At 71.8% G+C, this 114226-nt stretch carries 105 protein-coding genes, 1 tRNA gene and 1 pseudogene (1 of these 107 cut by a window edge); 64 read left to right on the top strand and 43 right to left on the bottom strand.

Features of this window, described 5'->3' with window-relative positions:
* The 3 genes from ACGFRF_RS17680 to ACGFRF_RS17670 form a co-directional block, all read left to right on the top strand.
* Positions 1 to 1068, top strand: partial view of an ABC transporter ATP-binding protein gene (locus tag ACGFRF_RS17680; RefSeq protein ID WP_393740762.1) — the 3' portion only. 279 nt of this gene lie to the left of the window's left edge; only the last 1068 of its 1347 coding nucleotides appear in the window; its start codon lies beyond the left edge, outside the window; its stop codon occupies positions 1066 to 1068.
* Between the two features lie 104 nt (positions 1069 to 1172).
* On the top strand, positions 1173 to 2561 hold the full coding sequence (locus ACGFRF_RS17675; RefSeq protein WP_393740760.1) for an aldehyde dehydrogenase family protein: 1389 nt from the start codon (positions 1173 to 1175) through the stop codon (positions 2559 to 2561).
* Between the two features lie 15 nt (positions 2562 to 2576).
* Positions 2577 to 3659 carry a Zn-dependent alcohol dehydrogenase gene (locus ACGFRF_RS17670; protein WP_393740758.1) on the top strand — a complete coding sequence of 361 codons (1083 nt, stop codon included), beginning with the start codon at positions 2577 to 2579 and terminating at the stop codon, positions 3657 to 3659.
* Between the two features lie 227 nt (positions 3660 to 3886).
* Here the strand turns inward: ACGFRF_RS17670 and ACGFRF_RS17665 are convergent, their stop codons facing one another.
* Positions 3887 to 4600, bottom strand: a complete 714-nt coding sequence (locus ACGFRF_RS17665; protein ID WP_393740757.1) for an ArsR/SmtB family transcription factor — start codon at positions 4598 to 4600, stop codon at positions 3887 to 3889.
* A 54-nt stretch (positions 4601 to 4654) separates the two neighbouring features.
* Entirely contained in the window at positions 4655 to 5296 is a 642-nt protein-coding gene (locus ACGFRF_RS17660) for a TetR/AcrR family transcriptional regulator (RefSeq protein ID WP_393740755.1), read from the bottom strand.
* A 90-nt stretch (positions 5297 to 5386) separates the two neighbouring features.
* Here ACGFRF_RS17660 and ACGFRF_RS17655 point away from each other — a divergent pair, with 90 nt between their 5' ends.
* The 3 genes from ACGFRF_RS17655 (at position 5387) to ACGFRF_RS17645 (ending at position 7605) form a co-directional block, all read left to right on the top strand.
* Positions 5387 to 6538: an acyl-CoA dehydrogenase family protein gene (locus ACGFRF_RS17655; RefSeq protein WP_393740888.1), complete on the top strand. Its 1152-nt coding sequence runs from the start codon at positions 5387 to 5389 to the stop codon at positions 6536 to 6538.
* Between the two features lie 60 nt (positions 6539 to 6598).
* The gene (locus tag ACGFRF_RS17650) at positions 6599 to 6844 is read left to right on the top strand and encodes a YiaA/YiaB family inner membrane protein (RefSeq protein WP_393740753.1); all 246 of its coding nucleotides are present in this window, start codon (positions 6599 to 6601) and stop codon (positions 6842 to 6844) included.
* A gap of 95 nt (positions 6845 to 6939) precedes the next feature.
* On the top strand, positions 6940 to 7605 hold the full coding sequence (locus tag ACGFRF_RS17645) for a TetR/AcrR family transcriptional regulator (RefSeq protein WP_393740751.1): 666 nt from the start codon (positions 6940 to 6942) through the stop codon (positions 7603 to 7605).
* Here the strand turns inward: ACGFRF_RS17645 and ACGFRF_RS17640 are convergent.
* Entirely contained in the window at positions 7596 to 8057 is a 462-nt protein-coding gene (locus ACGFRF_RS17640; protein WP_393740749.1) for a MaoC family dehydratase, read from the bottom strand. The two genes, ACGFRF_RS17645 and ACGFRF_RS17640, sit on opposite strands and share 10 nt — an antisense overlap.
* 105 nt (positions 8058 to 8162) lie before the next feature.
* Here ACGFRF_RS17640 and soxR point away from each other — a divergent pair, with 105 nt between their 5' ends.
* Positions 8163 to 8621, top strand: a complete 459-nt coding sequence (gene soxR, locus ACGFRF_RS17635; RefSeq protein WP_393740747.1) for a redox-sensitive transcriptional activator SoxR — start codon at positions 8163 to 8165, stop codon at positions 8619 to 8621.
* Between the two features lie 147 nt (positions 8622 to 8768).
* Here soxR and ACGFRF_RS17630 read toward each other — a convergent pair whose 3' ends face one another.
* The gene (locus ACGFRF_RS17630; RefSeq protein ID WP_393740745.1) at positions 8769 to 9836 is read right to left on the bottom strand and encodes an RNA ligase (ATP); all 1068 of its coding nucleotides are present in this window, start codon (positions 9834 to 9836) and stop codon (positions 8769 to 8771) included.
* A 166-nt stretch (positions 9837 to 10002) separates the two neighbouring features.
* Here ACGFRF_RS17630 and ACGFRF_RS17625 point away from each other — a divergent pair, with 166 nt between their 5' ends.
* Positions 10003 to 10737, top strand: a complete 735-nt coding sequence (locus ACGFRF_RS17625) for a hypothetical protein (RefSeq protein WP_393740743.1) — start codon at positions 10003 to 10005, stop codon at positions 10735 to 10737.
* On the opposite strand, the gene ACGFRF_RS17620 is transcribed toward ACGFRF_RS17625, so the two are convergent.
* Entirely contained in the window at positions 10707 to 11411 is a 705-nt protein-coding gene (locus ACGFRF_RS17620; protein WP_393740741.1) for a 3-keto-5-aminohexanoate cleavage protein, read from the bottom strand. The genes ACGFRF_RS17625 and ACGFRF_RS17620 overlap by 31 nt on opposite strands.
* 106 nt (positions 11412 to 11517) lie before the next feature.
* Positions 11518 to 12120, bottom strand: coding sequence for a hypothetical protein (locus ACGFRF_RS17615; protein WP_393740739.1), 603 nt, complete (start codon positions 12118 to 12120; stop codon positions 11518 to 11520).
* A gap of 208 nt (positions 12121 to 12328) precedes the next feature.
* Here ACGFRF_RS17615 and ACGFRF_RS17610 point away from each other — a divergent pair, with 208 nt between their 5' ends.
* Entirely contained in the window at positions 12329 to 15118 is a 2790-nt protein-coding gene (locus ACGFRF_RS17610) for a penicillin acylase family protein (protein WP_393740737.1), read from the top strand.
* Positions 15119 to 15198: 80 nt separating this feature from the next.
* On the opposite strand, the gene ACGFRF_RS17605 is transcribed toward ACGFRF_RS17610, so the two are convergent.
* Both ACGFRF_RS17605 and ACGFRF_RS17600 read right to left on the bottom strand, forming a co-directional pair.
* Positions 15199 to 16500: a serine-threonine protein kinase gene (locus ACGFRF_RS17605; RefSeq protein WP_393740736.1), complete on the bottom strand. Its 1302-nt coding sequence runs from the start codon at positions 16498 to 16500 to the stop codon at positions 15199 to 15201.
* Between the two features lie 83 nt (positions 16501 to 16583).
* Positions 16584 to 17813, bottom strand: a complete 1230-nt coding sequence (locus tag ACGFRF_RS17600; protein ID WP_393740886.1) for an exo-beta-N-acetylmuramidase NamZ domain-containing protein — start codon at positions 17811 to 17813, stop codon at positions 16584 to 16586.
* 179 nt (positions 17814 to 17992) lie between these two features.
* On the opposite strand from ACGFRF_RS17600, the gene ACGFRF_RS17595 reads away from it, so the two are divergent.
* The 3 genes from ACGFRF_RS17595 to ACGFRF_RS17585 are packed head-to-tail and all read left to right on the top strand — an operon-like array spanning position 17993 to position 21062.
* Positions 17993 to 18766, top strand: coding sequence for an SDR family oxidoreductase (locus ACGFRF_RS17595; protein ID WP_393740734.1), 774 nt, complete (start codon positions 17993 to 17995; stop codon positions 18764 to 18766).
* Complete coding sequence (locus ACGFRF_RS17590; RefSeq protein WP_393740732.1) at positions 18763 to 20442, top strand: class I adenylate-forming enzyme family protein; 1680 nt, start codon at positions 18763 to 18765, stop codon at positions 20440 to 20442. Before ACGFRF_RS17595 ends, ACGFRF_RS17590 begins: the two co-directional genes overlap by 4 nt.
* A 26-nt stretch (positions 20443 to 20468) precedes the next feature.
* The gene (locus tag ACGFRF_RS17585) at positions 20469 to 21062 is read left to right on the top strand and encodes a TetR/AcrR family transcriptional regulator (protein ID WP_393740730.1); all 594 of its coding nucleotides are present in this window, start codon (positions 20469 to 20471) and stop codon (positions 21060 to 21062) included.
* 21 nt (positions 21063 to 21083) lie between these two features.
* On the opposite strand, the gene ACGFRF_RS17580 is transcribed toward ACGFRF_RS17585, so the two are convergent.
* The 10 genes from ACGFRF_RS17580 to ACGFRF_RS17535 form a co-directional block, all read right to left on the bottom strand.
* Positions 21084 to 21290: a hypothetical protein gene (locus ACGFRF_RS17580; RefSeq protein WP_393740729.1), complete on the bottom strand. Its 207-nt coding sequence runs from the start codon at positions 21288 to 21290 to the stop codon at positions 21084 to 21086.
* A gap of 11 nt (positions 21291 to 21301) precedes the next feature.
* The gene (locus tag ACGFRF_RS17575) at positions 21302 to 22663 is read right to left on the bottom strand and encodes a diaminopimelate decarboxylase (protein ID WP_393740727.1); all 1362 of its coding nucleotides are present in this window, start codon (positions 22661 to 22663) and stop codon (positions 21302 to 21304) included.
* Positions 22664 to 22896: 233 nt separating this feature from the next.
* Positions 22897 to 24579, bottom strand: coding sequence for a helix-turn-helix domain-containing protein (locus ACGFRF_RS17570; protein ID WP_393740725.1), 1683 nt, complete (start codon positions 24577 to 24579; stop codon positions 22897 to 22899).
* A gap of 213 nt (positions 24580 to 24792) precedes the next feature.
* Positions 24793 to 26007, bottom strand: coding sequence for an acyl-CoA dehydrogenase family protein (locus ACGFRF_RS17565; protein ID WP_393740723.1), 1215 nt, complete (start codon positions 26005 to 26007; stop codon positions 24793 to 24795).
* A gap of 6 nt (positions 26008 to 26013) precedes the next feature.
* A complete protein-coding gene (locus tag ACGFRF_RS17560) occupies positions 26014 to 27036 on the bottom strand; it encodes a phosphotransferase family protein (RefSeq protein ID WP_393740722.1) in 1023 nt (340 codons plus the stop codon).
* 169 nt (positions 27037 to 27205) lie between these two features.
* Entirely contained in the window at positions 27206 to 27505 is a 300-nt protein-coding gene (locus tag ACGFRF_RS17555; protein ID WP_393740720.1) for a hypothetical protein, read from the bottom strand.
* 275 nt (positions 27506 to 27780) lie between these two features.
* A complete protein-coding gene (locus ACGFRF_RS17550) occupies positions 27781 to 28065 on the bottom strand; it encodes a DUF202 domain-containing protein (protein WP_393740884.1) in 285 nt (94 codons plus the stop codon).
* A gap of 317 nt (positions 28066 to 28382) precedes the next feature.
* Entirely contained in the window at positions 28383 to 28775 is a 393-nt protein-coding gene (locus ACGFRF_RS17545; RefSeq protein WP_393740719.1) for a YidH family protein, read from the bottom strand.
* A gap of 21 nt (positions 28776 to 28796) precedes the next feature.
* Positions 28797 to 29312 carry an NUDIX hydrolase gene (locus tag ACGFRF_RS17540; RefSeq protein WP_393740718.1) on the bottom strand — a complete coding sequence of 172 codons (516 nt, stop codon included), beginning with the start codon at positions 29310 to 29312 and terminating at the stop codon, positions 28797 to 28799.
* 45 nt (positions 29313 to 29357) lie between these two features.
* Positions 29358 to 30254 carry a DMT family transporter gene (locus ACGFRF_RS17535; protein WP_393740717.1) on the bottom strand — a complete coding sequence of 299 codons (897 nt, stop codon included), beginning with the start codon at positions 30252 to 30254 and terminating at the stop codon, positions 29358 to 29360.
* A gap of 384 nt (positions 30255 to 30638) precedes the next feature.
* Here ACGFRF_RS17535 and ACGFRF_RS17530 point away from each other — a divergent pair, with 384 nt between their 5' ends.
* The 3 genes from ACGFRF_RS17530 (at position 30639) to ACGFRF_RS17520 (ending at position 33092) form a co-directional block, all read left to right on the top strand.
* Complete coding sequence (locus ACGFRF_RS17530) at positions 30639 to 31613, top strand: hypothetical protein (RefSeq protein WP_393740715.1); 975 nt, start codon at positions 30639 to 30641, stop codon at positions 31611 to 31613.
* A 140-nt stretch (positions 31614 to 31753) separates the two neighbouring features.
* On the top strand, positions 31754 to 32482 hold the full coding sequence (locus ACGFRF_RS17525; protein ID WP_393740713.1) for a molybdopterin-dependent oxidoreductase: 729 nt from the start codon (positions 31754 to 31756) through the stop codon (positions 32480 to 32482).
* Entirely contained in the window at positions 32466 to 33092 is a 627-nt protein-coding gene (locus tag ACGFRF_RS17520) for a cytochrome b/b6 domain-containing protein (RefSeq protein ID WP_393740711.1), read from the top strand. Before ACGFRF_RS17525 ends, ACGFRF_RS17520 begins: the two co-directional genes overlap by 17 nt.
* Positions 33093 to 33179: 87 nt before the next feature.
* Here ACGFRF_RS17520 and ACGFRF_RS17515 read toward each other — a convergent pair whose 3' ends face one another.
* The 4 genes from ACGFRF_RS17515 to ACGFRF_RS17500 are packed head-to-tail and all read right to left on the bottom strand — an operon-like array spanning position 33180 to position 36947.
* Positions 33180 to 34199, bottom strand: coding sequence for an L-idonate 5-dehydrogenase (locus ACGFRF_RS17515; protein WP_393740709.1), 1020 nt, complete (start codon positions 34197 to 34199; stop codon positions 33180 to 33182).
* Positions 34200 to 34213: 14 nt separating this feature from the next.
* A complete protein-coding gene (locus ACGFRF_RS17510; RefSeq protein WP_393740707.1) occupies positions 34214 to 34975 on the bottom strand; it encodes an SDR family oxidoreductase in 762 nt (253 codons plus the stop codon).
* Positions 34976 to 34988: 13 nt separating this feature from the next.
* A complete protein-coding gene (locus ACGFRF_RS17505) occupies positions 34989 to 36386 on the bottom strand; it encodes a GntP family permease (RefSeq protein ID WP_393740705.1) in 1398 nt (465 codons plus the stop codon).
* Between the two features lie 42 nt (positions 36387 to 36428).
* Positions 36429 to 36947, bottom strand: coding sequence for a gluconokinase (locus ACGFRF_RS17500; RefSeq protein WP_393740703.1), 519 nt, complete (start codon positions 36945 to 36947; stop codon positions 36429 to 36431).
* 140 nt (positions 36948 to 37087) lie between these two features.
* Here ACGFRF_RS17500 and ACGFRF_RS17495 point away from each other — a divergent pair, with 140 nt between their 5' ends.
* Entirely contained in the window at positions 37088 to 37789 is a 702-nt protein-coding gene (locus ACGFRF_RS17495; protein WP_393740702.1) for a FadR/GntR family transcriptional regulator, read from the top strand.
* A gap of 6 nt (positions 37790 to 37795) precedes the next feature.
* Here the strand turns inward: ACGFRF_RS17495 and ACGFRF_RS17490 are convergent, their stop codons facing one another.
* Positions 37796 to 38179, bottom strand: a complete 384-nt coding sequence (locus ACGFRF_RS17490) for a YchJ family protein (RefSeq protein WP_393740700.1) — start codon at positions 38177 to 38179, stop codon at positions 37796 to 37798.
* Between the two features lie 164 nt (positions 38180 to 38343).
* Here ACGFRF_RS17490 and ACGFRF_RS17485 point away from each other — a divergent pair, with 164 nt between their 5' ends.
* From ACGFRF_RS17485 to ACGFRF_RS17475, 3 genes are read left to right on the top strand one after another with little or no spacing between them, the layout of a single operon-like run.
* Positions 38344 to 38658 carry a dsRBD fold-containing protein gene (locus ACGFRF_RS17485; RefSeq protein ID WP_393740698.1) on the top strand — a complete coding sequence of 105 codons (315 nt, stop codon included), beginning with the start codon at positions 38344 to 38346 and terminating at the stop codon, positions 38656 to 38658.
* 12 nt (positions 38659 to 38670) lie between these two features.
* Positions 38671 to 39975 carry a phosphoribosyltransferase family protein gene (locus ACGFRF_RS17480; RefSeq protein WP_393740697.1) on the top strand — a complete coding sequence of 435 codons (1305 nt, stop codon included), beginning with the start codon at positions 38671 to 38673 and terminating at the stop codon, positions 39973 to 39975.
* 10 nt (positions 39976 to 39985) lie between these two features.
* Entirely contained in the window at positions 39986 to 41116 is a 1131-nt protein-coding gene (locus ACGFRF_RS17475; protein WP_393740695.1) for a CapA family protein, read from the top strand.
* A gap of 9 nt (positions 41117 to 41125) precedes the next feature.
* Here ACGFRF_RS17475 and polX read toward each other — a convergent pair whose 3' ends face one another.
* Entirely contained in the window at positions 41126 to 42853 is a 1728-nt protein-coding gene (polX, locus tag ACGFRF_RS17470; protein ID WP_393740694.1) for a DNA polymerase/3'-5' exonuclease PolX, read from the bottom strand.
* 66 nt (positions 42854 to 42919) lie between these two features.
* A tRNA-Leu gene (locus tag ACGFRF_RS17465) sits at positions 42920 to 43007 on the bottom strand.
* A gap of 209 nt (positions 43008 to 43216) precedes the next feature.
* On the opposite strand from ACGFRF_RS17465, the gene ACGFRF_RS17460 reads away from it, so the two are divergent.
* The 3 genes from ACGFRF_RS17460 to ACGFRF_RS17450 all read left to right on the top strand — a co-directional run bounded on the left by ACGFRF_RS17460 (position 43217) and on the right by ACGFRF_RS17450 (position 45905).
* Positions 43217 to 44542, top strand: a complete 1326-nt coding sequence (locus ACGFRF_RS17460) for a M20/M25/M40 family metallo-hydrolase (RefSeq protein ID WP_393740692.1) — start codon at positions 43217 to 43219, stop codon at positions 44540 to 44542.
* Positions 44543 to 44689: 147 nt separating this feature from the next.
* Positions 44690 to 44923: a chaplin ChpH gene (gene chpH, locus ACGFRF_RS17455; RefSeq protein WP_393740690.1), complete on the top strand. Its 234-nt coding sequence runs from the start codon at positions 44690 to 44692 to the stop codon at positions 44921 to 44923.
* Between the two features lie 157 nt (positions 44924 to 45080).
* Positions 45081 to 45905, top strand: coding sequence for a chaplin (locus ACGFRF_RS17450; RefSeq protein ID WP_393740688.1), 825 nt, complete (start codon positions 45081 to 45083; stop codon positions 45903 to 45905).
* 136 nt (positions 45906 to 46041) lie between these two features.
* Here ACGFRF_RS17450 and ACGFRF_RS17445 read toward each other — a convergent pair whose 3' ends face one another.
* The gene (locus ACGFRF_RS17445) at positions 46042 to 46230 is read right to left on the bottom strand and encodes a DUF5703 family protein (RefSeq protein WP_030053310.1); all 189 of its coding nucleotides are present in this window, start codon (positions 46228 to 46230) and stop codon (positions 46042 to 46044) included.
* Positions 46231 to 46277: 47 nt separating this feature from the next.
* On the opposite strand from ACGFRF_RS17445, the gene ACGFRF_RS17440 reads away from it, so the two are divergent.
* On the top strand, positions 46278 to 47006 hold the full coding sequence (locus ACGFRF_RS17440) for a hypothetical protein (RefSeq protein WP_393740686.1): 729 nt from the start codon (positions 46278 to 46280) through the stop codon (positions 47004 to 47006).
* A 115-nt stretch (positions 47007 to 47121) separates the two neighbouring features.
* Here the strand turns inward: ACGFRF_RS17440 and ACGFRF_RS17435 are convergent, their stop codons facing one another.
* Positions 47122 to 49521, bottom strand: a complete 2400-nt coding sequence (locus tag ACGFRF_RS17435; protein WP_393740685.1) for a helix-hairpin-helix domain-containing protein — start codon at positions 49519 to 49521, stop codon at positions 47122 to 47124.
* Positions 49518 to 50501: an aldo/keto reductase gene (locus ACGFRF_RS17430; protein WP_393740683.1), complete on the bottom strand. Its 984-nt coding sequence runs from the start codon at positions 50499 to 50501 to the stop codon at positions 49518 to 49520. The genes ACGFRF_RS17435 and ACGFRF_RS17430 overlap by 4 nt, the downstream gene beginning before the upstream one ends.
* Before the next feature lie 199 nt (positions 50502 to 50700).
* Between ACGFRF_RS17430 and ACGFRF_RS17425 the strand changes: the two genes are divergently transcribed.
* On the top strand, positions 50701 to 51756 hold the full coding sequence (locus tag ACGFRF_RS17425) for an LLM class F420-dependent oxidoreductase (RefSeq protein WP_393740681.1): 1056 nt from the start codon (positions 50701 to 50703) through the stop codon (positions 51754 to 51756).
* Positions 51757 to 51950: 194 nt separating this feature from the next.
* The gene (locus ACGFRF_RS17420) at positions 51951 to 52736 is read left to right on the top strand and encodes a ferritin-like domain-containing protein (RefSeq protein ID WP_393740679.1); all 786 of its coding nucleotides are present in this window, start codon (positions 51951 to 51953) and stop codon (positions 52734 to 52736) included.
* A 6-nt stretch (positions 52737 to 52742) separates the two neighbouring features.
* Here the strand turns inward: ACGFRF_RS17420 and corA are convergent, their stop codons facing one another.
* Positions 52743 to 53738, bottom strand: coding sequence for a magnesium/cobalt transporter CorA (corA, locus tag ACGFRF_RS17415; RefSeq protein ID WP_393740677.1), 996 nt, complete (start codon positions 53736 to 53738; stop codon positions 52743 to 52745).
* A 62-nt stretch (positions 53739 to 53800) separates the two neighbouring features.
* Between corA and ACGFRF_RS17410 the strand changes: the two genes are divergently transcribed.
* The 4 genes from ACGFRF_RS17410 (at position 53801) to mshC (ending at position 57302) form a co-directional block, all read left to right on the top strand.
* Positions 53801 to 54487 (top strand): histidine phosphatase family protein, encoded by a 687-nt coding sequence (locus tag ACGFRF_RS17410; RefSeq protein ID WP_393740675.1) that lies wholly within the window; start codon positions 53801 to 53803, stop codon positions 54485 to 54487.
* Between the two features lie 92 nt (positions 54488 to 54579).
* Positions 54580 to 55170 carry a DUF3090 domain-containing protein gene (locus ACGFRF_RS17405; RefSeq protein ID WP_393740673.1) on the top strand — a complete coding sequence of 197 codons (591 nt, stop codon included), beginning with the start codon at positions 54580 to 54582 and terminating at the stop codon, positions 55168 to 55170.
* Entirely contained in the window at positions 55134 to 55961 is an 828-nt protein-coding gene (locus ACGFRF_RS17400) for an SCO1664 family protein (protein ID WP_393740671.1), read from the top strand. Before ACGFRF_RS17405 ends, ACGFRF_RS17400 begins: the two co-directional genes overlap by 37 nt.
* A gap of 111 nt (positions 55962 to 56072) precedes the next feature.
* The gene (gene mshC, locus ACGFRF_RS17395) at positions 56073 to 57302 is read left to right on the top strand and encodes a cysteine--1-D-myo-inosityl 2-amino-2-deoxy-alpha-D-glucopyranoside ligase (RefSeq protein ID WP_393740669.1); all 1230 of its coding nucleotides are present in this window, start codon (positions 56073 to 56075) and stop codon (positions 57300 to 57302) included.
* Positions 57303 to 57475: 173 nt separating this feature from the next.
* Here the strand turns inward: mshC and ACGFRF_RS17390 are convergent, their stop codons facing one another.
* From ACGFRF_RS17390 to ACGFRF_RS17365, 6 genes are all read right to left on the bottom strand, one after another.
* A complete protein-coding gene (locus tag ACGFRF_RS17390; RefSeq protein WP_393740668.1) occupies positions 57476 to 58396 on the bottom strand; it encodes a PAC2 family protein in 921 nt (306 codons plus the stop codon).
* A gap of 166 nt (positions 58397 to 58562) precedes the next feature.
* Positions 58563 to 59234 carry a FadR/GntR family transcriptional regulator gene (locus ACGFRF_RS17385; RefSeq protein WP_393740666.1) on the bottom strand — a complete coding sequence of 224 codons (672 nt, stop codon included), beginning with the start codon at positions 59232 to 59234 and terminating at the stop codon, positions 58563 to 58565.
* 300 nt (positions 59235 to 59534) lie between these two features.
* On the bottom strand, positions 59535 to 61151 hold the full coding sequence (locus tag ACGFRF_RS17380) for an FAD-dependent oxidoreductase (RefSeq protein WP_393740664.1): 1617 nt from the start codon (positions 61149 to 61151) through the stop codon (positions 59535 to 59537).
* 48 nt (positions 61152 to 61199) lie between these two features.
* Positions 61200 to 62738, bottom strand: coding sequence for a glycerol kinase GlpK (gene glpK / locus ACGFRF_RS17375; protein WP_393740662.1), 1539 nt, complete (start codon positions 62736 to 62738; stop codon positions 61200 to 61202).
* 72 nt (positions 62739 to 62810) lie between these two features.
* Complete coding sequence (locus ACGFRF_RS17370) at positions 62811 to 63605, bottom strand: MIP/aquaporin family protein (protein WP_393740660.1); 795 nt, start codon at positions 63603 to 63605, stop codon at positions 62811 to 62813.
* A gap of 346 nt (positions 63606 to 63951) precedes the next feature.
* The gene (locus ACGFRF_RS17365; protein ID WP_393740658.1) at positions 63952 to 64716 is read right to left on the bottom strand and encodes an IclR family transcriptional regulator; all 765 of its coding nucleotides are present in this window, start codon (positions 64714 to 64716) and stop codon (positions 63952 to 63954) included.
* A gap of 328 nt (positions 64717 to 65044) precedes the next feature.
* Between ACGFRF_RS17365 and metH the strand changes: the two genes are divergently transcribed.
* The 4 genes from metH (at position 65045) to ACGFRF_RS17345 (ending at position 73174) form a co-directional block, all read left to right on the top strand.
* Entirely contained in the window at positions 65045 to 68560 is a 3516-nt protein-coding gene (gene metH, locus ACGFRF_RS17360) for a methionine synthase (RefSeq protein ID WP_393740656.1), read from the top strand.
* 197 nt (positions 68561 to 68757) lie between these two features.
* Positions 68758 to 69459: an HAD family hydrolase gene (locus tag ACGFRF_RS17355; RefSeq protein WP_393740654.1), complete on the top strand. Its 702-nt coding sequence runs from the start codon at positions 68758 to 68760 to the stop codon at positions 69457 to 69459.
* Positions 69460 to 69891: 432 nt separating this feature from the next.
* Positions 69892 to 71496 carry an ABC transporter substrate-binding protein gene (locus ACGFRF_RS17350; protein WP_393740652.1) on the top strand — a complete coding sequence of 535 codons (1605 nt, stop codon included), beginning with the start codon at positions 69892 to 69894 and terminating at the stop codon, positions 71494 to 71496.
* A 100-nt stretch (positions 71497 to 71596) separates the two neighbouring features.
* Positions 71597 to 73174: an ABC transporter substrate-binding protein gene (locus ACGFRF_RS17345; RefSeq protein ID WP_393740650.1), complete on the top strand. Its 1578-nt coding sequence runs from the start codon at positions 71597 to 71599 to the stop codon at positions 73172 to 73174.
* Between the two features lie 83 nt (positions 73175 to 73257).
* On the opposite strand, the gene ACGFRF_RS17340 is transcribed toward ACGFRF_RS17345, so the two are convergent.
* Both ACGFRF_RS17340 and ACGFRF_RS17335 read right to left on the bottom strand, forming a co-directional pair.
* On the bottom strand, positions 73258 to 73929 hold the full coding sequence (locus tag ACGFRF_RS17340) for a response regulator transcription factor (RefSeq protein WP_010045368.1): 672 nt from the start codon (positions 73927 to 73929) through the stop codon (positions 73258 to 73260).
* A 14-nt stretch (positions 73930 to 73943) separates the two neighbouring features.
* Complete coding sequence (locus ACGFRF_RS17335; protein ID WP_393740882.1) at positions 73944 to 75005, bottom strand: RecB family exonuclease; 1062 nt, start codon at positions 75003 to 75005, stop codon at positions 73944 to 73946.
* Between the two features lie 478 nt (positions 75006 to 75483).
* Between ACGFRF_RS17335 and ACGFRF_RS17330 the strand changes: the two genes are divergently transcribed.
* The 3 genes from ACGFRF_RS17330 (at position 75484) to ACGFRF_RS17320 (ending at position 78784) form a co-directional block, all read left to right on the top strand.
* The gene (locus ACGFRF_RS17330; protein ID WP_393740648.1) at positions 75484 to 77016 is read left to right on the top strand and encodes a site-2 protease family protein; all 1533 of its coding nucleotides are present in this window, start codon (positions 75484 to 75486) and stop codon (positions 77014 to 77016) included.
* A 38-nt stretch (positions 77017 to 77054) separates the two neighbouring features.
* Positions 77055 to 77957: a tRNA (adenine-N1)-methyltransferase gene (locus ACGFRF_RS17325; RefSeq protein WP_393740646.1), complete on the top strand. Its 903-nt coding sequence runs from the start codon at positions 77055 to 77057 to the stop codon at positions 77955 to 77957.
* A 245-nt stretch (positions 77958 to 78202) separates the two neighbouring features.
* A complete protein-coding gene (locus ACGFRF_RS17320; RefSeq protein WP_393740644.1) occupies positions 78203 to 78784 on the top strand; it encodes a hypothetical protein in 582 nt (193 codons plus the stop codon).
* Positions 78785 to 78791: 7 nt separating this feature from the next.
* On the opposite strand, the gene ACGFRF_RS17315 is transcribed toward ACGFRF_RS17320, so the two are convergent.
* Positions 78792 to 79094 (bottom strand): ferredoxin, encoded by a 303-nt coding sequence (locus tag ACGFRF_RS17315; protein WP_393740642.1) that lies wholly within the window; start codon positions 79092 to 79094, stop codon positions 78792 to 78794.
* Positions 79095 to 79615: 521 nt separating this feature from the next.
* On the opposite strand from ACGFRF_RS17315, the gene arc reads away from it, so the two are divergent.
* The 5 genes from arc (at position 79616) to prcA (ending at position 85432) form a co-directional block, all read left to right on the top strand.
* The gene (gene arc / locus ACGFRF_RS17310) at positions 79616 to 81382 is read left to right on the top strand and encodes a proteasome ATPase (RefSeq protein ID WP_393740640.1); all 1767 of its coding nucleotides are present in this window, start codon (positions 79616 to 79618) and stop codon (positions 81380 to 81382) included.
* A gap of 232 nt (positions 81383 to 81614) precedes the next feature.
* Positions 81615 to 83126 (top strand): depupylase/deamidase Dop, encoded by a 1512-nt coding sequence (gene dop / locus ACGFRF_RS17305; protein WP_393740638.1) that lies wholly within the window; start codon positions 81615 to 81617, stop codon positions 83124 to 83126.
* A 172-nt stretch (positions 83127 to 83298) separates the two neighbouring features.
* The gene (locus ACGFRF_RS17300) at positions 83299 to 83517 is read left to right on the top strand and encodes a ubiquitin-like protein Pup (protein WP_393740636.1); all 219 of its coding nucleotides are present in this window, start codon (positions 83299 to 83301) and stop codon (positions 83515 to 83517) included.
* Positions 83518 to 83787: 270 nt separating this feature from the next.
* On the top strand, positions 83788 to 84633 hold the full coding sequence (prcB, locus tag ACGFRF_RS17295) for a proteasome subunit beta (protein ID WP_393740880.1): 846 nt from the start codon (positions 83788 to 83790) through the stop codon (positions 84631 to 84633).
* Positions 84634 to 84694: 61 nt separating this feature from the next.
* Positions 84695 to 85432: a proteasome subunit alpha gene (gene prcA / locus ACGFRF_RS17290; RefSeq protein WP_393740634.1), complete on the top strand. Its 738-nt coding sequence runs from the start codon at positions 84695 to 84697 to the stop codon at positions 85430 to 85432.
* A gap of 65 nt (positions 85433 to 85497) precedes the next feature.
* On the opposite strand, the gene ACGFRF_RS17285 is transcribed toward prcA, so the two are convergent.
* A complete protein-coding gene (locus ACGFRF_RS17285) occupies positions 85498 to 86514 on the bottom strand; it encodes a LacI family DNA-binding transcriptional regulator (protein WP_393740632.1) in 1017 nt (338 codons plus the stop codon).
* Positions 86515 to 86704: 190 nt separating this feature from the next.
* On the opposite strand from ACGFRF_RS17285, the gene ACGFRF_RS17280 reads away from it, so the two are divergent.
* The 16 genes from ACGFRF_RS17280 (at position 86705) to ACGFRF_RS17205 (ending at position 103215) form a co-directional block, all read left to right on the top strand.
* Positions 86705 to 87964 carry an MFS transporter gene (locus tag ACGFRF_RS17280; RefSeq protein ID WP_393740631.1) on the top strand — a complete coding sequence of 420 codons (1260 nt, stop codon included), beginning with the start codon at positions 86705 to 86707 and terminating at the stop codon, positions 87962 to 87964.
* Positions 87965 to 87973: 9 nt separating this feature from the next.
* Positions 87974 to 89335: a Pup--protein ligase gene (gene pafA, locus ACGFRF_RS17275; RefSeq protein ID WP_393740629.1), complete on the top strand. Its 1362-nt coding sequence runs from the start codon at positions 87974 to 87976 to the stop codon at positions 89333 to 89335.
* Positions 89336 to 89476: 141 nt separating this feature from the next.
* Positions 89477 to 90475: an FKBP-type peptidyl-prolyl cis-trans isomerase gene (locus tag ACGFRF_RS17270; protein WP_393740627.1), complete on the top strand. Its 999-nt coding sequence runs from the start codon at positions 89477 to 89479 to the stop codon at positions 90473 to 90475.
* Between the two features lie 87 nt (positions 90476 to 90562).
* Positions 90563 to 90934, top strand: coding sequence for an FKBP-type peptidyl-prolyl cis-trans isomerase (locus tag ACGFRF_RS17265; protein ID WP_356939163.1), 372 nt, complete (start codon positions 90563 to 90565; stop codon positions 90932 to 90934).
* Positions 90935 to 91071: 137 nt separating this feature from the next.
* The gene (locus tag ACGFRF_RS17260; RefSeq protein WP_393740625.1) at positions 91072 to 92025 is read left to right on the top strand and encodes a helix-turn-helix transcriptional regulator; all 954 of its coding nucleotides are present in this window, start codon (positions 91072 to 91074) and stop codon (positions 92023 to 92025) included.
* Positions 92026 to 92038: 13 nt separating this feature from the next.
* The gene (locus ACGFRF_RS17255) at positions 92039 to 93067 is read left to right on the top strand and encodes a helix-turn-helix transcriptional regulator (protein ID WP_393740623.1); all 1029 of its coding nucleotides are present in this window, start codon (positions 92039 to 92041) and stop codon (positions 93065 to 93067) included.
* 81 nt (positions 93068 to 93148) lie between these two features.
* Entirely contained in the window at positions 93149 to 93409 is a 261-nt protein-coding gene (locus ACGFRF_RS17250) for a hypothetical protein (RefSeq protein ID WP_393740878.1), read from the top strand.
* 42 nt (positions 93410 to 93451) lie between these two features.
* Entirely contained in the window at positions 93452 to 93646 is a 195-nt protein-coding gene (locus ACGFRF_RS17245; protein ID WP_393740621.1) for a hypothetical protein, read from the top strand.
* A gap of 260 nt (positions 93647 to 93906) precedes the next feature.
* A complete protein-coding gene (tatA, locus tag ACGFRF_RS17240; RefSeq protein WP_393740619.1) occupies positions 93907 to 94185 on the top strand; it encodes a Sec-independent protein translocase subunit TatA in 279 nt (92 codons plus the stop codon).
* A gap of 47 nt (positions 94186 to 94232) precedes the next feature.
* Positions 94233 to 95186, top strand: a complete 954-nt coding sequence (tatC, locus tag ACGFRF_RS17235) for a twin-arginine translocase subunit TatC (protein WP_393740618.1) — start codon at positions 94233 to 94235, stop codon at positions 95184 to 95186.
* An 84-nt stretch (positions 95187 to 95270) separates the two neighbouring features.
* Positions 95271 to 98123, top strand: coding sequence for a DEAD/DEAH box helicase (locus tag ACGFRF_RS17230; protein WP_393740876.1), 2853 nt, complete (start codon positions 95271 to 95273; stop codon positions 98121 to 98123).
* 478 nt (positions 98124 to 98601) lie between these two features.
* Positions 98602 to 100272, top strand: coding sequence for a sensor histidine kinase (locus tag ACGFRF_RS17225; protein ID WP_393740616.1), 1671 nt, complete (start codon positions 98602 to 98604; stop codon positions 100270 to 100272).
* Positions 100269 to 100673, top strand: coding sequence for a roadblock/LC7 domain-containing protein (locus ACGFRF_RS17220; RefSeq protein ID WP_393740614.1), 405 nt, complete (start codon positions 100269 to 100271; stop codon positions 100671 to 100673). Before ACGFRF_RS17225 ends, ACGFRF_RS17220 begins: the two co-directional genes overlap by 4 nt.
* On the top strand, positions 100670 to 101086 hold the full coding sequence (locus ACGFRF_RS17215) for a DUF742 domain-containing protein (RefSeq protein ID WP_393740613.1): 417 nt from the start codon (positions 100670 to 100672) through the stop codon (positions 101084 to 101086). Before ACGFRF_RS17220 ends, ACGFRF_RS17215 begins: the two co-directional genes overlap by 4 nt.
* The gene (locus tag ACGFRF_RS17210; RefSeq protein ID WP_393740611.1) at positions 101067 to 101687 is read left to right on the top strand and encodes an ATP/GTP-binding protein; all 621 of its coding nucleotides are present in this window, start codon (positions 101067 to 101069) and stop codon (positions 101685 to 101687) included. The genes ACGFRF_RS17215 and ACGFRF_RS17210 overlap by 20 nt, the downstream gene beginning before the upstream one ends.
* 46 nt (positions 101688 to 101733) lie before the next feature.
* Positions 101734 to 103215 carry a cytochrome P450 gene (locus tag ACGFRF_RS17205; RefSeq protein WP_393740609.1) on the top strand — a complete coding sequence of 494 codons (1482 nt, stop codon included), beginning with the start codon at positions 101734 to 101736 and terminating at the stop codon, positions 103213 to 103215.
* A gap of 7 nt (positions 103216 to 103222) precedes the next feature.
* Here ACGFRF_RS17205 and ACGFRF_RS17200 read toward each other — a convergent pair whose 3' ends face one another.
* On the bottom strand, positions 103223 to 104173 hold the full coding sequence (locus ACGFRF_RS17200; protein ID WP_393740607.1) for an RluA family pseudouridine synthase: 951 nt from the start codon (positions 104171 to 104173) through the stop codon (positions 103223 to 103225).
* Positions 104174 to 104238: 65 nt separating this feature from the next.
* Between ACGFRF_RS17200 and ACGFRF_RS17195 the strand changes: the two genes are divergently transcribed.
* Complete coding sequence (locus tag ACGFRF_RS17195; RefSeq protein ID WP_393740605.1) at positions 104239 to 104820, top strand: GNAT family N-acetyltransferase; 582 nt, start codon at positions 104239 to 104241, stop codon at positions 104818 to 104820.
* Between the two features lie 12 nt (positions 104821 to 104832).
* The gene (locus ACGFRF_RS17190) at positions 104833 to 105771 is read left to right on the top strand and encodes a 5'-nucleotidase (protein ID WP_393740603.1); all 939 of its coding nucleotides are present in this window, start codon (positions 104833 to 104835) and stop codon (positions 105769 to 105771) included.
* Positions 105772 to 105836: 65 nt separating this feature from the next.
* Here ACGFRF_RS17190 and ACGFRF_RS17185 read toward each other — a convergent pair whose 3' ends face one another.
* Positions 105837 to 106682 carry a siderophore-interacting protein gene (locus ACGFRF_RS17185; RefSeq protein WP_393740601.1) on the bottom strand — a complete coding sequence of 282 codons (846 nt, stop codon included), beginning with the start codon at positions 106680 to 106682 and terminating at the stop codon, positions 105837 to 105839.
* A 113-nt stretch (positions 106683 to 106795) separates the two neighbouring features.
* A complete protein-coding gene (locus ACGFRF_RS17180) occupies positions 106796 to 107716 on the bottom strand; it encodes a 5'-3' exonuclease H3TH domain-containing protein (protein WP_393740599.1) in 921 nt (306 codons plus the stop codon).
* A 210-nt stretch (positions 107717 to 107926) separates the two neighbouring features.
* Here ACGFRF_RS17180 and ACGFRF_RS17175 point away from each other — a divergent pair, with 210 nt between their 5' ends.
* From ACGFRF_RS17175 to ACGFRF_RS17160, 4 genes are all read left to right on the top strand, one after another.
* Entirely contained in the window at positions 107927 to 109003 is a 1077-nt protein-coding gene (locus tag ACGFRF_RS17175) for a glycine betaine/L-proline ABC transporter ATP-binding protein (RefSeq protein WP_393740597.1), read from the top strand.
* On the top strand, positions 108996 to 110807 hold the full coding sequence (locus ACGFRF_RS17170) for an ABC transporter permease/substrate binding protein (RefSeq protein WP_393740595.1): 1812 nt from the start codon (positions 108996 to 108998) through the stop codon (positions 110805 to 110807). The genes ACGFRF_RS17175 and ACGFRF_RS17170 overlap by 8 nt, the downstream gene beginning before the upstream one ends.
* Positions 110808 to 111189: 382 nt before the next feature.
* The gene (locus ACGFRF_RS17165) at positions 111190 to 111762 is read left to right on the top strand and encodes a helix-turn-helix domain-containing protein (RefSeq protein WP_393740593.1); all 573 of its coding nucleotides are present in this window, start codon (positions 111190 to 111192) and stop codon (positions 111760 to 111762) included.
* A 130-nt stretch (positions 111763 to 111892) separates the two neighbouring features.
* Positions 111893 to 112597 (top strand): helical backbone metal receptor, encoded by a 705-nt coding sequence (locus ACGFRF_RS17160; RefSeq protein WP_393740874.1) that lies wholly within the window; start codon positions 111893 to 111895, stop codon positions 112595 to 112597.
* Here the strand turns inward: ACGFRF_RS17160 and ACGFRF_RS17155 are convergent.
* Positions 112569 to 112815 (bottom strand): annotated as a pseudogene (locus ACGFRF_RS17155) (C4-dicarboxylate ABC transporter); the annotation flags it as partial. The gene ACGFRF_RS17160 and the pseudogene ACGFRF_RS17155 sit on opposite strands and share 29 nt — an antisense overlap.
* A gap of 171 nt (positions 112816 to 112986) precedes the next feature.
* Here ACGFRF_RS17155 and ACGFRF_RS17150 point away from each other — a divergent pair.
* Positions 112987 to 113940, top strand: coding sequence for a LysR family transcriptional regulator (locus ACGFRF_RS17150; protein WP_393740591.1), 954 nt, complete (start codon positions 112987 to 112989; stop codon positions 113938 to 113940).
* Positions 113941 to 114226 lie beyond the last annotated feature (286 nt).

The following is a 114226-nucleotide window of genomic DNA, read 5'->3' as shown; positions in this document are numbered from 1 at the left end:
AGCCGCGACAACATCGGCTTCCCGCTGCGCATCGAGGCGCCCGGCGCCGACCCGGGCCCGCGGGTCACCGCCACCGCCCGCATGCTGGGCATCGAGGACCTGCTCGACCGCTTCCCCGGCCAGCTCTCCGGCGGCGAACGGCAGCGGGTGGCGATGGGCCGGGCCATCGCCCGCCACCCCTCCGCCTTCCTGATGGACGAGCCGCTGTCCAACCTCGACGCCAAGCTCCGCAACCGCTTGCGCGCCGAGATCTCCCAGCTGACCCGCGAGCTGGGGGTCACCACGGTCTACGTCACCCATGACCAGGCCGAGGCGATGTCCCTCGGCGACCGGGTGGCCGTACTGCGCGGCGGAGTCCTCCAGCAGCTCGGCACCCCGCGTCAGGTGTACGCGCTGCCCCGCAACATCTTCGTCGCCGCCTTCATCGGCACCCCGCGCATCAACCTGCTGCGCGGCCTGGTCCGCGCCCCGCTGGACGGCGCCATGACCGTCAGTCTGGGCAAGCAGGCGCTGCGCCTGCCCGAGCCGCTCTGCCTGGACCACCGGCTGCTGCGGGTGCAGCAGGGGCGCGAGGTCATCGTCGGGCTGCGCTCGGAGGCGGTGCGCATCGCCAGGCACAGCTCCGCCCGGCCCGGCGAGGTGCCGCTCACCGGGCTGGTGGAGCACGTGGAGTTCCAGGGGCACGAGATCCTCGTCCACTTCGACACCGGTTCCAGTCCCGCCGTCGTACCCGAACTGGAGGCCCCGCGCCCGGTCGCCCGGGCCGCGCGCCGGCGTCGCCGGGAAGGCCCGACGGTGCTGGACCGGCTGCGGGAGCGGGCGGGTTCCCTGCGCGCCGGCCCGGTGGTGGTGCTCGAACATCCCGCGGACGCCGAACCCGAACCCGAGCCCGCCGTGCCGGAGGGGCGGCTGCCGGGCGACCTGGTCGTGCGCACCACGCCGGACATCCGGCTGCACCACGGTATGCAGGTCCCGCTCCTCGTCGACCTCGCCCACCTCTTCGTCTTCGACCAGCACGGCGACCGCATCTGCCCGTCCCCCGACCGGCTGCCCGATCTGGACGAGTGAGCGCCCGCCGCGGCGGCGATGATGTCCTGGTACACCTGGCGCCAGAAAACTATCACCGCTAGTTTGTGTGCCGGACGACGCAGCCCCGCCGGGAGGACAGCAGCATGAAGGCACACGACGGCCTGTACATCGACGGCGCCTGGCGCCCCGCCAGCAGCGGGGACGTGATCGAGGTCGTGAACCCGGCCGACGAGCAGGTCATCGCCCGCGTCCCCGCAGGCGGTGCCCTGGACGTCGACACCGCCGTACGCGCCGCGCGCGCCGCCCTTCCCGCCTGGGCCGCCACGGCCCCGGCCGAGCGGGCCGCGCGCCTCACCGCCCTCCGGGACGTCCTCGCGGCCCGCAAGGACGAGATCGCCGAGACGGTCACCGCCGAACTCGGCTCACCGCTCGCGTTCTCCCAGGCCGTGCACGCCGGCGTGCCGATCGCGGTCGCGGGCTCCTACGCCGAACTGGCCGCCACCCACTCCTTCGAGGAGAAGGTCGGCAACTCCACCGTCCTGCACGAGCCGATCGGCGTGGTCGGCGCGATCACCCCCTGGAACTACCCACTCCACCAGATCGTCGCCAAGGTCGCCCCGGCGCTCGCCGCGGGCTGCACGATCGTCCTCAAGCCCGCCGAGGACACCCCGCTGACCGCCCAGTTGTTCGCCGAGGCGGTCCACGCGGCGGGCGTACCGGCGGGCGTGTTCAACCTGGTCACCGGCCTCGGCCCGGTCGCCGGGCAGGCCCTCGCCGAACACCCGGACGTGGACCTGGTCTCCTTCACCGGCTCTACTGCGGTCGGCCGGCAGATCGGCGCGGTGGCCGGCGCGGCCGTCAAGAAGGTCGCCCTCGAACTCGGCGGCAAGTCCGCCAACGTCATCCTGCCGAGCGCCGACCTCGCCAGGGCGGTGAGCGTCGGCGTCGCCAACGTGATGTCCAACTCCGGGCAGACGTGCAGCGCCTGGACCCGCATGCTGGTCCACCGCGACCAGTACGACGAGGCGGTGGAACTGGCCGCCGCGGCCGCCGCCAAGTACGGCGACCGCATCGGTCCGGTCGTCAACGCCAAGCAGCAGGAACGCGTGCGCGGTTACATCGAGAAGGGCATCGCCGAGGGCGCCCGCCTGGTCGCCGGTGGCCCCGAATCCCCGCGCGAGAAGGGCTACTTCGTCAGCCCGACCGTCTTCGCCGACGTCACCCCGGAGATGACCGTCGCCCAGGAGGAGATCTTCGGCCCGGTCCTCTCCCTCCTCCGCTACGAGGACGAGGAGGACGCCCTGCGCATCGCCAACGGCACGGTGTACGGCCTCGCCGGTGCGGTCTGGGCCGGTGCCGAGGACGAGGCGGTCGCCTTCGCCCGCCGCATGGACACCGGTCAGGTCGACATCAACGGCGGCCGGTTCAACCCCCTCGCGCCCTTCGGCGGCTACAAGCAGTCCGGCGTCGGCCGGGAACTCGGCACGCACGGACTCGCCGAGTACCTCCAGACCAAGTCCCTCCAGTTCTAAGGAAGTCCGTCAGTCATGGCCGTACGAGCCGCCGTCCTGCCCGCCATCGGCGCCCCCCTGGAGATCATCGGCATCGAGCTGCCCGACCCGGGCCCCGGCCAGGTCCGCGTCCGCCTCGCCGCCGCCGGCGTCTGCCACTCCGACCTGTCCCTGTCCAACGGCACCATGCGGGTCCCCGTCCCGGCCGTCCTCGGCCACGAGGGCGCCGGCACGGTCGTCGCCGTGGGGGAGGGCGTCACCCATGTGTCACCCGGTGCGCCGGTCGTCCTCAACTGGGCGCCGTCCTGCGGAAGCTGCCACGCCTGCACGCTCGGCGAGGTCTGGCTGTGCGCCAACGCCCTGGCCGGCGCCGCCGACGTCCACGCCCGCACCACCGACGGCACCGAACTCCACCCCGGCCTGAACGTCGCCGCGTTCGCCGAGGAGACGGTGGTCTCGGCGTCCTGCGTGCTGCCGCTCCCGGAGGGCATCCCGCTCACCGATGCGGCCCTCCTCGGCTGCGCGGTCCTCACCGGATACGGCGCGGTCCACCACTCCGCCCAGGTGCGGGCCGGCGAGACGGTCGCCGTGTTCGGTGCCGGCGGGGTCGGCCTCGCCACCCTCCAGGCGGCCCGGATCGCGGGCGCGTCCCGGATCATCGCCGTCGACGTCTCCCCCGAGAAGGAGGAACTGGCCCGCGCGGCCGGCGCCACCGACTACGTCCTCGCCTCCGAGAACACCCCGCGCGAGATCCGCGCCCTCACCGGCAAGCAGGGCGTCGACGTGTCGATCGAGTGCGTGGGCCGTGCCGTCACCATCCGTTCGGCCTGGGACTCCACCCGCCGGGGCGGCCGTACGACGGTGGTCGGCATCGGCGGCAAGGACCAGCAGGTCACCTTCAACGCCCTGGAGATCTTCCACTGGGGCCGCACCCTGTCCGGCTGCGTCTACGGCAACTGCGACCCGGCCCGCGACCTGCCGGTGCTCGCCGGGCACGTCCGCGAGGGACGCCTGGACCTGTCCGTGCTGGTCACCGAACGCATCGCCCTGGAGGGCATCCCGGCCGCCTTCGACACCATGCTCGCGGGCAAGGGCGGCCGGGCCCTGGTGGTCTTCTAGCGCCTACCCGCAGCGTGCCCGCCGTCCGGCACCGCCGCCGAGTCGCGTTCCGGGTGACGTTCATCATGTCCCTCGAGGCTAGGTGGCGGTCCGGGTACGGGCCGGCGGACATCGGACGGGGTACTGCGGCCCGCGCGAGTGCGGCGACCGCAGTTCCAGGGGCGCGGCCGGCCACGACGGTCCCGCACCCGGCGGACCGCCGTCGAGCCCACGCCTGCGGTCCGCGCTCAGCGCAGGGCGCCGGCCGGGATGCCCAGCAGGTCGGACAGCGCCCGCTGCCCCGACGCAGTCACCTGCACGGCCCGCTCGGAGCCGATGCGGACGCACCACTGCGCGTCCAGTGCGTGCCGGCACAGCGCCGCCCCCGCCGCACCCGCGAGATGAGCGCGCCGCTCGGTCCAGTCGAGGCAGGGGCGGGCGAGCGGGCGGCGCCCCGCGCGGTCGAGGGCAATACCCGCGGCGCCGAACCACTCCAGCCCCGCGTCGGTCAGCGCGAACCCGGTGTCCTGCCGCAGCAGCCCCCGCTCGGTCAGCGCGTCCGTGACGGCGATGCCCAGCCGCCCGGCGAGATGGTCGTAGCAGGTACGGCCCCGGGCCATCGCGGACTCGGTGCTCGACTCCCGCAGGGTGCGCACAGGGCGCTGTACGGCCGCCGCGGGCACCTGCGCCGCGAGGTCCTCGACGAGTTGTGCCACGCGCGCGTCGGCCAGCCGGACGTACCGGTGTCTTCCCTGCCGTTCCTGCGCCAGCAGTCCGCCCGCGACCAGTTTGCCGAGGTGCTCGCTCAGGGTGGACGCGGCGACCCCGGCGTGGCGGGCCAGTTCCCCGGCGGTCCAGGCCCGCCCGTCGAGCAGTGCCAGCAGACACGCGGCCCGCGTCTCGTCGGCGACCAGCGCGGCGAGGGAGGCGAGGCCGGCGGCCCGGGAGTCCTTGGTGGTCATGCACCCAGCATGGGCCATCGACACTTCGGCGCCGGCCGAAGTGTCATATCGCCCTCACGCGGTCTGCCGCACCTGCTCGTACTGCTGTGCCAGCCCGTCCAGCAGCGCCGACAGCCCGGTCTCGAAGGCCCGCTCGTCGATCTTCTCCTGCTGCTCGGCGAGCAGATGGGCCTGGCCGAGGTGGGGGTAGTCGGCGGGGTCGTAGGCGCTCGCGTCGTCCACGAAGCCCCCGGCGAACGAACCGAGCGCGGAGCCCATGATGAAGTAGCGCATCAGCGCGCCGATGGAGGTCGCCTGCGCCGGCGGCCAGCCGGCGTCGACCATCGCGCCGTAGACCGCGTCGGCCAGCCGCAGGGCGGCGGGGCGGCGGCCGGGGCCGCGGGCGAGGACCGGGACGATGTTCGGGTGGTCGCGCAGCGCGGCCCGGTAGGAGACGGCCCAGTCGTGCAGCGCGGTCCGCCAGTTCCGGCCGTCCTCGAACATCGACAGGTCCACCAGAGCGCTCACCGAGTCCGCGACCGCCTCGAGGATCTCGTCCTTGGTGCGGAAGTGGTTGTACAGCGAGGGCCCGCTCACCCCCAGCTCGGCGGCGAGCCGGCGGGTGGAGACGGCCGCCAGGCCCTCCCGGTCCACGAGTTCCCGGGCCGTCTCGACGATCCGGTCGGTGCTGAGGAGGGGCTTGCGCGGTCGGGCCATGGCGCACATAGTAGGGCTGCGACCAGAAACTAGCAGTGCTAATTTAAAGGTCCGGCTTTCAAGAACCATCTGGTGTGGGGTGATCTCGTGGTGAACCTGGGGCTCAGCGAGGAGCAGGCGGCCGTACGGCAGCTCGCCCGGGACTTCGTGGAGCGCGAGATCGCCCCGCACGTGGTCGCCTGGGACCGCGCCGAGGAGGTCGACCGGGGCATCGTGAAGAAGCTCGGCGAGGTCGGCTTCCTCGGGCTGACCGTCGACGAGGAGTACGGCGGCTCCGGCGGCGATCACCTCGCCTACTGCCTGGTCACCGAGGAACTGGGGCGTGGCGACTCGTCCGTCCGCGGCATCGTGTCCGTCTCCCTGGGGCTCGTCGCCAAATCGATCGCTGCCTGGGGGAGCGAGGAGCAGAAGCGGCGCTGGCTGCCGGGGCTGACCGCCGGCGAGTACGTCGGCTGCTTCGGCCTCACCGAGCCGGGCACCGGCTCCGACGCGGGCAACCTCACCACCCGGGCCGTCCGAGACGGCGACGACTACGTCATCGACGGCACGAAGATGTTCATCACGAACGGGACGTGGGCGGACGTCGTCCTGCTCTTCGCCCGCTCCACCGACGCCCCCGGCCACAAGGGCGTCTCCGCCTTCCTCGTGCCCGCCGACACCCCCGGCCTGACCCGCCGCACCGTTCACGGCAAGCTCGGTCTGCGCGGGCAGGCCACCGCCGAACTGGTCCTGGAGGGCGTCCGGATACCCGCCTCCGCCATGCTGGGCGAGGAGGGCAAGGGCTTCTCCGTCGCGATGTCCGCGCTCGCCAAGGGGCGGATGTCGGTGGCCGCGGGATGCGTCGGCATCGCCCAGGCCGCGCTGGACGCCGCGGTCGGGTACGCGGGTGAGCGCGAGCAGTTCGGCAAGCCGATCGCCCGTCACCAGCTGGTGCAGGAAATGATCAGCGACATCGCGGTCGACGTCGACGCGGCCCGGCTGCTGACCTGGCGGGTGGCCGACCTCATCGACCGCGGCCGGCCGTTCGCCGTCGAGTCCTCCAAGGCCAAGCTGTTCGCCTCCGAGGCCGCCGTCCGCGCCGCCAACAACGCCCTCCAGGTCTTCGGCGGCTACGGCTACATCGACGAGTACCCGGTCGGCAAGCTGCTGCGCGACGCCCGCGTGATGACCCTCTACGAGGGCACCAGCCAGATCCAGAAGCTGCTCATCGGGCGTGCCCTGACCGGGGTTTCGGCGTTCTGAGTACTCTCCTGAGTATCTCGGCGGATGTGGCACGGGCCACGTCCGCCGATCCTGGACGGCATGAGCGAGACATCGGACAAGCCTCAGAACACGGCGGCCTTCTACGGCCAGGCCGTCGCCTCTTTCTCCGTCGCCATGGCCGCGACGGCCATCGGCATCTTCAAGCTCCACGCCGACGCCTGGGTCCGTGCCTTCCTGGCCATCGCCGTCCTGTATCTGGTCACCTCGGCCTTCACCCTGGCGAAGGTGATCAGGGACCGGCAGGAGGCGACCCGACACGCCTACCACCCGTTCGAGAAGCTCTGAGCCCCATGACGCACGTCCGTGAGCGGCCGCGCTAAGCGCCCGCTCACCGTCGGCGGTATGGTGGGGGTCCTGTCGGCGAGAGGGGCCAACGAGCGATGAGTACGGCGAAGGAGACGACCGGCGGCGAAGTGGAGCCGTGGGAAGAGGTCACCCCTGACGCGGCCCGGCGGCTCCTGGTGGCCGCCGTGGAAGCCTTCGCCGAGCGCGGCTACCACGCGACGACGACCCGGGACATCGCCGGTCGAGCCGGCATGAGCCCGGCCGCGCTCTACATCCACTACAAGACCAAGGAAGAGCTGCTCCACCGGATCAGCCGGATCGGCCACGACAAGGCCCTGGACATCCTGCGCACGGCGGCCGGCCGCGAGGGCAGCGCCACGGAGCGGCTGGCCGACGCCGTCGGCTCCTTCGTCCGCTGGCACGCCGGGCGGCGCACCACCGCCCGGGTCGTGCAGTACGAACTCGACGCCCTCGGCCCCGACGCGCGCGCCGAGATCGTCGCGCTGCGCCACCAGGTGGACGCCGAGGTGCGCGGGATCATCGAGGACGGCGTGGCCGCGGGTGAGTTCGACGTGCTGGACGTCCACGGCACCACGCTCGCCGTGCTGTCGCTGTGCATCGACGTGGCCCGCTGGTTCAACGTGAACGGCCCGCGCACCCCCGAGGAGGTCGGCGCGCTCTACGCCGACCTCGTGCTGCGGATGGTGGGCGCCAAACAGGACGCCCCGGCGTTCCGGGGTGGTACCGGGAATCAGAGGTAGTACCGGGCCACCGACTCCGCGACGCACACCGGCCTGTCGCCGCCCTCGCGCTCCACGGTGAAGGCGACCGTCACCTGGACACCACCGGTGACGTCCTCGACACCGGCGATCGTCGCGGTGGCACGCAACCGGGAGCCGACGGGCACGGGGGCGGGGAAGCGGACCTTGTTGGTGCCGTAGTTGACGCCCATCTTCACGCCCTCGACCTGGAGGAGCTGCGGCCCGAAGAGCGGGAGCAGCGACAGCGTCAGGTAACCGTGCGCGATGGTGGTCTTGAACGGTCCCGCGGCGGCCTTCTCGGGGTCCACGTGGATCCACTGGTGGTCCCCGGTGGCCTCGGCGAAGAGATCGATCCGCTTCTGGTCGACCTCCAGCCAGTCGGTGTACCCCAGCTGCTCGCCCACGGCGGCCTTCAGCTCGTCGGGGGAGGTGAAGATCCTCGGTTCTGCCATGTTCCCGGCCTCTCGCTCGCGTCTCTAAGCGACTGCTTAGCATGGTAGGGCCGGGAGCCGATGTCAACGGATGGCAGGAGCCGGCGGGTAGGTAATCTCTGAGGAGTGCCCCAGATTCCCACGAAGATCCACGAGCTGACCGTCGGCCAGTTGTCCGCGCGCAGCGGCGCCGCCGTCTCCGCCCTGCACTTCTACGAGTCCAAGGGCCTGATCAGCAGCCGCCGCACGTCCGGCAACCAGCGGCGCTACAGCCGTGACACGTTGCGCCGGGTGGCCTTCGTCCGTGCGGCCCAGCGGGTCGGCATTCCTCTGGCCACCATCCGTGACGCCCTGGCCGAGCTTCCCGAGGAACGGACGCCGACCCGGGAGGACTGGGCGCGGCTGTCGGAGAGGTGGCGCTCGGAACTGGACGAGCGCATCAAGCAGCTGAACCGGTTGCGCGATCACCTCACCGACTGCATCGGCTGCGGGTGCCTGTCCCTGGAGAACTGCGTCCTGTCCAACCCGGACGACATATTCGGCGAACGGCTGACGGGGTCGAGGCTCTTTCCCGAGGACCGCTGAGGGCCGGCCACGAGTGAGGGTCCGTGGGGGCTGGGCCGCAGTTCCCCCAGGCCCCCGGGGAGTTGCGGTCGCCGAGCCTCCCCAGGGGCCCGCCGACGCGGGCAGCCGGCAGGCGCCCCACCCCGCCCCTCCGCGGCCGGCGGCGCCTCACTCGTACTCGGTGCCGCCCTTGCGCGTCAGGTACGCCGGGCTGACCGCCTTCGCGATGGCACGCCCCCCGGTCACCGGGCTGTACCGCTCCACCGCGGGCCGTATCACCACACCCTCCCGCAGATGCAGCCCCCGCCCGGACACCGTCTCCGGCCCGCTCGCCAACTCCAGCACCCGCGCGATGTCGTACGGCCCCTCGTACAGCCGGGGCACCACCGGCAGTTCCCCTTCCAGCAGCGCCCCCGCGTCCAGCCAGCGCACGGCACCGTCCACCTCCGCCGAGACGTCGAACGCCGCGTACCCGAGCGTGTCGCGCCGCCCGTCGGCCCCGTACGTCAGGTCCTGCACCCCGGCTCCGTACACCTCCCCGAAGATCCCGAGCCGTCGCGCGCCCAGCCGCTCGCAGAGCCTCGCCGCCACCTCGGCGACCCCGTGCCCGCGCACCGCCCGCCAGTACAGGTTCCGCGGATCCTCCTGCAGCGCCAGGGACCTGGCCCCGAAACCCTTGGAGGACACGTACACCCGCCCCTCGTCCGCCACGTACGTCAGCAGGCACGCCGAACCGTGCAGCTTCTCCGTCAGGACGACCGGCTCACCCGGCGCGAAGACGTCCGGGTACCGCTGGACGTTCTCGATGTCGACCCAGGGCAGCAGCTCCGGCGCCGACTCCACGTCCCCGTCCATCGTCGGCGGGACGGGCGGCACCCACTTGGTGATGCCCAGCAGCTGAGCGAAGTCGGTCCCCTCGGCCGCCGCCCGCGCCAGGTCGACGTCAGCCAGCGCCTTCGGCCGGCACACGATGCCCTGCGACAGCTCACCGCGCAGCCGGACCGCCTTGACCCGGTTGGCGTCACCGCCCGCCAGCCGCCCCGTCAGCCCCAGCTCCTCGATCAGCCCGGCCGGGAGCACGGCCTGCTCGGGGATGTAGACGGCGGCCTCTCCGGTGCGGTACGCGCCCTTGGCCACGACGGCCCGGTACAGGCCCACCTGGGCCAACTCGAGCGCGTCGGCGTTCGGATGCTCATGGACGGTCAGCACTTCGGCGGTGACGCGCAGCGTCGACATCGGTGACTCCTCAGGTACGCGGGCGGATCGGTGCCCGTCAGGCGTGTCTCATCGCCTCCAACTGTCCGTACGGGAAAGCGGTGGAGCGACCGGATTCGGGTCTGCTAACGTCGCGATCTTCGGCCGGCGGCGACGTCGCGCACGGAGTCACGACGGGATCACTCCCATGCCCTCACCCGCCCTCGACGCCGCCCTGGCGGACATCGACACGGTCTTCGACGGCTTCGCGAACCCGCAGGAGACCGGCTGCGGCTACTGCCACGTGCCCGAGGAGACCGCCTATCTGCGCACCCCCTCCGTGCCCGTGCCCACCACCGTCGTGCAGTACTACCTCTTCGAGGTGCCCGACCACTTCGACGACCACGCGACCGCGATGCGCCGCCTGCTGCCGCCGGCCGCACGGGCGATGGCGGACGGCACCCTGGGGGCGATCGGCTACGGGGCCCACGGACTGTCCCGGCTCGAGTGGCGCTCCTGGCCCGCCGAGCAGGCCGCCGCCATAGACGCCTTCCTGAGCGCCTGGTGGCAGGACGTCCTCGCGACACCCGACCCGCCGTACCGGGTGGACGAGGTCTTCGACACCTGCGCCACCATCGCCAGGACCGTGGCGCCCTTCCTGGACGCCTGGGTCCGCGGTCCGGCCGCCGACGCCCACCTGGTGCACTGCGCCGACGTCTGGCTCCACGACCTGCTCTCCGACCACTCCCCCTTCTCCTGGTGGTACGACGACAGCGAGGCCGCGGGCGTCGCGCAGCTGCGCGGGTGGCTGTCCGGACCCGGTGCCGTCCGTCTGCACGCCCTGGGTGAGCGCGACCTCGCCATCCGGTCCGAACTCCTCGCCCTGCCTCACGACGAGCGCTGGGAGCACCCCTACTGGGACACCGCCGCCGCCACCAACTGAGCGTTCGACGCGGCCGGCCGGCCGTCCGGCAGGAGCAGCGTGTCCTCCAGGCCGATGCGGGTGGCCAGGCCCAGCCGGACGGCCAGCCGCAGCACCGGCCAGGTGCCGCCCTCCTCGCCGTGCAGCAGGACCGGACGGCCGAACGCCGTGCCCAGTTCGGCCAGCAGGGCCCGCGCCGATGCCTCGGCGGTCGCCGGGTCCGGGTCGGTCACCTCGGCCAGCACCCGCAGCACCCTCGGCCCGAGCGGTGAGACCGCGAACCGGGCCACGCCGTCGGTGCCCGACCAGATGCCCGCCTCGATCCCCACACCCATGTCGAAGAGCTGCGCGGCGACCTCCTCGGCGCCCGGCTCGTGCCAGTTGACCGAGGCGAAGTCGGGCAGCACCGACCACTCGCGCACCCGGGCGAGCCGGACCGCCGGATCGGGCTCGGCCCAGGCGCCGGTGGTCACCCCGACGGGGACCGGCACCCGCGCGCGTATCGCCTCCAGCGCCGGCGCGAGCACGCGCGGGGAGAGGCTGTCGTGGCCGCACGGAGTCTTCGGGTGGACATGGACGGACGTGGCCCCGGCCGCGACGGCTTCGGCCGCGGAGCGTGCCAGATCCTCGGGGGACATCGGTACTCCCGCGCCGTCGGCTGCCGAGCGGCGCCCGTTGAGACACACCTGCACCATGGCTCGATGGTGCCAGCCGCCACCGACAACGGCTCCGAGTCCGCAACCGGGCCGCAGCTGGGGGTGCGGCATCCCCTGCGCACCCCGCCGGTGAACCCCCCTTTGCTCAGGCCGACATCAACAGCCGCTCCCGACGGGCGTACTCCAGCGCCCGGTGGGTGAGCACGGGCCGCGGCACCAGGATCCCGCAGTCCGTGCAGACCGGGCCGGACGACGGCTCGTGGTCCAGGCCGTACCGCCAGACCAGGTGCTCTCCGTCGCACACGGGGCAGGAGGAGCCCGGCGCCCGCTCCAGCGCGGCGATCAGCCGGCGCAGCACCTCGGCCAGCGGCTCGTCCGGGTGGACCCGCGGGTCGTCGCACCAGGCGACCCCGAAACCGCCCCACGTCAGCCGGTGCCAGTCGTCCACCGTGCCCGGCCGGCGCAGCCCGTCGTGCTTCTCCTTCTTGCGTCGCTCGGTGAACTCCGACTCGTACGCGAGCCAGACCGAACGGGCCTCCTCCAGTTCCTCCAGTGCGGCCACGAGCCGCGCCGGTTCAGGGGAGCGGTCCTCGGGGCCGAACCCCGCCCGGGAGCACAGATGGTCCCAGGTCGCCCGATGCCCGTAAGGGGCGAACTTCTCGAGGCACTTGCGCAGCGAGTACCGCCGTAGTGCCAGATCACAGCCCGGATCGCGTACCTGTCTCGCCAGACTCCGGAAACCTGCCATCGCCCTGCACCTCCGTCACACCTGCACCTGTACTTCGGTCACTTCGGCGTCGTCGCACGGACGTCGTCGAGTAGACGTATCGACAGGCGAATCGGCTCCATCTCTTCTCGGGCCTCTGCTCGCGGACTTGAAAAAGTGACGCATGTTCATCTTCAAAGCCGGGGATACCGGCGGTAACGTTCGCCCACCCCTGTCACTAGGAGCTGCCATGCCACGGCGAACCCCACGTAACGCCCTTGACAGAGTGAGAACGTCCCGCCGTCTCTTCGGGTTCCTGAAGACGGCGTCCGTATGCGTCCTGACAGCCGCCCTTCTGTCCCCCCTCACCCAGACCGGCGCGACGGCGGCGGAGACGACCGCCGCCAACGACCACTGCGGCGGCCAGTGTTCGGACATCCTGCCGCCCGGCGAGAACGGCAACGCCACACTCGCCCAGATCCTGCTCAACCAGGCCTTCGGCACCCAGCCCGCGCACGCCGAGGACCAGCTCGGGCCGTACGCCGACCTCGCCACCGGCTACCCGCGCCTCACCGACGCGACGATCAACACCTTCTTCGACGACGCCTCCTTCGGCGTCCCGTCCGACCAGGTCGCCTCCACCGAGAAGCCGGCCGGCCGCGGAGACGTCACGATCGTCCGGGACAAGAAGACCGGTGTGCCGCACATCACGGGCACCACCCGGTACGGCACCGAGTTCGGCGCGGGGTACGCGGCGGCCCAGGACCGGCTGTGGCTGATGGACGTCTTCCGGCACGTGGGCCGCGGCCGGCTGACCTCCTTCGCGGGCGGCGCGCCCGCCAACCAGGGCCTGGAGCAGCAGTTCTACCGCAACGCCCCGTACACCGAGGCCGACCTCCAGGCACAGATCGACAACGCCGTGGCCAAGAACGGCGCCCGCGGCCAGCAGGCCCTCGCCGACGTCAAGGCCTACCTGGACGGCATCAACGCCTACATCGACGCCTCCGACAGCGGCCGCTACTTCCCCGGCGAGTACGTCCTGACCGGCCACAAGGACTCCATCACCAACGCCGGCACCATAGAGCACTTCAAGGTCACCGACCTCGTGGCGCTGGCCTCCGTGATCGGCTCGCTGTTCGGCTCCGGCGGTGGCGGCGAGGTCGGCAACGCCCTGTCCCTGATGGCCGCCCAGGCCAAGTACGGCGTCGAGGAGGGCACCGAGGTCTGGGAGTCCTTCCGCGAGCGCAACGACCCCGAGGCCGTCCTCACCGTCCACAACGGCGAGAGCTTCCCGTACGGTGCCAAGCCCGCCGACGCCAAGGGCGAGGCCCTCCCCGACGCCGGCTCGGTCACCCAGGAACCACTCGTCCACGACCGCACGGGCAGCGCGGGCACCGCGACCGCCGGGAACACCTCGGCCGCGGCCGCGAGGACGACCCTCAGCTCGGCCAGACGCGGCATGTCCAACGCCCTCGTGGTCAGCGGCAAGCACACCGCGAGCGGCCACCCCATCGCCGTCTTCGGGCCGCAGACCGGCTACTTCGCCCCGCAGCTGCTCATGCTGCAGGAGATCCAGGGCCCGGGCATCAGCGCCCGCGGCGCCTCGTTCGCCGGCCTGAGCATGTACGTCGAACTCGGCCGGGGCCAGGACTACTCCTGGAGCGCGACCACCTCCGGCCAGGACATCATCGACAGCTACGCCGTCGAGCTGTGCCAGGACGACTACCACTACCTGTACCACGGCACCTGCACCGCCATGGAGAAGGTCGAGCAGAAGAACGCCTGGAAGCCGACCGTGGCCGACGGCACGGCGGCGGGGTCGTACACCATGCGCGCCTGGCGCACGAAGTACGGGCCGGTGGAGTACCGCGCCACCGTCGGCGGCAAGAAGGTCGCCTACACCACACTGCGCTCCTCGTACCTGCACGAGGCCGACTCGATCATCGGCTTCCAGATGCTGAACGACCCGGACTTCGTCAAGGGCCCCGAGGACTTCCGGAGCGCGGCGCAGCACATCAACTTCACCTTCAACTGGTTCTACGCCGACTCCCAGCACACCGCGTACTACAACAGCGGCGACAACCCGGTCCGGGCGAGCGGTGTCGACGCCGAGTTCCCGGTGTGGGCGCAGCCGGCGTACGAGTGGCGGAACTGGGACCCGGCGACCAACACGGCCGACTACACCCCGGCCTCCGCCCACCCCAACTCCGTCGACCAGGACTACTACATCTCCTGGAACAACAAGCAGGCCAAGGACTACACGACCGCCTCCTGGGGCGACGGCTCCGTGCACCGCGGCAACCTGCTGGACGACCGGGTGAAGAAGCTGGTCGCGGCCGGTGGGGTGACCCGTACGAAACTGGTCGCGGCCATGGCGGACGCGGGCCTGGCCGACCTGCGCGCCGAGGACGTGCTGCCCAGGCTGCTCAAGGTGGTCAACTCCTCGCCGGTGACCGACTCCACGGCCGCCGCGGCGGTGGGCAAGCTCCAGGCGTGGGTGACCGCGGGTGCCAAGCGCACGGAGACATCGGCCGGTTCGAAGACGTACGCGAACGCCGACGCGATCCGCCTGCTGGACGCCTGGTGGCCGCTGCTGGTCAAGGCGGAGTTCGAGCCCGGCCTCGGCAGCGATCTGTACAGCGCCTTCACCGCCAACCTGCCGATCGACGAAGCCCCCTCCGCCGGGCACGGCCCGACCGGCTCGCACGCCGGAAGCTCCTTCCAGTACGGCTGGTGGAGCTATGTCGACAAGGACATCCGGGCGGTGCTCGGGGAGAACGTGCGGGGCGGGCCGGCGCGGAAGTACTGCGGCGGCGGCAGCCTCAGCGCCTGCCGGGACACCCTGATCAGCACGCTGAAACAGGCGGCCGGACTGACCGCCGCCCAGGTGTACCCGGGCGACGACCAGTGCTCGGCGGGCGACCAGTGGTGCGCCGACTCGATCGTCCAGCGCACCCTGGGCGGCATCAAGCACGGCAGGATCAGCTGGCAGAACCGCCCGACCTTCCAGCAGGTCGTGGAGTTCACCTCGCATCGCTGAACGAACACGGGCAAACCGGCGTTGGCACACGGTCGTCGGCCGACGCCGGTGGGCCGACGCCGACGCTCATCGGTGACCGCTCACGTGATGCGGCCCGCTGCAAGTACCACCCGCGCCAGTTCGGGGTGCACGATGTCGCTGTGTGCCCCGGTCGGCGGGCCCCCGCGCCTGACGACGGCCGCCGCGTCCACGTTCACGCACCCCGACGCCGGCAGCGGTCCGCCCAGGGCCGCCGCGAGGTCCAGCCGGGCGGTGCCGGGTACCGCCTGCACCCCGTCGTGGCCCAGGGCACCCCACTGAGGACCCAGTACGGCCGCGATCTCGCCGCCCGCGCAGGACCGGTCGTCCCCGGAAAGCCGGGAGGCCAGGGGGTAGAACGTGCCGAGCGCCGAGTCGAAGCGCGAGTGGCAGCACACCAACGGGCCGTCGATCCGCCGCTGCCGGTCCTTGAGCGCACCCGCCCGGTCCGGCTCGTGCGGCAGCCGGGCCGCGAACGCGTAGTGCGAGAAGGCGCCCTGGAGCAGCGTCACCGACTTCACCGCGCGTACTCCGCCCGGCAGCCCGCGCAGCGCGAACGCCACCAGCCGCCCGCCGAAGCTGTGCCCGACCAGATGCACCCGCACCCCGGGCGCCGCGTCGGCCAGCCGCCCGACCAGGGGCCCGAGTCCGTGCTCACCGACCGTGCCGGCCCGCCGTTTCATCGTGTAGTACGTCGCCTGCCGCAGCAGCTCCTTGGCGCCGTCCCACGGGTTCGGGACGCCGAACCGCGCTGTCGCTCCGGGGGAGTCGAGCGCGTCCAGCGCCTCGGCGAACTCCTCGCAGACGGTCGCCGGGTCCCGCGTGAAGACGGCCGGTTCGCCCTCCTCCTCCGTGTCGGCCGCACCGAGCCCGCGCTGCCCGTCCACCAGCAGCCGCACCAGCCGCCCGAACTCCGTCAACCCCTCGGGGCCGCCCGGCCGTTCGTCCAGCAGCCGGGCCAGTCGGTCCAGCACGGTCGTCCGGCCCGGAAAGGCCTCCAGCAGCGCTCGCCGGGTGTCCTTGTCCAGCGCCGGGCGCGGGGCCGCTTCCGCCTCCACGGCCGCCACGGACCTGGGGAGGTCCGGGATCGGCTCGTCGCTGAACCGCATCGACGGCCAGATGACGCCCACGTACCCGAGACGGGCTCCGGGGGCGAGCTTCGGGATCGGTGCGAAGAAACGGCGGTACAGCGCGGTCGCGCCCGAGCGGTCGTTGTTCCAGCCGTGCGCGAAGACGATCAGGTCACGGACGCCGCGGTCCGTGACCTGCGCCACCAGCCGGTCGCGTTCGGGACGGTCCACGTCCCCGTCCGCGTCGAAGGTCAGCTCCCAGTAGGGAGTCACGCTCATCCCAGGATCCGCCATGTCAGGCTCCCTCGTCCCCCCCTGAAACGATGCGTTGCGCAGGCATCGTCCTGCCGCGGGGCAAGGTTGGCCATACACCGCGCCTACCGGTAGAGGAGATATTCCTTTCGCGTCCGCCGGAACGCGGCCAGCTCCTCCTGCCAGGCGCCGGTCACCTCGTCGGTGCCGGCGCCCGCGTCGATCATCCGGCGTACCCGGGTGGAGCCGGTGAGCTTGTCGATCCAGTTGTCCGGCCGCCAGGCGAAGCCGTCCCAGACCTGCTTGGCGGTCGCCAGCAGCGCGATGCCGGTGCGCACCGGGTCGTAGGCCGCCCGGTCGAGGACGTGGATCTGCACCCCGCCGACGGTCTTGCCCTGGAACTTGGAGAAGGTGGGCGCGAAGTACGCCTCGCGGAACCGGACGCCGGGCAGCCCGAGTCCGTTCGCGGCGGCGGCCCAGCGTCCGTCGATGCCCTCCGCGCCGAGGAGTTCGAAGGGTCTGGTGGTGCCCCGCCCCTCCGAGAGGTTGGTGCCCTCGAACAGGCAGGTGCCGGAGTACACCAGCGCCGTGTCCGGGGTCGGCATGTTCGGGCTCGGCGGCACCCACGGCAGTCCGGAGGCGTCGTAGAACTGCGTGCGCCTCCAGCCCGTCATCGGCACGGTCTCCAGCGGCACGGGTGCGCTCAGGAACTCCCCGTTGAACAATCGGGCCAGTTCGGCGACCGTCATCCCGTGCGCCTGTGCGATGGGCTGCCGGCCGACGAAGGTGGCGAACTCCTTGTGCAGGACCGGTCCCTGGGCGGCGCGTCCGGTCACCGGGTTGGGCCGGTCGAGGACGACGAACCTCTTGCCCGCGAGCTGGGCCGCCTCCATGCAGTCGTAGAGCGTCCAGATGTACGTGTAGAAGCGGGCGCCCACGTCCTGGATGTCGAAGACGATCGTGTCGACGCCGGAGGCGGTGAAGACGTCGGCCAGCGGGCGGCCGCTCTTGAGGTACGTGTCGTAGACCGGCAGGCCGGTCGCGGGGTCGTCGTAGCGGCCCTCGGAGCCGCCTGCCTGGGCGGTGCCGCGGAAGCCGTGCTCGGGGCCGAAGACGGCGGTCAGTTCCACGCGGGGGTCGGCGTGCATGACGTCGACGATGTGGCGGGCGTCCCGGGTGATGCCGGTGGGGTTGGTGACGATCCCCGCTTTCTGACCGGAGAGGAGTGCGTAGCCGTCGGCTGCCAGCTGTTCGAAGCCGGTGCGCAGGCGAGGGGCGGCTGTCGCCGCCGGTGTCGCCGCGAGTGAGGCCGTGGCAGTGGCCGTTGCGAGCAGGGCTCTTCTGGACAGGCGCATGTAGGTGACCTCCACGGTGAGCGTTCCCGCGGGCAGTGTGACAGGCTGCGGGCCGATCGTGGCCTGTCGCGCGGTTCCCCGCGTCCTGGGTGTCGGCCCTTCCCCAGGTACATACCGACTGGTTAGTCTGGGCCGGAGAGTCGAGGCGCGCCGCGCGCATGTCGTGTCGAAGGAGACCGATGGTGGAAGCCGTGCAGGATGCGGGAGTGGTCGTCACCGGGGCGGGCGGTGGGATCGGGGCCGCGCTGGCCCGCAGGTTCGCCGCCGAGGGCGCCCGGGTGGTCGTCAATGACCTGGACGCCGTGAGGGCCGAGGCGGTGGCCGGGGAGATCGGCGCGATCGCCGTGCCGGGCGACGCCTCCGAGATCGTCGGCGACGCCCGCGACGCGCTCGGCGGGACCGTGGACGTCTACTGCGCCAATGCCGGCGTCGCCTTCGAGGACCCGGGTGCCGGTGAACCCCTCGACGAGAAGTCCTGGGCGCTGTCCTGGGACGTCAACGTCATGGCGCACGTCCGCGCGGCCCACGAGCTGCTGCCGGACTGGCTGGAGCGGGGCAGCGGGCGGTTCGTCTCCACCGTCTCGGCCGCCGGGCTCCTCACCATGATCGGCGCCCCCTCCTACAGCGTGACCAAGCACGGCGCGCTGGCCTTCGCGGAGTGGCTGTCGCTGACGTACCGCCACCGGGGGGTCGAGGTGCACGCCATCTGTCCCCAGGGTGTCCGTACCGACATGCTGGCCGCCACCGGCAGCGCGGGCGACCTGGTGCTCCAGCCGACCGCGATCGAGCCCGAGGACGTCGCCGAGGCCCTGTTCCGGGGCATCGAGGAGGACCGCTTCCTGATCCTGCCGCACCCCGAGGTCGCCGAGTACTACCGGGCGCGGGCCGCCACAACCGACCGCTGGCTGGCCGGCATGAACCACCTCCAGCAGAAGTGGGAGGCCGCCCGGTGACCGCCTCCCGGTACGCGGCCCGCCCCTGGCTGGCCCTCCTCGACGACGTCCAGCGCGGACCGGTGGACCCCGCCGACTCGCTGGTGCATGCCCTGCGCGCTGCGGTCGCCGAAGCGCCCGACCGGACCTTCCTCGCCTACTTCGACGCCCGGCTCAGCTACCGCGAGGTGGACGAGCTGAGCGACTCCGTCGCCTCCCACCTCGCCGCGCGCGGGCTGGAGCGCGGCGACCGGGTCGCGGTGCTGCTGCAGAACTCCCCGCACTTCGTCCTGGCCCTGCTCGGCGCCTGGAAGGCGGGCGCGACCGTCGTCCCGGTCAACCCCATGTACAAGTCGGCCGAGGTGGCGCACGTCCTGCGGGACGGCGAGGTGGCGGCGCTGATCTGCTCCGACCGGGCCTGGGAGGCCTACCTGCGGGACACCGCCGCCGACTCGCCGGTACGGATCGTGCTCACGGGCTGCGAGCGGGACTTCCAGACCCGCGACGACCCGCGCGTCCTCGCCTTCGAGCGGCTGCCCCAGGCGCCCGACGCCGACGACCTCGTGGCCGTCGCCCGGCAGGGCGGCAAGGCCCCCGGTGGCCGCACGCCGCGCCCGGACGACATCGCGCTGATCAGCTACACCTCGGGCACCAGCGGCACCCCCAAGGGAGCCACCAACACGCACGGCAACATCATGCACAACGCCGAGCGGCAGCGCACCGGGCTCGGCCTGCCCGAGGCACCCGTCTACTACGCGCTCGCCCCCCTGTTCCACATCACCGGGATGGTCTGCCAGTTCGGCGCCTGCCTGAACAGCGCGGGCACCCTGGTGCTCACCTACCGCTTCGAGCCCGGGGTCGTCCTGGAGGCGTTCGCCGAGCACCACCCGCACTACACGGTCGGCCCGTCCACCGCCTTCATGGCACTCGCCGCCCACCCGGACGTCACCCGCGAGCACTTCGCCTCCTTCCTGAACATCTCCTCCGGCGGCGCCCCCGTGCCCCCGGCCCTGGTGGAGCGGTTCCGGGAGCGCTTCGGGCCGTACATCCGGGTCGGCTACGGCCTCACCGAGTGCACCGCCCCCTGTGCCTCCGTCCCGCCCGGTCTGGAGGCGCCGGTGGATCCCGTCTCCGGGACGCTGTCCGTGGGCCTGCCCGGCGCGGACACGCTCGTCCGGATCGTGGACGAACAGGGCGCGGAGGTGCCGTTCGGCGAGCAGGGCGAGATCGTCGTCCGCGGGCCCCAGGTGGTCCCCGGCTACTGGCGGCGCCCCGAGGCGACCGCCGAGACCTTCCCGGACGGCGAGCTGCGCACCGGCGACATCGGCTTCATGGACGAGCAGGGCTGGCTGTACGTCGTCGACCGCAAGAAGGACATGATCAACGCGTCCGGCTTCAAGGTGTGGCCGCGCGAGGTCGAGGACGTCCTGTACACCCACCCGGCGGTGCGCGAGGCGGCCGTCGTCGGGGTCCCCGACGGCTACCGTGGGGAGACCGTCAAGGCCTACATCAGCCTCCGCCCCGGCGCCGAGACGGACCCGGACGACCTCGCGGCGTACTGCAAGGAGAGACTGGCCGCCTACAAGTACCCGCGCCAGGTGGAGATCCTGCCCGACCTGCCCAAGACGGCGAGTGGGAAGATCCTCCGGCGGGAACTGCGTTCCCGCGCGCACGACGACAGCGACGCCGGTCAGTAGGCGACGAGGAAAGGCAGGTGGCGGCAGTGCCCAGGACGACGGACGGAGACGGGACGCCGGTTCCGCAGCGGCTGCTGGCCGCCGCCACGCGGCTCTTCGCCGAGCAGGGCTACGACCGCACCTCCGTGCAGGAGATCGTGGAGGCGGCCGGCGTCACCAAGGGGGCGCTGTACCACTACTTCGGCTCCAAGGACGACCTCCTGCACGAGGTGTACGCGCGCATGCTGCGCATCCAGCAGGAGCGTCTCGACGCGTTCGCGGACGCCGACGAGCCGGTCGACAAGCGGCTCAGAGCCGCGGCGGCGGACGTCGTGGTCACGACGATCGAGCACCTCGACGACGCGATGATCTTCTTCCGCTCGATGCACCAGCTGAGCCCGGAGAAGAACAAGCAGGTCCGCGCCGAGCGCCGCCGCTACCACGAACGCTTCCGCGCGCTCATCGAGGAGGGCCAGAAGACGGGCGTCTTCTCCACGGCCACCCCCGCCGACCTGGTCGTGGACTACCACTTCGGCTCGGTCCACCACCTGTCGACCTGGTACCGCCCGGACGGCCCCCTCACCCCCCAGCAGGTCGCCGACCACCTCGCCGACCTGCTGCTGCGGGCGCTGCGGCCGTAGCAGTGGTGCCCGGCCCGCCCGCTAGCCGATGATCTCCTTGAAGAACAGCACGGCCGTGGCGGCCGCGCCGCAGCCCACGCTCACCGCGACCGGCCACGGGTTGCCCGCCAGTGCCGCCAGGACGGTGGCACCGACACCGGCCAGTGCGGCCAAGAGGAACACGAGGGCGGCGCGCTGAGTGAGGAGCGGCCCGTTCCGTTCGGGCCGCGTGCGGTCGGGCCGGGACACCCTCGGGCTCCTCACCTGGCGCCGCGGGCCGGGGCGCCCACCGGTTCCCGGGGCGGCCTGCTCATGCCGTCCCGGTCCGACAGCCGCCACGGGTCCTGCGCGGGACGGATGAGCGTGAAGTCGATCCGGCCGTCCGCGAGCACGCGGACGCCGTGCACCGCCGGTTCGGGCAGGCTGTTGTAGTGGAACGGCGTGGAGAAGTAGTAGGCGCCGGTGTCCGGGACGACGACCAGGTCGCCGGGCTCGAGCGGCGGCAGCGCGCGGTCGCGTGCCAGCAGGTCGCCGGCGAAACAGGCGGGACCCGCGACGTCCTGGCGCACGGGCCGCCCCCGCTTGGCCGTGCCGTTCCCGTCGTGCGCCTCGATCCGCAGCGGCCAGGCGTCGGGGTTGAACACGGTACGCGTGGCGACCTGCACGCCCGCGTGGGTGAGGGCGATCGGACGGCCCCCGGCGCTCTTGGTGTACTCGACGTACGCGGCCAGGAAGCCGTTCTTGGCGAGGACGGAGCGGCCGAACTCGGTGACGACCTGGTACCGGCCCTCGAAGAGCTTCGGGGCGTGGGCCCGCAACTGTTCGACGTACGTCGAGAAGGTGGGGGTGACCTCGTCGTCGGCGAAGTTGACGGGGAGCCCGCCGCCGATGTCGATGCCCGTGACCCGGCCCGGGCCGAAAGCCGCCTCCACCTGGTCGGCGAACTCCACCGCCTGCGCCACCCCGCGGGCCATGAGGTCGAGGGGGCAGCCCTGGGATCCGGTGTGCGTGTGCACCCAGGTCAGCCACGGATACTCGCCGAACGCCCGTAGCAGCCGCTCCCGGTTGCCCCGGTCCGTCAGCGGGACGCCGAACTTCGAGGTGCTCGTGGCCGTGCTCATCGCGGCGATGGTGCCGCCGCCGATCTGGCAGTTGAGGCGCACCCCGATCGTGGACGTCGAGGCGCGGCGTGCGAGGACCCTGTCGATCCGCTCCAGTTCCTGGAAGTTGTCCGCGTTGACGGTCACCCCGAGAGCCAGGGCGCGCTCCAGTTCCGCCCGGGTCTTGGCGGGAGCGTCGAAGACGATCCGGTCGGCGGGGAAACCGGCCGCCAGCGCCCGGGCCAGCTCGCCCGCTGTCGCGACCTCGCAGCCCATGCCGAGCTGGGCCAGCTCCCTGAGCACGGGCACGAGGCAGTTGGCCTTCGCGGCGAACGTGTGCAGGACGCCCGGGAGTTCCGGCGGTCCGGGGAAGGCGTCGTGCAAGGTACCGACCGTCGCCGCGACCCCGTCGAGGTCGACGAAGGCGGCCAGCAGGGCCTCTTCGGGGTCCAGCAGTCCCTGCCGTACGGCCTCCTGCAGGATGCGTTCACGCCGCGCGGCGGCGGGGGTCACAGCGGTCATGGTGAGCCTTCCGGAGTCGGGATCGCGAGGCCCGGGGGAGTGGTCCCCGGGCGTGGTCCCAGACTGTCCGCCGCGTCCGGCGGCCGTCTTCGTCGGTTCGGCAGAGGCCGCCACCCCCCGACGGTCGCCGGGCGGCACCGCCGCACCACGCGGGCCGCGCCGTTGTGGGCGCCGACGAGAACGGCGCCCTGCGTTGGTGCGGGCGGACGAAGGACGGACCGGCCGGCACGGCGTCACGGCCGTGCCGGTGGTTCCGGTCCCGGGCTCACGTCCTGGTCCCGCAGCCGCAGTTGCAGCTGTGCCAGCAGGCGGGCGTCCGCGCTGTCGAGATCGAGCCCGGAGACCTTGGCGATCCGGCCCAGCCGGTAGCGCAGGCTGTTGGGGTGGAGCGAGAGGCTGCGTGCGGCGGCGGACACGTCGCCGAAGTGGTCGAGGTAGGCCGCAAGGGTCTCCACGAGGCGTCCGCCCTGCTCGGCGTCGGACGCGGCCAGCCGCTCCACCGAGGTTCCCGGCGGCAGCCGCAGGTCCCGCAGCGCCTCGACCACCTGGAGGATGCCGATCGTGTCCGCCACGTCCTCGACCCGCGCCACGGTGCGGGCGTCCTCCGCGCGGGCGAGGGCCCGAAGAGCCAGCTCGGCGTCCCGGCGTGACCCGGCTGCCGCGGCCAGTGCCGGGACCACCTCGCCCAGTCCGACTCCCACCCGCCTGCCGGTCGTGGCCGACAACTGTGCGGCCAGTGACGTCCCGAGTGTCGTCACCTGCTCACGGGCCGCCCGCGGGTCCCGGGCCAGCGCGCCCACCAGGACCAGGGCCCTGCCGCCCGCCGGTACCACCACCATCCGGTGGCCGAGCGCGCTGCAGTGCAGGCTGAGCAGGCCGTACATCCTCGACGGGTCCTCGGAGGGCGCCGGCCCGGGGGCGTTGCCGAGGCCCACGGCCAGCACGGCGCAGGGCTCCTGCGCCGGCAACGCCATGCGCTCGGCCAGCAGTTCGGCGGACCCGCGCCCCTCCAGCAGCGCACGCGCCGCGTCCTCCACCTGACGGCTGTCGGCGCCGCGGGTGCGATGGTGGAGCAGGTGGGCGGCGGCCGCCCGGGACGCCGCGCGCAGCGCCTCCGCCGCGTTCGGGGCCAGGGGGCGGCCGGCGACCGCGGCCACCCAGACGGACCCCAGCACCTCGCCACCCGCCCGGACGGCACACACCAGGCGCTCCGGGTCGTCCCCCTGGGCCCGCCGGTGCAGCACGTCGTCCGTCGTCCACAGGGCGCGGAACAGCCCGGCCTCCCGCATGGCGGCCACCCGCCAGGGCGGCACGCGCCGCCCCAGGATGGTCAGCCGGCGCATCTCGTCCACGTGCTCCTCGGTCGACGAGTGCGCCAGGACGCGGGACTCCGTGTCCTCGATGGTCACCGAGCCGCCGACCAGGGCGGCCACCGCATCGGCCAGGCCGTCGAGGTCACCCAGGGCCGGTCCGGGTGGTGCAGGCACCGGCGGCACCCCCGCCGAGGCCAGCCCGGCCCGCAGCACGCCCACCAACTGGTCCCACAGACACCAGGCGGTGCGGAACAGCACCGCCGCGCCGGCCTCCTCGGCGACCGACCGCAGGGCACCGGCGGCCCGGTCGGGGCGGTCGGGGCCGAACACCACTCCGGTGGCCCCCGCGGCGCCGGCCCGGCGCACCACGTCCAGCGCCTGGGCCGATCCCGCGTCGACGCCGACAGCGAGTAACAGCACCCCTGGCCTGATCTCGGGGTCCAGCGGGTCCAGTACGCCGACGCCGCCGACGGGCACCGCCAGTCCGGCCGGTGCCGTGTCCAGTTCCAGGACTCCCGGGCCCACGACGGACAGCAGCCGCTCCAAGGTCACCCGGGACTCGGTGGCCCTGCTCCACTCCGGGTCACCCCGCAGGTCCGTCACGTTTCCCCCACTCGACGCTCCGCCGGCCCGCCGGGCCGGTTCCGGAAGAGGTACGACATCACAGACCGGCCGCGCACTCAACGGTGCTCGGGGACAGGGAGAAGCAGCGGGCGTCGAGGCGCTGACGGCAAGCGGACCGGCGCCGGAGAACCGGGCCGATGGCGCCGTGCGAGGGGCGGCCCTCCAGGAAGGCCGCCCCGTGCCGATCCGTCCTCAGACGTACTTCTTCAGCTCCCGCCGCGCCAGCGACCGCTGGTGCACCTCGTCCGGGCCGTCGGCGAGCATCAGGGTGCGGGCGCTCGCGTACAGCTCGGCCAGCGGGAAGTCCTGGCTCACGCCCCCCGCGCCGTGCAGCTGGATCGCGCGGTCCAGGATGCCGACCACCGCACGCGGGGTGGCGATCTTGATGGCCTGGATCTCCGTGTGGGCGCCCTTGTTGCCGACGGTGTCCATCAGCCAGGCCGTCTTCAGCACCAGCAGGCGCAGCTGCTCCACGGTGACCCGCGCGTCGGCGATCCAGTTCTGGACCACACCCTGCTGGGCCAGCGCCTTGCCGAACGCGGTACGCGAGACGGCCCGCCGGCACATGAGCTCGATCGCCCGCTCGGCCATGCCGATCAGCCGCATGCAGTGGTGGATCCGGCCGGGGCCGAGCCGGGCCTGGGCGATGGCGAAGCCGCCGCCCTCCTCGCCGATCAGGTTCGACACCGGCACGCGCGCGTGGTCGAAGACCACCTCGGCGTGGCCGCCGTGCGAGTGGTCCTCGTACCCGAACACCTGCATGGCGCGCTTGACGGTGACGCCCGGGGTGTCGCGCGGGACCAGGACCATGGACTGCTGGCGGCGGATGTCCGCCCCCTCCGGGTCCGTCTTGCCCATCACGATGAAGATCTTGCAGTCCGGGTTCATCGCCCCGGAGATGTACCACTTGCGGCCGGTGACGACGTACTCGTCGCCGTCCCGCTCGATGTGGGTGGTGATGTTGGTGGCGTCCGAGGAGGCCACGTCCGGCTCGGTCATCGCGAACGCCGAGCGGATCTCACCGGCCAGCAGCGGCTCCAGCCACTGCTTCTTCTGCTCCACGGTGGCGAACTGCGCCAGCACCTCCATGTTCCCGGTGTCGGGCGCGGCACAGTTCGTCGCGGTCGGCGCGAGGTGCGGGGAGCGGCCGGTGATCTCGGCGAGCGGCGCGTACTGCAGGTTCGTCAGCCCGGCGCCGTACTCGGCGTCGGGCAGGAAGAGGTTCCACAGGCCCTGCCTGCGGGCCTCGGCCTTCAGCTCCCCGACCACGGCCGGGGTGTCCCACGGCGAGGCCAGCGCGGCCCGCTGCTCCTCGGCGACCGCCTCGGCCGGATAGACGTACTCGTCCATGAAGGCCAGGAGCCTGGCGCGCAGTTCCTCGGTGCGCGCGTCGAACGCGAAGTCCATGTCCGGTCAGCCTTCCTGGAGAGTCGTCAGTCCGTGGTCGATGAAGAGGGGCACGAGTTCGCCGATGCGGTCGAAGCCCCGCCCGACCGTCTGGCCCAGCGTGTACCGGTAGTGGATGCCCTCCAGGATCACGGCGAGCTTGAACCAGGCGAACGCCGTGTACCAGGAGACGGCCGAGACGTCGCGTCCCGAGCGCGCCGCGTACCGCTCGATCAGCTCCTGCGGGGACGGGTGCCCGGGGGCCTCGGCGGTGGTGGAGACGGGGGAGTCGGGCATGCCGAGCGGCCGGCTGTACATCACCAGCAGCCCCAGGTCGGTCAGCGGATCGCCGAGCGTCGACATCTCCCAGTCGAGGATCGCCTTGATCTGGTCGTCGTCGCCGATCAGGACGTTGTCGAGGCGGTAGTCGCCGTGGACGACCGCCGGGGCGGGGGAGCGGGGCAGGTCCCGGCCCAGGGCCGCGTGCAGCTCGTCGATGCCGGGCAGGTCGCGGTTGCGCGAGGCGTCCAGCTGCTTGCCCCAGCGGCGCAGCTGCCGGTCCAGGAATCCCTCCGGGCGGCCGAAGTCCTCCAGGCCCACCTCGGCGGGGTCCACGGAGTGCAGCTCCACGAGGGTGTCGACCAGGGACAGCACCGCGTTCCGGGTGCGCTCCGCACCCAGCGGCGCGAGCTGCTGGGCGGTGCGGTACGGGGTGCCCTCGACGAACTCCATGACGTAGAACGGCGCCCCGAGCACCTCCTCGTCCTCGCACAGCAGGACCGGCCGCGGGACCGGCACCCGGGTCGGGGCCAGGGCGTCGATCACGCGGTGCTCGCGCTTCATGTCGTGCGCGGTGGCGAGGACATGACCGAGCGGGGGCCGCCGGACGACCCACTTCGAGGTGCCGTCGGAGAGCGCGTAGGTGAGGTTGGACCGTCCGCCCTCGATCAGCCGGCCGGTCAGGGGGCCGTGCACCAGACCGGGGCGCTCTCGGTCGAGCAGGGCGCGCAGCCGGTCCAGGTCGAGTCCGGGCGGGTGGTCGGTGCTCATACGGCACTCCTACGAACGGGTGAACAAGAGACCCGACTCATGATGCCGACCGGTCGGTATGTCGTCCAGTGCATGCACGGAACGCGGCGCGAAACGTGACCGGAGCCACCATAGGCCGACGGCCCCCTGCTGTGCCGCCGGGGGGCCGTCGGTCTGCGCTCCGGCAGGGTCAGTGGTCGTCCCAGTGGTCGCCGTGCTCGGCGTGCCGGTGTCCGTCGTGCAGATAGTCGACGTGGTCGCCGTGCCGCACCTGGGCGTGCCCGCACGTGTCGTGGTGCACGTGCTCATGACCCGCGTGCGCGGTGTGGCCGGCCGGCTCGCACTCGTCCCAGTGGCCCTCGTGCTCCCGGTGCAGATGGCCGTCGTGCGCGTAGTCGAGGTGGTCGCCGTGCGGTACGGCCGGGTGCCCGCAGTCCGGACCGTGGTCGTGTGTCCCGTGCGCGGAGTGTTCCTGGTGAAGGGTGGTCATGGTGCTCGCCTTCGAGGTACGGGGTGTTGACGACGGACAGGCTGCCACGCGAACGGCACATATCGGGGCATCACGGTTGCGTGGCGCGCGAGGTGCGACGTGGCGAAGCTCCCGGCCGGCCCGACAGGGCGTGGTGTCCGTGCACGCCCAGGAGGCGTTCCCGCCGGAGCGCGCGGCGGACGCGCACCGGCTGGACCAGGAGGTCCGTACCCGCGGCGAGATCGTCGTGACCGTGGACCGGGAGACCGAGGGGGGCGGCGCCCGGAGCGCGCGGGTCAGACCACCAGCACGACCGCGCACGCCGCCATCGCCACCGCGCACAGGGCGGCCGCCGTCGCACGGCGGGCGGCGAGCGGGGGCGGCGGGGCGCCGGAGGCCAGGACGCGGATGCGGTCGTGGGCGACCCGGAGGAAGGCCAGCCACAGCGCGCAGCAGACCGCGCACACGGTGATCCCGGTGGCCGAACCGCTGTGCAGGCCGGCCTTCACCGCGAGTACGGCGGCCACGGCGGCGGACAGGGTCGTGCGGCGCCAGGCCAGCCGAGTGCGCTCGGGCTGCAGCCCGGGGTCCCGGCCTGTGAGCCCGGGGTTCCGTCCTGTGTGCTCGGGGTCTTCGCCTGCGTCCTCGGGGTCTTCGCCCGTGTGTCCGGGGTTCCGTCCTGTGTGCTCGGGGTCTCCGCCTGCGTCCTCGGGGTTCCGCCCTGCGTGCTTGGGGTCTCGGCCCGTGTGCTCGGGGTTCCGCTCTGCGTGCTTGGGGTCTCGGCCCGTGTGCTCGGGGTTCCGCTCTGCGTGCTCGTGGGCTTCGCCCGTGAGCCCGCGGTCCCTGTCCGTGAGCCCGCGGTCCCGGTCCGCGGGGCCGAGGTCCCCGTCCGTGGGGCTCACCCCTCCCATCCGACGAGCACCACGAAGACCATCGCGACGGCCACCACCGCGACGACCAGGCTCAGCAGTGCCGGGAACCGGGACACGGGCAGGTCCTCACCGCGCCGCATCGCCCGCTCGCAGCGCACCCAGTGGTTCACCGCGCGCAGGGAACACAGCACACCGGCCCCCAGCAGCGCGAGCGCGAGACCGGCCCGCCACGCCCAGCGCAGGTCCGGCAGGAACTGGTCCACCGCGAATCCGCCGCCGATCAGCGCGAGCGCGGTCCGCAGCCAGGCGAGGAAGGTGCGCTCGTTGGCCAGCGAGAACCGGTAGTCGGGCGTGCCACCCTCTTCCCGCACCTGGTCCGGCGCGAACCACAGCCGGATGTTCCGCACGAATTCGCTCACGCCGACGACCCTACCGGCGCCTCACCGGGCGGACCGGAACGCCCGCAGCCTCTCGTACGCGGCCAGCCCGTCCGGCACCCACTCCCACTGTCCGAGCCGCCGCTCGACCTCCTCCTCGGGCAGGAAGTCGTACCACTGGACCTCCTCCGCCTGGGGCCGTACGGGCAGCTCGCAGCGCACCCCGTACACCGCCGACCACCAGCTGTGCCCGGCCCCGTCCTCGTACAGGAACTTGAAGAGGAACGCCGGCCGCGGCAGTCCGCTGACGCCCAGCTCCTCCTCGGCCTCCCGCAGGGCCGCCTCGTCGTAGGACTCGCCCGCCCCGACGACCCCGCCGACGAACATGTCGTACAGGGCCGGGAACACCAGCTTGGTCGCCGTGCGCCGGTGCACGAAGAGCCGGCCGGCCGCGTCCCTGGCCTGGATGAACACGCAGCGGTGGCGCAGCCCGCGGGCGTACGCCTCGCCGCGCGGGTACTGGGCGATGACCTGGTCGTTCTCGTCGACGATGTCGAGGATCTCGTCAGCAGGGTTCATGCCCTCATCCAAGCAGGCGCACCCGGCGCCGGTGGGCGGGCGGGCTCAGCGCCGCTGCAGGTCCCGGGGCTCGGGCTCCGCCTCCCCCGGACCGCACGGCATCGCCGGATGCAGCCCGAGCAGCACGATGCCCGCGACCACGGCCGCGAGCCCGGCCGCCTCCCAGGCCAGCGCCCCGGTGTCGGTGCGCAGCCGGTCACCGAGGAACCCCACCCCGCACAGGATCCCGGCGAGCGGCTCGGCCGCGGTCAGGGCGGGCAGCGACATCCGCAGGGGCGCCGTCTCGAACGCGCTCTGCACCAGGATCAGCCCGGTGACCCCGCACGCCAGCACGCCGTACGGCTGCCAGCCGGTGAACAGCTCCGCGAAGCCGCCCTCGGCGAAGAGCGTGCCGCTCACCCGGGTCAGCGCGTCCTGCACGCCGTACAGCAGCCCGGCGGCGGTGGCCAGCAGTACCGGGCCCCAGCTCAGCCGGGAGCGCTTGGCGTACGCCGTGAGCACGAGCGCCGCGCCCACCATGGCGCCGATGATCAGCCAGTGCCGCAGCGGATCGCCGACGACGCTGCCGCCGCGCGGCTCGCCCGCCATGATGAACGCGCTCACCCCTCCCGCGAGCAGCAGCAGTCCACCCCAGCCCTGGCGGCCCAGCGGCTGTCTGGTCTGCCGGCGGGAGAGGGCGAGGGCGAACAGCAGATTGGTCGCGAGCAGCGGTTCGACCAGGGAGATCTCCCCCTTGCCGAGCGCGATGGCACCCAGCACCATGCCGGCCACCATCAGACCGAGGCCGCCCAGCCAGCGCGGCACCCGCATCAGGTCGAGCAGCAGCCGGGGCGAGAGGAAGTCGTTGAGCGGTGCCCGCTGCGCCACGTTCTGCTGGAGCACGAACCCGAAACCCAGACAGCAGGCCGCACCCACGGCGAGAAGGAGAACCAGAACGGACACGCTGCGTACCTCGCTCATCCGGCCGGACCACGGAGCGTAGTGGCCGACTGTAGCGCTCCGAGACGGCAATGACCCGGAGAGTACCCGGAACCGGGCGGTTGACTCGGTCACGCCGCCCGGTCGGTCACAGGGGGATCGGGGGCGGCGGCGGGACCGTCCGGCCATCGTCCGTGGCCGGGCCGCCCGGCGCCATGGCGTACGCCACAGAAATCCGCCCGGATCCGCTGAACAGGGACCGCCGCCCTGCCCGCCGGCTCCTCAAGTGCCTCTCGCGGCACGGAGGTTGAAGTCGTGAACACCCCGGTTCCGCTTGACGTGATCCTTGGCTCCGGGTTTGCTGTGAGTGATCGGTCGATGGCAGCCCGAGAAACAGGAAGTCCCGCGGTGCCCCCAATCCCGCCTCTGCTCGGCGCTCGCCGGGCCTCCACGGACCCGTCCGGCGACACCGCCCCGGACGACCGCGGCGCCTTCGACGACGCCCTCGACGACGCCGAACTGCGCACCGCCCGGGCCGCGTTGACCCAGGGCCGCCGGCAGGCCGCCCGCTCCCTGCTGCGGCACACCGGCGACGACTGGGACCGCCGCGGCCACCGCCTCACCGTGCTCGCGCGGGAACCCTACGCCGCCGCCTGGGCACAGGACTGGGTGCGGGCCGAGCCCGGATCCGCCGACGCCGCCGCGCTGTACGCCCTGGCCCTCGTCCAGCGTGCCCTGCGCGGCAAAGAGGACCCCGACCGAGCCCGCGAGGCCTGCACCACGGCCGCCGCACTCGCCCCCGCCGACCCCACCCCCTGGCTCGGCCTGCTGCTGCTCGCCCACGCCCGCGGCCCGGAGCGCGAGGTCCTCGGCACCTTCACCGAACTGCGCCGCCGCCACCCCGAGCACCACCACGCCCACCACCTGCTGATCGCCCGCCTCGCCGAACGGCCCTCGGGCGGCCGGGCAGAGGCGCACGAGGTGTACGACCTCGCCGAGCTGGCCGCCGCGCAGGCCCCCGCCGACTCCCCGCTGGCCGTCCTCCCGGTCGTCGCGTACGCCGAGCGCTACCGGGTCCTCGCCGCCACCGGCCTTGCCCCGGCCGACCCGGCCGCCTCCGGGCACTGGTCCGGCCCCCGGGTCCGCCGGTTCCTGCACGCCGCCTTCGACTGGTGGCTGGAGTGGGAGCACGACGAGCACCCGCGCCGCCACCTGGACCTCAACCACCTCGCCTTCGCCCTGTCCTGCGCCGGCCGCCCGGCCGAGGCGGCGGCCCTCTTCCAGCGCATCGGCGAGCACGCCACCCCGGCTCCCTGGTCGTACGCGCACCGCGACCCCGTGGCGGCCTTCGACGCGGCCCGCGCCCGCGCGCTCGGGCAGTGACGGACACGCACGTGCGGCGATCCGCGCCGAGCCTGCCGAGACGTACGGCCTTCCGAGACGTACGTAAGAAGTGATGACGGAAGTCTGACCGGCGACCCCGATCCCTGGCCGCGCGCGGCCCCGAGTGCTCGAATGAACACGTGAACTCTGAACAACCCGAGGAGCAGGGCGGCCGGCCGATCGGCCGGCGCGTCTTCCTGGGCACCCTCGGCCTGGGCGCGCTCGGCGTGGTCGCCGCGCCCCCGATCCAGCGCGGCCTCGAAGGCTTCCTCGGCACCGTCGCCGGCAAGGACCCCACGGGCCTGACCGGCCTGCTGCCCAACGGCGGCGGCTTCCGCTACTACTCCGTCGCCGCCTCCGTCCCGCACAAGAGCGCCGCGGACTACCGCCTCACCATCGACGGACTGGTCGACCACCCGCGTGGCTACACCCTCGCCGACCTGCGTGCCCTGCCCCAGACCCGGCTGGTCAAGGACGTGCAGTGCGTCACCGGCTGGCGGGTCCCCGGCACCCCCTTCGAGGGCGTCCGCCTCTCCCACCTGCTGGACGCCGCCGGGGTCCGCGCCTCCGCCAAGGCGCTGCGCTTCACCTGCTTCGACGGCACCTACGCCGAGAGCCTCACCCTCGACCAGGCCCTCCGCCCGGACGTCCTGGTCGCCCTGCGCATGCAGGACAAGGACATCGGCCACGACCACGGCGGCCCCGTCCGCCTCTACGTCGCCCCGATGTACTTCTACAAGTCGGCCAAATGGCTCTCCCGGATCACGGTCACCGACCGGGTGCAGCCCGGCTACTGGGAGAACCTCGGGTACGACGTCGACGCCTGGGTCGGCCGCTCGAACGGACGGACCGATGAGCCTACGAGCTGAGGCCACGGCCCCGCCGAGCGCCCGGGTCCGCCGCTTCAGCCGGGGCGAACGGTGGGTGCACCGCGCGGCGGCGGCACTGATGGGCGTGTGCGTGGTGACCGCGGCCGTCCTCTACATCCCGCAGCTGGCGGTCATGGTGGGCCGCCGCGAACTGGTCGTCCGCGTCCACGAGTGGGCGGGCCTGGCGCTGCCGGTGCCGGTCCTGCTGGGCCTCGCCTCCCGCGCCTTCCGCACCGACCTGCGCTTCCTCAACCGCTTCGGCCCGCACGACCGGCTCTGGCTGCGCGCCGCCCTCCGCCGCGACAAACGGCACGCCTCGCGCCCGGCCGGGAAGTTCAACGCCGGCCAGAAGATCTACTCGGCGTGGATCGCCGGGGCGACGCTGGTCATGCTCGGCACGGGCCTGATGATGTGGTTCACCCGCCTCACGCCGCTGATGTGGCGCACCTCGGCGACCTTCGTCCACGACTGGCTGGCCCTGACCATCGGCGTGGTCCTCGCGGGCCACATCGGCATGGCCCTGGGCGACCCGGAGGCGAGAAGGGGCCTGCGCACGGGGACGGTGAGCCAGGAGTGGGCGCGCCGGGAGCACCCACTGTGGCGCCCCTGACGTCCGCTCGCCCGCTCCCGTTGCCCGGCGCGACGGGGCTCAGCCACAACGGCGGTGACCGGTGGTACCGAACCCGGCGCACCGCCCTCAGAACTGAAGCAAAACCTTGCACGACCGACCCCGGTCGGCGGCCAGCGCGAACGCGGCCTCGGCATCCCCCACGGGAACCACCGCACTGATCAGCCCGTCGAACTCGCCCCGAGCCGCCAGCAGTTCGAGCGCCCCGTCGAACTCGGCGTCGAACCGGAACGCCCCGCGCAGCTCGATCTCCCGGCTCACCACCAGGTTTCCGGCGAACGCGCTCCGACCCGGCGGCAGCATCCCCAGCTGGACGACCACACCCCCGCGCCGCACCAGCCGCAGACAGGTGTCGAGACCGGCCGCCACCCCCGACGCCTCGACGGCCACGCACACCTCCTCGGGCCACCCGGAGTCGTCCGGATCGTCGGCCCGTACGAGCGTGTCGGCCCCGGCGACGGCCGCGTACCGCAGCGCCTGCGGCACCAGGTCCGTCACCGTCACCCGTGCCGCACCGGACGCCTTCGCCGCCGCGACCACCAGGCACCCGATCGGCCCGGCCCCGGTCACCAGCACATGCCGGCCGGACACGTCCCCGGCCCGCCGCACCGCGTGCAGCGCCACCGCCAGCGGTTCGGCGAGCGCGGCCCGCCGCAGCCCCAGCCCGTCCGGAAGCGCCCTCAACTGCCCCGCCGGTACGACCAGTTGCGCGGCGAACCCGCCCTGGACGTGCGGAGAGCGGGCGGCGCTGCCCAGATACCGGGTGTCCCGGCAGACGTTGGCCCGCCCGTCGGCGCACTCGGGGCAGACCCCGCACGGCGTGGCCGGGTGCACGGCGACCGCCGTACCCGGCACGGGACCGGTGGCCGCGGGGCCGTAGGACACCACCGTCCCCACCACTTCGTGCCCGAGCACCATGGGTTCCCGGAGCCGGAAGTCCCCGACCCCGCCGTCCCGCCAGTAGTGCAGGTCGGACCCGCACACCCCGCCGTAGCGGACGGCCACCAGGGCCTCGCCGGGCCCGGCCTGAGGGGGCGGCAGCTGCTCCACCCGCAGATCACCGGCCCCGTGGATCACGCAGCCCAGCATGCCCGCCGCCCCTTTCACAACACGCTCGTCATGCCGCCGTCGACGTACAGCACCTGTCCGCCGACGAAGTCCGCCGCGGGCGAGGCGAGGAAGAGCAGCCCGCCCACCAGGTCCTCGGTGCGGCCCCAGCGGCCGGCCGGGGTGCGCCGGCGCACCCACGCGCTGAACTCCTCGTCCTCGACCAGGGGCCGGGTCAGCTCGGTCTCGATGTAGCCGGGCCCCAGTCCGTTGACCTGGACGCCGTACGGCCCCCAGTCCGCGCACATGCCCTTGGTGAGCATCTTCAGCGCGCCCTTGGTCGCCGCGTACGGCGCGATGCCCGGCCGGACCACCTCGCTCTGCAGCGAGCAGATGTTGACGATCTTCCCGTGGCCGCGTTCCGTCATCCGCCGGGCGGCCTCCCGGCCGACCAGGAACGCGCTGGTGAGGTTGGTGTCCAGGATGCGGTGCCAGTCGGAGTCGGCGAACTCCAGCAGGGGCGCGCGCAGTTGCATGCCCGCGTTGTTGACCAGGATGTCGAGCGGGCCCACCCGCTCCTCGACATCGGCGATCCCGGCGGCCACGGCCGGACCGTCGGTCACGTCGAACACCGCCGTACGGACCTCACCGGGGAGTTGTGCCGCGGCCTCGGCCAGCCGGTCGCCGTCGCGCCCGTTGAGGACCACCGTGCAGCCGGCCTCGGCCAGGCCCCGGGCCAGCGCGAGGCCGATGCCCCGGCTGGAGCCCGTGACCAGGGCCGTGCGGCCACCGATGTCGAAGAGGGGGTGAGCCGTCATCGCCGTACCGCTCCTAGATCACGAGGGACAGCAGCAGGACCAGGCCGCCGGCGACCACCGAGATGATCGTCTCCATCACCGACCAGGTCTTGACGGTCTGCCCGACGGTGAGCCCGAAGTACTCCTTCACCAGCCAGAAACCGGCGTCGTTGACATGGCTGAAGAAGAGCGAACCCGAGCCGATGGCCAGCACGAGGAGCGCCGCGTGGGTGGTCGACATGTCGGCCGCGAGCGGCGCCACCAGACCGGCCGCCGACACCGTCGCCACCGTGGCCGAGCCGGTCGCCAGCCGGATCGCCACCGCGATCAGCCAGGCCAGCAGCAGTGCCGGGATCGACCAGTCCTTGGAGATGTCCAGGATCATCTGGCCCACACCGGAGTCGATCAGCGTCTGCTTGAACCCACCGCCGGCGCCGACGATCAGCAGGATGCCGGCGATGGGCATCAGGCCCTTCTCGACGGTCTGCTGCAGACGGTCCCTGGTGAACCCGGCGGCCCGGCCCAGCGTGAAGAAGCCGACGAGCACGGCGGCGAGCAGGGCGATGAGCGGGGAGCCGATGACGTCGAAGACGCGCTGGGTCCGGTTCGCCGGGTCGTCGATGACGATGTCCACCAGCGCCTTGGCCAGCATCAGCACCACCGGCAGCAGCATGGTGGCGAGCGTCGCACCGAAGCCCGGGCGGCGCTCCAGCGTGTCGGAGGCGCGCTGCGGCAGCATCCGGTCGGGTACCGGGACGTCCACCCAGCGGGCCGCGACCTTCGAGAACAGCGGACCGGCGATGATCACCGTCGGAATGGCGACCAGGATGCCGAGCGCCAGCGTCACGCCCAGGTTGGCCTTGACGGCGTCGATCGCGACCAGCGGGCCGGGGTGCGGCGGGATCAGGCCGTGCATCACGGACAGACCGGCCAGCGCCGGGATGCCGATGCGCATCAGGGAGTAGTTGCCGCGCTTGGCGACCATCAGCACGACCGGGATCAGCAGCACGATGCCGACCTCGAAGAACAGCGGCAGGCCGATCACGGAGGCGATCAGCACCATCGCCCAGGGCATGGCGCGCCCGCCCGCCTTGGCGAGGATCGTGTCGACGATCTCGTCCGCGCCGCCGGAGTCGGCGAGCAGCTTGCCCAGGATCGCCCCGAGCGCGATCAGGACGCCGACGCCGGCCACCGTGGCGCCGAGCCCGGTGGTGAAGCTGACGATCACCTTGTCGAGCGGCGCTCCGGCGACCGCCCCGAGCACCAGTGACCCGATGGTCAGGGCCAGGAAGGCATGGAGTTTGAACTTGGTGATGAGCAGGACGATCACGGCGATGCCCACCAGGACGGCGATGCCCAGGTGGGCGTGTCCGGCGGAGGTGATCGGCGGAGGCGCGTCCGCTGCCAGCATCTCGACGCTGAGTCTGGTCACGGGGGTTTCCTTGCGATGACGGGGGACGGGGGTGGTGGGGTGCTACTCGGATGCGACGGGAAGCGCGTCCAGCGCCTGCACGGCGCGTTCGGTGATCTCCTGGGGGCTGCCGCTGACGTCGACGGCGACCCCCGCCTCGTCCGGCTCCAGGGGCTGCAACGTGGCGAACTGGGAGTCCAGCAGCGCGGTCGGCATGAAATGCCCCTGCCGCTGCCTCATCCGGTCCTCGATCAGCTTCCGGTCGCCCGTGAGATGCACGAACACGACTCCGGGAGCGACGGCCCTGAGCCGGTCGCGGTACGACCGCTTCAGCGCCGAGCTGCTGACCACCCCGCCGAGCCCGGCCCGCCCGTGCGCCCAGTGCCCGATGGCGTCGAGCCAGGGCCACCTGTCGCTGTCGTCGAGCGGGATCCCGGCCGACATCTTGTCGATGTTGGCCTTCGGGTGGAAGTCGTCGCCCTCGGCGTACGGAACGCCCAGCCGCGCGGCGAGCAAGGGACCGATCGTGGTCTTGCCCGTCCCCGCGACGCCCATCACGACGACGACCTGGGGGGTACGCATCACTGCCTCGCTGTCTTCCTCGACATCCGACGCCACATCGGCGTCGCCACACTGAAACCCATTAGGTACGACGAATTCAAGAGTCTGTGACATATAAGTCTGACTTTTTGCGGCTGTGATCCAGGCCGTACGCTGAGTTCATGAGCACACCGGGCCGGGGGCTGCACGGCCGCGTACTGGACACCCTCGGCCCCGCGATCACGGCGGGCGAGTACCCGCCGGGCAGCGTTCTCCGCACGGACGAACTCGCCCAGCACTTCGAGGTGTCACGCTCGGTGATGCGCGAAGCGGTCCGCGTGCTCGAGTCCATGCACCTGGTCGCGTCCCGGCGCCGGGTCGGCGTGACCGTCCGCCCGAAGGCCGAGTGGAACGTCTACGACCCCCAGGTCATCCGCTGGCGCCTGGCGGGCGCCGACCGCCCGCACCAGCTGCGCTCCCTGACCGTGCTGCGGTCCGCGATCGAACCGGTCGCGGCGGGCCTCGCCGCGAAGAACGCCAGCGCGGAGCAGTGCGCCGAACTCACCGAGTGCGCGCTCGGCATGGTGGCCAACTCACGCGGCCACAAGCTCGAGGAGTACCTGGTCCACGACGTCGCCTTCCACCGGGCCGTGCTCACCGCCTCGGGCAACGAGATGTTCGCCCGCCTCGGCGACGTCGTCGCGGAGGTCCTCGCCGGCCGCACCCATCACGAGGTCATGTTCGAGGACCCCGACCCCGCGGCCGTCACCCTGCACGTCCAGGTGGCCGAGGCCGTCCGCGCGGGCGACGCGGCCCGCGCGGAGGAACTCACCAGGGAGATCACCGTGGGCGCCCTCCAGGAACTGGACATCCTGGCGCCCTAGCCGACTTCAGCCGCGCTCGTCGGGAAAGTCCCCGTCCACGTACACCCACGCCCCCTCCACCCGCTCGAACCGGCTCCGCTCGAGCAGTGAACCGCCCCGGTAGGAGGCCCGGAAGGTCACCGTCCCGGCGGTGTGGAAGGCGGACCCGTCGGTGGTGCCCAGGATCTCCAGACCGGTCCACCTCATCCGGGGGTCGAGGTCCAGCCGCTCCGGCCGGGTCCGGGGATGCCACGTCCGCAGCAGATACCCCGCGTCCCCCTTCACGAAGGCGCTGTACCGCGACCGCATGAGCAGCTCGGCGGTCGGCGCGCTCGCGGAACCCGTGTGGAAACGGCCGCAGCAGGCGTCGTAGGGCCGGGGGAGCCCGCAGGGGCAGAGGCGCATGGTCATGGCCCACATTCTGCCCGCACCAGGGGAGGCGTCCGTTCCCGCCGGGATGCACAGTAGAAGTGCAGCACCCCGAAGGGGCGCGAGGAACTGCGCGACCAGCCACGAAGGCGCCGCAGACGACGGACGGCCCTTCGCGGCACTACCGCGGAGCGAGGTGGCGGACGATGACCCGACCGGTGAGCAGCCGTCCTCCGGCGGCCGTCAAGGAGTGGCGGCTGAACCTGTACCTGTCCGAGCACGACCCGGACACCACGGCCCGGATCGTCCTGGACACCGGCGACAACGTTCTGGAGAGCCACGCGGAGGCCCGCCGCAACCCCTACGACCCCGCGATGCCGGACATCGGCGACGAACTCGCCGCCGGACGCGCCCTCATCGCCATGGGCCGCATGCTGCTGCGCGCCGCCGACGGGGACATGAAGGCGACCGGAGCCGCCGAGACGGAGGGCCCGTCGCCACTGTGGCTGCCCCGGGAGTGAAGGAGCCCCACCGTGCACTTCAGGAACCGTCCGGAAGCGGGCCGTCGGCTCGGCGCCCGCCTGGAGTACCTCCGGGGCCAGGACGTGGTGGTGCTGGGGCTGCCGCGAGGAGGAGTGCCGGTCGCCGCCGAGGTCGCCGAGGCGCTCGACGCGTCCCTGGACATCTGCCTGGTGCGGAAACTGGGCGTGCCCTACCAGCCCGAGCTGGGGATGGGGGCCATCGGCGAGGACGGCGTGCGCGTGATCAACCAGGAGGTGCTGAGGGGGACCGGGGTCTCGGACGCCGACCTCGCACGGGTCGAGGAACGCGAGCGCCGGGTGCTCGACGAGCGGGCCGCGCGCTACCGGGGCGAGGCGCCCCCCGTCTCCGTCGCCGGCCGGACCGCCCTGGTGGTGGACGACGGAGTGGCCACCGGCTCCACCGCGCGGGCCGCCTGCCGGATCGCCCGGGCCCGGGGCGCGGCCCGCATCGTGCTGGCGGTCCCCGTGGCCCCGCGGGACTTCGCCCGCCGACTGGGCGGGGACGCCGACGAACTGGTCTGCCTGCACACCCCGTGGGCCTTCTCCGCCGTCGGCCAGTTCTACGCCGACTTCGCCCAGGTCGGCGACGAGGAGGTCACCGCCTGTCTGCGCCGGGCCGCAAGCCACCACCGGCGCACCGCGGGCGCCGGATCCACCGACCGGGAGGTGACGGTGACGGCGGGCGCCGTGCGGCTGGGCGGGCATCTCACCGTGCCCGACGGCGCCACCGGCGTCGTGGCCTTCGCCCACGGCAGCGGCAGCAGCCGGCACAGCCCGCGCAACCGGTTCGTGGCCGAGGGGCTGCACCGGGCCGGGCTCGGCACCCTGCTGTTCGATCTGCTCACCGACGCGGAGGAGAGCGACCGGGGCAACGTGTTCGACATCGGGCTGCTCGCCGAACGGCTGCTGGACGCCACCCGCTGGCTGCGCGAGGAACCCGATGTCGAGGGGCTCGCCATCGGCTGGTTCGGCGCCAGCACCGGAGCGGCCGCCGCCCTGTGGGCCGCCGCCGACCCCTCCGCGCGGCCCGCCGCGGTCGTCTCCCGCGGCGGCCGGCCCGATCTCGCCGGACCACGGCTGGCCGCGGTGACCGCGCCCACCCTGCTCGTCGTCGGCGGCGCCGACCCGCTGGTGCTCGAACTCAACCGGGAGGCGCAGGCCCGACTGCGGTGCGAGAACCGGCTCGAGGTGGTCCCCCGTGCCACCCACCTCTTCGAGGAGCCCGGCGCGCTGGAGAGGGTGACCGAACTGGCCCGCGACTGGTTCACGGACCACATGGCACCCGCGCACGTCTAGCCAGGCCGCCGTGCGCGAGGACGCCGTCACCCTGTTCCTCGCGGGTGACGTCATGCTCGGCAGGGGCGTCGACCAGATCCTCCCGCACCCCGGCGATCCGGCCCTGCGGGAGGACCACGTCCGCGACGCCCGGGACTACGTCGCCCTGGCGGAGGCCGCGAACGGATCGGTACCCCGGCCCGTGGACCACTCCTGGCCCTGGGGCGAGGCGCTGCCCGTCCTGGAGCGGGCCGCACCCGACGTGCGGGTCGTCAACCTGGAGACCGCCGTCACCGGGGACGGCGACTTCGCGCCCGGCAAGGGCGTCCACTACCGGATGCACCCGGCCAACCTGCCCTGCCTCGCCGCGGTCCGCCCCGACGTCTGCGTCCTCGCCAACAACCACGTGCTCGACTTCGGCCCGCGCGGCCTCGAGGAGACACTGGCCTCGCTCGCGGCGGCCGGTCTGCGCACCGCGGGGGCGGGCCGGGACGCGGCCGCGGCCTGGCGCCCGGCGACCGTTCCGCTGCGGCCGGACGGACGCGTCCTGGTCTTCTCCTTCGGGATGCCGTCCAGCGGGATCCCGCACAGCTGGGCAGCCACCGCCCGACGGTCCGGTGTGGCCCTGGTCGCCGCGCCGACCGCGGCCGCCGCGGCGGACTTCGCCGACCGGCTGCGGCAGGTCGCCCGGCCCGGCGACCTCGTCGTCGCATCCGTCCACTGGGGCCCCAACTGGGGCTATGCCGTCCCCCGCAACGAGGTCCGCTTCGCCCACGCGCTCGTCGACGCGGGCGCCGACGTCGTCCACGGGCACTCCTCGCACCATCCGCGCCCACCGGAGGTGTACCGGGGCAGGCTCGTCCTGTACGGCTGCGGCGACCTCGTCGACGACTACGAGGGCATCAGCGGCTACGAGCGCTACCGCGACGACCTGCGGCTGCTGTACCTGGTGTCGGTCGAGCCCGGCGACGGTCGGCTGACCGGTCTGCGGATGGTCCCGTTCCAGGCGCGCCGGATGCGCCTGGAGCACGCCTCGGCCCAGGACACCGCCTGGCTGCGCGCCGTCCTCGACCGCCATGCCCGCGCCCTCGGCACCCGGGTCGAGCACGGGGACGACGGCACGCTCACGGTACGGCCCCTGCGCGCGGACGCGCCGCTGTGAGGCCGGGCGTCAGCACCGTCCGCTCTTGCGCAGGAACCGGCGCAGCCGGGTCAGTGGCCAGGTGTTGATCACATCGTCCCGGGTGAGCCAGCCGCGCTGCGCGGTGCCGACGCCGTAGCGCAGCTGCGCGAGGTGCGGGACGGAGTGCGCGTCGGAGTTCACGGCGAACCTCACCCCGTACGCCTTGGCGCGCAGGATGTCCTCGTCGCACAGGTCCAGCCGGTCCGGCTGGGCGTTGACCTCCAGCGCGGTGCCGGTGCGCGCGCAGGCCGCGAACACCTCGTCCCAGTCGGCGTCGACCCCCGGCCGCCTGCCGATCAGCCGGGTCGTGGGATGCCCGATGACGTTGACGTACGGGTGCTCGCAGGCCCGCACCAGCCGCCGCGTCATCGCGGCGCGGCCCAGGTCGAAGTGGGAGTGCAGCGAGGCCACGCACAGATCGAAACCGGCCAGGAACTCCTCCGGCCAGTCCACCTCGCCGTCCGGGCCGATGTTCAGCTCCGTGCCGTGCAGCAGGCGCATCCGGCGGCGGGCGCCGTCCAACTCCCGCAGCCGTTCCCGCTGGGCGAGGATCTTTTCCTCGGTCATGCGCTGCATGTACAGATTCGGCGCGTGGTCGGTGACCGCGTAGTACGCGTAACCGCGCTCGGCGGCCGCCTCCACCATCGCCTCCAGCGGGGCGAGTCCGTCCGTGAGGTCGGTGTGGGTGTGCAGGTCACCGCGCACGTCCCGCTCGGTCACCAGCTCGGGCAGCTCATCGCGCAGGGCCGCCTCGATCTCCCCGCGGTCCTCCCGCAGCGTCGGCGGGATCCACGGCAGCCCCAGCCGGGCGTACACCTCCTCCTCGGTACGGGACGCGACCGCCTCCCCGCTCTCGGTGTCGAACACGCCGTACTCCGACAGCTTCAGCCCCTGGTGCACCGCGATGGTGCGGGTGCGGATGTTGTGCGCCCTGGAACCGGTGAAGTACTGCATCCCGGCGCCCCACGACTCCGGCGGCAGCACCCGCAGGTCGACCTGCAGCCCCCTGTCCGTGCGCACCGACGTCTTCTTCGTGCCCCGCGCGATGACCTCGGCGGTGGCCGGCAGCTCGCACAGCGCCTCCATGAACGGCGCCGACCGCTTCGCCGCGACCAGGACGTCGAGATCCCCGACGGTCTCCCGCATACGACGCAGGGAGCCGGCGTAGGCGCAGCGCCCGCAGCCCGGCAGCCCCGACAGCGCGGCGACGATCTCCTCGGCCGTGTCCAGCGCCGGCGGCAGCGGCACCCGGGCGCCGGCCCGCCGGAGCAGCTCGATGCCGTGCCGGATGTTCTCCTGCGTCTTCTCGCCGAAGCCCCTAAGATCGGCCAGCGCGTCCGCCTCGATGGCCGCGGCCAGTTCGTTCACCGACGAGATGTGCAGGTCCTCGTAGAGCCGCAGCGCCTTCTTGGGCCCCAGGGTGGGGATCGTGATCAGTTCCCGCACCCCGGCCGGGATCGCGGCCCTGCGCTCCTCGACCACCGCCATCTTCCCGGTACGCAGGTACTCGACCACCTTCTCGGCGATCGACCGGCCCACGTTCGGGATCTCCCGGAGCCCGTCGGCGTCCATCCGCGCGATGTCGGCGGGATGGCCGCCGATGGCACGCGCCGCCTTCTCGTAGGCGCGCGCCTTGAAGGCGTCGCCTCCCGTGATCGCGACGAGGTCGGCGTACTCCCGCAGGAGCGCCTCGACCTCCTCGTTGCGCCGGGCCATCCCTCAAGTCTAGGAAGCCACGATCGCCGGGGCATGAAGAAGGCCCCCGCAGAGCAGGGGCCTCGCTGGTGTCCGAGGGGGGACTTGAACCCCCACGCCCGATAAAGGGCACTAGCACCTCAAGCTAGCGCGTCTGCCATTCCGCCACCCGGACAAGGTGTCTGTCGTGCGAGTGATCCCTTCGGCGGGGTTTCCCTCGCGACGACGAAGGAAACATTACCAGGCTTTCGAGGGTGGCTGATCACCCCCGTCCCGGTGCCCGTCGCGCGTGAACGGCGTGTGACGGGCCGGGACCGGTCTTGGGCTCTGCGCGGGGGCGGAGAGAGGATGGACGCACCAGTCGTGACAGCGGGAGGAAGCAGCGTGAGCGAGACGGACACGGCCAGGAGCGTCACCGGCGAGGACGAGGTCGTGGACCTCTGCCGCGAGCTGATCCGGTTCGACACCAGCAACTACGGCGACCACTCCGGGCCCGGTGAGCGCAAGGCCGCCGAGTGGGTCGCCGAGAAGCTCGCCGAGGTCGGGCTGGAGCCGAAGATCTACGAGTCGCACCCGGGGCGCGCGTCCACGGTGGCCCGCATCGAGGGCGAGGACCCGTCCCGGCCCGCCCTGCTGATCCACGGCCACCTCGACGTCGTACCGGCCAACGCCGACGACTGGACCCACCATCCGTTCTCCGGCGAGGTCACCGACGGGTGCGTGTGGGGGCGCGGGGCCGTCGACATGAAGGACATGGACGCCATGACCCTGGCGGTCGTGCGCGACCGGCTGCGCAGCGGGCGCCGGCCTCCGCGCGACATCGTGGTCGCCTTCCTCGCCGACGAGGAGGCGGGCGGCACGTACGGCGCCCGCTACCTGGTCGACCACCACCGCGAGCTGTTCGACGGCGTCACCGAGGCGATCAGCGAGGTGGGCGGCTTCTCCTTCACCGTGAACGATCAGCGGCGGCTCTACCTGATCCAGACGGCCGAGAAGGGCATGCACTGGATGAAGCTGACCGTGGCCGGCACCGCAGGGCACGGGTCGATGATCCACCGCGACAACGCCATCACCGAGCTGTCGGAGGCCGTCGCCCGGGTCGGCCGGCACAGGTTCCCGGTGCGGGTCACCAAGACCACGCGGGCCTTCCTCGACGAGCTGGGCGACGCGCTCGGCACCGAGCTGGACCCGGAGGACATGGAGTCCACCCTCGCCAAGCTCGGCGGCATCGCGAAGCTGATCGGCGCGACCCTGAGCAACACCGCCAACCCCACCCAGCTGAACGCCGGTTACAAGGTCAACGTGATCCCCGGCGAGGCCACCGCGCACATCGACGGACGGTTCCTGCCGGGCCACGAGGAGGAGTTCCTCGGCGACCTCGACCGGCTGCTCGGGCCGAACGTCCGCCGCGAGGACGTGCACACCGACAAGGCGCTGGAGACCAGCTTCGACGGGGCGCTGGTGGAAGCCATGCAGTCCGCGCTGCTCGCCGAGGACCCCACCGCCAAGGCGATTCCGTACATGCTCTCCGGCGGCACCGACGCCAAGTCCTTCGACGACCTCGGCATCCGCGGCTTCGGCTTCGCGCCGCTGAAGCTGCCGCCGGAGCTGGACTTCGCCGGCATGTTCCACGGCGTGGACGAGCGGGTGCCGGTGGACGGGCTGCAGTTCGGCGTGCGGGTGCTCGACCGCTTCATCGACGCGTCGTGAGGTCCTGCCCTCAGATAATCGGGCAGCCGTGCGAGATCGACTGAGAAGGGTGAATGCGACGATAGGCTCGTAGCTTCATTAGTTCCTCCTCGTTACAGGTGATGTGATCCCCGCACCTTGGGATCGCATTGCCAACAAGGAGGAAGAATGATCAAGAAGGTCGTCGCTGCTGCGGCTGCCACCGGTGGGCTGGTTCTCGCGGGAGCGGGCCTGGCCGTGGCCGACTCCGGTGGCCAGGCTGCCGCCGTGCACTCCCCGGGCGTCGTCTCCGGCAATGTCATTCAGGTGCCCGTGCACGTCCCGGTGAACGTCTGCGGCAACACGGTCAACGTGATCGGGCTCCTGAACCCCGCCTTCGGCAACACCTGCGTCAACAAGTGACGTCGGCTCCCTGAGGGGGCGTCTTTTACGAGCCGTCGGCCTTGGAGCGCGCGCCATGCGCTCCGAGGCCGACCGGTCTTTTCCGGCACCGGTCCCTTTTCCGGACCGGTCGTTCCGGGGGAACACGAAGGCAATCGAAGGCAGGGGGGAACTCAGCATGCGACAGGGCACCCGCAAGGGCCTGATGACCATGGCCGCAGCGACCGGTGTGATCGCCGCCGCGAGCGGCTACGCACATGCCGACTCGGGCGCGCACGGCACCGCCGCCGGCTCACCCGGCGTACTGTCCGGCAACACGGTGCAGGCGCCGGTGCACGTTCCGGTGAACGTCTGCGGCAACACCGTGAACGTCGTCGGGCTCCTGAACCCGTCGGTGGGCAACACATGCGCCGACCACGGCCGCGGTTCGGGGGGGTACGGCGACTCGGGCGGCCACGCCGGCTCCGGCGGCTCGCACGCGGGCGGCCACACCGGCGGCTCGCCGGGCGTCGGCTCCGGCAACAGCGTGCAGGTGCCGATCGACGCCCCGGTGAACGTCTGCGGCAACAGCGTGAACGTCATCGGCGCCGGGAACGCCACCACGGGCAACGACTGTGCCAACGGCGGTGGCGGTCACCACACCCAGCCGCCGGGCGACGGACACGGCAATCCGCCCGGGAAGCCGGGCCACCCGGGCCACCCGGGACATCCGGGACATCCGGGATACCCTGGTCACCCCGGCACTCCGCACCACCCGGGCAAGCCGGGCGAGCCCGGAACGGGCAGGCCGCCCGCCAAGGGCGGCCACACGCCCCAGGGCGGACACACGTCCCACGGCTCGTCCCAGGTCACGGCGCAGGGCGGCGGTCCGGCCGGGTCCCTGGCCACCGCCCAGCTCGCGCACACGGGCAGCGACGTGCCGCTGGGCCTCGCGCTGCCGGTCGGCGCGGGGGCGCTGCTCGCGGGCGCGGTGCTCTACCGCAAGGCGCGCGCCGCGGCGTAACGGCGACGCGGTCACGAAGGCGGTCCAGCCCGGCAGGAAGGCGGTACGGCCCTGGCGAGCAGGCCGCCGTACCGCCCGACACAACGGAGCGGGCCCTGCCATGCCGGCGGGGCCCGCTCCGTTCAGTTGTCCTGCCTCACCACGTGGCACGCACCTGGCGGATGATCCGCCGGCGCAACCGCACCTTGCGGCTGCCGTCGCGCAGCAGGCTCAGTCGGTCCAACTCCCAGTGTCCGTACTCGGCATGGTCGGTCAGCAGACGTGTGGCGTCCTTGCGGGACACCCCGCGCGGCACGTACACGTCGACGAATTCGTATTCCGGCATCGCATCTATTGTGCGGGCTGGTGCCCGGTACGGATAGCGTCTGCACTATGTCTGATGCTGCGCAGCCCACCGCTGCCGACGTACGCGCCGCCGCCGAGGCGGTCAAGACCGCGCTCGACCGTCACCTGGCGGCGGTCGAACGCAGGTCGGGGGAGGACGACCCGGCCGTGTCCGAGGCGTTCAACCAGCTGGCCGCGGCCGCCGAGGCGTACGACGAGCTGCTCTACGACCGCTACGACGAGGTCACGCCCTTCGAGATCCCGGGTGCGGAGGACACGCTGCCGCCGTACGCGGGGCCCGAGGAACCGAACGCGATCAGCGTGCTGATCCGCCGCGACTACACGGTGGCGGAACCCCAGCGGCTGCTGGCGCAGGCCCAGCGGGTCGAGGCGGCGGAGTACGAGGATGTCGGCGGCGGCGACGAGGCTGCCACCGGTACGGTCCCCGGGGCGCTGGGCACCCTCTTCGGCGAGTTCGAACCGGACGAGATCGCCTCCCGGCACAAGGAGTTCGGCCTGGAGGAGGGCGACTCGACGCTCTGGGTCACCGCGGCGGACGAGACTCCCGAGGCCGGGGAGTGGCTGGAGGCGCCGTTCGAGCACATCGATCCGCAGCAGGTGGTGTGCCGGTTCGACGTCAGCGCGGTGTTCGACGACGAAGGCGACGAAGGCGACGAAGAGGACGAGGAAGATCTCGAGTTCGTCGAGGACGAGGACGAGGACGAGGACGAGGACGAGGACGGGGACGGGGACGGCGTCCAGAACGTCCAGAGGTGACGCCGGCCGGCGGTGCCGCGGGGTCTGAGGCCGGTGCGGCACCGCCGGACTCCGCCGCCGTGGCCGATGACCGCCGAGGCGGGACAGGAGGGGCGGCGCCGCAGAGGGGACGGCGTCAGCCTGCCGTCGGCACCTGGGGGCGCAGCAGCGTCTGGAGCCGGGTCGTGCGGGGCTTGGCCGGGGTCTCGGCGACCGCCTTCGGCAGGGCCTGTTCCACCCCGTGGACCACGGACAGATGCCGCTCCGCCCGGCCGAACGCCGTGTACACCCAGGGCCTGCTGAGGGCCTGCGCGGCGTCGCCGGGCAGCACCACGACCGCCGCCGGCCAGCGGACGCCCACTGCCTGGTGCGCGGTCAGCGCCCAGCCGTGCCGTACGCGGCCCTCCACCCCCTCCCGCGGTACGACGACGGCAACGCCCGCGCACGTCAGGTGCAGCCCGTCGGCGTCGGCCCGCACCACAGCGCCCGGCACCGAACGGCCCGGCGCGGGGGAGTAGACGATCCGGTCGCCCGGGTCGAAGCCGCCGAAGCGACCGGGGCCGGGATTGAGGCGTTCCTTCAAGGCCGCGTTGAGGGCGCGGGTGCCCGCGGCGCCGCCGTGGCCCGGGGTGATCACCACGGTCTGCTCGGCCGGGACGCCGATCGCCCGCGGAACCGAGTCCGCGACCAGCTGCACCGTCCGGTGCACGGCCTCGCCCGCGTCCCGCACGGGGACGATGACGATCTCCTTGCCCGGCGCGGCCACCTGGTTCAGCTCGCCGACGCCGACACCCGAGACCAGCTCACCGAGCGGACCGGGGTCGGGGACGCGGGAGACGACCTGGGGGCAGGCGCGGGCGGCGAGGAGATCCGCGAAGACCCGGCCGGGTCCGGCCGACCACAGCACCGCGGGATCGCCGCTGAGCACCAGCCGGGCCCCGTCGGGCAGCGATTCCACCAGCGTCGCGGCCCCCTCGACATCGAGCTGGGGGGCGTCCAGGACGATCAGCAGGTCGAGTTCCAGCGCGCCGTCGGTGTCCCGGCCGGGGCCCTCGGCGCCGGACAGCAGACCGGCGACCGTGCCCACGCTCCGCTCCGCCGTCTCCTCGCCCAGCAGCGCCGCGAGGCGGCGGTGGCCGTCGGGCGTGTGGCAGGCGGCGAAGGCCCGCAGCCCCGCGGCGCGGGCCGCACCGAGCAGCGCTGCCGGTTCGGCGCGGGCCGCCTCCCCGCCGGTGTGCAGCACCAGGCCGTGCCCGGCGACCGCGCGGACCAGCTCTCTCGCGCCGCCGAGGACCGCGGAGGCGACCGTCTCCCAGGCCTGCTCGGCGTCCTTGGACAGCGAGTTGACCAGCCGGGCCAGGCCGTCGGCGAGGCTCTCCTCGGCCAGCGCGTACCGCTCCAGGCCGACGAGGACGCGGACCGGTCGCTCCACGTCGCCGTCCTCGGCGTCCTCGGCGTCCTCTTCCCGGGGTGCCGGGGCTCCGGGCTCGTCCAGCGCGTCCTGGAACACCAGGGCCTCGCCCTCGGCGAGGGTGCTCTGCACCGCCGCGTCCGGATCGGGTACGCCCTGCCGGCCCAGTGCCGTGACGAGCGCGGGCAGTTCCAGGGCGGTGTGACCCGCCACGGCGGCCTGCTCCAGCAGCCAGACGGTCATCGCGCGGCCCCGCCGCTCGTCGTCCGGGCCGCAGGCGGCGCCGAGCAGCGCCCGCGCGAAGCCGTCGGCCTGCTCGGGCCGCACCCCGGCGACGCGGAGCAGCCGCCAGGGATCCTCCCTGAGCGCGCTGTCCGCGCCCTCGCCCAGCGCCGCGGCCACCCGCGGGGCCAGCGCGTCGGGTGCGCCGCCCTCGGTCAGCACCTGGCGCACGGCCTCCACGGCCTCCGGGGCGGGCGCGCCGGACACGACGGTGGCGGGGACCGGCTGCGGTCGGCGCGCGGGCTCCGGGGCCGGGCGGCGCGGGGCGGGCGCGGGTTCGGTGAACACCGTGGCCACCGGCTTCTCGCCGCTCTCCACCGCCCGTACCGCGGCGAGCAGGTCGGCCGCCTTGCCGCTGAGCTTGGCGCCGCTCTCGACGGGGCCCTTCCTCTCGGCCTTGCGCCGCTCGATCCGCTCCCGCTCCAGCCGCTGCGCGGCCAGCTCGGCCTCCGCCTCGGACAACTCGGCCACGGCGCCACCGGCATCGGACGAGACGCTTTCGGCGTCCGCCGCACCGGCTGTGCTCTGGGTGCCTGCTGCGTCCTCGGTGCCGTCCGTGCCGTCCACGTTCTCTGCGCCGGCCGTGCTCTCGGTACCGGCTGCGTCCTCGGTGCCGTCGACGCCGTCCGTGCCGTCCGCGTCCCGCTCCCCGGCGTCGCCGTCGGTGCCCCCGGCCCGCTCGGACTCCTCGGCGTCCTCGGCGTCCTCGGTCTCCTCGGCGCCCTCCGCCGTGCCGTCGCCGTCCGCACGGCTCTCCTCGGGCGCGGCTTCCCGCTCCGCGGCCTCCGGGATGTCCGGCGTCCCCGGCCCGGTTTCCTCCGTGGTCTCCGGCTCCGTGCTCACAGCGTGCTCCAGTCGTGATCGGGATAGCGGTGCACGGGCGCCGACACATCGTCCAGCGCCCGGCAGATCTCGTCAGGAAGACTAAGGGCCTCCACTGACAACGCCGCCGTGAGCTGCTGCGCGTTGCGCGCGCCGATGATCGGCGCGGCCACGCCCGGCCGGTCCCGGACCCAGGCGAGGGCCACCTGGAGCGGAGTGACCGCGAGCCCGTCGGCGGCCGTCGTCACCGCGTCCACGATGCGCGTCGCCGTGTCGTCCAGATACGGCTCGACGAACGGCGCCAGGTGCTCGGAGGCGCCGCGCGAGTCCGGGGGAGTGGTGTGCCGGTACTTGCCGGTCAGCACGCCCCGGCCGAGCGGGGAGGAGGGCAGCAGGCCGACCCCCAGGTCGAGCGCGGCGGGCAGCACCTCGCGCTCCACGCCCCGCTGGAGCAGCGAGTACTCCATCTGCGTGCTGGCCAGCCGGGTGCGGGTGCCCGGCGCCGCGAGCTGCCAGGTGGCCGCCTTGGCGAGCTGCCAGCCGCAGAAGTTGGAGACGCCGGCGTACCGGGCCCGGCCGCTGCTGACCGCCAGGTCGAGGGCCTGGAGCGTCTCCTCCAGAGGGGTCTGGGGGTCGTAGGCGTGGATGTGCCACAGGTCGACGTAGTCCGTGCCCAGACGGGCCAGGGAGGCGTCGAGCGCGGTGAGCAGATGGCCGCGGGAGCCGTCGAAGCGGCGATCGGGGTCGGGGACACTGCCCGCCTTGGTGGAGATCACCAGCTCCCGGCGCGGCACCAGCCCCTCCATGAGCTGTCCGAGCAGGTACTCCGCCTCTCCGTCGCCGTACACGTCGGCGGTGTCGACGAGGGTGCCGCCGGCTTCCCAGAACGCCTTCAGCATGTCCGCGGCGTCGTGCTCGTCGGTGTCCCGTCCCCAGGTGAGGGTGCCGAGTCCGATGCGGGACACGCGCAGGCCGGTACGGCCGAGATGCCTCTGCTCCATGACCGCGAGATTACTGGCCAGAACCGGTGCGGTGGGTTGCCTGTGGACAACTCCTCGGGCCTGCCCCGGACGACTGGGCAGCCCTGTTCAGGACGTGTGATCCTGCCCCCTGACCCGGCCGCGCCCTGCCCCCGGCCCGGGCCCCCCGCGCTAAGGTCTGCGCCACAGGGACGTTACTCACGGGTAAGGGGAATCGGCCATGCAGCTCGGGATCAACCTCGGCTACTGGGGTGCCGGAATGGACGGGGACAATCTGGCCGTGGCGCAGGAGGCCGAGCGGCTGGGCTACTCCGTGTGCTGGGCCGCCGAGGCGTACGGCTCCGACGCGGCCACGGTGCTCAGCTGGGTCGCCGCGCAGACCGAGCGCATCGACGTCGGCTCGGCCATCTTCCAGATCCCGGCCCGGCAGCCGGCGATGACCGCGATGACGGCGGCGACGCTGGACTCCCTCTCCGGCGGCCGGTTCCGGCTCGGCCTCGGCGTCTCCGGCCCGCAGGTCTCCGAGGGCTGGTACGGCGTCAAGTTCGACAAGCCGCTGGCGCGCACGCGCGAGTACGTGGAGATCGTCCGCAGGGCGATGACCCGGGAGCGGTTGACGTACGAGGGCGAGCACTGGACGCTGCCGCTGCCGGGCGGCCCGGGCAAGCCGATCAAGCTGACCGTGCACCCGCAGCGCGAGCACATCCCGCTGTACATCGCCGCGATCGGCCCCAAGAACCTGGAGCAGACCGGTGAGATCGCCGACGGCGCGCTGTTGATCTTCCCCGCCGCCGAGCACCTCGAGGACACCACGCTGAAGTACCTGCGCGCGGGCCGGGAGAAGGCGGGCAGGACCCTCGAGGGCTTCGACGTGTGCCCGACCCTGCCGATCGCCCTCGGCGACGACAAGGACGTGGCCCGCCTCGCGGACACCTTCCGCCCCTACACCGCGCTGTACGTCGGCGGCATGGGCAGTGCCAAGCAGAACTTCTACAACCAGCTCGCGCAGCGCATGGGGTACGAGAAGGAGGCCGCCGAGATCCAGCAGAAGTACCTGTCCGGGGACAAGCAGGGCGCCGCGGCCGCGATCCCGCAGGACCTCATCGACAAGACCACGCTGCTGGGCTCCGTCGAGCGCATCGCCGACCGGATGAAGACCTATGCCGCCGCCGGGGTCACCACCCTCAGCCTCGCCCCCGCCGGCTTCACGCTCGACGAGCGGATCGCCTCCCTGCGGGCCGGCAGCGAGGCACTGGAGCGCGCGGGCCTCGCCTAGGGATGTCAGCGGCCGTGGTGGGGGCTCGGGGGTCTTCCCCGCCACGGCCGTCACGGGGAACAACGCGCCCGCCGCCGTGCGGTTACGACCCACACGGTCCTTCCTTCGGCCGAGTCGGCCCACATCCCTGTTGCAGCTCCCCTCTGTCCGCATTTGACTCGTTCTTTGCGGGATCCTGCAGAGAGGTGTCTGCCATGCTGTCGGCCAAGAGTCTGTTCCAGGAGATCCTCGACAACGACGAGTCCTTCCGGCTCTTCTGCTCCATCGCCGCCGGCGGGGAGTCCCAGGGCGGCTGGGAGAACGGACGGATCGCCGCGCTCGTACCGCAGAGCCAACGGGGGCTGGCCCCGAAGATCGCCCGCCACGGCGCCGACGAGGACAAGCACGGCCGTATCTTCGACGCCCTGCTGAGGAAGCGCGGGCTCACCCCCGTCCCCGTCCCGCCCGAGACCGACTACACGATGCTCCTCGAACGGCACGGCATCGGCCTCGCCCACGCCAGGCTCAAGCAGGACGCACCGCTCACCGAGCGGGACATCATCGTCTACCTCGCGCACAGCCGGGTCACCGAACAGCGCGCCTCCGAGCAGATGGAACTGCTCCTCAAGCACTTCGCCGGGCACCCGGAGATCGGCAGGGCCGTCCGCATGGTCTCGAACGACGAGGACAACCACCTCGCCTACACGCACGAGGAACTGCTGCGCTTCGCCGCCGCCGGGCACGGCCGGCTGATCCAGCGCACCCTGCGCGCGTGCGCCCTCGCCGAGATCCGCGTCCACCGGGACGTCAGCCTCGCCGTGATGGCCCGCATGGGCCGCATCCTCGGCTGGCCGAAGGCCAGGTCCGTGCTGCTCGCGGCCGTCATCCACGCCGTGTACGCCTACGAACGCCTCGCCGGCTGGCGCCGCATGGTCACCCTCAGCATGCCCGGGCGCCGCAACGCCCTGGGCAGGCCCGCGACGGCCCCCGAGTACGCCTGAGGCGCCTCACAGCCAGCCGCGCCGTTTGAACAGGCGGTACAGCAGCACCTCGAGAACGGCCATCACGAGGATCACCGCCGGGTACGACCACAACCAGTGCAGTTCGGGCATGTGGTCGAAGTTCATGCCGTAGATGCCCGCGATCATCGTGGGGACCGCGGCCATCGCCGCCCACGCGGAGATCTTCCGCATGTCGTCGTTCTGCCGCACGCTCATCTGCGCCAGGTGGGCCGACAGGATGTCCGACACCAGCCGGTCCAGGCCGTCCACGGATTCGTTCACGCGCATCAGGTGGTCGTTCACGTCCCGGAAGAAAGGCCGCGCCTTGTCGTGCACGAACGGCACCTCGCCGCCGAACTGCCCGGTGCCGGCCAGCCGGGTCATCGGCACGGTCAGCGGCCCGCTGGCCCGGCGGAAGGTCAGCACCTGCCGTTTGAAGGTGTAGATCCGGGACGCGGTGTTGCGCGAGCCGCCGGTCTCCGGCTGGAACACCTCCGCCTCCAGCTCCTCCAGATCGGTCTGCAGCTCCGTCGCCACCTCCAGATAGTGGTCGACGACGGCGTCGGAGACCGCGTACAGCACCGCGGTGGGGCCCTTGTCCAGCATCTCGGGCTCCTCCTCCAGCCGGCGCCGTACGGCGGCGAGCGGCGAGCCCGCCCCGTGGCGGACGGTCACGACGAAGCAGTCCCCGATGAAGATCATGATCTCCCCGGTCGAGACGGTGTCGCTCTCGGGCTCGTACACGACCGGCTTGAGCACCAGGAACAGCGAGTCGTCGTACACCTCCAGCTTGGGCCGCTGATGTGCCTTGAGCGCGTCCTCGACGGCCAGCGGGTGCAGCCCGAACTCCTGGGTGACCAGCTCGAACTCCCGCTCGGACGGCTCGTGCAGGCCGATCCACACGAAGCCGCCCGCCGCCCGCGCCTCGTCGAGCGCGTCGGACAGGTCCTCCGGGCCCTCGGTACGGTGCCCATGTCGGTATATGGCGCAGTCCACGATCACGCAGCGCATTCTCCCTTCGCCCCCGCCACCGCCGCACGGCGGCGAACACCTACCCTTGCCGCATGCCCACGCTGATCCTCGTAAGGCACGGACGTTCCACCGCCAACACCTCGGGCGTGCTCGCCGGCTGGACGCCAGGCGTCACCCTGGACGAGCGCGGTGCCGCGCAGGCCGCCGCGCTGCCCGGCCGGCTCGCGGGCCTGCCGATCGCCGAGGCGGTCGTCAGCCCCCTCGACCGCTGCCAGGAGACCGTACGGCCGCTGCTGCAAGCCCGCCCGGAACTGCGCGCCCACACCGAAGAACGGATCGGGGAGTGCCATTACGGCGACTGGACCGGCCGCAAGCTCGCCGAGCTGAAGGACGAGCCGCTGATGGAGGTCGTGCAGGCCCACCCGTCGGCCGCCGCCTTCCCGGGTGGGGAGTCCATGCGGGCCATGCAGACCCGCGCCGCCGAGGCCGTACGCGAGTGGAACGCGCGCGTGGAGCGCGATCACGGCGCCGACGCCGTCTACCTCATGTGCTCCCACGGTGACATCATCAAGTCCCTCGTCGCCGATGCCCTCGGTCTCCATCTCGACCTGTTCCAGCGGATCTCCGTGGAACCGTGTTCCATCACCGTGATCCGCTACACCCGCCTGAGGCCGTTTCTCGTCCGGCTCGGCGACACCGGGGATCTCGCCTCGCTCGCCCCGCGCGAGGACCGCGGCGAGGGCGACGCACCGGTCGGGGGTGGTGCGGGCGCACCGTGATCGTCGGCCGCAGTAGGGTGAAGCGATCCACACAGTCGTCGTATTCGCATGGCCCGCACCGCTGAAACTCTCGAATCCAATGGAGACAGGACGTGTCCCGTCAGGTGTTCCTCTACGACCAGCCGGACCGCTTCGTGGCCGGCACGGTCGGACTGCCCGGGCGCCGTACCTTCTTCCTCCAGGCCGCCGCAGGCCCCCGGGTGACCAGTGTGGTCCTGGAGAAGACCCAGGTCGCCGCGCTCGCCGAGCGCATGGACGAACTGCTCGACGAGGTCGTACGACGTAGTGGCGGCAGCGCGGCCGTCCCCGCCGTGGCGCCCTCGGAGATCGCCGACACGGCCCCGCTGGAGACCCCCATCGAGGAGGAGTTCCGCGTCGGCACCATGGCCCTCGCCTGGGACGGTGAGGACCAGCGCATGATCGTCGAGGCGCAGGCCCTCGTCGAGCTGGACGCCGACACCGAGGAGGACCTCGCCGAGGCCGAGGAGCGGCTCCTCCAGGACGAGGAGAACGGGCCCCCGATGCTGCGGGTCCGGCTGACCGGCGCGCAGGCCCGGGCCTTCGCCAAGCGCGCCCTCGACGTCGTCAACGCCGGGCGGCCGCCGTGCCCGCTGTGCAGCCTCCCGCTCGATCCGGAAGGACACGTATGTCCGCGCCAGAACGGATACCGCCGCGGAGCGTGACGGCCGCCGACGCGGACCCCGCCGAGCTGCTCGCGCGGGGTGAGCTGACCGTCCGCGGCCGCATCCGCGAGGCGTCCAACGCCGCGCTGTTCTGCACGGTCGCTCTCGACGGCCGGGAAGCCACCTGTGTGTACAAGCCGGTGGCCGGGGAGCGCCCGCTGTGGGACTTCCCCGACGGCACGCTGGCCGGCCGCGAGGTGGCCGCCTACGAGGTCTCCGAGGCCACCGGCTGGGGGCTCGTGCCGCCGACCGTGCTGCGCGACGGGCCGTACGGAGAGGGCATGTGCCAGCTCTGGATCGACGTGAGCCCCGAGGCGGAGCTGCTCGCCCTGGTCGACGGCGAGGAGCCGGAGCCGGGCTGGAAGGCGATCGGCTTCGCCGAGGTCGGTGCGGACCGTACCGCGCTGCTCGTGCACGCCGACGACGAGCGGCTGCGCCGGCTCGCCGTCCTCGACGCGGTGATCAACAACGCCGACCGCAAGGGCGGCCACCTGCTGCCCACCGCCGACGGCCGGCTCTACGGCATCGACCACGGCGTCACCTTCAACGTGGAGAACAAGCTGCGTACGCTGCTGTGGGGATGGGCCGGCGAACCGCTCCCCGCGCAGGCCGTCGGCGTCCTCGAGCAGCTGCGGGAGGCCCTGGGCGGACAACTGGGCGAGCGGCTGGCCCCGCTCATCACGGCGGCCGAGATCGACGCCACGCGCGCGCGTGTCGACGCGCTGCTCACCGCCGGCCGGCACCCGGAGCCGAGCGGGGAGTGGCCGGCCATCCCCTGGCCACCGGTGTGAGGGCACCGTCCGGCGCAAGCACAGATCGGCCCGAGGTTCAAGACCGCCCGACCGGCCATCCGGCCCGATCCCGTTCGTATACGCGGTCGGCCGCCGGTTAGGCTCATGTACATGCATGCCTGGCCCGCTTCCGAGGTCCCCGCCCTGCCTGGTCAGGGCCGCGACCTGAGGATCCACGACACCGCGACCGGCGGCCTCGTCACCCTCGACCCCGGTCCTGTCGCCCGTATCTACGTCTGCGGCATCACGCCGTACGACGCGACCCACATGGGTCACGCGGCGACCTACAACGCGTTCGACCTCGTTCAGCGCGTGTGGCTCGACACCAAGCGGCAGGTCCACTACGTCCAGAACGTCACCGACGTCGACGATCCGCTGCTGGAACGCGCGGACCGGGACGGCGTCGACTGGGTCGCCCTCGCCGAGAAGGAGACGGCCCTCTTCCGCGAGGACATGACCGCCCTGCGGATGCTCCCGCCCCAGCACTACATAGGCGCCGTCGAGGCGATACCCGGCATCGTCCCGCTCGTCGAACGGCTGCGTGAACTCGGCGCCGCCTACGAGCTGGAGGGCGACGTCTACTTCTCCGTCGAGTCCGACCCGCACTTCGGCCAGGTCTCGAACCTCGACGCGGCCGTCATGCGGCTGCTGTCCGCCGAGCGCGGCGGCGACCCGGACCGCCCGGGCAAGAAGAACCCGCTCGACCCGATGCTGTGGATGGCGGCCCGCGAGGGCGAGCCCAGCTGGGACGGCGGCACCCTCGGCCTCGGCCGGCCCGGCTGGCACATCGAGTGCGTGGCCATCGCCCTCGACCACCTCGGCATGGGCTTCGACGTCCAGGGCGGCGGCTCCGACCTGGCGTTCCCGCACCATGAGATGGGCGCCTCGCACGCCCAGGTGCTCACCGGCGAGTTCCCCATGGCCAAGGCGTACGTCCACGCCGGCATGGTCGCCCTGGACGGCGAGAAGATGTCCAAGTCCAAGGGCAACCTGGTCTTCGTCTCGCGGCTGCGCCGCGACGGCGTCGACCCCGCCGCCATCCGGCTGTCCCTGCTGGCCCACCACTACCGCTCCGACTGGGAGTGGACCGACCAGGTCCTCCAGGACGCCACCGACCGCCTCGGCCGCTGGCGCTCGGCCGTCTCCCGCCCCGACGGCCCGTCCGCCGACGCCCTCGTGGAAGAGATCCGCGAGGCCCTCGCGAACGACCTGGACGCCCCCACGGCACTCACCGCGGTGGACCGCTGGGCGGCCCGGCAGGAAGCAGAAGGCGGCACGGACACCGGCGCACCGGGCCTGGTGACCCGGGCGGTGGACGCACTGCTGGGGGTTGCCCTCTAAGCACCCCGAGCGGGAGCGCCCCTGAAGGGGCGCCGGGAACGGCGCGAGAAACCACAGCGCACCCGCACACGCTCGACGCGCCACCGGGGCACCCCGTGATGCGTCGCCCACACAGAAGGGGCGCTTCCCGACCTGGGGAACCGCCCCTTCTCCGTACCCGCAGCCTCCGGGCTTCAGTCCTCGGAGCTGTCGTCGTCCTCCTCCTTGGACCCACCCCCGGCGGCCGGAGGCTTCTGTTTGCCGCCCGGAGGGCCCACGTCCCGGCGCCGCAGATACCGCTCGAACTCGCGGGCGATCGCCTCGCCCGAGGCCTCCGGCAGCTCGGCGGTGTCCCGGGCCTCCTCCAGCGTCTGGACGTACTCGGCGACCTCGCTGTCCTCGGCGGCCAGCTGGTCCACGCCCACCTGCCAGGCGCGCGCGTCCTCGGGCAGCTCGCCCTGCGGGATGCGCAGGTCCAGCAGGTCCTCCAGGCGGTTGAGCAGGGCCAGGGTGGCCTTCGGGTTGGGCGGCTGGGAGACGTAGTGCGGGACGGCCGCCCACAGCGACACGGCCGGGACACCGGCGTGTGCGCACGCCTCCTGCAGGACGCCGACGATGCCCGTCGGGCCCTCGTACTTGGTCTCCTCCAGGTCCATGCGCTGGGCCAGGTCCGGGTCGGACGTGACCCCGCTGACCGGCACCGGACGCGTGTGCGGGGTGTCACCGAGCAGAGCGCCCAGGATGACCACCAGCTCCACCCCCAACTCGTGCGCGAAGCCGAGCAGCTCGTTGCAGAACGAGCGCCAGCGCATGGACGGTTCGATCCCGCGGACCAGCACCAGGTCGCGTGGCTTCTCGCCGCCGACGCGGACCACCGACAGCCGGGTCGTCGGCCAAGTGATCTTGCGCACACCGCCGTCCATGAACACCGTGGGGCGGTTCACCTGGAAGTCGTAGTAGTCCTCGGCGTCCAGCGCCGCGAACACTTCGCCCTTGAACTCGCGTTCCAGATGCGCCACCGCCGTGGAGGCGGCGTCGCCGGCATCGTTCCAGCCCTCGAACGCGGCCACCATGACTGGGTCGATCAGCTCGGGAACCCCCTCCAGCTCGATCACCCAGTGCCTCCTTCCGACGTGCCCTCGCTTGACCCACCAACCTTACGGCGTCCGGCGGGGGCGCCCGCAGCCCCCTTGCGCGGGGCAGTGAACGGATCACTGCCCCGTTCGCCACCGTGGAACACCCCCGGTCAGGCGGGAGCCCCCACCGCTCGGCACAGACCCTTCACAGGGTGCTGCGCAGCCACTGCTCCACGCTCGCGATGTGCACCGTCGCCCAGGACCGCGCCGCCTCCGCGTCCCGGTCGCGCAGCGCGCCCAGGATCGCCCGGTGCTCGCGCAGGGTCCGGCCGACCGCGTCCTCCTGGGTGAGCCCGCGCCAGATCCGGGCCCGCGTCGTGGGCCCCGACAGGCCGTCCAGCAGCGAGCACAGCACCGCGTTGCCGGAACTGCGCACGATGCCCCGGTGGAACTCCAGGTCGGCGGCGACCAGTTCCTCCACCGAGGGATCGGTGCCGAGCGCGTCCAACTGGGCCGACAGCGCGTCCAGTTGCCGCTCCTCGATCCGTGGGGCCGCCAGCGCGGTCGCGGCCGGCTCCAGGATGCGGCGCACCGCCAGGAACTCCAGCACCGTGTCGTCACGGTGGAAGTCCACGACGAAGCTCATCGCCTCCAGCAGCAGTTGTGGATCGAGGCTGGTCACGTACGTGCCGTCGCCCTGGCGCACGTCCAGGATCCGGATCAGCGACAGCGCCCGTACGGCCTCCCGCAGGGAGTTGCGGGACAGACCCAGCTCGGCTGCCAGCTCACTCTCCTTCGGCAGCCGGTCACCGGGCCGCAGCGCACCGGAGACGATCATGTCCTTGATCTTCTCGATCGCCTCGTCGGTGACTGCCATGACCGGCCTCCCTGTCGCCCAGACATCGGATGTCTCAGCACATTATGCGGGCACGGTCCGGGGCTGTTCGGGTGAGCGCGGACGCGCCCCCATCGCCCTCCCGGTCCGCGCCGGCGCCTCACGGTCCTCGTGGGGCCGGGCGCTCGGTCGCCGGGCCCGCACGGCGGGCGGGGCGCGCAGGCGAAAGGGGCGGCTCCGTCGGCGCGGAGCCGCCCCTTTCGGTTTCCGGCCCCGGTGCGGCGGGACCGGTCCGCGGCGGTCACCGGCCCTGGTCAGGGAAAGGGGCCGGGGGCCGTGGCCCTATTTCTTGTCGAGCAGGTCCTGGACCTTGGCGCGGACCTCGTCCGTGGCCAGGCCGCGGATGGTCAGCGTCGTCCGGCGGCGCAGCACGTCGTCCGCCGTCTCGGCCCACTCGTGGTCGCGGGCCCAGACGACCTGCGCCCAGATCTCCGGGGCGTCCGGGTGGACGCGCTCGGCCAGGTCCGGGTGCTCGTTGGCCAGGCGGGCGATGTCGAAGGCCAGGGAGCCGTAGTGGGTGGCCAGGTGCTTGGCGGTGTCGGCCGCCATGCGCGGACCCGGTGCCGGGTGGTCCACCAGGAGGCGGTGCGCGACCGCACGCGGGTTGGCGACACCGGGCAGCGGCAGCTTCTTCGGCAGCGAGGAGATCGGCTCGAAGTCGTCACCGAGCGGGTGGCCCGGCAGCTCCTCCAGCTTCTGCATCACCGTACGGCCGATGTGCCGGAAGGTGGTCCACTTGCCGCCCGCGACGGACAGCATGCCGCCCTTGCCCTCGGTGACGACGGTCTCGCGCTTGGCCTTGGCGGTGTCGCCGGGGCCGCCCGGCAGCACGCGCAGGCCGGCGAAGGCGTAGGTGATCAGGTCGCGCTGGAGCTGCTGGTCCCGGACGGAGAACGCGGCCTCGTCCAGGATCTGGGCTATGTCCTTCTCGTTGACGGACACGTCCGCCGGGTCGCCCTCGTACTCCTCGTCGGTGGTGCCGAGCAGCAGCATGTCCTCCCAGGGGAGGGCGAAGGTGATGCGGTACTTGTCGATGGGGGTCGCCAGTGCGGCCTTCCAGGGGGAGGTGCGCTTCAAAACCAGGTGCGCGCCCTTGGACAGGCGGATGGACGGCGCCGCGTTCGGGTCCTCCATCCGGCGCAGGTGGTCGACCCAGGGGCCGGTCGCGTTCAGCACCAGGCGGGCGTTGACCCCGAACTCCTCGCCGGAGACCCCGTCCTTGAGGTCGGCGCCGGTGACCCGGCCGTTGGTGAAGCGCAGGCCGGTGACCGCGGCGTGGTTGAGGACGACCGCGCCCGCCTCGACGGCCGCGCGGACCGTCATCAGCGCCATCCGGGCGTCGTTCATCTGGTCGTCGCCGTACACGGCCACGGCCTTGAGGTTCTCGGTGCGCAGCTCGGGCACGTCCTGCGCCGCCTTGGCGGGGGAGAGCAGGTGGCCGACGCCGTCACCGAACGCGGAGAGCGCGGAGTAGGCGAAGACGCCCGCGCCGAGCTTCGCCGCGCCGTGCGGCCCGCCCTTGTACACGGGGAGGTAGAAGGTGAGCGGGTTCGACAGGTGGGGGGCCACCTGGCGGGAGACCGCACGGCGCTCGAAGTGGTTCTCCGCCACCAGCTTCACCGCGCCGGTCTGCAGGTAGCGCAGACCGCCGTGGAGCAGCTTGGAGGAGGCGGAGGAGGTGGCGCCGGCGAAGTCGCCGGCGTCGACCAGCGCCACCCTGAGCCCGGACTGCGCGGCGTGCCAGGCGGTGGAGATGCCCAGGATGCCGCCGCCGATCACAAGAAGGTCGTACGACGCCTTGGCGAGCTGCTCCCTGGTCTCGGCCCGGCTCGGGTTGGAGCCGGAGGCCGGGTGCGTCCCCAGGGCAGGCACGGACTGCAGGGTGGACTGACTGGTCATGTCGGGTACTTACTCCTCGTCAGAGATGTCTGAGCCGTCTTGGGCCGCTCAGCTCTCGTCCTCGATCCAGCCCATGGTCCGCTCGACGGCCTTGAGCCAGTTCTTGTACTCACGGTCGCGGATGTCCGCGTCCATCTGGGGGGTCCACTCGGCGGCCCGGCGCCAGTTGGCGCGCAGTTCGTCGGTGCTGGACCAGAAGCCGACGGCGAGGCCGGCGGCGTAGGCGGCGCCGAGGCAGGTGGTCTCGGCGACCATCGGGCGCACCACCGGTGCGTCCAGAACGTCGGCGAGGGTCTGCATCAGCAGGTTGTTGGAGGTCATGCCACCGTCGACCTTCAGGGCCACCAGCTCGTCGCCGGAGTCCTTGACCATGGCGTCGGCGATCTCCCGCGTCTGCCACGCGGTGGCCTCCAGGACGGCGCGCGCGAGGTGCGCCTTGGTCACGTACCGGGTCAGGCCGGCGATCACACCGCGGGCGTCGGAGCGCCAGTGCGGGGCGAACAGACCGGAGAAGGCCGGTACGAAGTAGGCGCCGCCGTTGTCCTCGACCGAGAGCGCGAGCGTCTCGATCTCGGCGGCGGTGGAGATCAGGCCCATCTGGTCGCGCATCCACTGCACCAGCGAGCCGGTGACGGCGATCGAGCCCTCCAGGGCGTACACCGTCGGCTGGTCGCCGATCTTGTAGCCGACGGTGGTCAGCAGACCGGCGTAGGAGTTGATGATCTTGGAGCCGGTGTTCATCACCATGAAGGTGCCGGTGCCGTAGGTCGACTTGGTCTCGCCCTCGGAGAAACAGGTCTGGCCGAACAGGGCCGCCTGCTGGTCACCGAGCGCGGAGGCGACCGGGATACCGCCGAGCAGGTCGCCGAGCTTGCCGCCGGTGACCTCGCCGTAGACCTCGGCGGACGACCGGATCTCGGGCAGGATCTGCAGCGGCACGCCGATCGACTCGGCGATCTTCTCGTCCCACTGCATCGTGTGCAGGTTCATGAGGAGGGTGCGGGAGGCGTTGGTGACGTCGGTGACGTGCTTGCCGCCGTTGACACCGCCGGTCAGGTTCCAGATGACCCAGCTGTCCATGGTGCCGAAGAGGATGTCCCCGGCCTCGGCGCGCTCCTGCAGGCCGTCGACGTTGTCGAGCAGCCAGCGGGCCTTGGGCCCGGCGAAGTAGGAGGCCAGCGGGAGGCCGGTCTCGCGGCGGAAGCGGTCCTGGCCGACGTTGCGGCCCAGCTCCCGGCAGAGGGCGTCGGTGCGGGTGTCCTGCCAGACGATGGCGTTGTGGACGGGCTCACCGGTGTTCTTGTCCCACAGCACGGTGGTCTCGCGCTGGTTGGTGATGCCGATGGCCTTGATGTCGTCGCGGGTGATGCCGGCCTTCGCGATGGCTCCGGCGACGACCTCCTGGACGTTGGTCCAGATCTCGTTGGCGTTGTGCTCGACCCAGCCCGGCTTGGGGAAGATCTGCTCGTGCTCCTTCTGGTCGACGGAGACGATCCGGCCGTCCCGGTCGAAGACGATGCAGCGCGAGGAGGTCGTGCCCTGATCGATGGCGGCGATGAACGGGCCTGCGGTGTGGGCGTCGGTCACTGTGTGCTCCTGAAAGATCCGTGGTGATGGGGCTTTACGTACGGCGCGTGCGCGAAGTCTCGGTGCTCGTTCCTAAGCGAATGCGACGTTGTAGATGCCTGCGGCGATCGCGCCGCCGATCAGCGGACCGACCACCGGGATCCAGGCGTAGCTCCAGTCGGAACCGCCCTTGTTGGGCAGGGGCAGCAGGGCGTGCACGATGCGCGGGCCCAGGTCACGGGCCGGGTTGATCGCGTAGCCCGTCGGGCCGCCCAGCGAGAGACCGATCGACACCACCACGAGCGCGGTGATCAGACCGCCGAGGATGCCGAGGCCGTTGCCCTTGTCGTTCAGGCCCTGCGTGAGGACCGCGAGGATCAGCACGACCGTGCCGATGATCTCCGTGGCCAGGTTCTGCGCCACGTTCCGGATCTCCGGACCGGTGGAGAAGATGCCGAGGACCGGGCCGGCGCCCGCCTCCTCGGCCTCGACGGCCTTGGCCGTGGTGGCCTGCGCCCCCGGACCGCCGACGATCTCCTTGTCGGTCAGGTGCGCGTAGAACTGGCCGTAGTAGGTCACCCACACCAGAGCCGCGCCGATCATCGCGCCGAGCAGCTGGCCGGCGAAGTAGGTCGGAACGTTGCTCCAGGCGTCGTCCTTGATGGCCAGGGCGACGGTGACGGCCGGGTTGAGGTGGGCACCGGAGAGCGGTCCGGAGATGTAGACGGCCGTCATGACGGCGAAGCCCCACCCGAAGGCGATGGCGAGCCAACCGGCGTTACGGGCCTTGGAGGCCTTGAGCGTCACGGCGGCGCAGACGCCGCCGCCGAGCAGGATGAGTATGGCGGTACCGATGGTCTCGCCGATGAAGATGTCGGAGCTGGACACCCGCGACTCCTTTGTCCTTCGTCCAGGGGTAGCCGAACCCCGGGTCCCTCCGGGGGTCTGGCGCCCTCGGGGGTGAGAGCGATGAGCTGGCCCTTGGCGTTGTCACACTCTAGCGCGTATTGCCGGTAGGTGTTCGACAATGCCGACCGATGGACGGGAGTCTTGTTCGGCGTTACGCGTGCGTCAAGAGTTCTGTTATCGAAAACAGGATCGTTATTGATCGCCGACGGTTATCGCTCTTCGTGCGCTGACGCGCCTGTTCGCCTTATACGTCCGTTTCAGGGTATGGCGAGAACCGGGACGCCGCCCGGCGTCCCGGTCATTGCCCGCAAGGAGCGCGCTGCGCTCAGAAACGGCCCGCGCCCAGGTCCCTGGACACGGCACGGGCGCAGTCGCGCACCGCGGCGATCAGTTCGGGGCGCAGCTCGCCCTCCCGGCACAGCCGTTCCACCGCGCCGGTGATGCCGACCGCGCCCACGGGCATCCGGCGCCGGTCGTGGATGGGCGCGGCGACCGACGCCACCCCCTCCCAGGTCTCCTCCACGTCGGCGGCGTACCCACGCGCGCGTGTGACGTCCAGGAGGTGCTCGAAGTCCCCCGGATCGCACACCGTGCGGTCCGTGAAGGGCTTCCGGTCGGCCTCCAGCGCCTCGCTGTGCGCCACCGGGTCGTAGGCGGAGAGCACCTTGCCGAGCGCGGTGGAGTGCAGCGGCTGCATGGCCCCGATCTCCAGCACCTGCCGGCTGTCGTCCGGCCGGAAGACGTGGTGCACGATCAGTACGCCCTGCTGGTGCAGCACGCCCAGGTACACGCTCTCGCCGCTGGACCGGGCCAGGTCGTCGGTCCACACCAGGGCCCGCGCCCGCAGCTCGTGCACGTCGAGGTAGGTGGTGCCGAGGCGCAGCAGCTCCGCGCCCAGCTGGTAGCGCCCGGAGGTGTCGTCCTGTTCCACGAACCCCTCCTGCTGGAGGGTGCGCAGGATGCCGTGGGCGGTGCCCTTGGCGAGGCCCAGTGACGAGGCGATGTCCGACAGGCCGAGCCGTCGCTCGCCGCCCGCGAGCAGCCGCAGCATCGCCGCCGCCCGTTCGAGCGACTGGATGTTCCGTGCCATCGCCGTACTGCCTCCGTCCCCTTCGACTCCCGACGAACGCCGGTCGACGCGGTCCACCGGTGTCGAGCAGTCGTACACCGGCGCACGTTCCTTAACCGCCGTTCGGCAATGTCGAACACTACCGGTCCATGTCGACCTCTCGCTAATGGTCGGTCGACACCTGTTACATCTCACGCGGCCCGAGCGAGACGCGAGAGCCACCCGAGTCCGCCTCGTGGACGCCGCTGCCCATCCAAGCCGACTCCCGGTTACTCTGACGCCGTGCGGTATCCCCGCCCGCCGGGGACACCGCATAGCCGACAGCCGTCGCACTCCAGGGAGCCCCTTCATGGCCTCGTCGCCAACGTCCCCGTCCGCCGACAGCCGCACCCGCGCGTCCGCGCTCCGAGAGGCGCTCGCCACCCGCGTGGTGGTCGCCGACGGAGCCATGGGCACCATGCTCCAGGCCCAGGAGCCGACGCTCGACGACTTCCAGCAGCTCGAGGGCTGCAACGAGATCCTCAACCTCACCCGGCCCGACATCGTCCGCTCCGTCCACGAGGCGTACTACTCCGTGGGCGTCGACTGCGTCGAGACCAACACCTTCGGGGCGAACCACTCCGCGCTCGGCGAGTACGACATCCCCGAGCGCGTGTACGAGCTGTCCGAGGCCGGCGCCCGGGTGGCCCGCGAGGTCGCCGACGAGTTCACCGCCAAGGACGGCCGTCCCCGCTGGGTCCTCGGATCCATGGGCCCCGGCACCAAGCTGCCCACCCTCGGCCACGCCCCCTACACCACCCTGCGCGACGCCTACCAGCGCAACGCCGAGGGTCTGGTCGCCGGTGGCGCCGACGCGCTGCTCGTGGAGACCACCCAGGACCTGCTGCAGACCAAGGCCGCCGTCCTCGGCGCCCGCCGCGGCCTCGAGGCCCTCGGTCTGGACCTCCCGGTGATCGTGTCGGTGACGGTCGAGACCACCGGCACCATGCTGCTGGGCTCCGAGATCGGCGCCGCCCTCACCGCGCTCGAGCCGCTCGGCATCGACATGATCGGCCTGAACTGCGCCACCGGCCCGGCCGAGATGAGCGAGCACCTGCGCTACCTCGCCCGCAACGCCCGCGTCCCGCTGTCCTGCATGCCCAACGCGGGCCTGCCGGTCCTCGGCAAGGACGGCGCCCACTACCCGCTGAGCGCGCCGGAGCTGGCCGACGCCCAGGAGACCTTCGTCCGCGAGTACGGCCTCTCGCTCGTCGGCGGGTGCTGCGGCACCACCCCGGAGCACCTGCGCCAGGTCGTGGAGCGCGTCCAGGGCCTCACCCCGACCGAGCGCGACCCGCGCCCCGAGCCCGGCGCGGCCTCCCTCTACCAGTCGGTCCCCTTCCGGCAGGACACCTCCTACCTGGCCATCGGCGAGCGCACCAACGCCAACGGCTCCAAGAAGTTCCGCGAGGCCATGCTGGAGGGCCGCTGGGACGACTGCGTGGAGATGGCGCGGGAGCAGATCCGCGAGGGCGCGCACATGCTCGACCTGTGCGTGGACTACGTCGGCCGCGACGGCGTGGCGGACATGGAGGAACTGGCCGGCCGCTTCGCCACCGCCTCCACGCTGCCGATCGTCCTGGACTCCACCGAGGTCGACGTCATCCGCGCGGGCCTGGAGAAGCTCGGCGGCCGCGCGGTGATCAACTCGGTGAACTACGAGGACGGCGACGGGCCGGACTCCCGGTTCGCCAAGGTCACCAAGCTGGCCAGGGAGCACGGCGCTGCCCTGATCGCGCTGACCATCGACGAGGAGGGCCAGGCCCGCACGCCGGAGAAGAAGGTCGAGATCGCCGAACGGCTGATCGACGACCTGACCGGGAACTGGGGCATCCGTGAGGAGGACATCCTCATCGACACCCTGACCTTCACCATCTGCACCGGCCAGGAGGAGTCCCGCAAGGACGGCATCGCCACCATCGAGGCGATCCGCGAGCTGAAGCGGCGCCACCCGGACGTGCAGACCACGCTGGGCCTGTCGAACATCTCCTTCGGCCTCAACCCGGCCGCCCGCATCCTGCTGAACTCCGTCTTCCTCGACGAGTGCGTCAAGGCGGGCCTGGACTCGGCGATCGTGCATGCTTCGAAGATCCTGCCGATCGCCCGGTTCAGCGAGGAAGAGGTCCAGACCGCCCTCGACCTGATCCACGACCGCCGCACCGAGGGCTACGACCCGCTGCAGAAGCTCATGCAGCTCTTCGAGGGCGCCACGGCGAAGTCCCTGAAGGCCGGCAAGGCCGAGGAGCTGGCCGCGCTGCCGCTGGAGGAGCGCCTCAAGCGCCGGATCATCGACGGCGAGCGCAACGGCCTGGAGGCCGACCTGGACGCGGCCCTCCAGGACCGGCCCGCCCTGGAGATCGTCAACGAGACCCTCCTGGACGGCATGAAGGTCGTCGGCGAGCTGTTCGGCTCCGGCCAGATGCAGCTGCCGTTCGTCCTCCAGTCCGCCGAGGTCATGAAGGCCGCCGTGGCCTACCTCGAGCCGCACATGGAGAAGTCGGACGCCGAGGGCAAGGGCACGATCGTGCTGGCCACCGTGCGCGGCGACGTGCACGACATCGGCAAGAACCTGGTCGACATCATCCTGTCCAACAACGGCTACAACGTCGTCAACCTCGGCATCAAGCAGCCGGTCTCCGCGATCCTGGAGGCGGCCGAGGAGCACCGGGCCGACGTCATCGGCATGTCGGGGCTGCTGGTGAAGTCCACGGTGATCATGAAGGAGAACCTGGAGGAGCTGAACCAGCGCGGCCTCGGCGCCCGCTTCCCGGTCATCCTCGGCGGCGCCGCCCTGACCCGGGCCTACGTCGAGCAGGACCTGCACGAGATCTACGAGGGCGAGGTCCGCTACGCCCGTGACGCCTTCGAGGGCCTGCGCCTGATGGACGCCCTCATCGGCGTCAAGCGCGGTGTGCCGGGCGCGAAGCTGCCCGAGCTGAAGCAGCGCCGGGTCCGGGCGACCGCCGCCGTCGAGGTCGAGGAGCGCCCGCAGGAGGGCCACGTCCGCTCCGACGTCGCCACCGACAACCCGGTCCCGGCCCCGCCCTTCTGGGGCACCCGCGTCGTCAAGGGCATCCAGCTGAAGGAGTACGCGAGCTGGCTGGACGAGGGCGCGCTGTTCAAGGGCCAGTGGGGGCTCAAGCAGGCCCGCACCGGTGAGGGGCCGACCTACGAGGAGCTGGTCGAGACCGAGGGCCGTCCCCGGCTGCGCGGACTGCTCGACCGGCTCCAGACCGAGAACCTGCTCGAAGCGGCCGTCGTCTACGGCTACTTCCCCTGTGTGTCCAAGGACGACGACCTGATCGTCCTGGACGAGCAGGGCAACGAGCGCACCCGCTTCACCTTCCCGCGCCAGCGCCGCGGCCGGCGCCTGTGCCTGGCCGACTTCTTCCGCCCGGAGGAGTCGGGGGAGACGGACGTGGTCGGCTTCCAGGTCGTCACCGTCGGCTCGCGCATCGGCGAGCGGACCGCCGAGCTCTTCGAGGCCAACGCCTACCGCGACTACCTCGAACTGCACGGTTTGTCCGTCCAGTTGGCCGAGGCGCTCGCCGAGTACTGGCACGCCCGGGTCCGCGCCGAACTCGGTTTCGCCGGCGAGGACCCGGCGGACATCGAGGACATGTTCTCCCTCAAGTACCGGGGTGCCCGCTTCTCCCTCGGCTACGGCGCCTGCCCCGACCTGGAGGACCGCGCCAAGATCGCCGAGCTGCTCAAGCCGGAGCGGATCGGCGTCCACCTGTCGGAGGAGTTCCAGCTGCACCCCGAGCAGTCCACGGACGCCATCGTGATCCACCACCCGGAGGCGAAGTACTTCAACGCCCGGTGACCCCGGTCACCGCCGGGACGTTCCCGGACGTGCCGAAAAGCCCCCTGGCCTGCGCCGGGGGGTCTTTCAGGGGTACCCATGCGGCCGAGTGATAAACGAGGCGCTTCGGACGCCGGAGTCGTACACTGGTCGGTCCACTGCAGGCCGGTTCCCCGCGCGGGAACCGGCCTGGTCGTCCCACAAGGAGGTGTGCCCGGATGACCAGTACGGTCCCCGCGCTCGGAACCCGTACGGCCGAAGGCTCCGCTCTGCAGGCGGTGCTCCTCGACATGGACGGCACCCTGGTGGACACCGAGGGCTTCTGGTGGGACGTCGAGGTGGAGATCTTCGCCCGCCTCGGCCACACCCTGGACGACTCCTGGCGGCACGTCGTGGTCGGCGGCCCCATGACCCGCAGCGCCGGCTTCCTCCTCGAGGTCACCGGCGCCGACATCACGCTCGCCGAACTGTCGGTGCTGCTCAACGACGGCTTCGAGAAACGCATCGGCCATGCCCTGCCGCTGATGCCCGGTGCCGCCCGGCTGCTCGCCGAACTCCACGAGCACGCCATCCCCACCGCCCTGGTCTCCGCCTCCCACCGGCGCATCATCGACCGCGTGCTGACCGTGCTGGGCCCGCAGCACTTCGACCTGTCCGTCGCCGGCGACGAGGTCTCGCGCACCAAGCCCTTCCCGGACCCGTATCTGCTCGCCGCCGCCAAGCTGGGTGCGGATCCGGCCAGATGTGCCGTCGTCGAGGACACCGCGACCGGTGTCGCCGCCGCCGAGGCCGCGGGCTGCCGGGTGGTAGCCGTACCCTCCATCGCCCCCATCACCCCGGCCGAGGGGCGCACCGTGGTCACCTCCCTGGAAGAGGTCGACCTGGCATTTCTGCGCGGTCTGATGACGGAAATGCGCTAGCCGTTCACCCAGCGTACAAAGTCCATTGGCCACGCTGGACAAATTTCCGGGGAAGTACACCCGAGTGGAATTCCGAGCCGGTCATCCGGCTGGAATTCCACTGACTCGCCGCACAGTTGGAGTGTGACGTTCCCCACTCCCATGGGGCTCGACAACGTTGGCAAGCTGTGCTGGACGGCCCTCATCGCCCGCGATCGCCGGGTCCATGTGTCCCGATTGATGGGAAGCTGCACTAATCCTGCAGCTGTCGGGTTTTCGGTGTGTCCGCGGCTGGTTCCACTGCGTGATGGACGGTCAACTCACGCGGCTGCGAACCCTCCTGCGAGCGCGGACTAATCTCATCGCGAGAACATCGCCGCAACCCCCGTGATCCGCCGCACCACCCATGCATGCCGGGTACACGGACTCGAACAGCTCTGGAGAAACTCCCGCATGAACCGCAAGACTTTGGTGCTGCCGGCGGTGGCCGGCCTGCTCACCCCGGTTCTCGCCGCGTGCGGCGGATCCGACAGCGGGAGCAAGAGCGGTGACGCCATCGTCGTCGGTACCACGGACCAGTTCACGGCCACCAAGGAAGCCCCGGCGCCCTTCGATCCGGCCTACACCTACGACACCAACGTCTGGAACCTCCTGCGCCCGACGGTGCAGACCCTGATGGTCGTCCCCAGGGGTGAGGGCGCCCCGGTGCCGGAGGCCGCGGAGAGCTGCGGTTTCACCGACAGCGGCAGCGAGCGCTACGCCTGCAAGCTGCGGGAGGGCCTGCAGTTCGCCAACGGCGACAAGGTGACGGCCGCGGACGTCAAGTACTCCATCGAGCGAGCCCTGCGCATCAAGTCCGACACGGGTGTCGCCTCGCTGCTGAACACCATCGACACCATCGAGACGCAGGGCGACCGTGAGGTCGTCTTTCATCTCAAGACGGCCGACGCCACCTTCCCTTACAAGCTGACCACCCCGGTCGCGGGCATCCTCGACCCCGAGAGCTACGCCAAGGACAAGCTGCGCGAGGGCTTCGAAGTCGACGGTTCCGGTCCGTACACCTTCAAGGCCGACGTCGATGACAACAGGCTCGTCAGCATCACCTTCACCAAGAACCCCCATTACCAGGGCAGTCTGACGGTGAAGAACGACAAGGTCGAGATGCGTACCTTCGCCGACGCCGACGCCATGGGCGCCGCGATCGACAAGGGCGACATCGACGTGATGACCCGCACCATGTCGCCCGCGCAGATCGAGAAGCTCGACGCCGGCACCGACGAGAACGTCGACCTGGTCGACATGCCGGGCCTGGAAATCCGCTACCTGGCCTTCAACACCAGCGCGCCCAGTGTGAAGTCCAAGGCCGTGCGCCAGGCCATGGCCCAGCTCATCAACCGCGGCGAACTGGTCTCCAAGGTCTACGGCACCCAGGCCGAGCCGCTGTACTCGCTGGTCCCGGCGACCGTCACCGGCCACTCCAACTCGTTCTTCAACAAGTACGGCAACCCCAGCGTCGACAAGGCCAAGTCGCTGCTCACCAAGGCCGGCGTCACCACTCCGGTGAAGCTGACCCTGCACTACACCACCGACCACTACGGCTCGGCCACCAAGCAGGAGTTCGAAATCCTGCGGAAGCAGCTCAACGACAGCGGTCTGTTCGACGTCTCCATCCAGGGCCACCCCTGGTCGACATTCCGGCCTGCCGAGCAGAAGGGCGAGTACGACGCCTTCGGCATGGGCTGGTTCCCCGACTTCCCGGACGCCGACAACTTCCTCGCGCCCTTCCTCGACAAGGACAACACTCTCGGCTCGCCGTACAACAACAGCACGATCCGGCGTACGCTGATCCCGCAGTCGCGCCGCGAGGCCGATCGGCTCGGCGCGTCCGACAGCCTGACCGAGATCCAGGACATCGTGGCGGACGACGTGCCGATGCTGCCGCTGTGGCAGGGCAAGCAGTACGTCGCGGCACGGGGGGACATCACGGGCGTGGCCTACGCCATCAACTCGTCCTCGGTGCTGCAGCTGTGGGAGCTGGGCCGCGGTGTGAGCGGCTGACGGCTCCTCGAACCCGGGGCCGAGCACGATGCGGCCCCGGGCCCGGGACCCGAGAACACCGGACCCGGACTCACGAACCGAACGACAAGGCACATTTCAAGTGAACATGCGCAACCAGTGGCCAGTCCTGCCCCTCGTGGCGGGGCTGGCCTCCGGCCTGTTGACCGGCTGCGGCTCGGAGACCGGTGATTCCGGGGGTACCGGATCCTCCGTGGTGATGGGGATGTCCGACGACGTCCTCGCCACGGATCCGGCATCCGGCTATGACCCCGGCTCCTGGCTGTTGTTCAACAACGTCTTCCAGTCGCTGCTCGGTTTCCCCAAGGGAGCGACCGAACCCGAGCCCGAACTGGCCAGGCAGTGCACCTTCACCGACGCCCAGGCGATGGTCTACAAGTGCGAACTGAAGGACGGTCTGAAGTTCAGCAACGGTGACGCCCTCACCTCCGAGGACGTGAAGTTCTCCTTCGACCGCATGATGAAGATCGACGACCCCGCCGGTCCCGCGATCATGTTCCCGATGCTCGGCAGGGTCGAGACACCCGACGCGAAGACGGTCGTCTTCCATCTGAAGGTCCCCGACGCCACCTTCCCCAGCAAGATCGCCTCCGGCGCCGGCTCGATCGTGGACCACCGCCAGTACGACGCGGACGGCCTGCGCACCGACCACGAGGCCGTCGGCTCCGGCCCCTACAAGCTGGACTCCTTCGACAAGGACCAGGCGGTCTTCTCGGTCAACGACCACTACAAGGGCACCGCCGAGGTCAAGAACTCCGGCGTCACCCTCAAGTTCTTCCACGGTGACCGCACCGCCCTGAAGCAGTCCCTCCTCGACGGCGGCATCGACATCGCCTACCGAGGCCTGGCCGCGACGGACCTCGCCGACCTCGATCAGGGGAACGGCAAGGGCGTCGAGGTCATCGAGGGCAGCAGCGCCGAGGTCCAGCACCTGGTCTTCAACATGGAGGACCCGGTCGCCGGCAAGCTCGGCGTCCGTAAGGCCATGGCCTACCTCCTCGACCGCGACGCCCTGATCAACGACGTCTACCAGGGCACCGCCACCCCGCTGTACTCGATCATCCCGGCGGGCATCGTGGGCCACAACACCGCCTTCTTCGACACCTACGGCGCCCGCCCCTCCCGTGCCAAGGCCGCCGCGGCGCTGGCCGCCGACGGCATCACCGGCAAGGTCAAGCTCACCTTGTGGTCCACGCCGTCCCGCTACGGCCCCGCCACCGACCAGGAGCTGAAGGCCATCGCCGGCCAGCTCAACGCCGGCGGACTGTTCGAAGCCGACGTGCGGTCGGTCGCCTTCGACCAGTACGAGAAGGACATCGCCAAGGGCCGGTACGGCGTCTACGTCAAGGGCTGGGTGCCCGACTACCCGGACGCCGACAACTTCACGGCACCCTTCTTCGGCAAGGGCAACGTGCTGGCCAACAACTACACCAACAGCACCATCACCGGCTCCCTCATCCCCGGCACGGCTGCGCAGAGCGACCGTGGCGCGACCGACAAGCAGTTCGGCAAGCTGCAGGACATCGTCGCCGCCGAACTGCCCGTCCTGCCGGTCTGGCAGGCCAAGCAGTACGCGGTGGTCCGCGACGGCGTCTACGGCCTGGAGTACTGCCTGGACGCCTCGACGGTGTTCCGGTTCTGGGAACTCAGCAAGAGCTGACGCCGGTCACGGCGAAGGGCGCCCCTCGCCGAGCGGGAGGGGCGCCCTTCGCCGTCGTACGGTCCAGTGGCCGTCGTACGGTCTCACTGTGCGCCGGGGCGCACCAAGCCGCTCTCGTACGCGTACACGGCGGCCTGCACGCGGTCCCTCAGACCCAGCTTGGTCAGCACATGCCCCACGTGGGTCTTCACCGTCGTCTCGCTGACGAACAGGTCGGCCGCGATCTCGGCGTTGGACAGCCCGCGCGCCACCAGCTTCAGCACCTCCACCTCACGGTCGGTGAGGGTGTGCAGGGTGTCCGGCACCGGCTCCTCGCCGGAGGGCAGATGTGTGGCGTACTTGTCCAGCAGGCGCCGGGTGATGCTCGGCGCGAGCATGGCCTCACCGGCCGCGACGACCCGGATCGCCTGCACCAGCTCGTTGGCGGGGGCGTCCTTCAGCAGGAAGCCGCTGGCACCGGCCCGCAGCGCCTCCACCACGTACTCGTCCAGGTCGAACGTGGTCAGCACGAGCACCTTGGCCGGACCGTCCCGTCCGGGACCGGTGATCTGCCGGGTGGCTTCCACCCCGTCCATCCGAGGCATCCGGATGTCCATCAGCACGACGTCCGGCTGCAGGGCCCGTACCTGGTCGAGGGCCTGCAGGCCGTCGCCGGCCTCGCCGACGACCGCGAGGTCCTGCTCGGCCTCCAGGATCATGCGGAACCCGGTACGCAGCAGCGGCTGGTCGTCGACCAGTAGGACGCGGATGGCCACGTGACACTCCTTCGCTAGTCCGGCCCCATTCTGCCCTGCGACCCGGCACCGGATTCGGGCGCCCTCAGGGGCAGCGGATAGGGCGGGGGAGTGCCGCCGAACTCGGGGCAGTGCGCCTGGTGGTCGCACCAGCCGCACAGCTTGGTGGGCCGGGGCCGCCAGACACCGGTCTCCGTGGCCCGAGCGATGGCCTCCCACAGCGCGTGCAGCTTCCGCTCCACCCGCTCCAGATCGGCGGGTACCGGGTCGTACGTCAGCACGTCCCCGCTGCCGAGGTAGACCAGCTGGAGCCGGCGCGGAATCACCCGCTTCAGCCGCCACACGACGAGGGCGTAGAACTTCATCTGGAACAGGGCGCCCTCGGCGTACTCGGGCCGCGGCGCCTTCCCCGTCTTGTAGTCGACGATCCGCACCTCGCCGGTCGGCGCCACGTCCACCCGGTCGATGATCCCGCGCAGCCGCAGCCCCGACTCCAGCTCCGTCTCGACGAACAGCTCCCGCTCGGCCGGCTCCAGGCGCGTGGGGTCCTCCAGCGTGAACCAGCGCTCCACGAGCCGCTCGGCCTCCTCGAGCCAGCGGGCCAGCCGCTCGCCGTCCGGATCGTCGGCGAACAGCTCGGTCACCTCCGGCCGGCTCTCCCGCAGCCGGTCCCACTGCCCCGGGATCAGCGCCTTGGCCCGCGGGGCGGTCCGCTCCCCGGCCGGCGCGTCGAACAGCCGCTCCAGCACGGCGTGCACCAGCGTCCCCCGGGTCGCGGCCTCGCTCGGCTTCTCCGGCAGCCGGTCGATCACCCGGAACCGGTACAGCAACGGACACTGCATGAAGTCACTGGCCCGGGAGGGAGACAACGAGGTCGGCGCAACGGCGACCCGCCCGGCGACGGCCACGTCCGCGTCACCGGCGTCGATCGCGACTTCCCCCGCCGGGGTGGCCGTGGTCCGAACGCCGTCGGGGTGGGGCGGGCCGGGCCGCTGGGCGCCGATGGCGACACCTGCCGCCGGGGTGGTCGCCGCCGCGTCTGCATCGCCGAGCGTGGCGCTCGCCACCACTTCCGCCGCCGTCGTATCCGCAGCCATCGCAGCCGCAGTCGTTTCCGTCGCCGTCGCAGCCGCCGCGCCCGGCAGCGCTTCCGCCGCCGCACCCGCAGGCGAGTCGGCCGGCGTTTGCGCCTCCCGGTTCGGGGCCGGTGTCGTGGCCGGCGGTATCGAGGGGTTCGGCGGGGTCGCGCGAGCCTGTGGCGGCGCCGTGGGCGTCGTAGGCGGTGTCGGGTCGGCCGGGTCCGTCCGTTCGGCCGCGCCCGGCAGGGCGTCCGCTCCGCCCGGCAGGGCGTCCGCTCCGCCCGGCAGGGCGTCCGCCTCCTCGATGCTGCTGTCCATGCCCACAGACCTTACGGCCCACCACTGACAGTGACCCGGTCACCGCCCGCGTCGGCCGTGCGACCGCGGGGCAAACACAAGGGGTGCCGGGGCGAAACGTGCCACCACGGCCGCATACCATCGACCAGAGACCCTTCCGCCCGGCAGGCGCGGAAGACGCTTCGAACGAGGGGACACCGTGGACGTGAGCGGCGGGAGCGGGCAGCCGCGGTCCGGCAACGACGAGCCGGCCGAGCACCCCGCAGGTCCTACGGCCCCGGCGACCGGACCCACCGACGACCCCGGGCCCGAGCCCGAACGCGGCAAAGGGCCGGCGGCCCCACAGGACCCCCCTGCCGCGGACCGCGCCCCGGACGGCGACGAGGACGGCCGGGCGGACACGCCACGACCCGAGCCCGGCCCCACCGGCACCCGCAGCACCGCACACACCACCGGCACCGACGGCCGGGCCCACGGCGCCGCCCCCCACCACCCCCACCACCCCGATCCCTCCGAACACCGTTCCCTCGCCCACTCCGGCATCGCCAAGGGCGAGCCGCCCCAGCCGCGGCCCAAGGAACCCGGCGGCGGCATCCTCATGGGCCGCCCCTTCGGGGTCCCGGTGTACGTGGCGCCGAGCTGGTTCCTCGTCGCCGCCCTGATCACCTGGGTCTTCGGCGGCCAGCTCGACCGCGTGCTGCCCGAGCTGGGCGCCGCCCGCTACCTGGTGTCCCTCTTCTTCGCGGTCGCCTTCTACGCCTCCGTCCTGGTCCACGAACTGGCCCACACGGTCGCCGCGATCCGCTTCAAGCTCCCGGTCCGCCGCATCCAGCTGCAGTTCTTCGGCGGTGTCTCCGAGATCGAGAAGGAGGCCGAGACCCCGGGCCGGGAGTTCGTCCTGGCCTTCGTCGGCCCCCTGCTCTCGCTCCTCCTGGCCGGGCTGTTCTACCTCGCCATGAAGCCCGTGGAGCCCGGCACCGTCCCCGGCGTGCTGCTGGCCGGACTGATGGTCTCCAACCTCATCGTGGCGATCTTCAACCTCCTGCCCGGCCTGCCCCTCGACGGCGGCCGCATGCTCCGCGCCGTCGTCTGGAAGATCAGCGGCAAGCCGATGACCGGCACCGTCGCCGCCGCCTGGGTCGGCCGCGCCCTGGCCGTCTGCGTCCTGATCGGCCTGCCGCTGCTCAACCAGTCCGGCGCCCTCGGAGGCGGCGGCGAGGACACGGGCGGCATGGACACCGTCACCGACGCCCTGCTCGCCGCCATCCTCGCCGCGATCATCTGGACCGGCGCCGGCAACAGCCTGCGCATGGCCCGGCTGCGCGAACACCTCCCGGAACTGCGCGCCCGCGCCCTCACCCGGCGCGCCGTACCCGTCGAGACCGACACCCCGCTCTCCGAGGCCCTGCGCCGCGCCAACGCCGCCGGTGCCCGTGCCCTGGTCGTCGTCGACGCCGACGGCCACCCCCTCTCCCTCGTCCGCGAGGCCGCCATCGTCGGCGTACCCGAACACCGCCGGCCCTGGGTGGCCGTCAGCGGCCTCGCCCAGGAGCTGACCGACGGCATGCGCGTCTCCGCCGAGCTGGCGGGCGAGGAACTGCTGGACGCCCTGCGCGCCACCCCGGCCACCGAGTACCTGGTCGTCGAGGAGACCGGCGAGATCTACGGCGTCCTGTCCGCCGCGGACGTCGAGCGCGCCTTCGTCAAGGCCATGGCCAGGCCCACGCCGTAGTGGTCGGCGGCCCCGGCAAAGGCCGGTAGTCTGTTCACATGTCCGAACCGACCGGTGCCGCCCGCAGGCGCGGGCCCTTCAAGGTCGGGGACCAGGTACAGCTGACCGACCCCAAGGGCCGCCACTACACGTTCACGCTCGAAGCCGGGAAGAACTTCCACACCCACAAGGGCTCCTTCCCGCACGACGAACTGATCGGCGCTCCCGAGGGCAGCGTTGTCCGCACCACCGGCAACGTGGCCTACCTCGCGCTGCGCCCCCTGCTCCCCGACTACGTCCTGTCCATGCCCCGCGGGGCAGCCGTCGTCTACCCCAAGGACGCGGGGCAGATCCTGGCCTTCGCCGACATCTTCCCCGGCGCGCGCGTCGTGGAGGCCGGCGTCGGCTCCGGCTCGCTCAGCAGCTTCCTGCTGCGGGCCATCGGCGACCAGGGCATGCTGCACTCCTACGAGCGCCGCGAGGACTTCGCGGAGATCGCCCAGCAGAACGTGGAGCGCTACTTCGGCGGCCCGCACCCCGCCTGGCAGCTCACCGTCGGCGACCTCCAGGACAACCTGTCCGACACCGACGTCGACCGCGTCATCCTGGACATGCTCGCCCCCTGGGAGTGCCTGGAGGCCGTCTCCAAGGCCCTCGTCCCGGGCGGCATCGTGTGCTGCTACGTGGCCACCACCACCCAGCTCGCCCGAACCGTGGAGTCCATCCGGGAGATCGGCTGCTTCAACGAGCCGACCGCCTGGGAGACCATGATCCGCAACTGGCACATCGAGGGCCTGGCCGTCCGCCCCGACCACCGGATGATCGGCCACACCGGCTTCCTGCTCACCGCCCGCCGCCTCGCGGACGGCGTCGAGCCGCCCATGCGCCGCCGCCGCCCCGCCAAGGGCGCCTACGGCGAGGACTACGCCGGACCCAACGCCGACGGCGGCGCCGGCCGCTGACCGGCCCCGCACGCATACAACGCAAGGGCGCCGTGGCCGAGTTCCCGATCGACCGACGGGAACTCGGACACGGCGCCCGCCCGTTGACAGGGCACCAGGACCCCCACGACCCCTGTGCGCCGTACGCACCACACGCGCGGGCGTGCCGCCTGCGGGAATCCCGGACCCCGCCGTTCCCCCGCACTGTGACGTGTGGCACCATGCTGGCCACCCCACCGGCACAGCCCTCACAGGAGACACTCCTCGTGCAGCATTCCGCCGTTCCGGAGCTCGCCCACACCCAGACGCGGCCCATCCACTGGGTCGCCACGGCCACCGCCGTCGCCGGTGTCGTGGCCCTCTCCTCCGTCGTGCAGCCCGGATCGGCCACGGCCGCCCAGTCCGCCACCGGCACGCGGACCACGTCCGCCCCCGCGGCCGTGGCGCCGCCGAGCACGGCGGGTGTGGAGTTCCCGCTGGACTGCGGCCCGGTGAAGGCCGTGGTCGTCAAGAAGGCCACGGGAGACCTGGACGGCGACGGCAGGCCGGAAACCGTCGCCGTGGTGCACTGCGACGCCCCCATGGGCACGCCGCCCGACGGGGTCTACGTCCTCACCCGCGCCGCGGACGGCGGCAGGCCCCGTGTGGTGGCCACCCTCGTGGCACCCAAGGACCGGCTCACCGTCACCGACTTCGCCGTACGCGCGCGTGCCGTCTCCGCCACCCTGCTCGGCTACTCCTCGGACGCCGTGCCCAGTTGCTGCCCCGACGTGAAGACCCCGGCCACGTGGCAGTGGAACGGCAGCGCCTTCCTGCGCTCCACGCCGGGCGGGGCGCGCAGCGTCTGAACCGGACTCACGCCGCGTCGGGCCCGTACACCTCGACCTTGTCCGAAACCCGGCGCACATGGATGCACTCGCCGGGGCACTCCTTCGCCGAGTCCACCACGTCCGTGAGCAGCGGCAGGGGCACGGGCGTCGTCGCTCCCGGGTCCTGGAGCAGCACGTCGTCCGCGCCCTTCACATAGGCCAGCCCGTCGATGTCCAGCTCGAACACCTCGGGGGCGTACTGGGCGCAGATCCCGTCGCCGGTACACAGGTCCTGGTCGATCCAGACCTCCAGCGCATCGCCGCCCGGGGCCTCCTGCTGCACGGTCATCTCTCCTGCCGTCGGTTCGCCGGGCGGTCCCGGTGCCGCGAGGGCCAGCCAGGTCCGCTCCAGCGGCTGTTGAACACACTCGACCCTACCTCCGCGCGGTTTCCGGTCGTGTTCCCCCGGTTCCGGGTTTCCACCCCGGCCCCCTCGGGTACGAGGCGCCCGATCAGGAGAGGGGCACCCCGGCCCCGGGCCCGACCACTTCGGGCCGGACCGGTGGTGACACCGCCCGCCCGTACCGTCGCTCTGCGTGATGATCGCAGGAGCGTGCCGCGGGCTGCCCGCGTACGGGCCGATCGAATCGGAACAGACAACTCCGGCCAGTACGGAAGGGTTTTGGCCGCATCGTGCATGGAACAAGCTGCTTCCACATCACGTTGAGTGGGTATTCCCTCCGTGCGAGGGAGAGCGCACCGGGTGACCGACGACACACCTTGACAGTCTTTGTGATCTAGGGGTTTCAATCGACACCCACCCAGGTAGGGTCTGGAAGCGTCCAGCTCCCCTTGGAGGAGGTGAGGACCGTGGCAGCCCACGACGACGACATGAACCGCGGCATCCGCCCGGGACGCGGGTCCGACGACCCGGCCGGGCAGATCGCCTACCTTGAGCAGGAGATCGCCGTCCTGCGACGTAAGCTCGCCGACTCTCCGCGACACACGAGAATTCTCGAAGAGCGGATCGTCGAGCTGCAGACCAACCTGGCCGGCGTGTCCGCCCAGAACGAACGACTGGCCAACACCCTCCGCGAGGCCCGCGACCAGATCGTGGCCCTCAAGGAAGAGGTCGACCGGCTCGCCCAGCCGCCGGCCGGCTTCGGTGTCTTCCTGCAGGCGAACGAGGACGGCACAGCCGACATCTTCACCGGCGGGCGCAAGCTCCGGGTGAACGTCAGCCCCAGCGTCGAGCTGGACGAGCTGCGCCGTGGCCAGGAAGTCATGCTCAACGAAGCGCTCAACGTGGTCGAGGCCATGGAGTTCGAGCGCGTCGGCGACATCGTCACCCTCAAGGAGATCCTCGAGGACGGCGAGCGCGCCCTCGTGCTGGGGCACACCGACGAGGAACGGGTGGTGCGGCTCGCCGAGCCGCTGCTGGACGTCACCATCCGCGCCGGCGACGCCCTGCTGCTCGAGCCCCGCTCCGGCTACGTGTACGAGGTCGTGCCCAAGAGCGAGGTCGAGGAACTCGTCCTCGAAGAGGTCCCCGACATCGGCTACGAGCAGATCGGCGGCCTCGGCAACCAGATCGAGGCCATCCGCGACGCGGTCGAGCTGCCGTATCTCTACCCGGACCTGTTCAAGGAGCACGAGCTGCGCCCGCCCAAGGGCGTCCTGCTCTACGGCCCGCCCGGCTGCGGCAAGACGCTCATCGCCAAGGCCGTCGCCAACTCGCTGGCCAAGAAGGTCGCCGAGGTCACCGGCCAGGCCGCCGGCAAGAGCTTCTTCCTGAACATCAAGGGCCCGGAGCTGCTCAACAAGTACGTCGGCGAGACCGAGCGGCAGATCCGCCTCGTCTTCCAGCGTGCCCGTGAGAAGGCCAGCGAGGGCACCCCCGTGATCGTCTTCTTCGACGAGATGGAGTCCCTCTTCCGGACCCGAGGCTCCGGTGTCAGCTCGGACGTGGAGAACACCATCGTCCCGCAGCTGCTCGCCGAGATCGACGGTGTGGAAGGCCTGCAGAACGTGGTCGTGATCGGCGCCTCGAACCGCGAGGACATGATCGACCCGGCCATCCTGCGCCCCGGCCGACTCGACGTGAAGATCAAGATCGAGCGTCCCGACGCCGAGGCGGCCAAGGACATCTTCGGCAAGTACCTCACCGAGCGTCTCCCGCTGCACGGGGACGACCTCGGCGAACACGGCGGCGACAAGGGCGCCACGGTCCAGAACATGATCCAGACCGCGGTCGAACACATGTACGCCGAATCCGAGGAGAACCGCTTCCTGGAGGTCACCTACGCCAACGGCGACAAGGAAGTCCTCTACTTCAAGGACTTCAACTCCGGCGCCATGATCGAGAACATCGTGGGCCGCGCCAAGAAGATGGCGATCAAGGACTTCCTGGAGAAGAACCAGAAGGGCCTCCGCGTCTCCCACCTCCTCCAGGCCTGCGTGGACGAGTTCAAGGAGAACGAGGACCTGCCCAACACCACCAACCCGGACGACTGGGCCCGCATCTCCGGAAAGAAGGGCGAGCGGATCGTGTACATCCGTACCCTCATCACCGGAAAGCAGGGCGCGGACACCGGACGCTCCATCGACACGGTGGCGAACACCGGTCAGTACCTGTAACGGCAGGGCGGCTGCGGGTGCCCTCACCGGGTACCCGCAGTTCTTGCTTTTTCGGGCCACGACCGGAGCAGCCAATGACGCAAATGATCTCCCCACCAGCGCAAAGGCGTTCTAGGCTCGTTCCTACCGCCGAGTCGCGCAGTGCGGGGACGGGCACCGCACACGCACCGGAGCGCCAGCGGTACTTGAGCAGCGCCCACGACCGAGGGTGCCGCCGGGCAAGGAGGGCCGCATGACCGTACGGCGAGTAATGGGCATCGAGACGGAGTACGGGATCTCCGTCCCCGGCCACCCGAACGCCAATGCCATGCTCACCTCGTCCCAGATCGTCAACGCCTACGCGGCGGCGATGCACCGGGCCCGCCGGGCCCGCTGGGACTTCGAGGAGGAGAACCCGCTGCGGGACGCGCGAGGCTTCGACCTGGCCCGGGAGGCGGCAGACGCCAGTCAGCTCACCGACGAGGACATCGGCCTCGCCAACGTGATCCTCACCAATGGCGCACGCCTCTATGTCGACCACGCCCATCCCGAATACAGCGCCCCCGAGGTCACCAACCCCCGCGACGCCGTCCTCTGGGACAAGGCGGGCGAGCGGATCATGGCCGAGGCGGCCGAACGGGCCGCGCAGCTCCCCGGCGCCCAGCCGATCCACCTGTACAAGAACAACACCGACAACAAGGGCGCCAGCTACGGCACGCACGAGAACTACCTGATGAAGCGGGAGACCCCGTTCTCGGACATCGTGCGCCACCTCACGCCCTTCTTCGTCTCCCGCCAGGTCTTCGCGGGCGCCGGCCGCGTCGGCATCGGGCAGGACGGTCACGAGCACGGCTTCCAGCTCAGCCAGCGAGCCGACTACTTCGAGGTCGAGGTCGGCCTGGAGACCACCCTCAAGCGCCCGATCATCAACACCCGCGACGAGCCGCACGCGGACGCGGAGAAGTACCGCCGCCTGCACGTCATCATCGGCGACGCCAACCTCTCCGAGATCTCCACCTACCTCAAGCTGGGGACGACCGCCCTGGTCCTCTCCATGATCGAGGACGGGTTCATCGCGGTGGACCTGGCGGTCGACCAGCCTGTACGCACCTTGCACCAGGTCTCCCACGACCCCTCGCTGAAGCGGCTGGTCACCCTCCGCAGCGGCCGCACCCTGACCGCGGTCCAGCTGCAGATGGAGTACTTCGAGCTGGCCCGCAAGTACGTCGAGGAGCGGTACGGCGCCGACGCCGACGACCAGACCAAGGACGTCCTCAGCCGCTGGGAGGACACCCTCACCCGGCTGGAGAAGGACCCCATGAGCCTCGCCGGCGAGCTGGACTGGGTCGCCAAGCGCGAGGTCATGGAGGGTTACCGCCGCCGCGACAGCCTCGACTGGGACGCCGCCCGGCTGCATCTGGTCGACCTCCAGTACGCCGACGTACGGGCCGAGAAGGGCCTGTACAACCGCCTGGTGGCCCGCGGACGCATGAAGCGGCTGCTGGACGAGGCGGAGGTCGACAGGGCCCGTACGAAGCCGCCGGAGGACACCCGCGCGTACTTCCGCGGCCGCTGCCTGGAGCAGTACGCGGACGACGTCGCCGCCGCGTCCTGGGACTCGGTGATCTTCGACCTCCCCGGCCGGGATTCGCTGCAGCGCGTTCCAACCCTGGAACCGCTACGCGGAACGCGAAATCACGTCAAGGAGCTGCTGGACCGCTGCCGCACCGCGGAAGACCTGGTCAGGGTCCTGTCAGGCGGGTGAACACGATCAGCGGGTACTCGTACCGCCCCGGGCGGACGGGGTGGAAATCCCACCGCCCGGGAATCATCGAGGTGGCCCCCGCACGTTGTGGAAACTGCGGGGCCGATGTCGGACCCGGCTTGTAGGGTCTGATCATCACCGATCGGCAGGCGAACTGAGCGGGGTGAGGGTTATGGCAACCAAGGACACGGGCGGCGGCCAGCAGAAGGCGACGCGCTCCACCGAGGAGGTCGAGGAGCAGGCGCAGGAGGCGCAGGCTTCGGAGGACGTCAAGGAGCGGCACGAGAAGCTGAGCGACGACGTGGACTCCGTCCTGGACGAGATCGACGACGTCCTGGAGGAGAACGCGGAGGACTTCGTGCGTTCCTTCGTGCAAAAGGGTGGGCAGTAAGCCACCTCTGCCTTCGAACCCGAGGTTCGAGGGTGCGGGAGTCGTGAGTGGCCACCGAGCGGTCCACGGAGCACTGCTCGCGGCCGGAGAGGTCCGGGCCGCGGGCAGTCTTCGTCGCCGGGAAAGGCTTCGGCCGGGCATGTGGATCACCGCCACGAGCCGGGTAGGGTCCGTGGCATACCGTGCTGCAACTGCAATTCGGCCATCGGCAAGTGGGGAGAGCGGTCCCGGGCTTGCCCGCCGGACTGCCGCCTATGTGGAAGGAAACTTGTGGAAGCCAATAATCGTGGCACCGGGCGTCTACCAGCAGCCTTCCTGACGCCAGGGTCCTCCTCCTTCATGGACTTCCTCTCCGAGCACCAGCCCGAGCTGCTGCCCGGAAACCGGCAGCTGCCACCCACGCAGGGCGTGATCGAGGCACCCCACGGGACGACGATCGTCGCCGCCACGTTCCCCGGGGGCGTGGTGCTCGCGGGCGACCGCCGGGCGACCATGGGGAACGTCATCGCCCAGCGGGACATCGAGAAGGTCTTCCCGGCGGACGAGTACTCGGCCGTCGGCATCGCCGGCACCGCCGGTCTCGCCGTGGAGATGGTCAAGCTCTTCCAGCTCGAGCTCGAGCACTTCGAGAAGGTCGAGGGCGCTCAGCTGTCGCTGGAGGGCAAGGCGAACCGGCTGTCGACGATGATCCGTTCCAACCTCGGCATGGCCATGCAGGGACTGGCCGTCGTCCCGCTCTTCGCGGGGTACGACCTGGACCGGGAGAGGGGCCGCATCTTCTCCTACGACGTCACGGGCGGCCGTTCCGAGGAGCACAACTTCGCGGCGACGGGTTCCGGCTCGATCTTCGCGCGCGGCGCCATGAAGAAGCTGTTCCGTGACGACCTGACCGAGGAGCAGGCCACCACGCTGGTGGTCCAGGCCCTCTACGACGCGGCAGACGACGACTCGGCGACCGGTGGTCCCGATGTCGCCCGCCGGATCTACCCGATCATCACCGTGATCACCGAGGACGGCTTCCGCCGGCTCTCGGAGGACGAGTCCTCCGGGCTTTCCCGCGCGGTGCTCCAGCGGCGTCTGGAGGAGCCGGACGGCCCGAAGGCCGCCCTGCTCTGACAGCGCGCCCGGTTCTTTCGAAGGTGATCCAGTGACCATGACAGAAAGGGACGGATAACCGGTGTCGACGCCGTTCTATGTCTCACCTCAGCAGGCCATGGCCGACCGGGCGGAGTACGCCCGCAAGGGCATCGCCCGGGGCCGCAGCCTGGTCGTGCTGCAGTATGCCGACGGCATCGTGTTCGTCGGTGAGAACCCGTCCCGAGCGCTGCACAAGTTCAGCGAGATCTACGACCGGATCGGCTTCGCGGCCGCCGGCAAGTACAACGAGTACGAGAACCTGCGCATCGGCGGTGTCCGCTACGCCGACCTGCGGGGCTACACCTATGACCGTGACGATGTGACCGCCCGGGGCCTGGCGAACGTCTACGCCCAGACGCTGGGCACGATCTTCTCCTCCGCGGCCGAGAAGCCGTACGAGGTGGAGCTGGTGGTGGCCGAGGTCGGGGAGACCCCCGAGGGCGACCAGATCTACCGGCTGCCGCACGACGGATCCATCGTGGACGAGCACGGCTCGGTCGCGGTGGGCGGCAACGCCGAGCAGATCAGCAGCTTCCTGGACCAGCGCCACCGTGACGGCATGAGCCTCGCGGAGGCGCTCAAGCTGGCCGTGCAGGCGCTGTCCCGGGACACCAACGGCAGCGAGCGGGAGATCCCCGCCGAGCGCCTTGAGGTCGCGGTGCTGGACCGTACGCGCCCGCAGAAGCGCAAGTTCAAGCGCATCGTCGGCCGTCAGCTGGGCCGCCTGCTGGAGGCGGACGGCGCGTCCACCGAGGCGGAGAGCTCCGAGGAGGAGTAACCCGCCACCCCGCGTCCCGTACGCCGTGTGCCCCGGCCGGTCCCCCCGGCCGGGGCACACGGCGTTCAGACAGCCCGTGGCGGGGCCGTGGAGCCCCGGACGACCAGTTCCACCGGGATGTCCTCACGGTCGGGCTCGCGGCCCTCCAGGACGGCCAGGAGGGCGTGCATGCCGCGCTCGCCGAACAGCTCGGCGTCCAGGCGTACGGTCGTCAGTTCCGGATCGAGCGCGGTGGCCAGGGCCAGGTCGTCCAGTCCGGTGACGGAGACGTCCTCGGGGACGCGCAGGCCGAGGCGGCGCAGGGCCTTGTAGGCGCCGGCGGCGAGCTTGTCGTCGTCGCAGACGACCGCCGTCGGGCGGGGGCCGGAACCGGTGAGGGCGGCCTCGGTGGCGGCCAGGGCGCCCTCGATCGAGATGGGGGCGGCGACCGTGCGGACCTCGGCGCCCGGGACCGCGGCCAGGCGCGCGGTCAGCTCCCGGGCGCGCACCTCGAACGTCCAGGAGGGCACGGCGGCGGCGAGGTGCAGGACCCGGCGGTGACCGAGGCCCAGCAGGTGCTCGGCGACCTGGCGGATGCCGTCGGCGATGTCCAGGTTCACGGTGGCGGCGCCCAGGCTGCCCTCGGGATCGCTGTCGAGCATGACCAGGGGGAGCTGGTCGCCGCGGATCGCGGTGAGGGCGTCGGCGGCCATGGAGGAGGCGATGACGCCGTCCAGGGCGGACTGCGCGGAGGCGAAGGGGTCGCGGGCGGGGCCGATGCCTTCGGGGGAGGGGTAGAGCACGACGCCGAAGCCGTGCTCGGCGGCGACCCGGGCGGCGCCGGTGTAGACGCCGGCGAAGAACTCCGTGGTCAGGGCGGGGACGACGAGCAGGACGGTGCGGGTGCGGCCGAGGCGGAGGTTGCGGGCGGCGAGGTTGGGGCGGTAGCCGAGGTCGCGGGCGGCTTCCCGGACGCGTTCGGCGGTGGCCTCCGAGACCCGGCCGCGCCACTTGTCGCCCAGCACGAGCGAGACGGCGGCCTGGGAGACCCCGGCCGCCTGGGCGACGTCACGGCTGGTCGGGCGCGTGCTGCTGCGTGCCACCGCGGTCGTGCTCCTCTGCTTGTGGTTCGTCGGGCCTTCCGGTCCGCTTCGCCTCCGGGCGCTCCGGCCCGCCGGCCCGCTCCCGGTCGTCTGGACGGGTGAACAGCGCACATGGTACGTATGGCGGAGGACGTTATACGTAACACTTCGGGTCGTCGAGGCGTCCCGGCGAGCCACGGGAGGGCAGGACATGGCCACGGGATACCTGGAGATCCTGCGGGCGCGGCACGCGCTGCGGCTGCTCACCGGCACCCTGGTGGGCCGGCTGCCCAACGCCACCGCCGCGATCGCCCTGGTGCTGTTCGTGCGCGCCGAGGGCGGCACCTACAGCCTCGCCGGCGCCCTCGCGGCCGTCTACGGCGTCGCCAACGCCGTCGGCCAGCCCGTGCTGGGCCGGCTCGTGGACCTGTACGGCCAGCCGCGTGTGCAGCTGCCCGCCGCGGTCCTGGCGGCACTCGCCATGACGGCCTTCGCCCTCTGCGGCACCGATCCGCTCCCGCTCGCCTACGTGGCCGTCACGGCGGCCGGCCTGTTCACCCCGCCCCTCGAGGGCGGCCTGCGGGCCCTGTGGCCGTCCGTGCTGCGCCGCGAGGAGCAGGTGCACACCGCGTACGCCATGGACGCGGTCGCGCAGGAGATCATGTTCACGGTCGGCCCGCTGCTGGTGACCCTGTGCGTGTCCGTGTGGGACGAGCGCGCCGCCCTGCTCGTGCTGAACCTGCTGGGCGTGCTGGGCGCGCTCTGCGTGGTCCTCTCGCCGCCCTCGCGCGCGTGGCGCTCGGCCCCGCGCGAGGCACACTGGCTGGGTGCCCTGCGCTCGCCCGGCCTGCTGGCGCTGCTCGCCGCCTTCCTGTTCGTCGGCATCGCGCTGGGCTCCATCACGGTCGCCTCGGTGTCGTACGCCGACGGTCACGGCGGTGACGCGGTCTACGGCTGGCTGATGGCCGGGCTCGGTCTCGGGGCGCTGGTCGGCGGCACGGCGTACGGCGCCCGCCAGTGGGCCGGTACGCCCGAGCGGCGACTGCGTGTGCTGGTGGCGCTTCTGGCGGTGTGTTACGTGCCGCTCACGCTGATGCCGGGCGCGGTCGCCATGGTGCTGCTCAGTGTGGTCTCCGGGGTCTTCCTGGCGCCCTGCATCGCCTGTGCGTTCATCATCGTCGACCGGCACGCCCCGGCCGGGACGGTCACCGAGGCCTTCTCCTGGCTCGTGACGACGTTCACCGTGGGCGCCTCGGTCGGAACGGGCCTGGCCGGGCCGGTGGTCCAGGCCGGTGGCACGCTGTGGGGCTTCGCGCTGCCGGGCGCGGCGGGAGCCGTGTCCCTGCTGGTCCTGCTCGCCACCGGAGGGGTCCTCGCAGCTCCCGCGCGGGGCGCGGTGGTTGCGGCTTCATCGGAAAATGATCCAAATCGTGCCGCCGAACCCCGTTTCAGCTCAGGGGATCGGGCGTAATGTTCACTCATGGACCGCCGCATTTTCGGGCTGGAGAACGAGTACGGCGTCACGTGCACGTTCAGGGGACAGCGCCGCCTGTCTCCTGACGAGGTGGCGCGGTACCTCTTCCGCCGTGTCGTGTCATGGGGCCGCAGCAGCAATGTCTTTCTGCGAAACGGCGCCCGGCTCTATCTCGACGTGGGCTCACATCCGGAATACGCGACACCCGAATGTGACAACGTGACCGAACTGGTCACCCACGACAAGGCCGGCGAGCGCATTCTCGAAGGACTCCTGGTGGACGCGGAACGACGCCTGCACGAGGAGGGAATCGCGGGCGACGTCTACCTCTTCAAGAACAACACCGATTCGGCGGGCAACTCCTACGGCTGCCACGAGAACTATCTGGTGGCGCGGCACGGGGAGTTCTCCCGGCTCGCGGACATCCTCATCCCCTTCCTGGTGACCAGGCAGCTGCTGTGCGGGGCGGGCAAGGTGCTGCAGACCCCGCGCGGCGCGGTGTACTGCGTCAGCCAGCGCGCGGAGCACATCTGGGAGGGCGTCTCCTCGGCGACGACCCGCTCCCGGCCCATCATCAACACCCGCGACGAACCGCACGCGGACGCCGAGCGCTACCGCCGGCTGCACGTCATCGTCGGCGACTCGAACATGTCCGAGACGACCATGCTGCTCAAGGTCGGCGCCACCGACCTGGTGCTGCGCATGATCGAGGCGGGCACCGTGATGCGCGACCTCACCCTGGAGAACCCGATCCGGGCGATCCGCGAGGTCAGCCACGACATCACCGGCCGGCGCAAGGTGCGCCTGGCCAGCGGCCGTGAGGCCTCCGCGCTGGAGGTGCAGCGCGAGTACTTCGACAAGGCCGTGGACTTCTGCGACCGCCGGGGCATCCGCACCGGTACGGTCGCGCAGGTCCTGGAGCTGTGGGGCCGCACCCTCGACGCGATCGAGACCGAGGAGCTGGACCGGATCGCCACCGAGATCGACTGGGTCATGAAGTACAAGCTCATCGAGCGGTACCGGGCCAAGCACAACATGACCATGTCGCACCCGCGGGTCGCCCAGATAGACCTCGCCTACCACGACATCCACCGCCGTCGCGGCCTGTACTACCTGCTGGAGAAGAAGGGCCAAGCAGCCCGCATCTGCAACGACTTGAAGATCTTCGAGGGCAAGTCGGTCCCGCCGCAGACCACGCGTGCCCGGCTGCGCGGCGACTTCATCCGGCGGGCCCAGGAACAGCGCAGGGACTTCACCGTGGACTGGGTGCACCTGAAGCTCAACGACCAGGCACAGCGCACCGTGTTGTGCAAGGACCCGTTCCGTTCCGTGGACGACCGGGTGGAGAAGCTGATCGCCGGAATGTAGCGAAAAGCGGAGAGTCAAGCGTTCGGGCACCGAAATGCCGGAACGCCACACGGGCGCCGTACGTTTCCGGTACGGCGCCCTTCTCCCGCCGTAGAGTTGCGCGCACGCCACCCACAAGATCGACCGATTACGAGGCCTTCCGTGCGCCGACGCTCACTCCTCCTCGCCGCCCTCCCCGCAGGACTGGTCACACTCGCCGGATGCGGAGACGACAAATCCGACTCCAGCAAGGCCAGCGCCTCGCCGTCGCCGTCGAGCGCACCTCCGCCGAAGATCGTCGACGGGCCGCTGCCGGCGATCACGGCGGGCACGAAGTTCGGTGAGAAGCCGACCATCGCCAAGGGGACGGGGGAGCCGTCGAAGAACCTCGCGGTGAAGACGGCGATCGCGGGCAGCGGCCGCCCGGTCGCGGAGAACGAGTTCATCCAGGCGAACTACCTGGGCCAGATCTGGAGCACCGGCAAGGTCTTCGACAACTCCTACGACCGGGGACGCCCGCTGCTCATGCAGCTGGCCCAGGGCACCATCATCGACGGCTGGCGGTACGCGCTGACGGGCAAGAAGACCGGCAGCCGGGTCCAGATCGCCGTTCCCCCCACCTTCGGCTACGGCAAGTCGGGACAGCCGCAGGCGGGCATCAAGGGCACCGACACCCTGGTGTTCGTCATCGACCTGATCGAGTCGTTCAACTCCAAGAGCTCCGCCAAGGGCGAGCCGGTCGCGCAGAGCGACGCCGCCCTGCCGAAGGTGGCCACCAACACCGACGGCAAGGTGCCCAAGGTCACCGTTCCCAAGACGGACCCGCCGAAGAAGCTCGTGTCGGCCTACGTCCTGGAGGGCGACGGCGCCGAGGTGAAGGCCGACCAGACGGTCCTGTGCCAGTTCCAGGGCCTGGTCTGGGACAGTGGCAAGACGTTTCAGCAGACCTATGGCTCGGGTCGGCTCAGCCAGTTCTCGATCGAGCAGATGCAGCAGGCGGTCAAGGGGCTGGCGCAGGGCCTGACCGGCAAGAAGGTCGGCAGCCGGGTCCTGGTCGTGGTACCGCCGGAGCTGGCCTACGGCGACAACCCGCCGAGCGGCGGCATCATCAAGAAGGGCTCCACCCTCGTGTTCACTGTGGACATCCTCGCCGCCATGTAGCGCGCGGGGCGCCCGTGGCGGGCGGGAGAGCCGCCGGGATGAAAGACTGTCCGCGTTTCGTGTCGTACACAAGCAGGAGCTTTTGACGTGAGCATCGAGAAGCCCGAGATCGACTTCCCGGGCGGCGAGCCCCCGGCGGACCTCGAGATCAAGGACATCTGGGAGGGCGACGGGCCGGTCGCGCAGGCGGGCCAGACCGTCACCGTCCACTACGTGGGCGTCGCCTTCAGCACCGGCGAGGAGTTCGATGCCAGCTGGAACCGGGGCACCCCGTTCCGCTTCCCGCTGGGCGCGGGCCGGGTCATCCAGGGCTGGGACAAGGGCGTGCAGGGCATGAAGGTCGGCGGCCGCCGCCAGCTGACCATCCCCGCCCACCTCGCCTACGGCAACCAGAGCCCGACCCCGGCGATCAAGCCCGGCGAGACCCTGATCTTCGTGGTGGACCTGCTCGGGGTCTGACCCACCGGCCGGGTCCGACCGGATCCGATCACCTGGGGCCCATGCCTGTTCGGGCATGGGCCCTCGGCTTTTGCCGGCGCACCGCGGAGCGGTACGGTCATCGGTCGTAAGCACCATAGGGGAGGCGAAAGGCGTCGATGGCCATTGCCAAGGCCGAGCGGCTGATGAACCTCGCGCTGTGCCTGCTCGGCACCCGGCGGCCGCTCAGCAAGCGCGAGCTGCGCGAGTCCATCGAGGCCTATCTCGAAGCGGGGAGCGACGACTCCTTCAACCGCATGTTCGAGCGGGACAAGGACGATCTGCGCGAGCTCGGCCTGGTCATCGAGACCGTCGAGAACCTCGACGGCGAGATCGGCTACCTCGCCCGCCGCGACAGCAACCGGCTGCCGCCCATCACCCTGGACGCCGAGGAGGCCGCCGCCCTGGGCCTGGCCGCCAAGGTCTGGCAGCAGGCCCGCCTGGCCGGCGCGGCCAGCGGCGCCCTGCAGAAGCTGCGCGCCGCGGGGCTCCCCGAGGATGTCGACCCCTACGAGGCGCACGGCGCGCTGGAACCGCGCATCCCGGTGCACGAGGCCGCCTTCGAGCCGCTGATGCTGGCCTGCCGCGACCGCCGCCCCGTCGTCTTCGACTACCGCAAGGCCTCCGCCGCCCACCCCGAGCCCCGGCACGTCGAGCCGTGGGCGCTGGAGTGCTGGCGCGGCCACTGGTATCTGGCCGGCTTCGACCGCGACCGGGGCGCCGAGCGTGTCTTCCGGCTCTCCCGGATCACCGGCAGGGTCCGCTCGCGGGGTACGGGCTTCACCGCACCCGTGCCCGACGTCGTCACCGTGCGGGAGACCGTGGCGAGCTGGGCGGGGGAGATAGCCGACCGCTCGGCGCTGATCCGGCTGCGCTCCGGCGCCGGTTACCCCCTTCGGGCGAAGGCCGTCAAGGTCCGGGAACTCGGCGACGGCTGGGACGAGTTGGAGATTCCGTACGGGCACGGCCTGGACGCCTGGCTGGTGGAGTTCGGGCCGGACGTGGTGGTGCTGGAGCCGGCCGAGCTGCGGGCCGACGTGGCGGACCGGCTGCGTGCCGTGGCCAAGGGCTGAGGGGGAGCGGACTGTGGCAGGCAAACCGGTCAGGCCCGTGAACGCCATCGACCAGACCCGGCGGATGCTCTCCCTGGTGACCTACCTCCGGGAGCGCCCCGGCGCCCGGATCGCGGACGTCGCGCGTGCCTTCGGCATCACCGAGGACGAGCTGGTCGCCGACCTCGATCTGCTGCCCATGTGCGGCACCAGCTTCCGCGGCGGCGACCTGCTGGACATCGACACCGACGGCGAGCGCATCTGGTGGCACAACCCGGCCGCGCTCGGCGAGGAGGCGGCCGAGCCGCTGCGGCTCGCCGCCGACGAGGCCACCGCGCTGCTGGTGGCCGCCCGCGCGGTGTCCACCCTGCCGGGTCTGCGGGAGAGCGACCGCCAGGCCCTGCTGCGCGCCACCGCCAAGGTGGAGGCCGCGGCCGGGGAGGCCGCCGGCGCCAGCTCCCGCCTGTCGGTGACCTTCGAGTCCGAGGGCGGGGTCTTCGCCGACGTCGACCGGGCCATCTCCGAGCGCCGCCGGCTGTGGATCCGCTACTACTCCCCGGCCCGCGACGAGGTCACCGAGCGCGAGATCGACCCGATCCGCCTGGTCAGCGTCGGACACACCTACGTCGAGGCCTGGTGCCGTCGCTCCGAGGCCCGGCGCACCTTCCGGCTCGACCGGGTCGCCGAGATCCGGATCCTCGACGAGCCGTCCGCGCCGCCCGAGATAGAGCTGCGCGACCTCTCCGAGGCCCTGGTGCAGCCGGCCGCCGAGGACCCGGAGGTCGTCGTCGAGGTCGGCCCCGGCGGCCGCTGGGTCGCCGAGTACTACCCGCACGACAGCGCCGATGAGCTTCCCGACGGCGGGCTGCGTATCACTCTGCGGACCCCCGATCCGGCCTCCCTGCGCCGGCTGGCGCTGCGGCTCGGCCGCGACGGCCGGATCGTCTCCCCGCCCGAGCTGGCCGACAGCGCCCGCCGGGCGGCCCGCGAGGCACTGGCGGCGTACGACGGACCGCCGAACACGGTGCGCGGCGCCGACGGCCAGGACGAGAGGCAGGAGTGAGCCGCGGCGCTCGCAGGGCGAACGACCAGAGAATGAGGAGCGAGGGCTGTGAGCGAGTCTCCGGTGTCCGGTGCGGGTGAGATGACGGTGGCGGCCGCCTTCGCCGGGATGAAGAGAGTGGCCCCCGTGGTGTTCCGGGCCGGCTGCCCCGACTGCCGGGGCCGCTTCGAACTGGCCGCGAGCGCCCTCCGCCTCGCCATCGGCGCGAGCAGCCGGACGACCTTCTACTCCTTCACCTGTCCCGAGTGCGGCGCCGCGGTCCGCAAGCCGGCCGGTGAGCGCATCGTCGAACTGCTCACCGGCGGCGGGGTCCGGACCCTGCGCCTGCACTCCACGGTGTAGGCGGCTGCGCTCCGCAGCGCGGGACGGACTAGGCTCGGCGCCATGTTCTGGCCGATGTTCGCGGTAGCCGTGGGTTTCCTGGGTCTCGCCGTCCTGGGGGTGCTCGCCGTCCGTGTCTTCCTGGAGGCGCGGCGCCTCGGGCAGCAGGTCGCGGACTCCGCGCGCCGCATCAACCGGGCGGCGGAGGATCTGGAGCGGGCGGCCGTGAGCACGGCCCGCTCCGTGGACGCCCTGTGAGCTGCGCCGAGGGGACGCTGTGAGTCCTGCGGAAGAAGCGCTTTGCGTCACTTCGCCCTGTCATGCTTCCCATCGGGACAGGTACGCTTCAGATCGTGGTGCGGAGAACGAGGCCCGTACCGCGGACCGGGAGTACGCACGGGGATTGCCTCACGTTTACCCCTGAGCGTTACGATCGCTGGCAGCATGACCATCGGACACATGTCCGACTGGTCCGACAGCATCCCACCCCAGCCGCCTCGGTGAGAAGGTAAAGACTTATGTTCGGAAGGCTCGGAGCCCCCGAGATCATTCTCATCCTCGTCGTCATCATCCTGCTGTTCGGCGCGAAGAAGCTTCCGGACATGGCCCGCTCGCTCGGCAAGTCCGCGCGCATCCTCAAGAGCGAGGCCAAGGCGATGAAGGAAGACGGCAACTCCTCCGCCCAGGCCCCGGCCTCCAATGAGCAGCCCCCGGCCCAGCGCACCATCCAGGCGGCCCCCGGCGACGTGACCAGCTCGCGGCCGGTCAACGAGCCGACGGACACCACCCAGCGCTGACGCAGGGCCGGAAGCCCCCGGCCTGCCGCACGAGATGAGGACGTGGGTTGCCCAAGTCTGCCCGCAAGAAGGAGAGAGATCCCGAGGGGCGGATGCCCCTCGCGGATCACCTTCGTGAGCTGCGCAACCGGCTCGCGAAGGCGATGCTGGCCATCGTCGTCGTGACGGTGGTCGCCGCCTTCTTCTACAACGACATCATCAACTTCCTGACCAAGCCGATCCTCGACTCGATCGGCTGCGACCAGACCTTCTCGGAACTGGCCAGGTCCACGCAGAAGTCACACAAGTGCGCGCAGATCACGATCAACGGTCTGCTCGCCCCCTTCACGCTCGCCCTGCAGGTGTCCCTGACGGCCGGCGTCGTGTTCGCCTCGCCGATCTGGCTCTACCAGCTGTGGGCCTTCGTCGCGCCGGGGCTGCACCGGCACGAGAAGAAGTACGCCTACGCCTTCGTCTTCACCGGCGCCCCGCTGTTCCTCGGCGGCGCCTTCTTCGCGTACAGGGTGCTGCCCACCACCGCGAAGGTGCTGATCGACTTCACACCGAACGGCAGCATCGCCAACCTGCTGCCGCTGGACGACCTGCTCCAGCTGGTCACGCGCATGGTGGTCGTCTTCGGCCTCTCCTTCGAGCTGCCACTGCTGCTGATCATGCTCAATCTCACCGGAGTGCTGACCGGCAGCCGGATGCTCGGCTGGTGGCGGGCGATGATCCTCGGCATCACGGTCTTCGCGGCCGTCGCGACGCCGAGCACGGACCCGCTCTCCATGCTGGCGCTGGCCGGACCGATCTGGGTGCTGTACTTCGCGGCGGTCGCCTTCTCGCTGCTCAACGACAAGCGCAAGCGGCGTCGCGAGGCCGAGGGCCCCGCCGACGACGAGGCCTCCGAGCTGGACCTCACCCCCGAGGACATCGGCGAGATCGAGACCGTGGCGGCCAGCCGCGCGCTGCCCGAACAGGCGAGCACGGACCGGGTCAACGGCTACGACGACGTGACCTGATCGTCCACCGAGCCGCTCTGCGATGCCCTCGTCCCCCGGGGACGGGGGCATTCGTGTGCGGGCGATCAGCCCATGTTCCGGATAATGATCGTCCTGTTGTCAGTGGGGCCCGGTACGCTCGAAAGCACGATGACAGAGGATCTCTCACCGGCCGAGCGGTACGCGGCAGCCCGCAGGCGGGCAGCCGAGCAGGCCACCGCGCTCGCGTCCTTCCGCGAGATGTACGACTTCGGCCTCGACCCCTTCCAGATCGAGGCCTGCCGGGCCCTCGAGGCCGGCAAGGGCGTGCTGGTGGCCGCCCCCACCGGCTCGGGCAAGACGATCGTGGGCGAGTTCGCCGTCCACCTCGCCTTCCAGCAGGGCAAGAAGTGCTTCTACACGACCCCCATCAAGGCGCTGTCGAACCAGAAGTACGCCGACCTGTGCCGCCGGTACGGCGCCGACAAGGTCGGCCTGCTCACCGGCGACAACAGCGTGAACTCCGACGCCCCGGTGGTCGTGATGACCACCGAGGTGCTGCGGAACATGCTGTACGCGGGCTCGCAGACCCTCCTCGGCCTCGGCTACGTGGTCATGGACGAGGTGCACTACCTCTCCGACCGCTTCCGCGGTGCCGTCTGGGAGGAAGTGATCATCCACCTGCCCGAGTCGGTGACCCTGGTGTCGCTCTCCGCCACCGTGTCCAACGCCGAGGAGTTCGGTGACTGGCTGGACACCGTCCGCGGCGACACCGAGGTGATCGTCTCCGAGCACCGGCCCGTGCCGCTGTTCCAGCACGTGCTCGCCGGACGCCGGATGTACGACCTGTTCGAGGAGGGAGAGGGCCACAAGAAGGCCGTCAACCCCGACCTCGTCCGCCTGGCCCGCATGGAGGCCACCCGGCCGTCGTTCCAGGACCGCCGGCGCGGCCGGTCGATGCGCGAGGCCGACCGGGAGCGGGAGCGCAGACAGCGCTCGCGCGTGTGGACGCCGGGCCGGCCCGAGGTCATCGAGCGCCTCGACTCCGAGGGCCTGCTGCCCGCCATCACCTTCATCTTCAGCCGCGCCGCCTGCGAGGCCGCCGTCCAGCAGTGCCTGTACGCGGGCCTCAGGCTCAACGACGAGGAGGCCCGGGAACAGGTCCGTGCCCTGGTCGAGGAGCGCACCGCCTCCATCCCGCCGGAGGATCTGCACGTCCTCGGCTACTACGAGTGGCTGGAGGGCCTGGAGCGCGGCATCGCCGCCCACCACGCGGGCATGCTGCCGACCTTCAAGGAGGTCGTCGAGGAGCTGTTCGTGCGCGGCCTGGTCAAGGCCGTGTTCGCCACCGAGACCCTCGCGCTCGGCATCAACATGCCCGCCCGCTCGGTGGTGCTGGAGAAGCTCGTCAAGTGGAACGGCGAGCAGCACGCCGACATCACCCCCGGCGAGTACACCCAGCTGACCGGCCGTGCGGGCCGGCGGGGCATCGACATCGAGGGCCACGCCGTCGTGCTGTGGCAGCGCGGGATGAGCCCCGAGCACCTGGCCGGACTCGCGGGCACCCGCACGTACCCGCTGCGCTCCAGCTTCAAGCCGTCGTACAACATGGCGGTCAACCTGGTCGAGCAGTTCGGCCGGCACCGCTCGCGCGAGTTGCTGGAGACCTCCTTCGCGCAGTTCCAGGCGGACAAGTCGGTCGTCGGGATCTCCCGCCAGGTGCAGCGCAACGAGGAGGGCCTGGCCGGCTACAAGGCGTCCATGACCTGCCACCTCGGTGACTTCGAGGAGTACGCGCGGCTGCGCCGGGAGCTGAAGGACCGGGAGACCGAACTGGCCCGGCAGGGCGCCAGCCAGCGGCGGGCCGAGGCGGCCGTCGCCCTGGAGAAGCTCAAGCCGGGCGATGTCATCCACGTGCCGACCGGCAAGTACGCCGGCCTGGCCCTGGTGCTCGACCCCGGCCTGCCCGCCGGCCGGTCCAACGGCCACCGCGGCTTCGACCACCACGACGGTCCGCGCCCGCTGGTGCTCACCGCCGAACGGCAGGTCAAGCGGCTGGCGTCCATGGACTTCCCGGTACCGGTGGAGCCGCTGGACCGGATGCGGATCCCGAAGTCCTTCAATCCGCGTTCGCCGCAGTCCCGCCGGGACCTCGCCTCCGCGCTGCGCACCAAGGCCGGGCACATCCCGCCGGAGCGGGCCCGCAAGAAGCGTTCGCAGGCCGCCGACGACCGCGAGATCGCCCGGCTGCGGACCGCCATCCGGGCCCATCCCTGCCACGGCTGCAACGACCGTGAGGACCACGCGCGGTGGGCCGAGCGCTATCACCGGCTGCTGCGCGACACCTCGCAGCTGGAGCGGCGCATCGAGGGCCGCACGAACACCATCGCGCGCACCTTCGACCGGATCGTGGCCCTGCTGACCGAGCTGGACTACCTGCGCGGTGACGAGGTCACCGAGCACGGCAAACGCCTCGCGCGGCTGTACGGCGAACTCGACCTGCTGGCCAGTGAATGCCTGCGCGAGGGTGTCTGGGAGGGGCTGGCCCCCGCCGAACTGGCCGCGTGCGTCTCGGCGTTGGTGTACGAGGCGCGGGTCGGCGACGACGCGCTGGCGCCCAAGCTGCCCTCGGGCAAGGCGAAGGCCGCGCTCGGTGAGATGGTCCGGATCTGGGGCCGGCTCGACGCTCTGGAGGAGGAGTTCCGGATCAACCAGACCGAGGGGGTCGGGCAGCGCGAGCCGGATCTCGGCTTCGCCTGGGCCGCGTACATGTGGGCTACCGGGAAGGGGCTGGACGAGGTGCTGCGCGAGGCGGAGATGCCCGCGGGCGACTTCGTGCGGTGGTGCAAGCAGGTGATCGACGTGCTCGGCCAGATCTCGGCGGCGGCGCCGTACGAGGGGTCGACCGTGGCGAAGGCCGCGCGCAAGGCGGTCGATCAGTTGCTGCGGGGTGTCGTCGCCTACTCGTCGGTGGGATGACCTGACGTCCGGCGGGCGCGGGGCGTATGGGCCCCGCGCCCAGGCGGGCGCGCTCACCCGCGGTCTGGAAGCGGCCGTCGGCCGCCGTTGACGCGGACCCCCGCACGGGGGACGTGCGCGATCAGAGGGTGACGCCCCCGGAGGGGCCTCGTCCCGATGCTCGCCCGAGGGACCCTGAGGGACCTGTAACTCATCACGGTGAGTGACGTTCGCACGCCCGTACACCGTAACCGAACGTGTGCGAATGGCAGCGGCGCGTGTAAATGGAGTCGAGCGTACTCCCGTTGCGTGGGCGATTTCAGGTGCTTGCCGAATATGACACGGCGATGATCCGGTCGGACTAAGCTCGCCCGCGGCGCACCGAGTTGAGGTGAATTCGTGCGCCTGTTCCCAAACACCCGGAAGATCCCGTCAGTTCCATGAACCTTCCCCCCGAAAGCCCCGCCGACACCCAGCCGACTCGTCTCAGAAGGCATCCATGGTGAGTGTTCAGAAGCCTCCCGGTCGCCGTGAACGTCCCTACGCGCGCGTGCTGTTGCCGCCGGCCATAGTGATGGCCGCCGCGAGCGGAGCCGCCGTGGCCCTGGTACCGGCGTCGGCGCGCCTCGCCGTCGGCCTCTGCGGAGCGCTGGCCGTGCTGCTGGTCCTCGTCACGGGCGCGGAAGCCGCCCGCCGCGGCCGCAGGATCCGCGAGGCGCAGGCCGAACACGCCCGTCACACCGCGTACCTGGAACACCGGCTCGCCGCGCACGACGAGCTGATCAGCCGCTTCGCCTCCGACATCCTGCCCACCGGTCTGCTCCGGCTGCGCGCCGGAGAGCCGCTCCGGGACGTGCTGGTCAACGTCTACGACGTGGACCCCGTGCTGCGCGGCCTGCCCGAGTCGTACCGCGAGATGTTCCGCATCGCGCTGCGCGGCGCCGATCACGAGATCTCGATGCGCGACGCCACCGAACGCTCCTTCGTGAGCATCGCCCGCCGCGTCCAGGCCATCGTCCACCAACAGGCCGTGGAACTCCGGGAGATGGAGGAGGACCACGGCCGCAACCCCGAGGTCTTCGACGACCTGCTCCGACTCGACCACGGCACCTCGCTGATCGGCCGGCTCGCCGACACCATCGGCGTCCTCGGCGGCGGACGCCCCGGCCGCCAGTGGCCCCTGCCGGTCTCCCTCTACAGCGTGCTGCGGGGCGCCATGTCCCGCATCCTGGAGTACCGCCGCATCGAGCTGAGCTCCATCGTCACCATCAACATCAAGGGCACCGCCGTCGAGCCGGTCATCCACGCCGCGGCCGAACTCCTCGACAACGCCACCCGCTACTCGCCGCCCACGACCAAGGTGCACGTCACCGCCGCCGAGGTGCAGGCGGGCATCGCCGTCGAGATCGAGGACGCCGGCGTCAGCCTCACCGAGGAGTCCCGCGCCCGCATCGAGCAGATGATCGAGGACGCCAAGAACGGAGACGACGCGCAGAACCTCGGCGAGAACCCGCGTCTCGGCCTCGCCGTCGTCGGCAGGCTCTGCAAGCAGTTCGACATGGAGGTCTCGTTGCGCGCCTCCGCCTACGGCGGCGTCCGCGCGATCCTCATCATCCCGCGCGTCATGACCACCACCGAGCCCGGCGTCGGCGCCGCGCACGGCATCGGCGCCACCGGCGTACCGCAGCCCGAACTCGGCGCCGTCGAGGGCCCCAAGCGCCCGCCCAAGAAGCGCCGCCCCACCAGCCCCAAGATCCCCGCCGGGATCTCCATGGAGGACGACGTCCCCGAGGTCACCGAGTGGACCGCGGGCGGTCTGCCGCAGCGCCGCAGCCGGGTGAAGACCCCGCTCAGCCAGCGGATCGCCGAACAGGCCGCCATCGAGCGCGCCGAGCGCGAGGGCAGGCCGACCATCTGGTCCCAGACCAGGTCCGAACCGGAACCCGAGCCGGAGATCGACCCCGAGCGCAAGAAGCTCATGGACCGGCCGCCGGGCATGTGGATGGAGGCGTTCTGGGACGGCCTGCGGGAGGGCATGCCCGAGGACGCCACCGCGTCCGAACTGACCGACTTCACGCTCCACCCCACCAAGTACCTGCATCTGCTCAACGATTCGGCCGACCCCGCCGAGGGCGCCATCGAGGCCGACGACGAGGGGGACCTCAAGTGATCCAGCAGCGAGCGAACCTGGACTGGATGCTCAAGCAGCTGAACGACGGCGTGCCGGGCATCGAGATGATCGTGGTCCTCTCCGCCGACGGACTGCGCATCGCCCGCTACGGCGGCGACCCTGACGCCGCGGACCGCGTGGCCGCCGCCTGCGCGGGCGTACAGAGCCTGGCCGGCGCCATCATCCAGGAGATCCCCGGCGCCGGCGAGATGAAGGTCGTCGTCATCGAGATCGAGGGCGGCTACTTCTACCTGATGAACGCCGGCGCCAACGCCTACCTCGCCGTGCTCGCCGACGTCACCTGCGAGCCGGGCCGGATGAGCGGCATGATGCGCGACCTCGTCGTCCGGATCGGCGCCCATCTCACCAGTCCGCCCCGGCGGAACGGGCAGACCGTATGACTCCTCCACGACGCAAACGGCGCCAGCCGCGGCAACTGCCGCCCCCTCCTCCACCGCCCCCCAAACCGGCGAACGGCGAGCAGCCGCCCAGGAACCCCGAGCGGCTGTACACCATCGCCGGATCCGCCGACGGCGGCCGGGCCGAACTCGACCTCGTCACCTTGATCGTGGCGCGTTCCGCGCCGCCGCCGGCCGCCTCACCGGAGCAGGCGGCAGTGCTCCGGCTCTGTACCGCCCCCCTGTCCGTCGCCGAACTGTCGGCCTATCTCCAACTGCCGTTCAGCGCGATGACCGTACTGATCACCGAGCTGATCACGACGGAACTGGTGCAGGCGCGCGCCCCGATCGTGCGCCAGGCGGTCCCCGACCGTTCCCTCCTCGAAGCGGTGATGCATGGACTTCAACGGCTCTGACACCCTCCCCGGCCCGCGCACCGAGGACCATCTGCCGCACACGGCCCAGGCCGCGGTGAAGATCGTGATCGTGGGCGGGTTCGGCGTCGGCAAGACCACCATGGTCGGTTCCGTCAGCGAGATCAGACCGCTGACCACCGAGGAGACCATGACCCAGGCCGGCATCGGCGTCGACGACAACTACGGTTCCGACTCCAAGACCGCCACCACCGTGGCCATGGACTTCGGCCGCATCAGCATCACCGACAAGCTGGTGCTCTACCTCTTCGGCACCCCCGGCCAGGAGCGCTTCTGGTTCCTGTGGAACGGCCTGTTCGAGGGCGCCCTCGGCGCGGTCGTCCTGGTCGACACCCGGCGCCTGGAAGTCAGCTTCGACGTCATGGGCCGGCTGGAGGAGCGCGGCGTGCCCTTCGTCGTCGCCGTCAACTCCTTCCCCGACGCGCCCCGTTACCCGATCGAGGAACTGCGCACCGCGCTGGACCTGGCCCCCGAGATCCCGATCATCGACTGCGATGTGCGCCGCCGGGCCTCCAGCAAGGACGTACTGATGACCCTCATGAGCTTCCTGCACTCCCTCGCCCTGTCCGGCGCCCTCACCTGACCCGCGGCCGACCGACCCCACACCATCCGCTTCCGGAGCGATCACTGTGACGCCTGAATCCTCCTCCCTCACCGGCACGGACCCCACTGCCGGCCCGCCGCCGGGCTGCCCGGCGCACGGCCTCGGGCCCGGCGGACTGCACCGGCTCTACGGCCCCGACGCGGCGGACCTCGGCGACCTCTACGAGCGCCTGCGCGAGCAGCACGGCCCGGTGGCGCCGGTGCTGCTCCACGACGACGTGCCGATGTGGGTGGTGCTCGGACACGCCGAGAACCTGCAACTGGTGCGCAGCCCCTCGCAGTACACCCGCGACAGCCGGATCTGGACCCCGCTGGTGGAGGGCAGTGTCAAGCCCGACCACCCGCTCATGCCGCACATCGCCTGGCAGCCCATCTGCTCCCACGTCGAGGGCGACGAGCACCAGCGGCTGCGGGCCGCGGTCACCGCGGCCATGTCCACCATCGACCACCGCAGCGTCCGCCGGCACATCGGCCGCCACACCCAGGGCCTGGTCAACAGCTTCTGCGGGCGGGGCCGGGCCGACCTGGTCTCCCAGTTCGCCGAGCACCTGCCGATGGCCGTCATGTGCGAGATCCTCGGCATGGCCGAGGAGTACAACGACCGGATGGTGCACGCCGCCCGTGACGCCCTCAAGGGCAGCGAGACCGCCATCCAGAGCCACACGTACGTGATGGACGCGCTCAGCCGGCTCACCACCCGGCGCCGCGCCCGGCCCGAGGACGACTTCACCAGTCACCTCATCACCCACCCGGCCGGTCTCTCCGACGACGAGGTCCGCGAACACCTGCGCCTCGTCCTCTTCGCGGCCTACGAGGCCACCGCCAACCTCCTCGCCAACGCGCTGCGCGTGGTCCTCACCGAGCCGGGCTTCCGCGCCCAGCTCAACGGCGGCCAGATGACCGTGCCGGAGGCGATCGAGCAGTCCCTGTGGGACGAGCCGCCGTTCAGCACCGTCTTCGGCTACTACGCCAAGCAGGACACCGAACTGGGCGGACGGCAGATCCGCAAGGGCGACGGGCTGCTGTTCGCCCCCGCGCCGGGCAACCTCGACCCGCGCATCCGCCCGGACCTGTCGGCCAGCATGCAGGGCAACCGCTCCCACCTGGCCTTCGGCGGCGGCCCGCACGAGTGCCCGGGCCAGGACATCGGCCGCGCCATCGCCGACGTCGGTGTCGACGCCCTGCTGACCCGGCTTCCGGACATCCAGCTCGCCTGCGCGGAAGAGGAGTTGCGCTGGCGGGCGTCCATCGCCTCCCGGCACCTGGTGGCCCTGCCGGTACGCTTCGAGCCCAAGCCGCAGCAGGACGTCGACCTCCCGCCCCGGCCCATGCCCCTGCCATCGCAGCGCGCCAACTGGCAGGTCGGCACCCTGAGCAGCGATCCCGCGCGGGCCGCCGGCCCGCAGTCGGCCCCGCTCCCGGCGCCCGAACCCGTCCTCGCGAGCCCGGTACCCGCCCGCCCCACGGGTGTCTGGCAGCGCCTGCTGCGCTGGTGGCGCGGCGAGTGACCGGAGGCTATCCCTCGCCCGCCCAGCTGTCGTACGACGACCAGGCCTGGAGCACGCGCCCGCTGACGAACGCGTGCTCCGCCCCGGTGACCGGATCGGTGAACTCAAGCCTCCGCGCGAGCAGTTGCAGCGGACGCCGGAAGTGACCGGCCGGCACCGGGCCGGTCACCTCCGGATACAGCGGGTCGCCGAGGATGGGCACGCCGAGCGCGTTCAGATGCACCCGCAGCTGATGGGTCTGCCCGGTCGCCGGGACGAGCCGGTACCGGCCCAGCCGGTCCCGGTGCCCGGCCGGTTCCACGTACGTCTCGGCGTTCGGCTCGCCCTCGACCTCACGCGCGGCCAGCACCCCGCGCTCCTTCACGATCCTGCTGCGCACGGTCCGGGGGAGGTCGAGCGAGGGGTCGTACGGCGCGATCGCCTCGTACTCCTTGCGCACCAGCCGGTCCCGGAACAGCGTCTGGTACGCGCCGCGTTCCTCGGGCCGCACCGTGAACAGCACCAGCCCAGCCGTCAGCCGGTCCAGGCGGTGGGCGGCCGTCAGCGTCGGGATGCCCAGCTCGCGCCGCAGCCGGGCCAGCGCGGTCTCGGCGACATGCGTGCCGCGCGGGGTCGTGGCCAGGAAGTGCGGCTTGTCGGCCACGACGATGTGCGCGTCCCGGTACACCACCTCCACCGGGAAGGGCACCGGCACCTCGGCGGGCAGCTCGCGGTGGAACCACACGAACATCCCCGGCTCGTACGGCGCGTCCGGCGCCACCGGCCGTCCGTCGGCGCCGATGACCAGCCCGGCGTGGAACATCTCCTCGACCACTCCGGGGCCTGCCCCCGTCAGCCGCTCCACCAGGTGCTCCCGCACGGTGGCCCACGCCCCGCCCACGGGCAGCCGCACCCGCACGGGGTCCACCCCTTCGCGCTGGGGGAGCGGGGCGGGCGGGGGCGGGGTACGGCGTCTCATCGAGGTCAAGCGTACGAGGCCGAAAGGGGTGGGCCGCCGGCCGCGCACTCGGCATGATGTGGATCATGCCGTTTCTCATCAGCCCGGTGCTGACCCCCGGAGCCCTCGCCCGCACCCCGCAACCCACCCTCCCCACCGGTGACGGTCTGCTGCTGCGCCCCTGGCGGGCCGAGGACGCACCCGCCGTGCATGCCGCTTTCCAGGACCGGCTGATTCACCAGTGGCACGTCAGGTCCTGCGACTCCGTGGAGGAGGCCGCCGGCTGGATCGCGCAGTGGCAGCAGGCCTGGAAGGACGAGAGTCAGGTCCAGTGGGCCGTCGTGGACGAGGAGACGGACGAACTGCTGGGCCGGGTCGCGCTGCGCCAGATCCTGCTCGGCGACGGCGTCGCCGAGGTCGCGTACTGGACGGTGGCGCGGTCGCGCGGGCGGGGCGTCGCGTTCCGGGCCACCACCACCCTGACCCACTGGGCCTTCGAGGAGATCGGCTTCCACCGCCTGGAACTCTTCCACGCGACCGCCAACGAAGCCTCCTGCCGTGTCGCCGCCAAGGCGGGCTTCACGCTGGAGGGCACCAAGCGCAGCGCCCTGCTCCACCCGGACGGCTGGCACGACATGCACTTCCACGCGCGCGTGCACGGCGACTGACGGGATACGCGCATGCCTGCCTACGAACTCGCCGGCCGACTCGTCATCGGTGTCGCGTCCAGCGCCCTGTTCGACCTGCGGGAGTCGGACGCGGTCTTCCGGGAGCAGGGCGAGGAGGCCTACCGGGCCTACCAGGAAGAGAACATGGACCACACGCTCCGGCCGGGGGTCGCCTTCCCCTTCATCCGGAGGCTGCTGTCGCTGAACGACCTGAGCGACCCCGGGGACCCGCTCGTCGAGGTCATCATCCTCTCCCGCAACGACCCCGACACCGGCCTGCGGGTCATGCGGTCGATCCAGGCCCACGGCCTGCCGATCAGCCGGGCCGTCTTCCGGCAGGGACGCTCGCCGTACCCGTTCATGACGGCGCTGAACATGTCCCTGTTCCTGTCCGCCGACGGCCGCGACGTGCGCGAGGCCGTCGCCGCCGGGCTGCCGGCCGGACATGTGCTCGGTTCGGCCTACGCGGACGACCCCACCGACCGGGACCTGCGGATCGCCTTCGACTTCGACGGCGTGCTCGCCGGCGATGCCGCGGAGCGGGTGTACCAGTCCGGCGGTCTGGAGGAGTTCCGCGCGCACGAGGCCCGGAACGCGGCGACCCCGCACGATCCCGGACCGCTGCGCGAGTTCCTCGCCGGTGTGAACCGGATACAGCGGCGCGAGGAGGAGCGGCGCAAGAGCGACCCCGGCTACGAGATCCGCGTCCACGTCTCCATCGTGACCGCGCGCAACGCCCCCGCGCACGAGCGTGCGGTGCGCAGCCTCAAGCAGTGGGGGGTGCGCGTCAACGACGCCTTCTTCCTCGGCGGCATCGACAAGGGCGCGGTCATGAAGGTGCTGAACCCGCACATCTTCTTCGACGACCAGGTGACCCACCTGGAGAGCACGTCCCGCACCACACCCAGCGTGCACGTCCCGTTCGGCGAGATCAACGAGACGGCGCCCTGAGGGCGATGCCCACAGCGGGCAAAGCCGCGGCGACCCCGGCCGGGGCCGCCGCCGCTTCGGCGTTCTCAGGCGGCCGCCGCGCCGCCCTCCTGCTCCGCCTCGATACGGGCGTTCCACTCCCGCTTGGAGGCCTGCCAGCCGTCCTCGTTGTGGCCGAGGCGCCAGTAGCCGGAGATGGACAGGTCCTCGCGCGGGATCTGCAGCTCGACGCGCAGCAGCCGGCGCAGCTCCTTCACGAAACTCGCCTCGCCGTGCACGAACGCGTGCAGCCGGCCCTCCGGGAACTCCAGCGCTCGTACGGCCTCCCGCAGAGCCTCGCCGACCGGGCGGTCCCCGCGGTGCAGCCAGACGACCTCCACCTCGGAGTCGATCTTCTGCTCCTCCTCGGGACCCGACACCTCGACGAAGGCGTGCGCGCGGGCGCCGGCGGGCAGCGTCTCCAGGGCGCGGGCGATCGCGGGCAGCGCGCTCTCGTCACCGGCGAGCAGATGCCAGTCGGCGTCCGGATCGGGCGCGTAGGCGCCGCCGGGACCCATGAAGCGGACCGTCTCCCCGGGCTGTGCGCGCAGGGCCCACGGTCCGGCCAGGCCCTCGTCGCCGTGGATCACGAAGTCCAGGGTCAGCTCCTGGTGCTCGGGGTCCCAGGCGCGCACGGTGTAGGTCCGGGTCACCGGCCAGTGCTCGCGCGGGGACTCCGCCCGGATCCGCTCCAGGTCGAAGGGCTCCGGGTAGGTCACGCCCGGGGGGCCGAACAGCAGCTTCACATAGTGGTCGGTGCAGGTGTCCGCCGCGAATCCGGTGAGCCCGTCGCCGCCGAGCACCACCCGCTGCATGTGCGGGGTGAGTCGTTCGGTCCGCACCACCTGGGCAGTACGGGGCTTGCGCGGCTTTCGTCCCGGGCGCTCTGCCATCACGGCCTCCTGCGAAGTCGGTAAGGTTTACCTAAGTTAGCACCTCGCTCCGCGTCGACACCCCTGCCCTGAAGGCTCCTGGACAGCCCTTTGCCGGAATATTCCGGTCGAGCTCACTCGGCCAGCGTGCCGAGCAGCCGCTGCAGGGAGCCGCCGAGCCCCCACCGCTTCGCCAGATCCTCCAGTGCCGCCGGGTCCCGCGGGGTGTGCGGCAGGGCGGTGTCGACGTCCGGCAGCGGCACGTCACCGGCCACCCGCACCACCTTCGGCGCGACCGCGACGTACGGCCGGGCCTCGGTCAGCCGCTTGCGCTGCGACGGCGTGAGCTTCGCCCGCGGGTCGTCGACCGCCGCCATGATCCCGGCCAGGTCACCGAACTCGGCGAGCAGCTTGGCGGCCGTCTTCTCGCCGATGCCGGCCACGCCCGGCAGGCCGTCGCTCGGGTCGCCGCGCAGCAGCGCGAGATCCGCGTACCCGCGCCCGTCGACCCCATACTTCTCGCGCAGCACCGCCTCGTCGGTCAGCTGCAGCGTGCCGACGCCCTTGAGCGGGTACAGCACGCGGATTTCGCGCTCGTCGTCGACCAGCTGGTACAGGTCGCGGTCGCCGGTGACGATGTCCACCGGGCCGTCCGCGTGCGCGGCGAACGTACCGATCACATCGTCCGCCTCGTACCCCGCGACCCCGACGCGCGCGATCCCGATCGCGTCCAGCACGTCCTCGATGACCGGCACCTGCGGCGAGAGCGTGTCCGGCACCTCCTCCTCGTCCGGTGCGCCCTCGTGCTCCTCGGCGACCCGGTGCGCCTTGTAGGTGGGGATGAGGTCCACCCGCCACTGCGGCCGCCAGTCGGCGTCCATACAGGCCACCAGCTTCTGCGGCCGGTGGTCCTTGACCAGCCGGTCGATGAAGTCCAGCAGCCCGCGCACGGCGTTCACCGGCGTACCGTCCGGGGCCTTCACGGAGTCCGGCACGCCGAAGTAGGCGCGGAAGTACAGCGAAGCGGTGTCGAGGAGCATCAGTCGTCCGTTCACGCTCGCATCATGCCGTACGGCACCGACAGTGACCTCCTGACCTTCAGTGCCGGAACGGGTTGCGTGATGCGCATCGCCATGAGCCCGGCCACTTGCGGGTTTGCCCCGGTCCGACCTGGGGAGGCGCCGCCTCGGAGCGAGGGTGGTTGCTCTTTTCAACTGTCGGCGACTCTTCGTCTCCTGTCCTGTCCCCGAGACGAAGAGGTACGCGTGCAACCGAGGCTTGAGGCGGAGCACCTGTTCAAGGTGTTCGGCAGACGACCGGACGAAGCAGTGGAACGCCTGCGGCAGGGAGCCGACCGGGAGGAGCTGCGCGCCGACGGCACCACCGCCGCCGTGATCGACGCGTCCTTCCGGGTCGAGGCGGGCGAGATCTTCGTCGTCATGGGACTGTCGGGCTCCGGCAAGTCCACCCTGCTGCGCATGCTCAACGGCCTGCTGGAGCCGACCGCCGGCCGTGTGCGCTTCGACGGGCAGGACCTCACCGCGCTCACCGACCGCGCGCTGCGCGAGCTGCGCTCGAGGAAGATCAGCATGGTCTTCCAGCACTTCGCCCTCTTCCCGCACCGCAGCGTCCGCGACAACGCCGCCTACGGCCTGGACGTGCAGGGCGTGCCCCGCGCCGAGCGCGAGCGCCGCGCCGACGAGGCGCTCGCCCTGTGCGGCCTGGCCGGCTGGGAGAGGTCCTGGCCCGACGAGCTGTCGGGCGGCATGCAGCAGCGTGTCGGCCTCGCCCGCGCCCTCGCCACCGACGCCGACCTGCTGCTGATGGACGAGTCCTTCAGCGCCCTGGACCCGCTGATCCGCCGGGACATGCAGGACCAGCTCCTGGAACTGCAGAAGACCCTGAAGAAGACCATCGTCTTCATCACCCACGACCTCAACGAGGCCATGCGGCTCGGCGACCGCATCGCCGTCATGCGTGACGGCCGTATCGTCCAGACCGGCACCGCCGAGGACATCCTGCTGCGCCCCGCGAACGACTACGTGGCCTCCTTCATCCAGGACGTCGACCGCTCCCGCGTGCTGACCGCCGCCGCCGTGATGGACACCGAGCTGCGCGGCGACGAGGCCGACTGCGGCTGCGAGACCGCGACCCCCGAGACCCCCTTCACCGAGCTGTGCGCGATCAGCGCGCGGCTCAGCCACCCGGTCGCCGTCCTCGACAGCGACCGCGCCCTCGTCGGTGTCGTACCCAGGCAGCGGCTGGTCGGCTTCATCGGCGACGAACAGGGCGAGACGACGGCCTGTGGCGACAACGGCGGGAAGGTGATCAGCCGTGCCTAGGATCCACCTCGGCGACTGGGTCGACTCCGGCGTGAACTGGCTGGTCGAACACCTCTCCTGGCTCTTCGACGCCGTCAAGGCGGTCATGGAGGGCATGTACGACGGCATCGACGCCGTGCTCACCGCACCCGAGCCGCTGCTGATGGCCGGCATCCTCGCCGTCGTCGCCTGGTGGCTGCGCGGCCTGCTCGCCGGTGTCCTCGCCTTCGCCGGCTTCGCGCTGGTCGACTCCCTCGACCTGTGGGACCGGGCCATGTCCACCCTCGCCCTGGTCCTCGTGGCGACCGTGATCGCCCTGGTGATCTCGCTCCCGCTGGGCATCTGGGCGGCCCGCTCCAAGGCGGTCAGCGCCGCCGTGCGGCCCGTGCTGGACCTGCTGCAGACGATGCCGTCGATGGTCCTGCTGATCCCGGCCATGCTCTTCTTCGGCCTCGGCACCGCCGCCGGCGTGGTCGCCACCCTGATCTTCGCGCTCGCCCCCGGCGTCCGCATGACCGAGCTGGGCATCCGCCAGGTCGACCCCGAACTGGTCGAGGCCGCCGAGGCGTTCGGCACCACCCCGCGCAACATCCTCTGGCGTGTCCAGCTGCCGCTCGCGCTGCCGACCGTCATGGCCGGCGTCAACCAGGTGATCATGCTGGGCCTGTCCATGGTCGTCATCGCCGGCATGGTCGGCACCGGCGGCCTCGGCGGCGCCGTCAACGAGGCCATCGGCCGGCTCGACATCGGCTACGGCTTCGAGGCGGGCGTCGGCATCGTCGTCCTCGCCATCTACCTGGACCGCGTCACCGGCGCACTCGGCACCCAGCTCTCCCCGCTGGGCCGCAGGGCCGCCGAGAAGGCCCGCACGCGCGCGTGGTCGTACCGCCCGCGCCCGGCCGTCGCCGTGGTCGGCGTGGTCGTCCTCGCCCTCGTCGCGGGCGGACTCGGGATCTTCGGCTCCTCCGGCACCTCCGAGGCCTCCGGCACGGACGTCGGCAAGGGCAAGGAGATCAGGATCGGCTACATCCCCTGGGACGAGGGCATCGCCTCCACCTTCCTGTGGAAGGAGATCCTCCAGGAGCGCGGCTTCAAGGTGACCACGACCCAGTACGCCGCGGGCCCCCTCTACACCGGCCTCGCCACCGGCCGGCTCGACTTCCAGACGGACTCCTGGCTGCCCACCACGCACGCCGAGTACTGGGCGAAGTACGGCAAGCAGCTCGACGACCTCGGCACGTGGTACGGCTCCACGTCCCTGGAGCTGACCGTGCCCTCCTATGTCAAGGACGTGAACTCCCTGGCGGACCTCGCGGACCATGCCCCGCAGTTCGGCGGGAAGATCGTCGGCATCGAGCCCAGCGCGGGCATGATGGGCCTGCTCAAGAGCAAGGTGCTGAAGAAGTACGGCCTCGAGGGCGCGTACGACGTGGTCGACGGCTCCACCCCGGCCATGCTCGCCGAGCTCAAGCGCGCCTACGCCAGGAAGCAGCCGGTCGTGGTCACCCTGTGGTCACCGCACTGGGCGTACAGCGACTACGGCCTGAAGAAGCTCAAGGACCCCGAGGGCGCCTGGGGCAAGGGCGACGGCGTGCACACCCTCGCCCGCAAGGGGTTCGCCGCCGACAACCCCCAGGTCGGCCGCTGGCTGAAGGACTTCTCGATGACCGAGAAGCAGCTGACGAGCCTGGAGGCGCGGATCCAGAAGGCCGGCGAGGGACGGGAGCAGGACGCCGTCCGCGCCTGGCTGAAGCAGCACCCCGGCCTGGTCGACACGTGGGCGCCGGTCGCCCAGCAGAGCGGCAGGAGCCAGGCGGCCGGGTGACCTGACCGCCCGGACCGCCACCCGAGGGGCGGGCGGCACCGTACGACGAGGCGCGTACGGCGCTGCCCGCCCCTCGTGGCGTTCCGCCTACGGGAGCAATTCGGCCAATCACCGTGCGTGATGACCCATGGCCTGCGGCGGGGTTCCCGGCCCAGTTCGTCGGCATATTCATCCTCGGCGGGGACCGGGTTCCGGAGGGGTCCGGACCCCCGGGGCTGGCGTGAACCGTGAGGGTGCGGGCCCGTGCGCATGTCAGGGATGTGACGGCCGCGTGAAACGGTTTGCCGAACATGCGTAGGGTGCAGAGAAGTCATCGGAAGAGGTGTGCCCCTCGGCGGGCACCCGGACAGCGGCACGACGAGCGAGGGAGGGAGCCGGAGCGATGGGCGACCACAAAGACCAGCAGCCCGTGCGGGTGGGCGCGGCCGTCCGGCGACGCCGCCGTGCGCTGGAACTGACCCTCGCGGTCGTGGCGGAGCGCACCGGCCTGTCGGTGCCCTTCCTCAGCCAGGTCGAGAACGACCGGGCCCGCCCCAGCCGCGGCTCCCTGGAGAAGCTGGCCGACGCCCTGCGCACCACGGCCGTCGAACTCCTCGCCGCCGCCGACCCCGCCGCCAGCGTGGACGTCGTCCGTGCCGAGCCCGTCGCCGAGGACGACTTCCGTCCCCGCACGCGCACCCTGGTGCGCGGCCATCATCAGCTGCACGCCTCCGAGTTCACCGGCGACCACGACGCCGGCCGCGAGTTCCAGCACCGCAACGACGAGCTGATGTACGTCGCCGACGGCGCCGTGGAGATCGAGGCCGAGGGCCGCGCCTACCGCCTCGGCCGCGGCGACACCCTGTACCTGACCGGCGGGGTACGGCACCGCTGGCGGGCCACGGTCCCCGACACCCGGATCATCGTGGTCGCGGTCGCCGAACACATCGAGGCCGTCCAGGACCGGTCCCGTTAGGCGCTCCGCGCGGGCGACAGGGGCGTGATGCGTCGTGGATCGTGTGCAAACCCGGCGTGGCCGGTCCCGGCCCGCGGCACAGCCGCATGCCGACCCGGCCCCGCGCCGCCTCGGGCCGCGGGTCGTCTCCCTGGTGCCGTCCCTCACCGAGGCGGTGGCCGAGACGCTGCCCGGAGCCCTCGTCGGCGCCACCGACTGGTGCAGTCGTCCGGCGGACCTGGACGTCCCCCGGATCGGCGGGACCAAGAACCCGGCCGTCGACCGCATCCTCGCCCTCGCCCCCGACCTGGTGATCGCGAACGAGGAGGAGAACCGGGCCGCCGACCTCGACGCCCTGCGCGCGGCGGGTCTCCAGGTGCTGGTCACCGAGGTGCGGAGCGTTCCGCAGGCCTTCGCCGAACTGGAGCGGGTGCTGGGCGCGTGCGGGGCATCGGGGCGCCCGCGCTGGCTGGACGCCGCCGAACAGGCCTGGACCGCGCTGCCGGAGCCGGCGGAGCGCACGACGGCGGTCGTACCGATCTGGCGCCGCCCCTGGATGGTCCTCGGCCGCGACACCTTCGCCGGTGACGTGCTGGCCCGCCTGGGCGTCGACCACCGCTACGCCGCCCACCCCGAGCGCTACCCCCGCGTCCCCCTGGAGGAGCTGCGCGCGGCCGCCCCGGACCTGGTGGTCCTCCCCGACGAGCCCTACCGCTTCACCGCCGACGACGGCCCGGAGGCCTTCCCGGGCCTGCCCTGCGCGCTGGTCAGCGGACGGCACCTGACCTGGTACGGCCCGTCGCTGACGCGGGCGCCACGGGTGCTGGCTACGGCCCTGCGAGCGGCTCGCCGTTGAGCAGGCCGCGTACGGTCCCGGTGGCGGCCGCGAGTCAGGCCGCGGCGAGCACGACGTACTGCCCTCCGGCCAGGGCCTCGTACCTGGCCAGTCCGGTGTGCCGGGCGAGCGCCGCCGCGCCGGTGACACAGGTGCCGACCGGGAAGGTGAACGCGCGTGCCCTGCCGCCGGGCGCGCACCACGTGCGAGGTCGCGAGTCCCCGCCACAGCGGCGCGAAGCGAGCCGACGACGGCGGTGCCCATGACGGAGGCGTACCAGTGGGGCCGAGGTGCCGGATCCGGGCGGCGCGGACAGGGGCTGGGCTGCGGTGACCATGACGTCACCGTCCCGTGGATGCCCGCCCGCCCTGACCAGGGAGTTCCCTTCTGCCCGGGCATAAGCTGTCCTTATGAGTGAGGCGGAGCGACAGCGAGAGCGCACGGAATCACTGGCACACCGGGTGCCGGACCTGGCCGCACTGGAGCTGCTGCTGGCGGTGGCGCGGCTGGGCAGCCTCGGTGCGGCGGCCCGGGAGGTCGGCATCACGCAGCCGGCCGCCAGCAGCCGGCTCCGCTCCATGGAGCGGCAGCTGGGCGTCGCCCTGGTCGACCGCTCGCCGCGCGGCTCCCGGCTCACCGACGCCGGCGCCCTCGTGACGGACTGGGCCCGCCGGGTGGTGGAGGCGGCGGCGGCCTTCGACGCGGGCGCGCGGGCGCTGCGGGACCGGCGCGACTCGCGCCTCAGGGTCGCGGCGAGCATGACCATCGCCGAGTATCTGCTGCCCGGCTGGCTCCTCGCGCTGCACGCCGAGCGCCCCGACACGGCCGTCTCGCTGCTCGCGGGCAACTCGACGAAGGTCGCGGAACTCCTGCTGTCCGGCGAGGCGGACCTCGGGTTCGTGGAGGGCCTGTCGGTGCCGCCCGGCCTGGACTCCGCGGTGATCGCCCACGACCGGCTGATCGTCGTCACTGCGCCCGGCCACCCGTGGGCCCGCCGCAGGCGCCCGCTGGCGGCGCAGGAACTGGCGGCGACCCCGCTCATCCTCCGGGAGCGCGGCTCCGGCACCCGCCAGGTCCTGGACGCGGCCCTCGGCGGCCTGGCCCGCCCGCTGATCGAACTGTCCTCGACGACGGCCGTGAAGGCCTCGGCGGTCAGCGGCGCGGGCCCCTCGGTCCTCAGCGAGCTGGCGGTGGGGGAGGAGCTGTCGCTGCGCCGGCTGGTCAGCATCCCGGTCGATGGTGTCGCCCTGCGCCGCGACCTGCGGGCGGTATGGCCCACGGGCCACCGCCCCACAGGCCCGGCCCGCGAACTACTCTCCCTGACCCGAGCCGGCACCATCCCACCCCCGACGCCAACGCCCTGACCCCGACGTCGACGGCAACTTCAGGGCCGCGACAAACGCCGGCCCCGCCCCAACGGCAACGGCAACGGCAACCTCCTCAGGGGCGCGGGGAACTGCGCGAAGGCCCACGACGGACCCGCACCCGGCTACCGGCAGAAGCCCCACGGCGCTGTTCCGCTCGGCCCCGCCGGCCAACGGCGACGGCAACCCGCTCAGGGGCGCGGGGAACTGCGCGAAGGCCCACGACGGACCCGCACCCGGCTACCGGCAGAAGCCCCACGGCGCTGTTCCGCTCGGCCCCGCCGGC

Source organism: Streptomyces sp. NPDC048521, from assembly GCF_043199855.1.
Taxonomy (GTDB): domain Bacteria; phylum Actinomycetota; class Actinomycetes; order Streptomycetales; family Streptomycetaceae; genus Streptomyces.
This window is presented reverse-complemented; position numbering and strand designations above follow the sequence as displayed.

Bases quoted from the DNA above. Each gene is read 5' to 3' on its own strand.
- ACGFRF_RS17675 (WP_393740760.1), top strand. From the start codon at position 1,173: ATGAAGGCACACGACGGCCTGTACATCGACGGCGCCTGGCGCCCCGCC.
- ACGFRF_RS17670 (WP_393740758.1), top strand. From the start codon at position 2,577: ATGGCCGTACGAGCCGCCGTCCTGCCCGCCATCGGCGCCCCCCTGGAG.
- ACGFRF_RS17665 (WP_393740757.1), bottom strand. From the start codon at position 4,600: ATGACCACCAAGGACTCCCGGGCCGCCGGCCTCGCCTCCCTCGCCGCG.
- ACGFRF_RS17660 (WP_393740755.1), bottom strand. From the start codon at position 5,296: ATGGCCCGACCGCGCAAGCCCCTCCTCAGCACCGACCGGATCGTCGAG.
- ACGFRF_RS17650 (WP_393740753.1), top strand. From the start codon at position 6,599: ATGAGCGAGACATCGGACAAGCCTCAGAACACGGCGGCCTTCTACGGC.
- ACGFRF_RS17645 (WP_393740751.1), top strand. From the start codon at position 6,940: ATGAGTACGGCGAAGGAGACGACCGGCGGCGAAGTGGAGCCGTGGGAA.
- ACGFRF_RS17640 (WP_393740749.1), bottom strand. From the start codon at position 8,057: ATGGCAGAACCGAGGATCTTCACCTCCCCCGACGAGCTGAAGGCCGCC.
- ACGFRF_RS17630 (WP_393740745.1), bottom strand. From the start codon at position 9,836: ATGTCGACGCTGCGCGTCACCGCCGAAGTGCTGACCGTCCATGAGCAT.
- ACGFRF_RS17625 (WP_393740743.1), top strand. From the start codon at position 10,003: ATGCCCTCACCCGCCCTCGACGCCGCCCTGGCGGACATCGACACGGTC.
- ACGFRF_RS17620 (WP_393740741.1), bottom strand. From the start codon at position 11,411: ATGGTGCAGGTGTGTCTCAACGGGCGCCGCTCGGCAGCCGACGGCGCG.
- ACGFRF_RS17615 (WP_393740739.1), bottom strand. From the start codon at position 12,120: ATGGCAGGTTTCCGGAGTCTGGCGAGACAGGTACGCGATCCGGGCTGT.
- ACGFRF_RS17610 (WP_393740737.1), top strand. From the start codon at position 12,329: ATGCCACGGCGAACCCCACGTAACGCCCTTGACAGAGTGAGAACGTCC.
- ACGFRF_RS17605 (WP_393740736.1), bottom strand. From the start codon at position 16,500: ATGGCGGATCCTGGGATGAGCGTGACTCCCTACTGGGAGCTGACCTTC.
- ACGFRF_RS17600 (WP_393740886.1), bottom strand. From the start codon at position 17,813: ATGCGCCTGTCCAGAAGAGCCCTGCTCGCAACGGCCACTGCCACGGCC.
- ACGFRF_RS17595 (WP_393740734.1), top strand. From the start codon at position 17,993: ATGGTGGAAGCCGTGCAGGATGCGGGAGTGGTCGTCACCGGGGCGGGC.
- ACGFRF_RS17575 (WP_393740727.1), bottom strand. From the start codon at position 22,663: ATGACCGCTGTGACCCCCGCCGCCGCGCGGCGTGAACGCATCCTGCAG.
- ACGFRF_RS17565 (WP_393740723.1), bottom strand. From the start codon at position 26,007: ATGGACTTCGCGTTCGACGCGCGCACCGAGGAACTGCGCGCCAGGCTC.
- ACGFRF_RS17560 (WP_393740722.1), bottom strand. From the start codon at position 27,036: ATGAGCACCGACCACCCGCCCGGACTCGACCTGGACCGGCTGCGCGCC.
- ACGFRF_RS17555 (WP_393740720.1), bottom strand. From the start codon at position 27,505: ATGACCACCCTTCACCAGGAACACTCCGCGCACGGGACACACGACCAC.
- ACGFRF_RS17540 (WP_393740718.1), bottom strand. From the start codon at position 29,312: ATGAACCCTGCTGACGAGATCCTCGACATCGTCGACGAGAACGACCAG.
- ACGFRF_RS17520 (WP_393740711.1), top strand. From the start codon at position 32,466: ATGAGCCTACGAGCTGAGGCCACGGCCCCGCCGAGCGCCCGGGTCCGC.
- ACGFRF_RS17515 (WP_393740709.1), bottom strand. From the start codon at position 34,199: ATGCTGGGCTGCGTGATCCACGGGGCCGGTGATCTGCGGGTGGAGCAG.
- ACGFRF_RS17510 (WP_393740707.1), bottom strand. From the start codon at position 34,975: ATGACGGCTCACCCCCTCTTCGACATCGGTGGCCGCACGGCCCTGGTC.
- ACGFRF_RS17500 (WP_393740703.1), bottom strand. From the start codon at position 36,947: ATGCGTACCCCCCAGGTCGTCGTCGTGATGGGCGTCGCGGGGACGGGC.
- ACGFRF_RS17495 (WP_393740702.1), top strand. From the start codon at position 37,088: ATGAGCACACCGGGCCGGGGGCTGCACGGCCGCGTACTGGACACCCTC.
- ACGFRF_RS17490 (WP_393740700.1), bottom strand. From the start codon at position 38,179: ATGACCATGCGCCTCTGCCCCTGCGGGCTCCCCCGGCCCTACGACGCC.
- ACGFRF_RS17485 (WP_393740698.1), top strand. From the start codon at position 38,344: ATGACCCGACCGGTGAGCAGCCGTCCTCCGGCGGCCGTCAAGGAGTGG.
- polX (WP_393740694.1), bottom strand. From the start codon at position 42,853: ATGGCCCGGCGCAACGAGGAGGTCGAGGCGCTCCTGCGGGAGTACGCC.
- chpH (WP_393740690.1), top strand. From the start codon at position 44,690: ATGATCAAGAAGGTCGTCGCTGCTGCGGCTGCCACCGGTGGGCTGGTT.
- ACGFRF_RS17450 (WP_393740688.1), top strand. From the start codon at position 45,081: ATGCGACAGGGCACCCGCAAGGGCCTGATGACCATGGCCGCAGCGACC.
- ACGFRF_RS17445 (WP_030053310.1), bottom strand. From the start codon at position 46,230: ATGCCGGAATACGAATTCGTCGACGTGTACGTGCCGCGCGGGGTGTCC.
- ACGFRF_RS17440 (WP_393740686.1), top strand. From the start codon at position 46,278: ATGTCTGATGCTGCGCAGCCCACCGCTGCCGACGTACGCGCCGCCGCC.
- ACGFRF_RS17430 (WP_393740683.1), bottom strand. From the start codon at position 50,501: ATGGAGCAGAGGCATCTCGGCCGTACCGGCCTGCGCGTGTCCCGCATC.
- ACGFRF_RS17425 (WP_393740681.1), top strand. From the start codon at position 50,701: ATGCAGCTCGGGATCAACCTCGGCTACTGGGGTGCCGGAATGGACGGG.
- ACGFRF_RS17420 (WP_393740679.1), top strand. From the start codon at position 51,951: ATGCTGTCGGCCAAGAGTCTGTTCCAGGAGATCCTCGACAACGACGAG.
- ACGFRF_RS17410 (WP_393740675.1), top strand. From the start codon at position 53,801: ATGCCCACGCTGATCCTCGTAAGGCACGGACGTTCCACCGCCAACACC.
- ACGFRF_RS17400 (WP_393740671.1), top strand. From the start codon at position 55,134: ATGTCCGCGCCAGAACGGATACCGCCGCGGAGCGTGACGGCCGCCGAC.
- mshC (WP_393740669.1), top strand. From the start codon at position 56,073: ATGCATGCCTGGCCCGCTTCCGAGGTCCCCGCCCTGCCTGGTCAGGGC.
- ACGFRF_RS17385 (WP_393740666.1), bottom strand. From the start codon at position 59,234: ATGGCAGTCACCGACGAGGCGATCGAGAAGATCAAGGACATGATCGTC.
- ACGFRF_RS17380 (WP_393740664.1), bottom strand. From the start codon at position 61,151: ATGACCAGTCAGTCCACCCTGCAGTCCGTGCCTGCCCTGGGGACGCAC.
- ACGFRF_RS17365 (WP_393740658.1), bottom strand. From the start codon at position 64,716: ATGGCACGGAACATCCAGTCGCTCGAACGGGCGGCGGCGATGCTGCGG.
- metH (WP_393740656.1), top strand. From the start codon at position 65,045: ATGGCCTCGTCGCCAACGTCCCCGTCCGCCGACAGCCGCACCCGCGCG.
- ACGFRF_RS17355 (WP_393740654.1), top strand. From the start codon at position 68,758: ATGACCAGTACGGTCCCCGCGCTCGGAACCCGTACGGCCGAAGGCTCC.
- ACGFRF_RS17350 (WP_393740652.1), top strand. From the start codon at position 69,892: ATGAACCGCAAGACTTTGGTGCTGCCGGCGGTGGCCGGCCTGCTCACC.
- ACGFRF_RS17335 (WP_393740882.1), bottom strand. From the start codon at position 75,005: ATGGCTGCGGATACGACGGCGGCGGAAGTGGTGGCGAGCGCCACGCTC.
- ACGFRF_RS17325 (WP_393740646.1), top strand. From the start codon at position 77,055: ATGTCCGAACCGACCGGTGCCGCCCGCAGGCGCGGGCCCTTCAAGGTC.
- ACGFRF_RS17315 (WP_393740642.1), bottom strand. From the start codon at position 79,094: ATGACCGTGCAGCAGGAGGCCCCGGGCGGCGATGCGCTGGAGGTCTGG.
- dop (WP_393740638.1), top strand. From the start codon at position 81,615: ATGACCGTACGGCGAGTAATGGGCATCGAGACGGAGTACGGGATCTCC.
- ACGFRF_RS17300 (WP_393740636.1), top strand. From the start codon at position 83,299: ATGGCAACCAAGGACACGGGCGGCGGCCAGCAGAAGGCGACGCGCTCC.
- ACGFRF_RS17280 (WP_393740631.1), top strand. From the start codon at position 86,705: ATGGCCACGGGATACCTGGAGATCCTGCGGGCGCGGCACGCGCTGCGG.
- pafA (WP_393740629.1), top strand. From the start codon at position 87,974: ATGGACCGCCGCATTTTCGGGCTGGAGAACGAGTACGGCGTCACGTGC.
- ACGFRF_RS17260 (WP_393740625.1), top strand. From the start codon at position 91,072: ATGGCCATTGCCAAGGCCGAGCGGCTGATGAACCTCGCGCTGTGCCTG.
- ACGFRF_RS17250 (WP_393740878.1), top strand. From the start codon at position 93,149: ATGACGGTGGCGGCCGCCTTCGCCGGGATGAAGAGAGTGGCCCCCGTG.
- ACGFRF_RS17245 (WP_393740621.1), top strand. From the start codon at position 93,452: ATGTTCTGGCCGATGTTCGCGGTAGCCGTGGGTTTCCTGGGTCTCGCC.
- tatA (WP_393740619.1), top strand. From the start codon at position 93,907: ATGTTCGGAAGGCTCGGAGCCCCCGAGATCATTCTCATCCTCGTCGTC.
- ACGFRF_RS17230 (WP_393740876.1), top strand. From the start codon at position 95,271: ATGATCGTCCTGTTGTCAGTGGGGCCCGGTACGCTCGAAAGCACGATG.
- ACGFRF_RS17225 (WP_393740616.1), top strand. From the start codon at position 98,602: ATGGTGAGTGTTCAGAAGCCTCCCGGTCGCCGTGAACGTCCCTACGCG.
- ACGFRF_RS17215 (WP_393740613.1), top strand. From the start codon at position 100,670: ATGACTCCTCCACGACGCAAACGGCGCCAGCCGCGGCAACTGCCGCCC.
- ACGFRF_RS17210 (WP_393740611.1), top strand. From the start codon at position 101,067: ATGGACTTCAACGGCTCTGACACCCTCCCCGGCCCGCGCACCGAGGAC.
- ACGFRF_RS17200 (WP_393740607.1), bottom strand. From the start codon at position 104,173: ATGAGACGCCGTACCCCGCCCCCGCCCGCCCCGCTCCCCCAGCGCGAA.
- ACGFRF_RS17195 (WP_393740605.1), top strand. From the start codon at position 104,239: ATGCCGTTTCTCATCAGCCCGGTGCTGACCCCCGGAGCCCTCGCCCGC.
- ACGFRF_RS17190 (WP_393740603.1), top strand. From the start codon at position 104,833: ATGCCTGCCTACGAACTCGCCGGCCGACTCGTCATCGGTGTCGCGTCC.
- ACGFRF_RS17185 (WP_393740601.1), bottom strand. From the start codon at position 106,682: ATGGCAGAGCGCCCGGGACGAAAGCCGCGCAAGCCCCGTACTGCCCAG.
- ACGFRF_RS17165 (WP_393740593.1), top strand. From the start codon at position 111,190: ATGGGCGACCACAAAGACCAGCAGCCCGTGCGGGTGGGCGCGGCCGTC.
- ACGFRF_RS17150 (WP_393740591.1), top strand. From the start codon at position 112,987: ATGAGTGAGGCGGAGCGACAGCGAGAGCGCACGGAATCACTGGCACAC.